Genomic DNA, 115,343 nt, shown 5'->3' on the forward strand with positions numbered 1-115,343 from the left:
ATTATTCGGCATACCTGCGACCAAATAGACAAAAAGAATGGTTTATATGATGAAGATGGGCACAGTGAATGGTATGGATATGGTCGAGTCAATGCCAAACACGCCGTACAGCTCGCCATAGAGTGGGATGAAAGTACGCATCAGCGACAGCAAAACCAGTAAAACCAGTAAAACCGTGAATTGGATGACTGATATTCGATAAACACCGATGGTCAGGATGAAATAACGCGGCTAATAAGCCAAAGAAGAGTTGCAGATGAGATCTAATCTACTACAAAGAGTAGCCTCATCTGCACCGTATAATTCACTATCCGCTACAGGGTTCAGAGCCTATTAGAAGCCCAGGCTATCAAGCAGGTCATCAACCTGATCCTGATTGGCAATAACGCCAGTTCCATTTTTATCCAATTGCGGCCCATTGAGCAGGCTGTCAGTGGGTTTCTGCGGTTTGGATGGCATATCCGGAATGTTCTCCATCAACACCATTAATAGTTGTTTCTCAATCTCTTGCACCACATCCATCATGCGCTTGATAACCTGACCAGTTAGGTCTTGGAAATCTTGCGCCATCATGATTTCCAACAATTGCGCATTGGTAAATGATGTATGTTGTGGCACCACATCCAGATAATCGCGGGTATCCGTGACCAGCGAACGGGCATCTGAAAGCTCGATTGGATTTGCAAACCATTCATCCCAGCGAACTTTAAGCGCTTTAGCCGAAGACTCCAACTCATTCTGGCGCGGCTGTGCCGCTTCAACGCAGTTTAATGCTCTTTCAGCGGCCTGCGCCGTCATGTGGACCACATAATCCAGACGGTCGCGAGCATCAGGAATCGCTTCTGCAGCCTGAGCAATGGCTTGGTCAAGACCCAATTCACGTAAGCTATCACGCAGCATCCGTGTGAGTTGACCAATACGGCTGATTATATCACTGGCTGACGCCGCATCTGTTGCGGGCATTTGATGGTTACTCATCTCGCCTCCTTACATACCCAACTTTTCAAAAATCTTATTGAGCTTCTCTTCCAAGGTAGCGGCAGTGAAAGGTTTCACTACATAACCACTGGCACCGGCTTGCGCTGCTGCGATGATATTCTCTTTTTTAGCTTCCGCAGTTACCATCAGAACTGGCAAAGTACCAAGAGCACCGTCAGCACGGATAGTTTTCAACAGATCCAGGCCATCCATATTTGGCATGTTCCAGTCGGAAACCACAAAATCAAAACCACCCGTACGTAATTTATTCAATGCGTCTACACCATCTTCGGCTTCTTCCACATTGTTAAAACCCAGCTCTTTTAGCAGGTTTCGGACAATACGACGCATGGTCGAAAAATCGTCTACCACCAAAAATCTGAGATTCTTATCCGCCATACTAACTCCTAAAGTTTGTTGCTCACCGCTGAGCGATTAAATACCAATATCTTGTTTATAATAGAAAAATTATATCCAGTAATATCAGCCAAGGTCATTGACGTTGCCAGTAGGCAGCTCACTCCTCCTGTAACGTCAAGGACGAAGAGTGACTAGATGCGCAAGGCTTGCCCGCTACTGATCTGCGCCAACATCCGCTGGCTTATCTGATTCAGCTCCAGGATTTCATTAACCCCACCCATTCCGATAGCTTCACGCGGCATACCGAACACCACGCAACTGGCTTCGTTTTGTGCGATGGTATAAGCGCCTGCACGATGCATTTCCAACAAACCGGCAGCACCATCATTGCCCATTCCCGTCAGAATCACACCGACGGCATTACGTCCGGCATACTGCGCGACAGAACGGAAAAGGACATCGACCGAGGGGCGATGACGATTAACCGCCGGCCCGTCATGAATACGCACCTGATAGTTTGCACCACTGCGCGCCAGTTCCATGTGCCGATCACCGGGTGCAATGTATGCGTGTCCGGGCAATACCCTTTCACCGTCTTCTGCTTCCTTCACCGTAATCTGACACAATTTATTGAGCCTCTCGGCAAATGAACGGGTAAAACCCGGTGGCATATGCTGCGTGATCAATAAGGCCGGACTGGTCGGCGGCAAAGGCTGCAAGACAGTTCGGATCGCTTCCGTCCCGCCGGTTGATGCACCGATGGCGATTAACTTTTCACTACTGAGCAAAGGTGTATGGCTGAGCATCACCGGGGCATGTTCTGGGCCACGTTGCGGCAAACGTGCTTTAGCCGCGGTACGGATTTTCTCCGCAATCAGCTCACTGTAAGCCAGCATCCCCTCTCTGATACCCAGTTGCGGTTTGGTGACAAAATCAATCGCCCCCAACTCCAGCGCCCGCATGGTTATCTCGGAGTTCTTGCCAGTTAATGATGAAACCATCACTACCGGCATGGGCCGCAGTCGCATTAATTTCTCAAGGAAATCCAAACCATCCATCCGCGGCATTTCGACATCGAGAGTCAAAACTTGCGGATTGAATTTTTTGATCAAATCACGGGCAACCAATGGATCAGGTGCTGCCGCAACCATTTCCATATCCGGGTGACTGTTAATAATCTCCGTCATTAACTGGCGCATCAATGCAGAATCATCAACGCACAATACTCTGATTTTACTCATCACCTCTCCTTGGTCAGTCCATAAACGGTCTGCCCGCGCAAATAGAATTCCCGACTAATTTGACTGAAATTCTCCGAATGACCTGCAAACATTAAGCCACCGGGTTTTAGCAAAGGAACAAAGCGACGCAGGATGCGCTCCTGCGTCTCTTTATCAAAATAAATCATCACATTACGGCAAAAAATAGCGTCAAACTGCCCGGGCAATGCCCACTCAGGCGCCAACAGATTGAGTTGCTGGAACTGAATCATGTTGGCCAACTCTGGCCGCACCCGCACCATGCCCTGATGTGGGCCGGTGCCACGCAAGAAATAGCGTTGCATTTGCTGTGCTGACAACGAGCGCAATTCATCTTGTCGGTATACGCCACTGGTGGCTTTTTCCAACACTTGGGTATCAATATCGCTGGCCATTACATGGCAGGAACCCGAACGATTTCCCAACGCATCACTTAGGGTCATAGCGATGGAATAAGGCTCTTCGCCAGTCGATGCTGCCGTACTCCATACCGAATAATTTCCCGCTCGCTGGCGAGCATGCTCAGCCAGAATCGGAAAATGGTGCGCCTCACGGAAAAATGCCGTCAGGTTAGTGGTCAATGCATTAACAAATGCCTGCCACTCAGCACTGTTTGGATCGGTCTCCAGCAATGCAAGATATTGACCAAAATCGTTAATCCCGAGCAACCTTAGCCGCCTGACCAAGCGGTTATAGACCATTTCCCGTTTGTGTTCGGCCAGCACAATCCCGGCCCGTTGATAAATAAGTTGGCAAATGCGCCGGAAATGCACATCCGACAGCGGGAGCCGTTGAATCATCTGGGTTAGAATCGACCCAGACTCTTGGGGTGACGGCTGAGTAGATTCTTTCATTAATGAAGACTTCATCGATGATGGTTTCATTCGGCCTCACCCCGCAACACAGTCTTTGTTACGTCGTTTGACAATCTGGGATTTCCTTTGCGACCGTGGCTTTTACAACCGATTGCTTACCACTGCCGTCTGCTGCCTGCCCCTCCCCGTTGTCGCTACCTTGCTCCAAACGAAAAACAGACACTGCATTAGAGAGCATACTTGCCTGCTCTTCCAATGCGTTAGCCGCAGCCGCAGCCTCTTCCACTAATGCGGCGTTTTGCTGAGTGACCTGATCCATTTGTGTTACTGCGAGTGAAACCTGCTCAATGCCTCGGCTTTGTTCATCCGAAGCGGAAGCGATTTCACCCATAATGTCGGTAACCCGAGTCACTGAGCGAACGATCTCTTCCATGGTAGTTCCCGCATTTTCGACCAGTGTGGAGCCCTGGCGAACACGGCTGACCGATTCATCGATCAACCCTTTGATTTCTTTTGCTGCCTGCGCACTGCGCTGGGCTAAATTACGCACTTCACCGGCAACCACCGCAAAACCACGGCCTTGCTCACCGGCACGGGCTGCCTCAACGGCCGCATTCAATGCCAGAATATTGGTTTGGAATGCAATGCCATCAATAACACTGGTAATAGCGCCAATTTTCTGCGAACTGGTGGCAATATCGTGCATTGTTGTGACAACACTTCCCGTCAATTCCCCTCCTTTGGCCGCCGTCTCCGAAGCATCTTGCGCCAGCAATGTGGCTTGACGGGCGTTATCCGCATTCTGTTTCACGGTCGCGGTTAACTGCTCCATGCTCGCCGCAGTTTGTTCCAATGATGCCGCTTGCTGCTCAGTTCGTGCTGATAAGTCATTGTTACCGGCCGAGATTTCCTGAATGCCCGTTAACATGGCTTCGGTGCCGTCGCGCACATGGCTAACCGTCGTAATCAACGAGCGCTGCATAGTGCGTAAGCTGGCAAACATCTGGCTGATTTCATTGCGGCCAGAGACATAGATTTGACCGGATAAATCCCCTTCAGCGATGCGATCAAAATGAGCTCGCATAATCTTCAGTGGTGTGACAAACATCGTGCGCAGCCAGACCAGTGAAGAAATAGCCATCACAATCACCATCAGAATCGCGCCACCAAATATCCACATGGAGAGATGGTAAGCTTGCTGATTCTGAGTGCCTGCTTCAGCAATTACCTCATTGGCATATTGCAAATACTGCACAAAATCGGCTTCAAACAAATCTTGAGTCTTCTGGGTGGGCTGGTCCATAAAGCCTTGTAAATTACCGGCTTCCAGCAGATCGATTAATTCTCGTAATGAGGTACGCAGGTTCTGATAACTGTTTTTGGTGGCATCCATCAATTCACCACCGGTATCACTCTCATCCAGACGTGGCACCGCCAGGAACTGATTAAAATAGAGATCAGCTTTCTGTAATGAGCTACGTGCATTCCCCATTAACGCGTTGACTTGCTCCTGAGGTACTTTGAGAGCCGAGCGAGTCCCCGCTCGGTTTAAGGTATTACGCGCCTGAAGCAAGGATACCCAACTGAGGCTTAATGCATCCCGTTGCTGACTACTGAGATCCACACGGTTTAAATTTTGATAGTCTGAACGAAAAGCAGTAAATGACAGACCACTTGAAATTAACTGTATTGAACAAATCAACATCAGTAACAGGAAAAAGCTGGTAGAAATCCGGATTCGGCCAAACATCGTAACCTCTTCTCAGCCGGCTCGTTGGCCGGCTTTATTTATCCCCGCCATACTTCAAGCTGCATGCGCGTTGGCTGTCTTCGTTCACCCCAGTCACTTATTGATGCAAGCTCTTGGGGATTCTCTTAATTGCCGCCTTTCTGCAACTCGAATTATTTAGGGTCTTTTGTGTAGGGGGCGCTAGAAAGTTTCCCAATTCTCTTGCAGGTCACTTCCCAGTGTTTTTTTAGCAGTTCCGCTCTTATCCTGTGTCGGCTGCTTTGGTTTTCTTACATCTCTTGTGGTACTACCGTTATCCATACGCAGAACAAATACGGACATGGATTGGGTTAACATACTGGCTTGCTCTTCCAGTGCGGCGGCGGCAGAAGCAGATTCTTCCACCAAAGAGGCGTTTTGCTGTGTGACGCGGTCCATTTCGGTAACAGCTTGACCGACTTGATCAATACCACGGCTTTGCTCATCAGAGGCGGAAGCGATTTCACCCATGATGTCAGTGACGCGGGTCACGGCATTAACGATATCGCCCATGGTTTCACCGGCGCTTTCAACCAGAACCGAGCCCATATCGACACGGCTGACCGAATCTTCGATCAAGCCTTTAATTTCTTTTGCTGCTTGGGCACTGCGCTGTGCCAGATTACGAACTTCACCCGCAACCACAGCAAAACCGCGGCCTTGCTCACCGGCGCGCGCGGCTTCAACCGCGGCATTTAAGGCCAAAATGTTGGTTTGGAAAGCGATGCCGTCAATGACGCTGGTAATATCCGCAATTTTTTGTGAGCTACCGGCAATCTCGTGCATGGTTTGCACCACGTTGGCCACGACTTTTCCGCCTTTCTGCGCAGTTTCTGATGCACTCAGTGCCAATTGGCTAGCCTGACGGGCATTTTCAGCATTCTGTTTCACGGTGGCAGTTAACTGTTCCATGCTGGCGGCAGTTTCTTCCAGTGATGCGGCTTGCTGTTCAGTACGGGCGGACAGATCATTATTACCGGCCGCAATTTCTGACGCGCCGCTATAGATAGCATCAGCCCCTAAGCGCACGTCACTGACCGTGGTTACCAATTCAGATTGCATATGTTTCAGGCTAGCAGCCAAGGTGCCCATTTCGTTGCGGCTATGCACCTCGATGGTCTGGGTTAAATCACCATTGGCGATATATTTGATATGTTCGATCAAGTGCTTCAGTGGGTTAATCAAGATATGTTGCATACCCAGCCACACCACGATAATCACCGCTAATACCACAATCAGCACGGTAACAATCACTCCCATGGCAAAACTGAAGGATTGATTGCTGTCTTCCACTGCGGAGGCATACAGGCGATCATTTTGTGTCAGGTAAGTGTTGTAGTCATGCTCAAAGGCATTCTGGAAGCTAGAGGTCGGTTGATCGAAGAATTCATTGATTTTGCCCGCTTCCATTAACTGGATAAGCTCGGTCAAAGCACCAAAGTATTGATCATAGGTCTGTTTTAATTTTTTAGCTGACTCTGGATCCTGTCGGCTATCCAGCGGAATTTGCTCATAACTTGTAAAACGCTCCGCAGCCACACCCAATGTCCCTTTGGCGGAGGCCAAAAGATCATTTACCGTCGGGCCACTTCCCGTGTGATTCACATCCATCATGTAGCGGATGCCAGCACGGTTCAGTGTATTACGTGTTTGCAGCAGATTGACCCAGCTTTCATTTAAAACTGACTGTTGTTGACGGATAACTTGTAAAACCGCAAAGTTTTCTTTGTCATTTTTCAGTGAGTTAAAGAAAAGCCCACCGGAAACCAGCTGTAAGGCACCAAATAGCACTAACACCAGCAGCAGGCTGGTGACCACTTTCATACGCTTGAACATGTTATCCCTTCATAAGTACGTCAAAACACAGGTACGCCAAAACATAAGACGTCTAATTAAGTGTGTTATCGGCACTAAAGGGGCGAACTTTACCGGTGTGAGGGATTATTTTAGCGGGTTGCGCAGGGGTTAACATTTTATAGCGAGTCGCTTTGCCCCTGTTATTTCACTCTATATCAAAATAGTCAGGGCACTTCTTATCAGCCCTGACTCGTCACGGCAACTGCTGAAGCTAGCGCGGAGAGTATTATCTTATTAAGGATGCCTCCTCCTTAGTGATTGACCACTTCAACGCGTAAACTCTGTGTAGCAAGCAGTGCTAATTCAATATGCTCTGGGGCCAATGAAAACGGCAATCGTGCCGCAATATTGGGTGCGATAGCCACCCCTTCAGCAATCTTTTTCACTCGCGTATCGTGTGGATTTAATCCCAAATCGTCTAAGGTTAATGGGCCACCAAAACGCGCCAATAGTGACAGTAGCTCATTACGGTCTGCTTCTTCCGGGTGCTCAATAAATGACTGTGCAACCAACCCGAAACCCACTTTTTCACCGTGTAGCCAGTGGTGAAGCTCCGGCAAGCGGGTCATGCTGTTATGGATTGCATGAGCAATTCCGATACGTGGAATATCATCAGCCATGCTATTGGCTAAACCCGCCAGTGCAATGACGGCATCTATGACTTTTCGCAATGCAACACTGACCTCCTGACGCTGATTAGACGCGATGGCCTGCTGCCCATAAGTGTCAAAGGTATCCAATGCCTGCTTAGCAACCTGCGATTTCAGTATCAGCGCCAGCCCATCATCACCATGACGTAGATAGGGAAGGAACTCATACCATTTAGCTAAAGCATCAATAATGCCCGCGTTTAGATAGCGCGGGGAAGTTTTGGCAATAACCTGACTGTCCACCAGTACCCAAACCGGTAACCTGGCTAAAGGCAAAGGGCCAATATGTGCCCCCGACTCATCATAAAGAACACTGATTGGCGACCATGCCGCACAGGTTGCCGCGATCGTCGGTAAAGTGATGACGGGCAATTGCCCCAGTATTTGCCCTACGGCCTTTGCACTGTCTAATACCCGGCCACCACCGACACCAATAATAAGTTCAGCCCCCTGTTGCCGGGCTTGTGCAGCAAGCTCATCAATGGCGGCACGGGTGCAGTCTCCCGGCAAATAACTGAGATGAAAAGTGATCTGATGTTGTTGCAAGCTAGTGGTTACCGTACTCTCCACTGCCGACCACGCCCGTGGACTGGTCACGATAAGCACTCTTTGAGCCAAAGGCGCAACAAATTGCCCGATTTTTCCGCTAATACCGTCTTGATTCAGATAATGTTGTGGGGTTTTAATCGCCAGCATTTTTCACTCCTGTTAATGGCCTCAGCGCTGCATACCCCAGCGCTTGACGGTCAGTTTCTCTATACTGGCGAAAATCAGCCCCTCAACCAGTAAACCAATGACAATCACGGTTGCCAGACCAGCAAATACCCTGTCGGTATACAATTCATTGCGATTTTGGAAGATATACCAACCAAGCCCCCCTTGGCCGCTTGAAGCACCGAAAACCAGTTCTGCGGCAATCAAGGTACGCCACGCAAAGGCCCAGCCGATCTTCAGGCCCGAGAGAATTGAGGGTAATGCCGCCGGGATAAGAATGTAGACCACGTAGCGCCAGTTGCGCAGCCCATAGTTACGACCCGCCATCCGTAATGTGTCAGAGACCCCCAGAAAACCGGCGTAAGTATTCAATGCCATCGGCCACATCACCGAGTGGATCAGCACAAAAACCAGACTTTTCTCCCCTAGCCCAAACCACAACAGCGCCAGTGGTAATAAGGCGATCGCTGGCAGCGGATTGAACATTGATGTCAGCACATGAAGCAAGTCACGACCAAAACGGGTTGAAGCTGCCAGCGCACTCAATCCCAAAGCGAGCAAGCTACCAATGGCATACCCTTTGAGCAACGTACTCAGTGAGTTAGCGACCTTGGCAGGTAATTCACCGCTAGACATATCTTCGGTCAATGCGCGCAATGTCTGCAAAAATCCCGGAAACATCAGGTCGTTATCCTGCCAGCGAGCGGCCAGTTCCCACAGCACCAACAATATTAGTAACACGCTCAACTGACGTAGCCATTGCTGGTTCCAACAGCGGACAATCAATGGCAATGGCTGTGCCAGCGCCACCTCTTGGAGCGGAGTCAGTTCCAACTGATATTCGGCGCGAATTGGCGGTTGAATGCTCATTTTGTTTACCTTGCGACAGGAGCGACGCCGCAGCTTGCGGTTGCTCATTAGGGAACAGCAAATGATGGATACGCTGTGCCGTGGACTGAAATTCATCATTGCCATAGTCCGCCAGAGAAAACTGGTGGCTGTTTACCTCAGCGCAAACCCGCCCTGGATGCGGTGACAACAGCAATATTCGGCTACCGACCACCAGCGCTTCCTCGATCGAGTGAGTGACAAAGAGCAGTGTGAAACGGATCTCTTGCCACAGTGCTAACAGCTCCTCCTGCATTTTACGGCGAGTCAGTGCATCAAGCGCGGCAAAAGGTTCATCCATCAGTAAAACTTTGGGCTGCATCGCCAAGGCTCGAGCAATAGCAACGCGCTGCTTCATTCCACCCGACAACATATGCGGGTAAGCATCAGCGAACCCGGCCAACCCCACTTTATCCAGATAATATAATGCCCGCTCACGTGCCTGCTGGCGGTTAGCCTGACGGCTGGCCACCAGTGGAAATAACGTATTTTCCAACACGGTTTTCCACGGCGGCAGTTGGTCAAACTCCTGAAATACCATCATACGGTCCGGACCTGGCTCGGTAATCACCTGCCCCTCAAGACGAATTTCCCCGTCAACTGGCGGCAGAAAACCCCCGATGGATTTAAGCAAGCTGGATTTACCGCACCCTGACGGCCCTAACAGCACAAAACGGTCGCCAGGATAGACGTCAAAACTGACATCATGTGTGGCTCGTACCCGTTTTTGGCGAGTACGGTACTCCAAACCCACGCCATCGGCCTGCAATAGCGGCGGTGGTGAGATTTCTTTGATGATGCGGTTCATGCCCCCTCCGGCGTAATCTGGCAATATTGTCGGTTTTAATTGTTCAAGGATGCCGATGGCTTAGCTACCTGACCCGCTATGGGCTTCGGCGAAGAAATAGTCCTGCCACGAGTCGGCTCTATTCTTGAGTATCCCGAGTTGATGCAGTTGATCAGCGTACACATAGGTTCGCTGTGGCGTGATAGTGAAATCAATCTCCGGGTCTTCGACGATTTTCTTCACCAATTCAGGTGACAAACGGGACTTTTCAACTCGGATATACGTCTCAGCCGCCGCCGCTTTATTGGCTTTCACTATCTGTGAAGCTTCAGCCAACGCATCGTAGAAAGCGCGATAGGTTTTAGGATTCTCATCATGAAATTTTTGCGTGGTGTAGAGCACATTAAATGTCGCAGGCCCGCCCAAGACATCATAGGAGCTGAGGATTTTATGGACATTGGCATGTTCTAGCGCCTGATATTGGAATGGAGGGCTGGAAAAATGGGCTGAAATTTCAGAGCCACCAGCAATCAAAGCCGCACTGGCATCGGGATGGGGCAAGCTAACGGTAATCGTATCAAAACGCTTATATTCGCTATTACCGTACAGCTTAGCGGTTTCAATTTGCAGGGTGCGAGACTGAAAACCAACACCAGCAGCCGGCACCGCAATGCGATCTTTCTCGCTAAGGTCGCTGATCTTGTTTACCGCGGGATTATTACTGAGCAGATAGTTCGGCATTGAGCCCAGTGAAGCTATCGCTTTTACATTCTGACGCCCACGAGTACGGTCCCAAACAGTCAGCATCGGCGGAACCCCGGCAGAAGCGACATCAAGAGCACCAGAAAGTAGCGCCTCATTCATCCCTGTTGCCCCGGAGATAGTGCGCCAGTCGACATTAATATCAACCCCTTGATCTTTACCATGCTTCTCTATCAATTGCTGATCTCGCACGACATCAAGGATGAGATAACCAATACCGAATTGCTGTGCAATACTGATAGAACCTTCGGCATGAACAGCAAAGGGGCTTAGTGCAAGGCAAGTTAATGTAAAAATTCCAGTGACTTTTTTTATGCTACTATTTTTTGCTGAGTTATTCATTTCCCTGCCTCATATATGTCCGAATAATCCCACTATCGCTATTACTGAGTGGGATGATTAAATTAATAAGTTTAATCATCCTATGGGCTAAAGGATGTCATTTATAAATTATCTTTTGGAATAAGCTAGAATCGATAATTAATAAAAGCAACAGAGCAATGACAATAATTAATATCACATTAACATTTAAATTCTGTAGCTTATTTTAAGCTATCCTTAGCAATATATATTATATGTGATAGTCATTAGAGGCGTTATAGTTCGCGATATTCTATTGTGATTTTCGGAGCAAAAAATGCCTGTTTTTAGTCATCATTTTCTGCGGCAATATCTGCACGACCGCTTGATCGATATTTCGGTAGATTCAGAGGTCGCCGCCGAGGTGGCAAACAATTTGGTTGAGTCCAGTCTCAAGGGGCATGACTCCCATGGTGTTAGCATGTTACCGCGCTATATTTCAGCCATTCATGAAGGGGGTTTAAACCCTGCGGCAAACATAAAAGTCATCACAGATTTTGGTGCTCTGATTTCATTTGATGGGCAGCACGGCTTTGGTCAGATAGTGGGTAAACAAGCCATTACTTTGGGTATTGAACGCGCTCGACAACACGGAGTTGCAGTGCTGAGTCTGGCAAATGCACACCATTTAGGCCGTATTGGTGCTTGGGCTGAACAAGCGGCAGCGGCAGGTCTGGTCTCATTGCATTTTGCTAATGTGAACAATCGAGCCAATGTCATTCCCTGGCAGGGTCAGTCAGCACGACTAGGAACGAATCCTTTCTGCGCCGGGGTTCCATTGTTGCATAACGAACCCGTCATTTTGGATTTTGCCACCAGCGTCATTGCCGGTAATAAAGCACGTATTGCCTGGAATGAGGGCCGTATGCTAGAGCCAGGCTGCGCGGTAGATCATCAAGGAATGCCCACCATTGATCCTCGCTATTTGATGGAAGAACCTTTTGGAGCATTGCGGGCATTTGGTGAGCATAAAGGTTCTGGCCTCGCGCTTATTTGCTCTATGTTGGGGGCTGCATTAACCGGAGGAAATACCGAACGAAATACTGAACCGGGAGAGCAGCGAATCATTAATAATATGCTGACCATATTAATTGATCCCGAGCGTTTGGGTGGTGCACAGAGTTATCAACAAGAAATTCCAGCGCTATTAGACTGGGTACGTAGCTCTCATCCGGATAATCAACTGACACTCCCCGGGGAGTGGGAGAAAAGAAATTATCAACAACGTTTGGTTAATGGCATATTTATTGATGATGTTAGCTGGCGGAAACTATCTGAATTACAACTCATCGCTGAAAATTAAATATCATATTGAAACCTACAGTGATACTCACCATTATTTATTTCAATGACACGCTATCTCAATAGAGTGTCATTGTATGAGGGCATCAGTGATATTTCCGCTACTGCGGCACAGGTAAATATTGGGGGTTGTGTCCTGCTGGTGAATGTTGCCATAACGTCACACAGTGTTGGGCTAAGGCATAGGCTGGATCAATACTCAATGCAAGTAGCTGGGATTCAATAGCATTAAAGGCTAACGGAATTTCCGTACAGGCCAATACTAATTTTTCCGCGCCGCGCTCTAGCAAGGCGGTAGCCAATTCTTGCAATAATCGCCCACCCAACTCAACCTCACCCCGTTTTACCGCATAACATCCAGGAACGAATAACGTCTTTAGTTCCTGTTCCGTCGGTAAAATTGTGCTGATGCCTAATGCAGCTAATCGCTCCTGATACCACTGCGCCTGCAACGTTGCCTCGGTGGCAATAATCCCGACCTGCTGTGGCCGTGGATGCAAGTTAGCAATGTGTGCGACGGCGATATCGACAATATGCAGAATAGGTGCCCGGCTGGCACTGGCCAATTGGGGATACCAGTGGTGCGCAGTATTACAAGGTATCGCGATATGGCTGACACCCAATTGATTCAGTTGCTGTATTGCATGTAGCAACTGTGGCAAAGGCGATTCGCCAATTCCCGCTAAGGCTTTTTGCCGATCAGGTATTTGTGGGACATTCCATGTCACGACAGGCAAATGCTCCTGATCACGGCTAACAGGCGTAATTTCAATGATTTTTTGCAATAAGTCCAGCGTCGCAAGTGGCCCCATCCCACCCAGCACGCCGAATAAAAGTGGCTTAGTCATACTGACCCACCTGCTCCAATACCTGACGATAGCCAAACAGCCCGGCAGATCCACCAGTATGGATAAACACAATATTGTCTTCTGGTGAGAAATGCCCGCGACGGACCAAATCAATCAAGCCCGCCATTCCTTTACCTGAGTAGACAGGATCCAACAGAATACCTTCTAGTTGTGCCAATAGTCTCAGAGCCTCGAGCATGCCATCGGTTGGCAAACCATACCCCGCACCGACATAATCGCTATTAGCTATCACCGCTTCGCGCGGAAATTCGCCTTTTACTCCCAGCAGCTCCCAAGTTCGCTGTGCCAAAGAATACACATTTTGCTCTTGTTTATCTTTAGGTGCTCGAACACTGATACCCAGCACCGGAATGTTGCTGTTACTGGCAACAAGACCTGTAACCAATCCCGCTTGAGTGCCGGTGCTACCCGTCGCATGTACAATATGATCTATTCGCAGCCGCTGCTGGCTGGACTGATAAAGCAGCTCTTCTGCGCAAGCAACATAACCTAATGCCCCAACGGGATTCGAACCGCCACCAGGAATGATATATGGCTTTTTCCCTTGTGCTCGTAATGTCTCAGCCAGATGCTCCATCGCCTGCTGCATATCCGTCCCCGCGGGCAGATGCCCCGCTATCGTTCCACCGAGCAAATGATCCAACAGGATATTGCCTGAAAACTGATAATCATCACCAAAATCACTAACACGCTTTTCCAGCAAAACTTGTGACTCCAGACCGAGCTTGGCTGCCGCCGCGATAGTCTGACGGACATGATTGGACTGGGTAGCTCCTTGAGTGATGATCACATTAGCCTCTTGTTGCAGCGCATCCGCCAACAGAAACTCTAATTTTCGCGTCTTGTTCCCGCCAGTCGCCAGTCCAGTACAATCATCTCGTTTAATATAAATATTGGGACCACCCAAATAGCGAGACAAATTAGGTAATGCTTCTAATGGCGTCGGAAAATGGCCCAGAGAAAGGCGAGGGAATCGAGCAAGGTGCATAATAACTCCTTAATAATATTATATTAATCATTGAAATGGCGACGAGCTTCGCTGCGAACACGATGCAGTACCCGTTGTTTGATTTCGCTGTAACCCTCAGCGTGCGCCAGTGTCTCTATGTCGCGCTGGCGGCCAAAAGGCAGTCTTATTTCATCAACTATGCAACCGGGGTGTGCTGACATAATGAGGATCCTATCTGCCAAAAACAGAGCTTCCTCAACATCATGGGTCACAAATAAAATCGTGGTACCCGTTTGCTGCCAAGCCGATAACAGCAACTCTTGCATCATTAACCGAGTCTGCGCATCTAATGCCCCGAAAGGTTCGTCCATCAGCAAGACATCGGGATTAGGTAACCAAGCTCTGGCCATTGCCACCCGTTGCTTCATTCCCCCCGATAATTGCCAGGGATAGTGGTCTTCAAACCCTTGCAGCCCCACTAACTTTAGAAATGCTTGCGTCTCGGGCAAAATATCCTCTTGGGTCGCGCCCTGCATACGTGGGCCAAAAGAGACATTATCGCGCACGGTTAACCACGGGAATAAATTGGCCTGCTGGAACACCATTCCCCGATCCGGCCCCGGAGTTGAAACCACACTCCCCTGACATTGAATATTGCCGCTATCGGGGCGCTCAAACCCGGCAATTAAATTGAGAATGGTTGATTTGCCACACCCCGACGGCCCAAGCAGTACCACAAACTCCCCTGCGGCTATCGTCAAAGAGATATCTTCCAAGACTTTTTGCCGCCCCTGCTTGGCGGAAAAACTCAGATTGACCCGGTTAACTGCAATAGACACCGTTTCTTCACTTTGCATTACTCTCTCCCTGCCCATGGCACCAATAAGCGCTGTAAACCAACAATCAGCAGATCCAGCAGATAACCAATGCCACCCAACAACAGTATTCCCAGCATCACAATGTCTGTTCGTAAATATGAACTGGCATTAATCACCATCCAGCCTAATCCGGATGTTGCCGCAACCATTTCAGCCGCAATCAGTGAGGTCCAGCCAATACCAATAGACAAACGCACACAGGTAAACAATTCAGGCAAAGTTTCAGGCAGTACGACCCGAAAAAAAATCTGACGGCGACTGGCCCCTAAGGTTTGTGCGACGCGAATACGGGCTCGTCCAATACGTTCAACTGCCGCAGATGCCCCTACCACCACACTGAGAAAGGTGGCGATAAAAATCAGAAAGAACTTGGATGACTCACCAATACCCAGCCAGACAACCGCTAAGGGAATCAACGCAATCTTGGGCAATGGCCGCAAAAACTGCACAAAGGGATTAAGTAATGCGGCAATAGGCTCAGATAACCCCATAATTAATCCCAATGGCACACCAACCAGGATAGCGACGGCGAATGCACTCAGTGCTCGGGCCACACTCACGGCAATGTGTTGCCACAAGGGCACCTGGCGATATCCCTCTTGCAGTAACTCTTTGGCGGTAAGTGCGATATCAGATAATGGCGGTAACAGCAGCGGATCAATCCACTGCTCGGCCCCCACCACCTGCCACAACAAGAAGAATGAAATAACCGCCCCGACACTTAACGCAACATGTTGCACTCGATTCATAAATAACCTATTGCTGGGCCTGCGCGGCGATCGCATTCTTTAAGTAACTGACATTAATGCCTTTCTCGAATGAATTAGGTATGTCGCGTTGGCGAACTTCGCCAATACTTTCCAGGAAACCCGCGGTTTTATGTACCGCCTGGCCGATACCACTGTTGTCGGTATCTGAACCATTGCCTAACCACTGTGCAGTTTCCTGCTGTTGGAGTGTTGGGTATTCCAAACCCGATAATGTATTGGTTGCTGTCGTCACCGGAGCACCCACATCTTTCGCTACAATAGCCGCCGCTTTAATAGGGTCGCGTTTGAACTCATCAACTTTTTGCTGATGTACTTGTAAGAATTGGCTTAATAACTCGGGATGCGCTTTGGCAAATGCCGTTCTAACCACATAGTTGTTATAAATAAGGTAACCATCTTGCTGAAGTTGTTTCGTCGCAAATACTGGGTGCCCACCAGAGATCTCTAATTCTTGCGCAAACGGAGCCCAAACGTACCCCGCATCAATATCGCCCCGTTTCCAAGCTGCCACCATTTCTGCTGGGCGCAATGGAATTAATGTCACCTTATTACGATCAATATGATTAACAGCAATCGCAGCATCTAGTGCATATTGCGCCGTCGAATTAGGTGGGTAAGCGACTCGTTTACCTTCAATATCGTTCAAAGAATTAATTGAGTCTTTAGCAATAAGGCGTTCGGAAGTGGCAATAACGCCGGATATACCAAATATCTCAATCGGAAGTTTTCGAACTAAACCAGCGACAGCAGGGCTTGAACCTATATTGGCAATATCAATAGCATTACTAGCAAAATAACCTAGGGCATCAGCCCCAGTGGCAAATTGCACCCATTTCACCTTAGTGTTAAGTGCCTTTTCTAATGAACCATCCACTTTAGCCAAGACCAAAACCTGCGAACTACCACCATAGGCAACGCGGACTTCATCGGGCAATGGTTCATCTGCCTGAGTATTAAATGTGAGGAGGGATAAACTGATTAACCCCAGAGAAATAGCGATAGGTTTTAACATGACACCTTCCTTGATTAATAATCATTGTAATTTAACAACCAATAAAATGTCCTTTGACTATAATCATTAGATATTTTTTTCCTAATCACCATTAAGAATAAAATATATTAAATTAGCACTGTATAAATGACAATTATTGCTAAGGTTATATCTTTATTGGTATTAAGGCGTTTATTTCCCACATATTAAAATGCAGGCATTCCTGTTGAGCACCCAGTGAAAAACCGCCCACCATGACATAGTCAAATTCCATTTTTCGAAGGCTAATAGCAGCGCTTATTAATAAAATTCACTTATGTATTTTCTTACGGCTCACTCAATACGATTATTTGCTTATTAAGGCTGCAATGGTTCAAGGTGTTGACCGCAGAATTACTGATCCAGCCGATGTAACCGTACTGGTAGCGGTATTACGCACTGCGGTCAAAGGAGGAATAGAGTTATTACTGAGGATGTGGTAGGTGCCGTGCTATTTCTAAGTTCGTTCGCCGCAATCTATGTGACGGGGCAAAATATGACTAGTGCTGGGGGCGTTTTATCTGGCGCATCATCGGGTAATCCTAAGCCCCATAATCTTGCAAATTATTGGGGTGAGCAATACTCACCCCAATCACCCAGATGCAGTGATTTAGCCTTTAACCACGGAATCGATCAGTGACATCTCTTCACTGCTTAGCAGCTTTTCAATATCAACCAAAATCAGCATTCTTTCCCCCAGTGAACCTAAACCAGTTAGGTACTCGGTTGCCAAAGTCACGGCAAACTCAGGGGCTGGGCGGATTTGTTCGGTGGTCAATGACAACACATCAGATACGCCGTCAACCACAATACCGACCACGCGCTGATCAAAGTTCAGCACGATAACCACGGTATTTTCGTTATAACTGACACCCTGTTGAGCAAATTTAACCCGTAGGTCAATAATAGGAACAATAACACCGCGTAAGTTAGTGACGCCTTTAATGAAAGCCGGGGTGTTAGCAATGCGAGTCACCTGGTCGTAGCCACGGATCTCTTGTACTTTCAAAATATCAATGCCGTACTCTTCAGCGCCCAGCGTAAAAATCAGGAACTCTTGTCCTACCGTTTCGCCAGCCAGCTTCGTGACGGTTGCTAGTCCTGCCATGTTTTTACCCTTCAATCAATAGGTTGAATTTATGTTTGTTTTTAGAGCCGGAAACAAACTTCACGGCCCTATACCTGTTTTATTACGGGTTCGATACAGGCTTCATACCGGTACTTCTGCTATGCGGCAGCTGTGTCATCAGCCATTACACGCTTTTCCCGGTTTAAAGCCTGCAATGCCGACACATCAACAATTAACGCCACGCTACCATCACCCAAAATAGTGGCCGCTGAAATACCTGGCACCTTCCGGTAGTTACTTTCCAGGTTTTTCACCACCACCTGATGTTGGCCAATCAATTGGTCTACCAAGAGTGCATAACGACGACCAGCACTTTGCAAAATCACCACAATGCCTTGAGTGGCTTCTGTTTTCGCATTCTCAACATCAAATACTCGGAACAATTCAACTAACGGCAGATATTCACCGCGCACTTGCAGCACGCGTTCACCACCGGCGAGTGGATGTAAATCTTCAGCCAATGGTTGCAGTGATTCCATTACGGCATTCAATGGCAGAATGAAGACTTCATTACTGACCTTAACGGACATGCCATCAAGGATAGCCAGTGTCAGAGGGAGCAAAATACGAATTGACGTCCCTTTGCCAGCCTGGAAGCTGACTTGCACATGGCCGCCCATTTCCTGAATGTTCCGCTTAACCACATCCATCCCAACACCACGGCCCGAAACATCAGTAACCTGCTCGGCGGTCGAAAATCCTGGGGCAAAAATCAGCATCCCGACGTCTTCATCACTCATATGCTCATTAACCGCCATACCCTGCGATTGAGCTTTCGCCAAAATTTTCTGCCGATTAAGACCGGCACCATCATCCAGGACTTCGATGCAAATATTGCCGCCTTGATGCTCTGCTGACAGAGTCAGATTCCCCACCGGTTGTTTCCCTGCGGCGAGACGTGTTTCAGGATCTTCAATGCCGTGGTCCAGACTGTTGCGGACCAGATGGGTTAATGGGTCAATAATGCGTTCAATCAGGCTCTTATCCAGTTCAGTTGAGCTGCCAAGTAAGGTCAATTCAACCTGCTTATTCAGCTTGCTGGCCAAATCGCGGACTAATCGCGGGAAGCGGCTAAAGACATACTCCATCGGCATCATACGGATAGACATTACCGACTCTTGCAAGTCGCGCGCATTGCGCTCCAACTGCCCCATACTATTAAGTAAATCACCATTAATCACTGGGTCCAAGGTACTGGAACGCTGCGCCAGCATCGATTGGGTAATCACTAATTCACCCACCAGATTAATCAGTTGGTCAACCTTTTCGACCGCCACCCGGATGCTGGTAGATTCGCTCGCTTTGGCTTTTGGTTTGACATGTTCTGCGCTGGTAGGGGCTGCAACCGCATCAGCTTTTGCTGCACTTTTAACTTCCGCAACCGGGGCCGGCGCAGCTTGAGGCACGGCTGCAACCATCGTTTCAGTTGGTGGCTGTTGCGCCAACTCATCTGATACAAAACTAATTTGCTCAGGTTCCAGCACAAAACAGAGTACCGCGCTGATATCATCTTCACTGACTGACGTAATCAGCGTCGCTTCGAGGCTATCGGCTGTTTGGTGCGGATCTTTGACTTCACCCAGATTGCCCAGTTCTTCCAGCATCAGCGGAATTTCTTGCTCTTTCAGCCCTGAGAGGCGAATACGCATGCCGCCCTGCACCAGAGCCGGAGATTTGCCGCCAACTTTGCTTTCAGCTACCGGCGTGGTTGCGCTACTCTGATCAGTTGCCGGTGTATTGCTGGAATTACCTTGCTGCTCTAGAGCCTCGAGTGCCAGTTGGCGCAATGCATGACAAATATACTCAAAGCTTTCCGCGTTAGGTTCTTGAGAGGTTTTGTAGGCGTCCAACTGTTCCTGCATAATATCTTTCGTTTCCAAAAACAGATTGATGATATCGGTGCTTAAGCGCATTTCGTCGCGACGGGCACCATCCAACAGGTTTTCCAACAGATGGGTTGTTTCTTGTAATACCGAAAAACCAAATGTCGCTGCACCGCCTTTAATCGAATGCGCGGCACGGAAAATGGCGTTGAGTTGTTCATTGTCTGGTGCCAGCGGATCCAGCAATAACAAATGCTGTTCCATATCTGCCAGCAATTCATCTGCTTCATCAAAGAAAGTCTGATAAAACGCGGTAATATCCATGCTCACGGTGTCACCTCTACTGTGCGTCGCGGCTTGTCGGAGAGACCGGTACATCACTGGCCGGTGCCGCTGGCAACGATGTCGTTGGCCGGTTGGCTGCCGGAGTGATGTTCCCCGTGCTCGATTGTTGTGTTTGTGCTGCTGGCGGCGCTGCCGCTTTCACTGGCTCAATGGCGGGCGTCGCCGGTATTGTTGCCGTTGCTGAACCGGTGGTAACCGGCGGCGGCGTTGGCTTAGCTGCATCCGTTGTCACCACAGGTGCTGCGGGGGTAACTGCCCCTGTTGTCACAGCAGCTGGCGCAGTAATTGCTGGCGTCGTTCCCGCAGAATCAATCTGTTTCAAACTCTCGGCTTTTTCGATATCCAGCGCTTTGTTATCTAAATTCTCATGCTCAATATCATGCTGAGTCTGTTTATTCAGCACCAAGATACTGATGCGGCGGTTAACCGGATCATCAGAGGCTTGCTCTTTTAGCCGCATCGTCGACGCCATGCCCACCACACGTAAAACCTTGCCTTCATCTAAACCACCAGCCAACAATTCACGCCGTGAAGCATTGGCACGATCCGCGGATAATTCCCAGTTACTGTAACCGCGTTCACCCGTGGCATAGGGCAGATCATCGGTGTGACCAGACAGACTGATTTTGTTCGGGATGTCATTCAGGATTGGCGCTATTGCACGTAAAATATCGCGCATATAGGGCTCAACCTGCGCACTCCCCATCTTGAACATCGGCCGGTTTTGACTATCAATAATCTGAATTCTTAGCCCTTCATCCATCATGTTAATCAGTAGATGTGGCCGCAATGCTCTCAGTCTTGGATCTGACTCAATTAATTGATCCAGTTTTTCTCGTAACTTATTGAGCCGATACTCTTCTTTCCGACTCTCTTCGGAGTCAATGTGCTTGCGCACCTCACCCACTTGCTGAGTCGGGTCATCACCGCCCCCGGGGATTGGGCTGGTGCTGGAGCTACTTTTATCACCGCTGGTCAAGGCAACTTTCAACGGGGTCCGAAAATATTCTGCAATCTGCGTAAGCTCTTGCGGACTGGAAACCGACAGCAACCACATCACCAGAAAGAAGGCCATCATTGCCGTCATAAAGTCAGCATAAGCAATTTTCCATGACCCGCCATGATGGGCTGCACCATGTTTGGCTTTGCGCTTTTTGACCAGAATAACGGGGTGGTTCTGATGCTTCATGCGTCCTCTTCTGTCGCTTGCGGTGCCGGAGCTTTCACTCTGCGCACATGCTCTTCCAGCTCAATAAACGATGGGCGTTCAGTGGTATAGAGCGTTTTACGACCAAATTCCACTGCGATTTGCGGCGCATATCCGTTTAGGCTGGAAAGCAGAGTCACCTTGATGCACTGCATCATTTTGGTTGTTTCTGCACTCTGCTGACGTAACAAGGTTGCTAAAGGTGAGATGAACCCATATGCCAGCAAAATACCCAAGAATGTCCCTACCATCGCATGGGCAATTAGTGCCCCAAGCTCTGCCGCAGGCCTGTCCGCGGAAGCCAAAGCATGCACCACCCCCATGACCGCAGCGACGATACCAAACGCGGGTAAAGAATCCCCCACCATGGCCAAACTGCCCGCCGGAACTTCGCATTCTTGCTCGTGAGTTTCGATCTCTTCATCCATCAAAGCTTCGATTTCAAAAGCGTTCATATTCCCACTGACAATTAACCGCAAATAGTCGGTAATAAATTCTACTAATACCTTATCGGCCAAAATCCTTGGATAATTAGAGAAAATTTCGCTTTCCAATGGACTTTCTATATCGCGTTCCAGTGACAGCATTCCCTGTTGGCGGGATTTTGCTAATAAGCGGTAAAGCAGCGCCATTAAGTCCATATATAGGACTTTGTTATATTTAGAGCGGCGCATCAATTTTGGCATTGCCTTCATCGTGGCTTTTATCGCTTTACCATTGTTACCCACAATAAACGCGCCAATACCGGCCCCGCCGATAATTAAGAATTCAGCCGGTTGATATAATGCGCCAAGGTGACCACCAACAATGATGTAGCCGCCAAAAACCGCACCTAAGACCACGATATAACCCAAAATAACTAACACGCGATATCCTTAGCAAAGTGTGTGGGTGGAAGGTGAGGCGTTAGCACCCTTTGAGTCTGCTGGTTGCCATTAACCGGTTACAGGAACGGTATCCATACCGCTGCTGTAACCGAAAATTCTGACAACTCAAAGAAACTCAAACTGCGCGTCTAACCTGCTCATCCAGCAGTTGTGAAGTTATATCGGCAGATTGCGGAGAAAGTTTACGTTTTTTTACTGCGCGGGAAGGTGGCTGGCAGAGACTGCAAACAAAGCTGTTTCGTGGCTGATGCGCATGGGTGATAAAAGTCCCACCACAGCAGTTACAACCAGAGAGTTGCAACATACCACTGTCAACGAATCGAACTAGAGTCCAGGCTCGGGTCAACGCCAGTAATGGCGGGATTCCGGACTGATCAGGGCACTGTTCGAGGTAAAGACGATAAGCCTTAATAACGGCCTCAACACCGGTGCATTGACCACTTTTTAGCAAGAAGCTATAAGCGTTATAAAACATCGATGAATGAATATTTTGTTCCCAAGTCATAAACCAATCGGTCGAAAACGGTAACATTCCCTTCGGCGGTGGACTGCCTCTCAGCTCTTTATAGAGCTTAATTAAACGCCCCCGGCTGAGTTGCGTTTCGCTTTCAAGCATCTGCAAGCGTGCGCCTAAAGTTATCAACTCCATTGCCAAATGAATGTCTTTGGCTTCCTGGACAATACTTTTTTCAACCATCAGTCATGCTCTTTTCTTAGGCGCACTACCGTCTTTTAACGATAGTTCGTGGAGTAAGTGGCTCGACAATAAAATTCCTGTATGGATCTGCTGCAAGTCATCCACACGAGATTCTTTCGTCAGATGATGAATAGTATTGTGGTCACTAAAACGGAAATGACACACCAATTGGTTAGTCTCAGCTAATTTAACCATCTGCGGTAATGTTAACTGTGATAATGCATCGGCCATGGTATCGGTAATACCTAGACGAAACATCGCTGAGGCTTTCTCATCGTTAATTAACCGCTGTGCTAAAAGCAAATATGACAAATTAATATCATAAATATGTTTGAGTAATTCAGACGTACTCATTTTACACATCCCGACTGATTATGTTTTAAAACATAAGTTGGATGATAGTATTCTTCACCCAAGACCTGGGATCCTTCCCGTATACAGTTAATTAGTACCTATAGAACTAAAAGTAATTGAAACCTACTGGTGCTACATTACAAAAATACCGTTTTGGTATGAAATAACATGTCACGGCTCTTGGCAGCTGAAGTTTTATGCTGCTCTGATATTGCACCTGCGCCATGAAACTTTTCTTACAAAATATTAGGATTATTCCTAAAGAGGCCCAACTCTACTCCCGAATCGTTAGCACATACAATGTGACTAGTGATTCATTTTAAATGTAATGTGACATTGATCACAAAAATAAAATATAAAGTCGCTCTAGAACACATTTTTTGATTGATTTTTAACCACCTTGGTGATCAAAAAACAACCAGAAGTCAGAAAAGAGCTAAAAAACTAGTGATATAGGCCCAATTCTTAGTGTTTTTAGATCAATTCGAACAAAAGCATTCCCAAAGTAAAATAGCAGAACATAAATCTGTCTTAACTCGAAATTATCAGTATTAAGGACTGGTATAGGGGTTTATTACTCGGCAATGCTATAAGTTACCCTCCGAAACTATTAGGTTTAAACGAATATTTATGCGGTTGCCAAAAAAGTCATTCTTCGATTATTTATTAACCTATTTGCCTTTTTGCGTTAAAAAGACCGACAACACGTATTAAAAAAGGCAACAGAGGTAACCACATGTTTCATTTTCACTCTCCCGTACACATTTTCATCAGCACATTTTCAACTTTGGTTCATATCCGCATTTTTGCAAGGGACTTGTGACAAAAATGTAAGATAAGTTAATTAATAATGTTTGAAACATAAGTTTCATTACTTATTTCTGTGCCATTCAGTTTAATTAACTTATTGATATAACTTTATTTATCTCCCATCAACAGCCAAGTGTGACTGACATCTCATTTCTTAACGGTGTGATCCCCTAATCTTTAAGCTATAGCGGTGCTTATAGGAGCTTAATTATGGGATACAGGAATGTGCTGGTCGCAGTTGCCCTTTCGCCTGATAGCCAACAATTGGTTAATAAAGCGGTTTCCATCGTTCGGCCCTATAATGGCAAGGTCTCGTTAATTACCCTGACCACAGAGCCCGAAATGTACAGCAGCTATGCGGCACCGATGCTGGGTGATTTGCGCTCGGTGATACAAGAAGAAGCGCAATTATTTATGGCGGAGTTGGCTGCCAATGCTGATTATCCCATTGAGAGCAGGAATATTGCACACGGCGAATTTGCCGACAGCATGGCGTATTTCTGCCAAAAACAGCATGTTGATCTGGTGATATGTGGCAATCATAGTGCAAGTTTGATGAATAAATTCTCTTGCTCCTCTGCCCGATTAATTAATACCAGCATGGTTGATGTGCTCGTTGTCCCCCTTTGATTAACCGCCCTCTTTCCTCTTATGGCGTCTGCTCAGGCTAAAGAGCAACGCCTTTCGCACTATTAGCTGAAACCATCCTGAAGAGCTCTACTATGATTTTCAGCAGTCTCTATCGTCACTCCCCCGATTGACTTCTTACAGGTAAGGGAATCTGATGCCACAAGATAAAATGAATAACCGCCGTATTCTGCTAGCTTCACGTCCGCACGGCACACCAACTGCCGAAAATTTCACACTCGATATTCAGCCTATTCCACAACCCGCAGCGGGTCAGGTGCTGCTGCGCACCCGCTACCTATCTCTCGACCCTTATATGCGTGGTCGGATGAGCGATGCCCCGTCATATGCTCCCCCGGTTGAAGTAGGTGAGGTCATGGTGGGTGGTGCGGTTTCACGGGTCGAAGTTTCAAAACATCCAGACTTTCAAGTCGGCGATTGGATTCTGGCCAGCAGCGGCTGGCAAGATTATTCACTCTCTGATGGCACAGGCATTCGCAATTTGGGGCCACAATTCCCCCACCCTTCACGCGCCCTAGGGGTGCTGGGTATGCCAGGTTTCACCGCTTACATAGGCTTATTGGATATTGGTCAGCCCAAAGCCGGTGAAACGATCGTGGTCGCCGCAGCCAGCGGTGCTGTGGGTTCTGTTGTCGGACAAATCGGTAAGTTGAAGGGGTGTAAAGTCATCGGCGTGGCTGGCGGCGCAGAAAAATGCCGCTATGTGGTCGAAGAATTGGGTTTCGATGCTTGTCTCGACCATCGGGCCACCGATTTTGCGCAACAGCTGGAAAAAGTGTGTACAAAAGGCATTGATATTTATTATGAGAATGTCGGTGGAGCCGTCTTTGACGCGGTATTACCGTTACTCAACCCACGTGCGCGTATCCCAGTGTGTGGCTTAATTGCGCGCTATAACGACACTGAGTTACCTGATGGCCCAGACCGTCTGCCCCTGTTACAAAGCATCATTTTAAGAAAGCGGATTCGGATGCAAGGATTCATTATCTTTGATGATTATGCCCCGCATTTTGGTGATTTCTTGCAGCAAATGACCCCTTGGGTTGAGCAAGGTAAAATCAAGTTTAGGGAAGATCTGGTCGATGGGCTGGAAAATGCGCCACAAGCTTTTATTGGCCTGCTAGAGGGCAAAAACTTCGGCAAGCTGGTGATACGCGTCAGTAACGAATAGTCAGCAATAAAAAGGGTTTCATCATTCCGGGGCCAAATGGCCCCGGATTTGTTATATAAAACAGTATGATTCGAATCGATACAATAGCGGTTAGAACCACTTACCGAAGCGGCGAATATAGAACTGCTTCATCAGTTGCGCAACGACGCAGTAGCTGATTAGCGTGCCGGCCAGCCATGGGAAGTATTGCCATGGTAAGGGTTGCAACCCAACTAGTGTCCCTAATGGTGAGAATGGAATATAAATGCCAATTGCCATGATTACCCCGGTAGTCAATAGCACAGGCAACGCCGCAGTGCTTTGAATAAACGGAATTTTTTGTGTTCGCAGCATATGAACAACTAACGTTTGCGACAGTAAACCTTCAATGAACCAGCCGGACTGGAACAACGCCTGATGTTCAACACTGTTAGCAGCAAATACAAACCACATCAGAGCGAAGGTTGTAATATCAAAAATGGAGGAAGTCGGCCCAATCCATAGCATAAAACGGCCAATGTTCTTCGCATCCCACTTGCGCGGTTTACGCAAAAACTCTTTGTCCATTTTATCCCACGGCAGCGAGAGCTGAGAAATATCATACATCAGGTTTTGCAACAGCAAATGAATGGCGAGCATTGGTAAAAACGGAATAAAAGCACTGGCAACCAAGACGGAGAAGACATTACCGAAATTTGAACTGGCCGTCATATTCAGATACTTGATGATGTTCCCGAAAGTTTCACGTCCTTTAATCACGCCCTCTTCCAACACCATCAAATTCTTTTCTAGCAAAATAATGTCGGCTGACTCTTTAGCAATATCAGTCCCGGTATCAACTGAGATCCCCACATCCGCATCACGTAATGCTGGCGCATCATTGATACCATCACCCAAGAAACCGACGGTATGCCCATTGCTTTGCAGCATTTTCAACACTCGCGACTTCTGCAATGGTGTCAGTTTGGTAAACACGGTGCGCAGTTCCACCTCACGCGCCAGTGTTTCATCATCCATATCCTCAATTGCTCGACCACTGAGAGGCTCACCGGGTTCCAGCCCAACATCGCGACAGATTTTGGCCGTAATAATAGGGTTATCACCGGTTAACACTTTGACGGCAACCCCATTTTCACGTAATGCGGTAATCGCGGCCTCGGCGCTCTCTTTGGGCGGATCAAGGAAGGTCAACAGGCCTTGAACCACTAAATCGCGCTCATCAGCAATGTTTAGAGGTAATTCACTGACTTGGTTACCCAGCTCACGGGTTGCCAGCAGCAAAACACGGAAACCATCTTCATTATATTGGGTGGCGAGCGCCAGTAATGACATGCGACGAGCATCATCCAACGCATAAATCTCATCACCTTCACGTACATGGGTGCAGATGCTGAGCATCTCTTCCACTGCGCCTTTACAGATCAATTGCTGATGCTGTTGCTCATCTTTTACTACAATGGATAAGCGGCGACGGATGAAATCAAACGGCAGCTCATCAACCTTATTGAAACTACGCAAAGCATCAATCTCTGGCTTGCCGCGACTGAATTTGATGACCGCCTGATCCATCAAATTACGCATACCACTTTGGTGAAAACTGTTAAGCCATGCTAACTGTAATACTTTGCTGTCATTACTGCCGCGCGCATCTAAATGGTGCTCAAGAATGATGCGGTCTTGTGTCAACGTCCCGGTTTTATCGGTACACAACACATCCATAGCACCAAAGTTCTGTATTGCATTCAGTCGCTTAACCACAACTTTTCGCCGCGACATCGCTATAGCGCCTTTAGCCAGGTTGGAGCTGACAATCATCGGCAACATTTCAGGCGTCAATCCGACAGCAACCGCCAATGCAAACAGCGCCGCTTCAGACCAATCCCCTTTAGTAAAACCATTAATCAATAATACAATTGGTACCATCACCAACATAAAGCGAATCAATAACCAACTGACACTATTAACCCCACGATCAAAGGCAGTTTGTGCACGATTGCCGACAATCGACTTAGCAAGCGACCCGAAATAAGTATGCCCACCAGTGGCTACAACCACTGCCATTGCTGTCCCGCTGGCAACGTTAGTCCCCATCAGACAGACATTAGACAACTCAAGTAATTCGCTTTCACTGCTGGCATTCGCCTCTACTGACTTTGAAGTAACGGCGCCCATGGCATCATATTTCTCAATGGGTATCGCTTCCCCTGTCAGAATGGCCTGGCTGATAAACAAATCTCTGGATTTAATCAGTCGTAGATCAGCTGGAATCATATCCCCGGCAGATAATAAAATGATATCGCCGGGTACCAGATGCTTAATGGCTATTTCTTTTTTCGCCGGTTGAGCACTGTGGCTGCTACGGCGCAACACCGTTGCCGTGGTGCGCACCATCGACTTCAATGCTTCCGCAGCTTTATTAGTGCGATATTCTTGCCAGAAGCGCAGCAACCCACTGATTAATACCATCGTCACAATAATACTGACGCCAACCAGATCGGTTTCTTCACCATTTTGCAGAGGCAACCAATAATCAGTAAAGAAGCTGATTGCCGCCAAGATCATTAAAACAAAAATAAAAGGGTTATTAAATGCCGATAAGAGTTGGGCCAGTGCTGGCGGAGCTTTCTCATGTGCAACCTGATTAATGCCATATAATTCCAGACGTTCTTGAGCATCTTCCTCAGTCAGCCCGTTCAAGTTTGCATTTAACTTGGATAAAGTTTGGTCCAGGCTATTTTTAGCCTCTAGCGCAATAGTAAAAGGTTTTTTATTATCGCTTCGGCCGGTAGCTGTCTTTTTAAATTTAGTCATAACGCTTCTCTTTTAATTCTAAACGCACAGGACTTATCCGCTCAATTACTGAGAGATAAATGTGCTGAACTATTATTGCGCTGCCAACTTTGTATTTATATTTAATTAGCAGCAGCTAATTGAGTTAACTCCGGGGTGATCGTCCATAACGACTCCTTACTACCACATGGGTTAGCGCTATTTATTACTTTTTAAAATACAGATTAATTCTCTGAATTAATCATGCTAACAAAATTTAGCGTTGCCACAATGTTGCTACGCTAAATAAAGGCTATACCGGTAATTCCGACGCGATGCGCCAGTGAATAGAGCTGACACTGCGCTCTAAACTTACGCGGCAAACAATACTTTCAATTTCTTTTTGTTCTGCTGGTGTCGCCATAATTTCAGCACAGACCTCTAGCTGCCCCGGTCTGGCAATATCGGCGCTGCAAAGTGACTGTAACCGTAACGCCACACCATTTAGCGCCTGCAAAATGAGCGTGCGAACCAAGATTTCATCTTCAGCACCACAAGTGACTTGAATCCGATACCGAACTTCTAAATCGACAGCTTGTTGCTGAGGTTGCATATTGATTCGTTGTGCCGCTTCGCGTAGCAATATATTGGCGCAAAGGATAACCGCCGTTGCAACAACAGCATTCCAATATAGGCCCAGACCACAAAGCACGCCAATCCCGGCGGAACACCACAGTGTGGCAGCCGTATTCAGGCCACGAATATTCATGCCTTCACGCATTATCACACCAGCACCGAGGAAGCCAATTCCGGAAACTACTTGAGCAGCAATACGGCCCGGGCTGTCAGGGGATGTTGCATAAGAGCTAAGAATAAATACCGCAGCACCGGTGGCGACCAATGCATTAGTCCGTAGACCGGCCATACGCTGACGCCATTGTCTTTCCGCGCCAATTAACGCACCCAGACACATCGCCAGTAATAAATTTACGACAAAAGGAGTTAATGCCATGATTCTCTCCATGAATTAATCATTGGTAGAATAATCATGTGCTATTTAGCACACAGGTAATTGTGCTGATATATACCCGAAGGAAATCAGCAATAACCGGTATTAGTGCCTGGAGGAAAGAGTGCGTGGTTGTTAAATACCATAATAAAAACCCGAATTAATACCCTCGATGAAATTCATCGAGTTAAATAATTTATTGGGTGTGCACAGCTCAGGAAATACAGAGAGGGTGCTGCCCGCCATTTTTCGGCAAGCAACAAATCAGTCGGGAGATGAGTTAGCTTGCCTTGCTTATTTGACTACTACTTTGCGTATCCATTAGTTTCTCCACCGAAATTTTCCAAGAGTATAGTTGCGGGTGATAATTATGTAAAGGTTATATTTCTAAACAAAACTTAAACCAACTTCTGCCCAATAAATAATAGGGATAATATAATAATATCTTTTTTTAATAATACTTTATTGCCGCATACGATATTTATCAGTCTCAGGCGAAAAGCTTTCCCACTTGCTACACTGCAAACGTCACGTTATCACTGGAGTTTTTCATGACCACACCACTCACAACAACACTGACACGGCAGTTATGGCAAAGTTTGGGTTATTCCAACCTCCCTGAGGATCAATTAGTGTTTGTTGCAGAGGAACAACTGCCATCAGTATTTCCGGTAACGCCGTTAGCTTGTGCCGCTATTGCCACGGCTGGATTAGCTGTTGCAGCATTACTTGAGGCCAAGCACGGCTTAAAACCCATAGTCACGGTTGATAGCCATTTGGCCTCATTATGGTTTGGATGGTCATTGAAACCGATAAACTGGCAATTACCCTCTGCATGGGATGCCATTGCGGGGGATTATCAGGCCAGTGATGGCTGGATCCGCTTGCACACTAATGTCCCGCGTCACCGCCTGGCCGTCGAACGTGTTCTAGGCACGCATCAGCATAAAAGTGCCGTAGCTGATGCAGTCAGCCAATGGAAAGCTCATGAGCTCGAACAAGCTGTTATTACTGCTGGCGGATGTGCAGCTCAGATGTATTCTCACCAACAATGGCAACAGCATACCCAAGGTGCCAGTGTCACCAGCGAACCCATTTTTGCGGCGGTTTATCATCCAGAAACTGCTGCGCCCGATTGGGATGTATCACTGGCACAGCCACTAGCGGGTATCCGCGTGTTAGATCTCACTCGCATTCTGGCGGGGCCGATAGCCACTCGCTTTCTTGCTGGTTGGGGCGCTGACGTGTTGCGCATCGATCCTTTCTCTTGGGATGAACCCGCCGTCGAACCGGAAGTCACCCTAGGTAAACGTTGCGCACGGTTAAATCTGAATAATCATCATGACCGCCACATCTTTGAACATTTATTGGGTCAGGCCGATGTCATCATCCATGGCTATCGAGCCGGAGCATTAGAGCAGTTGGGTTACGGCCCGGACGAACGGCGCCAGCTATGCCCCGGACTCGTCGATATTTGCCTAAATGCTTATGGCTGGAGCGGCCCGTGGCGTAACAGGCGCGGTTTTGACAGTTTGGTACAAATGAGCTGTGGCATTGCTGATGCTGGGATGAAATGGCAAAAAGCGCCACATCCTATCCCTCTACCTGTACAGGCACTGGATCATGCAACAGGCTATTTAATGGCCGCTGCAGCGGTCCAAGGACTGGTTCAGCGACTGACACAAAATAGAGGTTACAGCGCCCGACTATCTCTGGCTCGTACCGCCGAGATATTGCTTGATGCTCCTTATCATACCGACGACATTAGTTTAAAAGCTATTTGCGCAACGGCTGATGATTATCAACCGCAACCCGAAATGACCTACTGGGGTCCGGCGTTACGCTTGCACGCACCAATATCATTATCAAGCACACAGTGTCATTGGAGGCTGCCTGCCTCACCTCTCGGAAAAGCAACAGCCCAGTGGCTGTAACCCCCTTGCCCTAGCCTGTGCAACTGTGTACAGCGCTGGGGAAGCCCTCTATCAAGTCATTGACACAATTACAGAAATGTAATGTATCTTTAGTTCAAATTGCGATCACGGTCTCATTTATAGCTCTAACTATTTTAGGGCCTTTGCCGATAGGTTCTTAAAGGACTGTGAAAATTATTTCAATTATAGGGGTGGATTAACTTTAAGTAGCGATGCCTATATCCGGAGTCACTGGTGTTGCCATTCGTCAGTCAACAGCACGGTAGCATCAAGTCAGGATATATCAGGCAAGGACCTTTCCTCGAGCGACTATAGAAACGGAACTAACAATGAAACGTGGAAGTACGCATAACCCATCGGATATAAAAATAGCGCCAGAACATAATAAAGATACGAAAGTATTATTTGTTAATAATATGCGTCTGGTCACTCTGTTTATTGCCATTTTGGCGGGAATACTGCTGTTATTTGCAGCGGCAATTGGTACCTCTGGCTACTTTTTAAAACAAAGTAATCAATCGCTGGAAGAAGCGACTCAAGAACTGGATATCCGTCTGGGCCTGTCTAACAGCTCGAACCACCTGCGTACAGCACGCCTTATTTTGATTCAAGCGGCATCATCGGCACGTATCGGTGATACTCAAGGTTATCAACAAGGTCTGAAAAATGCAGAAAGTCTTATTTCACAATCTCAGCAAATGTTTAACCTCTACTATAACCGTCCTATTAAATCCGAAACCGACACAGCCTTAGATGCACCACTAAAAAAAGCTTATGAAGAGTATCGCGACGACGGAATGAAACTCATGCTGGCCGCGACCAAAGAGGGGCATTTTGAAGAAGTCATCTCGCTAGAAGCAGAAAAACTCAATCAGTTAGATGACGCCTACAATGAGCCACTGTTAAAAGCAGTTAAATATCGTACTGAGCGTGCTAATCAAATCAATCTGGCAGCTCAACAAGAAGCACGCCTGGGTTACATTCTGATGGGGGGAGCCTTTATTCTCGCCTTGCTGCTGACAGTCATTGCTTTCTTGGTGATCAGCAAAGTGATTATCAAGCCGATTAACTGGCTGGTAGAGCGGATCCAGCGTATTGCTCAAGGTGATTTAACCCAGAGTTCAGTTTCGTTTGGCCGCAATGAAATCGGTGTACTAGGCAACAACATTCAGCAAATGCAGGATTCACTATCCTCAACTGTTGAAGCCGTTCGCAGCAGCGCCGAATCTATCTATCAAGGCTCCAGTGAAATTGCATTGGGCAATACTGACCTTTCCGCCCGAACCGAGCAACAAGCGGCGTCACTTGAGCAAACAGCCGCCAGCATGGAGCAACTTACCGCCACAGTGAAGCAGAATGCGGAAAATGCACACCATGCCAGCCAACTGGCGGCTAACGCATCAGGAAAAGCGGCTCAAGGTGGTGATATCGTTAACGATGTTGTCAGCACCATGGATAAAATATCTCTCAGCTCAATGAAAATTGCTGAAATCACCAATGTCATTAACAGCATTGCATTCCAAACCAATATCCTAGCATTAAATGCAGCCGTTGAGGCTGCCCGCGCGGGTGAGCAAGGCCGTGGGTTTGCCGTGGTGGCCAGTGAGGTTCGTAATCTGGCGCAGCGTAGTGCTGATGCTGCCAAAGAAATTGAGTCATTAATTGAAGCTTCAGTTGATCTTATTGGCGATGGCTCAATTCTTGTGTCCGATGCAGGTAAGACTATGAAAGAGATAGTCACTGCTGTCACCCATGTAACTGATATTATGGGTGAAATTGCATCGGCATCTGATGAGCAAAGCCGCGGTATTAGTCAGGTGGCGCAAGCCGTGTCCGAAATGGACAACGTGACACAGCAGAACGCCTCTTTAGTACAGGAAGCCTCCGCAGCGGCAGCATCTCTGGAGCAACAAGCTGAAGTATTGACTCAAGCGGTCGCGGTATTCCATTTGAAGGGACGCAACTCATCCACGGCGCTTAAAAACCCAGCACCGATGTCGACAGCCCAGAATAAAACCAGCACCAATAAAAAGTCAGGTGATGACTCATTGAATTGGGAAACCTTCTAAGTTATCACTAGCAATAATTCAGCCGAGCTATGATTTATAAAAATAGATAACAAAACCGGAGGCAAGGTATCCACCTTCCTCCGGTTTTTTATTACTGCTCGATAACCACCCAGCAGCTAAAAGGGTCAAGAACACTACTTATGCAGTGGCTCAACAAAGGTGCCATCATGGCTGTCAATTTCATTAAAGAACCAGACGCCCGCAGGATAATCCTCTAGCGAAACTAAGTACATGACGCCCTCGCTAAACTGTTCCACCTCTAAAACAACCCCTTCACGTCGTGGGCCGCCATCGGTTTTTACTGTCACCCGATCATTCACTTTCATGATATTACCTTTGGTTAAATCAATGTTGCTAGTGTAGTACAGAATCAGGTGAGAATGATAAGGTTTACGCGCACTCAACGGTATGCTTTTGATGATAATATTGAAGGGAAATATTCACGCAGAGGATTAGTTAGGTAAATCAGCGAATCGATGTAGAGGGAGTGTTAATTGATTGGATTTTGCTTTGCACTAGAAAGTAAAAAACCCGCCTTAGCGGGTTTTTTTATAATCAGCCAAAGGCCAATTAGATTGCAGTTACGTTTGCTGCAGACGGACCTTTAGCACCGTTCTCGATAGAGAACTGTACGTTCTGGCCTTCAGCCAGGGTCTTGAAACCTTGATCTTGGATTGCAGAGAAGTGAACGAACACGTCTTTGCTGCCATCAGCTGGAGTGATGAAACCGAAGCCTTTAGACTCGTTGAACCACTTTACTTGACCTTTCATCATGTTAGACATGTGTATTTCCTTTATTAAAAAATTTTGCCACCATGGGCGTGTTATAGCCGGTTATCAGTCGTTACTTATGGAGGCACTATGAAGGAAATTCGTCAGTGAAGAGCTATCAACGATAACGCTTTAAATATGAACCACTTTACTCAAGATGTCGTGCATAAATAGGTCTGTACCACAGGCCGAGACGCATTAACTCATGACCGGCTTTTAATAGCAACTCTTTTTAGCAGGCAAACTACAGATTCTTGTTTGTATGACTAAAATAAAGCCAAAAAAGCTATTTATTATACTCTTGAAGCTTTGTTTTACACATAATAATCACCAGAATTATTATTAATAGGTGGCGGCACCGCAGCGCTTTTAGTCTCAACAGAGTAAAAATATCTTCAACAGCCTATTTTCATCATCTTTGCGGGGAGCGGCTGAAAGTTTATCTATTGAATTTGCTATAATAAGCAGCCATCTATACCTGAGAGGAATACATGAAAGCCAAGTCTGCCACTTTAGATGATGTTGCGCGCCAGGCTGGTGTTTCATATCAAACTGTATCTCGCGTTCTAAACCAGGCACCGCATGTTTCGCCAAAAACTCGCCATAAGGTGGAGTTAGCGATGACTGAGTTGAACTACGTCCCTAACCGGGTTGCTCAGCAGCTTGCGGGAAAGCATAGCCTAACACTAGGACTAGCCACCACCGACCTCTCCTTGCATGCTCCTTCACAGATAGCGGCGGCTATTAAACGAAAGGCCCGTGAATTGGGATATAACGTCGTTATTGCTATGATTGATGACCATAGTGAACATGCCTGTCAACAAGCCATCAATGAGCTATTGGCTCAACGGGTTGATGGCATTCTAGTTAATGTCCCTTTAAAACCGAAGCGCAGCCAGAAGATTGCCCAGCAATGCGCTGATACCCCAGTACTTTTTCTTGATGTAGACCCGCAATCTGCCGCGTTTAGTGTTTTATTCGATCCTAAATTAGGGGCAATTCAGGGGGCTGAGCACCTGATTGCATTAGGCCACCAACAAATTGTATTTATCTGCGGGCCGAAAGACGCGATTTCTGCCCAATTACGTTATCAGGGATGGTTACAAGCGCTCAGTACCGCCTCATTAGTTCCGCAAGCGGTCTATTATGGAGAATGGAACGCTCGAAGTGGTTATCAGGCAGCACAGAAACTCCTTACCAGCAATATCCCCTTTAGCGCCATTTTAGTTGCTAACGACCAAATGGCACTGGGAGTGCTACGCGCCCTGCATGAGCACAATATCGATGTGCCAAGTCGAGTTTCGGTGATTGGTTATGATGACACCGACGACAGCGCCTACTTTCATCCCCCACTGACGACGATCAGACAAAATTTTAAATTATTAGGTGAAGAAAGTGTTTCTCGCCTAATTGTCAGACTGCACCACACCATTGAGCCTCTTTCTGAGTCTTTGCTGTTGGCCACCGAACTGACGATACGCCAAACAACTGCCATATTTAATCCTAAAGCGCGTGAAAGTGAATAAATGCGATCACTCTCGACTATTTAACCCGCCGCTGTTTACTTTACTTTCTGCTGAATCCATCTTGACTGCATCGAAATTGTGAGCGCATAACATTTATTTTTATCGCTGACTAAAACAAGAAAATACTCACCAAATATGAGGCTGATACCATGACGTCACTGCAAAAGGCTCAACAGCAAGTGAAACCAACCCTATCGCAGATTCTGTCTCGCCGGGATTGGGAAAACCCGCAGGTGACGCAGTATCATCGTCTCGAAGCACACCCGCCTTTTCACAGTTGGCGTGATATTGACGCTGCTAAAAGCGACACCGACTCGCCACAACGGCGGCTACTCAATGGGCAATGGGCATTTAGCTACTTTACTCAGCCCGAATTAGTCCCCGATGATTGGGTTGAGCATGATTTACCTGAGGCAACATCACTGCCAGTACCCGCCAACTGGCAGCTCCATGGTTTCGACACACCTATTTATACCAATGTGCAATATCCCATCCCTGTCGATCCCCCTCGTGTACCGCAGGAAAACCCAACTGGCTGCTATTCAAGTTATTTTACTTTAGAACCTCACTGGCTATCCTCAGGACAAACCCGCATTATTTTTGATGGGGTAAATTCTGCATTTTATCTGTGGTGTAACGGTCAATGGGTGGGATATTCGCAAGACAGCCGCTTGCCTGCGGAATTTGATCTCACGCCTTATTTACAGACAGGCGATAACCGTATTGCGGTATTGGTGTTGCGTTGGAGTGATGGTAGTTATTTGGAAGATCAGGATATGTGGCGGATGAGCGGCATTTTCCGCGATGTCAGTTTACTGCACAAGCCTGATATTCATTTGCGAGATATTCATATTGCAACTCACCTATCTCCCGAATTCAGTTCAGCTAACTTAGAGGTGATAGCGGCGATTAATATCCCACTGCTTGATATTAATAATCTGCAAATCACCGAGGCCTACCAAGTCCGTGTTCAGCTTTTCCTCGCTGATACTTTGGTCGCAGATTTACAGCAACCCCTTGGTACACAGGCGATTGATGAACGGGGCAATTATACGGATCGTACCCACTTAAACCTTCGGGTAACTTCTCCATTATTATGGAGCGCGGAACAACCAACGCTGTATCGTGCTGTCGTTTCTCTACTCAATAGTGAACAGAAACTTATCGAGGCCGAGGCCTATGATGTTGGTTTTCGGCAAGTTGCAGTTCATCAAGGGCAGCTCAAGGTAAACGGCAAAGCAGTGCTGATTCGTGGCGTTAACCGCCATGAACATCATCCACAAACCGGTCAAGCCATTGATGAAGAAAGTATGTTGCAAGACATCATTCTGATGAAGCAACATAATTTTAATGCTGTACGTTGCTCGCACTATCCCAATCACCCGTTGTGGTATCGGCTGTGCGACCGCTATGGACTGTATGTTGTTGATGAAGCCAATATTGAGACCCATGGAATGCAGCCGATGGGGCGACTAGCCGATGACCCACAGTGGTTTTCTGCTTTCAGCGAACGAGTTACCCGCATGGTTCAGCGTGACCGTAATCATGCTTGTATTATCATCTGGTCGTTAGGTAATGAGTCGGGCCACGGAGCTACCCATGATGCCCTCTATCGCTGGATAAAATCCAATGACCCCACCCGGCCAGTCCAATATGAAGGCGGTGGTGCAAATACTGCTGCAACCGATATTGTTTGCCCAATGTATGCCCGAGTGGATGAAGACCAACCGTTTCCTGCCGTACCTAAATGGTCAATAAAGAAATGGATTGGTTTACCAGATGAATCTCGCCCATTGATTTTGTGTGAGTATGCCCACGCGATGGGAAATAGTTTTGGTGGTTTTGCCCGTTATTGGCAAGCATTCCGTGAGCATCCTCGACTACAAGGGGGCTTTGTTTGGGATTGGGTAGACCAGAGCCTGATTCGTAATGATGAAAATAACCAACCTTATTGGGCTTATGGCGGTGACTTTGGCGATACTCCAAATGATCGCCAATTCTGTATGAATGGGCTGGTTTTTCCAGACCGTACTCCTCATCCAAGCTTATATGAAGCACAATGTGCTCAGCAATTTTTCCAGTTCTCATTACTAAGCACCACTCCGCTAGTAATAAGCATAACCAGCGAATATCTGTTCCGAAACAGTGACAACGAACAGCTCTATTGGCGAATAGAGTCAGAGGGGAAATTAGTTCTGGAAGGAAATTTTGAGCTAAATTTATCCCCCGAGAGCACACAGCATTACACTCTGGCTGAACAACTACCGACCATCGATAAATCAGGGAATCTATGGCTGAACGTTGAAGTCAGACAAACGAAAGCAACATCTTGGTCGTCAAATAATCATCGCTGCGCCTGGCATCAGTGGCGTTTACCTCAGGCACTCTCTTTCACTCGTCACTCCCAAGCTAAAGTTGCCACACCGAGTCATCTCCAACTACAACAAGATGCACACCATATTATGGTGGTCCATCAGCAACAGCGCTGGCAGTTCAGTCGGCAAACTGGATTATTAGAACAGTGGTGGGTAGGCGAAAAAGCCATGTTGTTGGCCCCGTTACGAGATCAATTTGTCCGCGCCCCTTTAGATAACGATATCGGTATTAGTGAGGCAACTCGTATTGATCCCAACGCCTGGGTTGAGCGCTGGAAAAAAGCTGGGATGTATCAATTAGAGCAGCACTGTTTATCGCTACAGGCCGATAAATTATCTCACTCAATACAGATTAGCGCGGAGTATGGCTACAAATTTGCCGATGAACAGCTATTGCATTCACATTGGCTATACCACTTTGATCAGCATGGTCGAATGACTATTGATGTCCGGGTTCAAATCGCTACATTACTCCCCTCCCCGGCAAGAATTGGTATGTGCTGCCAATTATCCGATGTCGCCGAAAATGTTGACTGGCTAGGCTTAGGACCGCACGAGAACTACCCTGATCGCCAGCTCTCTGCACAATTTGGACATTGGCAACAATCTCTCAGTCAAATGCATACTCCCTATATATTCCCAAGTGAAAATGGTCTGCGCTGCAATACCCGCAACCTGAATTACGGAAACTGGCAATTAACTGGACAGTTCCATTTTGGTATCAGCCGTTATAGCACGCAGCAGTTAATGACGACTAACCATCAACACTTGCTTAAACCAGAGCCGGGCACTTGGCTGAATATTGATGGTTTTCATATGGGAGTGGGCGGCGATGACTCCTGGAGCCCTAGCGTCCATACCGATCATTTACTGACCAATGAAGTTTATCAGTATAAGGTCCGTTGGCAGTACAAAGTTCAGTAATCAGATGGTATAAAGTCCGGTTTTTATTGGGGTGAAGTAAATTCAGTAATTGTTTTCTGTGATTTCGGATTTATACCTATATCGCCCCAAGAGGAAGCCTTCTAGTATCAAGGTGTTCCAAACATCTCTTAGTCTTGATTGCAGCCATGCAATAGTCATACATGTACAACTCCTTTGCAAATTTATGCGCCCCCTATCGGGCGCTTTTTTTGCTTTCTACTCCTGCGATACCCTCAAGTTTTTAAACTATTGTCATCACTTAAGCACATTCTCGCCATGAACTATTTCTATTGCGGGACTAAGATAGTCATTCGGTTATTAGCATAGCTATTGACTTAGTATCTTCATGCGACAAGAGGAATATTATGACATCGTTAACTCATCTCCCGGCAAATATGGTCGCGATTGAAATCACCCAAACTGGTGGTCCAGAAGTTCTTGTTCCAGTAAAAAGACCGACACCTATGCCCGCTGCGGGCGAAATATTAGTTAAGGTTTCAGCCGCTGGAGTTAACCGCCCTGATGTCATGCAGCGTCGCGGGCAATATGCTCCACCACCCGGAGCATCAGATATTCCAGGGTTAGAAGTCGCAGGTGTGGTCGTTGCTCTCGCCGCCGGTGTTAGCCGCTTTAAGATTGGGGATAAAGTCTGTGGGCTCATCGCAGGGGGTGGTTATGCCCAATACTGTGTCATACATGAAACTAATGCCTTGCCTATCCCTAACAACCTGACAGAAATAGAAGCCGCCGCCCTGCCAGAGACATTCTTCACTGTGTGGACCAATTTATTCCAGCGCGGCCATTTTACTGCCGGTAAGACAGTATTAATTCACGGAGGCTCTTCGGGTATCGGAACCACGGCCATCTTATTAAGTAAGGCATTCGGTGCAAAAACAGTTATTGTTACCGTCGGTTCCGAAGAAAAACGTCAGGCATGTCTGGCGTTAGGTGCCGATATTGCCATTAACTATCATACAGAAGACTTTGTCGCTGAAACCAAGCGGGCCACCGCAGGAAAAGGCGCTGATGTTATTGTTGATTTAATTGCTGGCGATTATGTCGCGCGTAACTACGACGCTGCTGCTATGAATGGTCGTATTGTTCAGATTGGTACGCAGAATGGCAATGCCAAAGATCTAAACTTTATGTTGATGCTGTTAAAACGCCTCACACATACAGGCTCAACTTTGCGCTCACGCAGTGTGGCAGAAAAAGCGCTCATCGCCAAAGAGCTGGAGCAACAAGTTTGGCCGCTGCTGGGTCAGAACAAAATGAAACCGCAAATATTTCAGACGTTCCCATTGGAAGATGCAGCAAAGGCCCATGAATTGATGGAAAGCAGTACACATATTGGTAAAATTGTGCTGACCGCTTAGCGTGGTTTCGACCTATAACTGCCCGTATCGTGAAGATTCATCAGGTGAAAGTTGAAGTGATTGCTTTCACCTGATGAATAAATAAAATAGTGATATTGCTCCCGCTTAGCTATAACAGTTTTGCAAACTAATTCATCGAATTGATATACCTTAAATTTAACTTTTCATGCTAATCTATAACAAGCCATTATGGTTTAATTTTTATGCGCTATTAAATACAAGGTCATAATTATGGACATAATTAAAAAAATATTAATCGACGACATCGCAAGAATAAACCAGAAAGAAAATAGAGATGGCCGGTTAAAATTTAACAGCGATTTTGTCTACAAACATCCCTACCTCTGCCTGGCGATGTTGATCTCATACTTTTTTGTATTAGTTTTAATGTACTTAACACCTTACTTTGGTACTGGCTATATGATCGCCTTTACCGTTTTCTTTGTCTTGATGTCAGCCGTTCTGATGATGGAAATCAAACCCGTATTTAAGTTTGATGATATTGGCATTCTTGATTTACGTGTTTGTTATAACGGCGAATGGTTCTTCAGTCGCGCATTATCAAGCCAAGCAATTGATGAAATACTTAATAATAAAAATATCAGTGATGATTTTAAGCTGCGATTTAAAAATATAATTAGTAATAAAGGTGAAATAGACTTTTATGATGTCTATGATTTAGCCTATTTGCAAAAAAAGTCGATGCGAAGCAATGAACTGAATGATACCGCATCATTAGCCAGTACATCGGCGATCAGACAATAATCAGCAACATTCAGCATACTCATACCCAGCCAGAGACCAGGTGAGGTATGAGTTTATCTTTTAGCCAAAATTAGGCTTCCAATCATTAAATCTTGGTAACCCTCATTGAGGTCATCGCCAGCTTTATCATCATTAGCAACTGTCGAAAACTTACCTTTTATTGACCTGACATATTCTTTTTGCTAGGTAAATATCGTTAATAAATCAAAATGATGCCTATAATAACGCTATTGTATCTAATAATAAGAGGCGACAGGCATGGACAAAATTGACGAACAATTGATTGCAATTTTAGCAGACAACGCACGGATATCCCTGAAAGACCTGTCTCAGCAAGTCAACCTCTCCTCCCCCAGTACATCCGAGCGCCTAAGACGCCTCGAAGAACGTAATATCATCCGTAGTTATACATTGGATTTGGACCAGCGGGCCTTCGGCTACGGTTTACAAGCCATTGCGCGTGTGAAGCCTTTACCCGGAATGCGGCACATCACCGAAGAGATGATTAAGGAAACGTTGGAATGTGTCGAATGTGATAAAGTTGCTGGCGACGACTGCTTTGTTAGCCGCTTATACATTCATTCCATGGATCAATTGGATATCATCATCGATCGCTGGTCAGAACATGCCGAAATCCAGACTTCAATTGTAAAATCCTCCCCGATTATGCGACGGCTGCCACCATTAGTGCAGATAACGAAGACAAACAAAATCTAAAATCTGTGCCACAGACCTCACATTACCTATAATAAAAAGTTATGATCGACAAAATTAATATCTAGAAGCGGAAAGTTGATGAACAATTATAATCAAAGTCATGCGTTAGATTCATCGATTCTTACGCTCCCCTACAGCAGTTGGGATCAAAGCAATGCGGAAAACACCAGTGCCATCGAAGCGCTGGAGCAAGGTAAAGTGCTGTTTTTACCTCATCTAACCTTTGAGTTAAGTGAGCAGGAAAAGCAACTGCTTGACCCTGCATTGGTTGATGTTAAACGTAAAAATATCAGTTTTAAACCGCAGGAAGGCACACTTACCGGTGTCACTGATGAAAGTAAAGTGGCATTAACCCGCCAATTGCTTGAGCGTTATTATCAGAGTTGCCTCAGTCTGGTGAATCAATTATTGCCGGAATATACCACGGCCTTACGCAGCCCAACCAATAGTCTGCGCTTGCATCCGGTGACCGCCTGGCGCGATAAAACATCGTGGCGTAAGGACGATAGCCGCTTGCATATTGATGCTTTTCCTTCGCGACCAAATTATGGCGAGCGTATCATCCGAATCTTTACCAATATCAATCCTCATGGTGAACCACGGTCATGGCGAGTCGGAGAAGATTTTACACAGCTTGTCAGCCGCTATTTACCACAGCTTGATAGCTATTCCCCTATTAGCAGTTGGCTGCAACATAAGGTCGGAATCACCAAGCGCCGCCGTAGCCATTACGATCATTTGATGCTTCAGTTGCATGATAAAATGAAGTCAGATCTGGATTATCAAAAGAATGGTCAACAACAAGCCATTGATTTTCCTTCGGGTAGCAGTTGGATCTGCTTCTCAGATCAAACGCCACATGCGGCGATGGGCGGGCAATATATGCTGGAACAGACCTTCCTACTGCCGGTTGACGGTATGAAACACCCCCAGCAGTCTCCGCTAAAAATACTGGAGTCATTGACCCAGAAAACGCTGATATAACTGATGGCTGACTGCTGCCACTGACGACGATAAATCCGCGGATAAGGCGGATTTATCACAGTGATAGGCTACATTTTATATGCCATAAATTAAGCATAAAAAAATGCATATCAGACTTGATCCGTGGCAAAAAAATAAATATCATTTTCCTCGCAATGTAAGCCAACCCAATAATAGTTTGACCTGAGGCAAAGAAATTGACCTCATCGAGCGTAGCCTGTGTGTGGCAGTTATTTAGCTATTCATCTTTGTTTTGGCTATAGGTATATATCTTAGATAGTGGTTTGATATTAAGTGCGAATGTTGCACTCGATAGTTGTTGAACCTTATCGGATAACTATTGGAGGTTAATATGGTTAAAGTCTATGACAGAAACAGAAACCAAATTATCCCAGGCAAACGTGTAATGGTCGCGCAAACCGGGGAGATCGACGTAGCGAAAGCTATCCATGCGGAAGGTCTGGCACCAGTACAAGCTGAGCGTGAGCCGGTGGTAGAATTACAGCAAACTGGCGAGCGCTATGTGCCTTTCGATTTAGTCAGACTCGGCTAATAATCTTCCCTACATAGAATATTGGTAGGTTAGAAACTCAATTTATTAGTATCGATACTTATATACCGGAGCTAACCTCTATCTACTCGGTTGCTCCGGTCATTGTCATTTATATAATAACAGTAATTATCAAAAAACCATTTAATAACAAAATGTAATTATGACAAAGGCAAATTTCATTTATAACCAAGATTGATTAACTTATCCGGCAGCTATTCTCGGCCACCGGATAAGCTCAGTTTAAATATGGCAAGCAGGCTCAATCACTTGGGCTACTTTCTTTTGGAAAGTTTCAAGCTGACAAAGTTTGTTCTCACCACTATTTTCACAACCTTCTATGGCCACAGGAACAATCCCGGCCGGATTATTTTTTAGATCTAATTTATCGGCATTTCTTAGCTGGTCCATCGTTTGATAAAACATCTTCACCGCTACATAGCGTTGGTGATTCTCAGGATTTTGCCAAAGCTCAAATACCAATCCCCCTCCTGGCGGCGTATTATCCGGTTGCTGCGGCAACTGCCAATTAGCCCCCAGCATACCCGCAATATTGGCGATATTGGTATCGTGCCCGCCGAGGAAAAGTACTTTAGTTTGTGGTGATAATGGGAGTGTTTGCCCCTGTGCATCGCGTTGTAGCACTAACGCGGTGTCAATCTGCTGTAACAACGGAGTGCCTTTAGAGCGGGCGATATAGGGTGTTTTAGCCATCAAATCAAATTGCACATTATGTAGCGATAGTAGAGAAACCCAATTTTCGGCCCCACTGAGCCGATGCCAGGCAACATCCGGCATCGCTTGTGAGTTTTGTAACAGGAAAATTTCACCTAATGTGGATGACAGCGCCAGTGGCCCACTTAATGAGACTTTCGTCCCTGCTTTATTCACCTCAATCTTATTGGCGGCAAAAGTGGCAAAGTCACAAGTTTTTCCGTTTTGTTGTAACATTTTACAATAAGGTGACGCCGTAAAATTGAGCACCTCGCCCATCTGAGCAAAAGGTTTGGCATAGCGCTGGCTCAATGTGCTTAATGGCCCCCCCAACCGCTCCTCAACTGCCTTATGAGTTTGTACCGAATCTAACTTGCAAACCCCGGCATCAACCGGATGAAATAGTGGGTCTATTTTTTTCAAGTCAGCCTGATAATGGACCTTCAAGCCGCAACCCGGAGCGACGCCATCGAGGAATGCCTGCCCGGTTAACCGGGTGCGTTGGTCAACATCCGCTTGTGCGTAAATAGCGCCATCAGCCGGACATCCCGCAGGTAATAACCCCTGACTGCGGAAATAATCACCATAAAATCCGCCCATTAGCGTCACTAATTGCGCCCCGCGAGGGGTTAAATAGCCCGCTTTTACAGGCCACTGCGGCCACTTGTCAGGTGTTACATCATTCATTAGCTGTGTTTGTTTCGTCGGCGAGCGAACCCCATGGCGACTCAAAATCACCACGCGCTCCAAAGTGTAACCGCCAGGTTGTGCGACAACTGGCGCAGCACTGATAGTAAAACTACTTAGCATCAAAGTTAGTGCGGCGAACCGCAGAGGTTTTTTTGCTACTGTCATAATTTTATATCCTTATTAAAACTACGAATATTTTTGCCCTATCGAGTATGGTCGACGATAACTCACCTCACAATGTACTAAAGCAACAAACAGGCATACCCCTGGTAGACGAAGGGCTAACATGAAAAAATTTTGTGTTGGGACGCGCTAAACTTGATTCGCTTCTCATTGTTAGAATGATAATTAGCCGATTATGTAATTAACAATGCTTATACTTAAGGAGGAGCCAGACAGATCCACTATCCGGTCCATAGCTAGCGCCGTAGGGTTGATGGATATAACCCATAATCCAATAGACAAATCATAAGGAGTCTGACATGCGGAAAGCAGGCGATATCGACAGAGTTATGTCGGCCAGACAACTTCCCAATAAAGCTGTAGCCCTGATCCTTGCCGGGGGCCGCGGCTCACGCCTTAAAGACCTTACGTCTGTCCGGGCAAAACCGGCAGTTCACTTCGGTGGAAAATACCGCATTATCGACTTCGCACTATCTAATTGCCTTAATTCAGGAATTCGTCGTATCGGGGTGATAACGCAGTATCAGTCCCATACCTTGGTACAACATATCCAGCATGGTTGGTCATTTCTCAGTGAAGAGATGAATGAGTTTGTTGATTTATTACCGGCGCAACAACGTCAAGGCCGAGAGCATTGGTACACCGGTACTGCTGATGCGGTGTTCCAGAATCTGGATATCATCCGCCGCTATCGCGCTGAATACGTAGTGATTTTGGCGGGGGACCATATTTATAAAATGGATTACTCACGCATGCTGTTGGACCACGTAGAGAGTGGCGCAGCCTGCACCGTAGCTTGCATTGAAGTGCCAAAGGAAGAAGCAACTGCCTTCGGCGTAATGGAAGTATCCGAAGATCTGCAAGTGAAAATGTTCTGGGAGAAACCTGAAGACCCGCCGACACTGCCCGGTAAGCCAGACCGTAGTCTAGCCAGTATGGGGATTTATGTGTTTAACGCCGAGTTCCTGTTTGGCCTGCTTGAGAGCGATCATGCGGACGAAAGCAGTAGCCATGATTTTGGTAAAGATATTCTGCCAAAAATCACTGAACAGGGCCATGTTTGGGCACATCCGTTCTCTCTGTCTTGTGTTTCCACATCGCCTGATGCCCCTGATTATTGGCGGGATGTCGGAACACTGGATGCCTATTGGCAAGCTAACCTCGATCAGGCCGCCATCACACCTGAGCTCGATATGTATGACCCTAATTGGCCAATACGTACCTATGCCGAGCCACTACCACCCGCAAAATTTGTTCAGGACCGCTCTGGCAGCCATGGCATGACCATGAATACGTTGGTTTCCGGCGGCTGCTTTATCTCCGGATCCGTGGTGGTTAACTCCGTGTTGTTCTCCCGTGTTCGCGTCAATTCATTCTGTAATATTGATTCTTGCGTATTGCTACCCGACGTCAATGTTGGCCGCTCTTGTCGCTTGAAGCGCTGCGTAATTGATCGTGCCAGTACCATTCCTGAGGGGATGATCATTGGTGAAAATGCCGATGAAGATGCCCGTCGTTTCTATCGTTCAGACAACGGCATTGTCCTTGTCACCCGAGAAATGCTGGCAAAGCTATAAAAGCGGAGATGGCCTGACATAGACAAGCTGGGAATAATTTATATAATCAGGCCAAACAAATGAAAGGGTTTGATTATGTCATTTACTGAATGGGTTATTCTGGGTGTCGTTATTGGTTGTGCCGTCGGTGCCTTGCTGAAGATTTTTGGTAAGAAAAAAGACAGCTAGCCTTTTCAGTTCTCTGAATCAGTAACCTAAGACGGCACTTAGCGGTGCCGTCTTTTTTTGTGATGGTAATAGCATTAATTATCAGAATGTATAGCGTAACCCTAGACGAAAGCGGTACTGCTCACGGTTATATTCATTCCAACGGTCCAGCCATTGCAACTCAAAATAAGGCATCCAGTGAGTATCGATTTTATAGCTGAATTTATTGGTGATTTCCCAATGAGAGCTTTTACCATTTTTGCCGTGGAAATCATTGACCCGGACAAAATAGTGAGGCTCAAGAGTATATGACAGGGCATCTGTCAGTTTGAAATTCCAATAGGTCGCAAATTCATGAGTATCATTATGAGCATAATCACCATTAAGATCTTTTGACTCATAATTATTATGATTATAGCGATAGCGTGCAGTTAAATTAAAAACGGGTAAAAATTTATAATTAAAATCTATATACCCAGAACCCCCCGATCCCGCGCTGTTAGAATTAATAAGTCCGCCAGGGGAAATAGTAAACTTATCGGTAGGTTTAAAGAGTGGATACCAACCCTCCAGCTCATTATAACTGTGTTTTAACTGATCCAGCCTTCCCGCATTATAAGCATTTGTTAACATTAATCCGGAACCATTATCGAAGTTATACCCACCGCGTAGAATGACTTCATGCTGCTCAGATGCCGTATTGTATGCTTCCCGGGTTTCAAGATAGGCTCTACCGGCAAATGTGCTGGCAGAGCTTATTAATGAGGCAATCAAGACAATTGAGTTATATTTATTCATGACAAATCCCTATTGAGAACAATAAATGAAGGTTTTTTTATTTTTCTTACATCATGAAAATTGACAAATAATTATCATGGCTACGCCTCTGCCATAAATATATGGCAGAGAAATAACACAATCGAAATAACAGCATGTCAGTCTTTAATGGAGAAACAGTGTCACTCTGCTGTGACCATTTTACGCAAATTCAAGTCAGCAATAATTTTAACGAAGCGCTGCTCATTAAGTTTATAAAACAGCCCCATGGTAATGGCGGCAATTAATGCCAAAGTGCAAGGGTAGATAAAAATCAGTTGGCGTAACCCCTCCAGTACTGACGCAGATTGTGCCACGTTCGGAATATACCCAATCTGAGTCAGCATAATACCGGGTAGAAATCCGGCCAAAGCGGCTGAAATTTTACGAGAGAACGTATATCCGGTATATACCGACCCCTCTGCACGAATACCGGTTTTCCATTCGCCGTAATCTACGGTGTCGGAGACTAATGCCCAATTCAGGCTATTCACAAAGGCGGTGCCAAAGAAAGCCATACAGGAGAAAGCCACGAAGGTTACTGAGCTGGTGCCCCAGACGTAATTCAACACATCCCCCAAAACCCATAACATTAAGCCACCGAGATAGACCGTTTTCTTACCAAAATGCTTTACTACAGTCGGGACCAGCAGCACGCCAATCAAAATGCAGCCCATACTGAAGAAACCCATATAGGACAACAAATGGATATCCTGTAGTACGTATTGCGTGTAATAAACCTGAATAGCCAGTTTGATATTAAATGCCGCCAGCGTACACAGGTTAGCAATACAGAGTACCAGTAGCGGTGGATTTTTAAATATGGCGCAGAATGATTTAAAAATACCGGGCTTATGGTGCACCGACACCGGTTCCACATAACGTTCTTTGACGCCGGAATAGCACCACCACATACAAACTAAACCGAAAGTGACGAATATTATCGCTGCAACCAAATAGCCGATTTCAGGTGAGGAAGTAAAAAGCAGCTGGATCGGCATAAAAGCAACAGTACACAATAATAACCCGACTGTTGCTCCGCCTTGACGCCAAGCTGCCAGATGGGCGCGCTCATTCGGGTTTTTCGTCATGGCCGGAACCATCGCCCCGTAAGAGCAATTCATCAAGCTGTAGAATAAGCCGAATAGCATAAACAATATTGTCGCCAGTACAGTTTTGATATTCAGACTAAAACCGGTATTGAGAAAGTTTGCCACTGCCAGCAATGCTACCGGCAGCGAAGCATATAAAATAAACGGCCGAAATTTGCCTTTGGCACCAATATGACGGCGAGAATCTAACAGCACGCCGGTAAACATATCGGTAAAGGCGGTAAAGAACTTCGCGATCAAGAAGATGACGCCACCATAAATAGCCGGAAGCCCCAGAATATCAGTATAGAATTTCAGTAAATACAGAGTCCCAATGCACAACATCAGGTTAGAGCCAAAATCCCCCATTCCGTAAGCTATTTTCTCCCGTAACGGCAATCTGAGTGTCACGGAGTCCTGGTAAGTTGAATTCGACATCTGACAGGTCCTTATTATTTTTTTAACCCGCTTACCTCCGGTGAAATATCACTCGCACCGGAGCCTGCCATAAGCGGGTTGTAGGGTTTGGGCAGTGTTAATCCATCTGATTAATATCGGCAACACTAAACTGCTGGGCTGACATCGCGTTTGCGCGCCTCCAGCTCGGTGACAATTTTGATGTAGTTCTTTTCGGTCAGATGGTAGAACAGTCCCATGGTTAGTGCGGTCAAAATCGCCAGCGCGCAAGGGTATAGGAAGATAAGCTGAGTTAAGCCCTCCAGCGTCCTTTCTCCTTGTGCCACGTTAGGCACATAGCCGATATAAGCCAACATGACGCCGGGGAAGAAGCCAGCCAGCCCTTGGGAAATCTTGCGAAAGAAAGTAAAGCCGGTATAAACCGTCCCTTCAGAGCGCACGCCTGTTTTCCACTCACCGTACTCCACGGTGTCAGAAACCAAAGCCCAGTTCAGACTGTTAACAAATGCTGTACCAAAGAATGCCAGACAAGAGAACAAGACAAACAGCGTCGAGGTATTGCCCCAGATGTAGTTCATGGCATCGCCCAGAATCCACAGACTCAAGCCCCCCAAATAGACGTTTTTCTTACCAAAGCGCTTCACGACTGTAGGCACCAGCAGTACCCCCAGCAAAATGCAGCCCATGCTGAAGAACCCCATGTAGGACAGCAACGTCACATCGTTAAGCACGTATTGGGTGTAATAAATCTGGATCGCCAGTTTGATATTAAAACCTGCTAAAGTGCACAGATTGGCAATACAGAGAACAAACAAGGGTTTATTTCCGGTAATCGCTTTGAAAGATTGCAATAACCCCGGCTTGGCAGCTCCTGGCTTGGGTAACTCAACATAACGCTCTTTCACACCGGAGTAGCACCACCACATACATAGCATGCCAACGAAGGCGAAGATGGCCGCAGCCACCAGGTAGCCCGTTTGCGCCCGTCCCTCAAAGAGCGACAAAATCGGCACAAACCCCACAGTACACAGCAATAGCCCCACCGTAGCCCCACCTTGACGCCAGGCGGCAAGCTGAGCACGCTCTTGCGGGTTTTTGGTCATCGCTGGCACCATTGCACCGTAAGAACAGTTCATCATGCTGAAAAACAAGCCAAAACTCATAAAAATTAATGTGGCGGTAATCGTCTTGCCCGTAATACTAAATGGTGTGCCTATAAAGTTAGCCACCACCAGCAGGGCCACCGGCATAGAGGCATACAGAATAAATGGACGAAACTTACCTTTTGGCCCGATATTACGGCGATTATCGAGCATCACGCCGGTTCCAATATCAGTAAATGCCGTGAAGAAGCGGGAAATAAGGAAAATTAGCCCCCCCCAAGCGGCAGGGATTTCCAAGACATCGGTATAAAATTTCAGTAAATATAACGTACCCACGCACAACAACAGATTTGACCCTACATCACCAATTCCGTAGGAGAATTTCTCGCGTAGCGGAAGTATCAGTTTGACCGGGTCTTGATGTATTTCACTCATGGTGACTCTCCTGAAAGGCCCGCTTCTGGCAGGCCTCTACCTGTGTTATAACACCCGTAATGATGCAAATAATTCGGCCCATTCACTGCTCGCACGATAAAACACCGGCGGCTGCCCCATAGGTGCGGCGACAGTCACTTCTGCCCCACCGCAATGTGGCTCACCCGTCCACAAGTTGACCCAACTGTCTTGTGGTAGATACAACGTCCAGTCACTGCGGCCTTCCTCATAGACCGGTGCTACCAGCAGATCACGACCAAATAGATACTGATATTTCAGGTTATAGGTATGCGCATCATCTTCGTAATGCAGGAATAGAGGGCGCATCACAGGTAGGCCTGATTGTGAATTCAGTGCCACCGCTTGTTTGATATAGGGTTTCAATGCAGCAAAAATGTGGGTCATGCGCGCAAACTGGCGGATGGTTTCAACATCGTGATCAAACTGCCAATTATCATCCGGCCGATTACCTTCGTGAGTACGCATTAGTGGAGTAAAGGCGCAGAATTCACACCAGCGCATCAGCAACTCTTTACTGCGCTTCATATCAAACAATGTGGTGTAGCCGCCAATATCACTGTGATGCAGGCCATGCCCAGTCATTGCCAAAGATAAGGCCGCAGGGATAACCGATGCCAGACCATCATCCAGACTCCAGTCAACGTTCTGATCACCCGCCCACATCATGACTGAGTATTTCTGGCTGCCGGTGTAGCCTGCGCGCATAAAGAACAGAATTTCACCTAACTTGCCAGTGTCAACCAGCGCATCGTAGTTGCACTTAGCCCACAGGGCTGGCCAAGCGTTATGCATAATTTCGGCATCGACACCATTATCCAGCAGAGTATCGGTCGGCAGGTATTCACCAAAGTCTGCCATCCAGCCATCAAGACCAAATTCAATCAGGTTCTTTTTAATGACCTCCTTGTACCAGTCGTAGGCGGCAGGTTTAGTTAGATCAACCACCCCAGCATAGAATTCGCCAAATTCCACCTGATAGTCATTGCCGCTGTAATCTTTGGTGAGATAGCCTTTTTCGGCGGCTTCGGCATAGAGCTCTTTTTCAATTGCCACATAGGGGTTGATATAGCCGAGGAAGCGTACCCCCTCTTTTTTCCATTGTGGAATCCGGGTATCCAGTTCCGGGTACAGTTCGCTGTCCCAGCGCCAGTTCCACATCAGGCGCTTACCGAATGAGGTAATGCGGCGGCCTTCCCAGTCTTGCGCCCAAATACCACTGACCTTCACGCCATGTTCGCGCATCACATCCAGTTTTTGTTGGCACACGTCAGTGCCGCCCTGAATGCCCAGAATCACCCCGTCATAAACCCAGTCTGGCAACTCTGGCTGACGCCCCAGCAGCGCGGTCAGTTTTTCTAACAGGCCGATATAGCTGTCGGCGCATTCAAAACGCAGCACTGCACTATCTTGCCAAATCGCCAGTTCGTGGTAATCCGAAGCCGAGAAATCGAAATTCATGTAGCAGCTGTTGTCGATGTGGCAATAATATTTTTGGCTGCTGACAAAGGTAGGTTGCGGGAAGAATGTCCAATAATAGTCGCCACCGGCATTTTCTTTGCAGTCCGCCTGCCAGGTAACATAGCTTTGTTTATTACGCCCCACGCCTTGTTCACTGGTCCATAGCGGGAATGGCTTGCCGCGCAAATCGAAATAAGAAAACTGCTCGCCACAGCCGTAAATATGGTCTTCTTCCTGTGCGGCTAGTCGCAGCCACATGCGGTTATTGTCTTTATCTCCATTGCTCAGTGTCATCTCCAACCGTCCGGCGGCATCAAGCGTAATATGCAACTGGGCTTCGGCCACCTCCCCGCGGCTGAAATGAATATCCCACCCCTTCCCCTTGGCGGTAATAACCGCATCGGTCAGAGCCAGCTTTTCACTTAAGCAATCTTTGATACTGAAATTGCCGCGGAACATGTCGATATCGGCTTTACCGCGGCCAATCCATAAGCAAGGTACCTGCTGGCTGTGTTTAAGCAGCAGTCGCTGTTGGAATAAGAGAGTAAAACCGTCACTCTGTTCGATTAATTCCAGACCCGGCTGACCGCCTGATTGATAAGTCATAATAAAATCCCCAAAAGATATAAATGCTGTTGATTTTGTTAGGGTATCCGGCACGGGCCAGATACCTTGTCATCCGAACGGTTGGCGATCAAAATCGCCCAATTAAGTCAGTTCGATAACCTCAAGATTGAGTAACTGAGCCACCTTACGCAGTAGCGGACGATGCTCGCCGTACACCAGCGAGGTATGGTGCTCCATCCCCGCATCCAGCAGTCGTTGGCGGTAACTATCAGCATCGATATCCAGTCGGGCGGTTCCGGCAGTACCTGAGAAGGCCAATGGCGCTTTGATCATCTCGCCCCCGGCGAGCATTAGGCGCAACTTGCCCTCACCCTGGGTGATTCGACATAACGTGATTCGGCCTGGTTTGAGGGCAAATTCGGACAGCAGAGGTAACTGGCGATTGGAATGGATGGTTGCCCGCACCGGCCCATCGTGGTCAGCCATTTCAATGGGAGCCTGACCGCAGTGCCAGAACACCACGCCATTGCTCTGTGGGTCGATATCCACTAGATCGGTATTGAACGCCGCATTACCAGAAGCCCATTGCGCCATTAATGAGGAGAGCACACCGAACATATCGGCCTCACAGCCGCAAGGCACTTTGTCTTCATTCATCAATGCCAACGCGCCACAAGCAGCACAACCATAGTCGGTAAAAAAATCCGGCCAGCAGCGCACCGCAATACCGCAATAACCTTCCTGCTGGGCTTTCTCACGCAAGGCGGAATAAACCTTTAACGTTTTGCAGGTAGCGGTTTGATCCATCTCTGCCAGATTAGGGAAATCTTTAGCACGACGTTGATAAGGGGCGTCAGCCACACTGTCCGGTAACGCTTTCACTTCATCAATAAATGCCAGTACCGGTTGGCGATCGACACTCACGCCAAAGTGTTGTGTCAGTTGTTGCTGGTTATAATTGCAGGCATCAAAGCCCAATGGATGCTCGCCAATGACCATCACTTTGGCGCGTTTAAAGCGGTTAACGATAGCGGCAGCTTGGGCTAATTGTTGCAGCTCCCCCACGACACGGGCATCGTTCGGCAGACCATGCACCGTTTGCACTTTGATATTTTCCCGGCTCAGCGCATGGCAAGCCAAATTCACGCCACAAAAAGAGTTCAGCCGCAAGCGTCCCCCAGTACGAGCCTCCGGGAAAGACCACATCGCGGTGGGAACCGGAAAATCGCGCACCACTTCACAAGTCAGCGAAGCATCGGTAAATGTCACTTGCAAGATCAGCAACAGATCAAGATTGGCCCGTTTCAGTGCTGGTAAGGCCTGTAGCGCAGACTCGGCATCAAACTGTAATTCCGCCTCGCCAATTAATTCGATATCCATCGTGGACAAAGTGCTCCACGCCAAAGCCAACATTTCTTGTGCGTAGGGCACATCGAAAGTACTGCGGCCTAAGGCCAACACGCCCACTTTTGCTTTTTTATTCATCATATTGCTTCCAGTGAATTTAATAACTTATGGGTTGGCGCTGCTCAGGCGACAACACTAAAACGGTGTTCGGTACAGCTGTAATATTGTTGCCCTGGACGTAGAACAACATCAGGGAAATGCTCATGGTGGATGCTGTCGGGGAAGGCTTGCGTCTCCAGACATATTCCTGAAAATGCTTGATAACGATGCCCCGACTTACCATTCCATATCTTGTTGGAAAGCTTAAAAGCGTTGTAAAACTGGATACCCGGCAATGTGGTATGGACCTCCATTACCCGACCAGAATTCGGACAAATCATTAATGCCGCCGGTTGTAAGCTGGCGCATTCTTTCATCGGTAAATTGTCTTTGGGCTGGGAATAGTTTGTTTTCAGGGCATGGTTTTTTTTCAGAACATAGTTAACATCGAAATCTTGTGCTGGCCGCGCCAGCATGGCATCTCCCAAACGGCGAGCATGGCGAAAATCGAATGCCGTGCCAGCGACCCGCACTATCTCTCCGGTCGGCAACATGCTGGCTTCATCCACCGGTGTCATAAAGTCAGCTTCAATTTTCAACTGTTGGTCATGAATCAGATGGGTATGACCACGCAAATTGTAGTGGCTATGGTTGACCAAATTGACCACCGTCGGTTTATCGGTCTGAGCCTCAAAACTGAAGGTCATCACGTTATCTTCCGTCAGACCGATACGATGGCGTACCTGCAAATTCCCCGGATATCCCTCTTCACCATCAACTGAAGTGCGACTAAAAATAATGCCGTCACCATCCTCCTGCGCCTGCCAGACATACTTATCAAACCCACGAATGCCGCCGTGTAAATGCTGTCCGGTGGTCAATTCATTAGTGGCGAGCAGAAACTCCTGCCCATCAATATTGAAGCGCCCACCGGCAATGCGATTGGCACAACGACCGGCAATGGCACCAAAGAATGGATGACCAGCCTGATAGGATTTCAAATCATCAAACCCCATTACCACGTCTTCCAACTGCCCCTGTCGATCTGGCACCCAAAGCTGAGTGATAATGCAGCCATAGTCGGTGACGCAGAGCTTCATCCCGCTGCGGTTCGTCAGTGTAAACAGCGAAACGTCCTGCCCCTGATGCTCGCCAAATGACTGGCGTTGAATTGTTGTCATAACCTCAACCTCATATTTCGTGTCGCTGTTAGCTGGCGAATGCGCTGGCTTTGCCTTGGCTGCCAAATAGACGGATTTTTTCAATCACTTTCTGCTGCATAACATCTCGCCCGTGGCCCAAAGAAACAGCTAAAACATACTCGTCAGGAGATTGACTCAGTACCTCGATGACCCCTTGGGTAAAGGCCTGGCGCAATTCGGTATCGACATTCACTTTGGCGACACCCAAGGTAATCGCACGGCGAATTTGCTCATCTGGCACACCAGAGCCCCCGTGCAGCACGATAGGTTTTTTAACGATTTCGCGGATTTCCTGTAAGCGTTCAAATGCCAGTTTCGGCTCTTGCTTGTAGATTCCGTGTGCAGTGCCAATCGACACCGCCAGATAATCGACCGTGGTTAGTTCGGCAAACTTCAGTGCTTCATCACAGCTGGTAATTAATGCGTCTTTTTCATCAACTGAGATGTCGTCTTCAGTACCACCAATCTTGCCGATCTCACCTTCAGAACCGATATTCAATACACGGGCAACATCAGCAACAGCGCGGGTAATTCGCACATTTTCATCAAATGAAAGATGGGAGCCGTCAAACATTACCGATTGGAAACCAGCCTGAACCGCCGCCATGGTCTGTTCAAAGCTGCGGCTGTGATCGAGATGGATACAGACCGGCACCGTGATGTCATGCATAAAAGCATCGACCATCTCTTTCATCGGTTTTAGCCCCATGACGCTTATCACTTTTTGCCCGATTTGCAGCATGATGGGGGCTTGCTCTTCTTGCGCTGCCAACAAAATGGCGCGGATGGTTTCAGCATTGTGGGCGCTAAAAGCACCGATGGCATAGCCATGCTGCCAAGCATGTTGAATTAAGGTATTACCGGATACATAAGGCATTTTCTTTCCCTCTACGCGCTGCTTTCAGCCGCTTTTCAATAATAAATAAATTAAAAATCATTTAGTTAACTACAAGCCAGACTGACTGCGAACTTGTTGTAAAATCGCACTCCAATCCTGCCGTCCACGCCCATTGGCTCGCGCCTGGCTGTATACTTCGCGCGATGCTGCCCCCATTGGCATCGTGACGTGTAGCTGGTTTGCAACATCCAGAGCGATACCTAAGTCTTTGTGTGCCAAATCAATCATGAATGCCGGCGTTAAATCGCCTTTGAGTACTTTATTGGGCCAAGTTGTGGTGAAGTGCCCTTTACCCGCGGGTGTACCACTCATGACTTGCAGTGCGACATCGAAAGACAGCCCCAGCGCTTCACACAGCACTGCGGCCTCAGCCGACAGTGCATTGAGTGCAATACTCATGTAGTTGTTGATCAACTTGACACGGATCCCCATGCCCGGCCCTCCCGCATTGACTAACTCAGACCCCATCGCCATCAACAGTGGGGTGGCCCGCTCAACCTGTAGCAGCGTTCCCCCCGCCAGTATTAATAAAGTCCCCGCCTGTGCATGGTCGGAAGTGCGTCCTACCGGGGCATCCATAAAACTGAACCCTTTGGCCTGCATCTCTTGTGCCAAACGGTCAGTCTGCAATGGGTGGATGGTCGACATGTCAATCACCAGTGCGCCTGGCGATAAACGGCTGCATACCCCATCCGTACCGAACAGCACCTCACGCACCAGATCACCATTAGGCAGCATTGTGATAACGAACTCCGCGCCTTCAGCCGCCTCCCCGGCATGGCGGCACCCTGTCGCCCCCAAAGCGACTAATTCCGCGACGGCTGCGGGGCTAATATCGAAAACATGCAACTGATGTCCCTGTTTAATCAGGTTGCGCGCCATGGGAGTTCCCATTTGCCCTAACCCAATGAATGCTACCTGTGCCATTATTTCCTCCTGTCACTCAATGTCATTTTTCACTACTTAATTGGAATGTTTTGTCTGTTTTTGATCGTATTTGTAATTTATAGTCAAAAAATTGACATTCGTCACTCTTTTAACATTTGAACGAATTAAAATGGTCACATCGTGATCAACAGCCCTTTTTTGGCTAAATAAGGAACTCAGAACCATGACCCGGATTGCATGTGTAGGAATTACGGTGCAGGACCGCCTCTATTACTTGGCAGAGCTGCCTGATGGTGGTGGGAAATATATCGCCCATGACTATCGTGAAATTGGCGGTGGGCCAGCAGCAACAGCAGCGGTGGCCGCTGCCAGATTGGGTGCACAGGTCGATTTTATTGGCCGGGTTGGTGATGATGCCACCGGCAATGCTCTACTGGCAGAGCTAGAAAGTTATGGGGTGAACACCGCGTTGAGTCGCCGTTACGCCAATGCCCGCTCATCGCAATCAGCCATATTGGTCGATAACTATGGCGAGCGAATTATCATCAACCACCCCAGCCCCGATTTACCGGACGATGCCCAATGGTTAACGAAGATAGACTTCAGTCACTATGATGTGGTGCTCGCGGATGTCCGCTGGCATCAGGGAGTATTGACAGCATTTACCTTGGCGCGTCAGGCTGGCGTAACAACCTTGCTTGATGCCGATGTTACGCCACAAGATATCCGCCCATTGGTGGCTCTGGCCGATCACGCCGCCTTCTCCGAACCCGGGCTACTGCGGATGACAGGAGAAAATGACACTGATATGGCACTGCTACTCGCCGCAAATGACACAAACGGACATGTCTATGTCACCCGAGGTCAAAAAGGCTGTTATTGGTTAGAAGGCGGGCAGCAGCAACATCAGCCTGGCTTTGAGGTGGATGTGGTCGATACCACCGGTGCGGGGGATGTTTTTCATGGTGCTCTTGCAGTTGCTCTGGGGCAAAAAAGTACCATTGCGCTGGCAGTGCGTTATGCTAATGCCGTCGCGGCTTTGAAGTGTACCCGCCCAGGCGGGCGCGCCGGTATACCTGATTGTGATCAAACTGACTCTTTCCTGACGCATTTTGTATAAAATAAACAATAGTATGATGAATGAGAGAGAGCTAAGCATGAGTCTGACCGAACTGACCGGGAACCCACGTCACGATCAACTGATTCAGCTGATCGCCAATCGGGGTTATATGAACATTGATGAATTGGCGCAATTGCTGGATGTTTCGACTCAGACTGTGCGTCGAGATATCCGCAAGCTTAGCGAACAAGGGCTAATTACCCGCCATCACGGTGGTGCCGGGCGTGCTTCTAGTGTCGTGAATACCGCTTTTGAGCAACGCGAGCTTTCATATACCGCAGAGAAGATGGCGATTGCTGAGGCGATTGCTGATTATATTCCCGACCGTTCCACCGTGTTTATCACCATTGGTACCACCGTTGAACATATTGCCCGTGCATTGATGAATCATAGCCATTTGCGTATTATCACCAACAGTCTGCGGGTGGCGCATATTTTGTATAAAAATACTGACTTTGAAGTAATGGTGCCGGGAGGAACATTACGGCCTAATAATGGCGGCATTATTGGCCCCAGCGCGGTTTCTTTTGTTGAGGGATTTCGTGCTGACTATCTGATTACCAGCATGGGGGCCATTGATACTGATGGCAGTCTACTCGAATTTGATGTCAATGAGGCCACGGTGGTGAAAGCGATGATGGCGCATTCCCGCCATATATTACTGGCCGCTGACCATACCAAATTCCATGCTTCTGCCGCAGTTGAAATTGGCAATGTCGCCAAAGCCACCGCGCTGTTCACTGATGTGCCGCCCCCTTCTCATATGGTGACACTCTTGCAGCAACAACAGGTGGAGTTGGTCGTCACACAGCTAGGTAATCAAGAACCCACGATCTGAATTTACATCGCCGGCAGGCTGCAAAGCCTGCTAGATTTTGCCTATGCCAGTCCAAAACAAGTCAATCAACGGCGCACTGACCATCACCAGCCACAATAATAAAGTGCTAAACATAGCGCGATGCAATAGCTTAGTTGCCCCGCGCCAGCGCGAGTCGAGAGAGCGCCCATTCACTGGCTTTCTGCCCCATAATTGCTGTAACGCCATATCAAAATCCGCTGTTTGCGGCTCACTGGTATACAGCAAAGCAAAAAGTCGCTCATCAAGCCATAAACGCCAGCAGTAATAATGGGTAACACCGGCAAGCAGTAATAATAGTGCGGCAATCATGCTATCGGCGCCCCATAGGGCAAAGATGATAGGTGGCAGCGTTAAGGCAGCCAGATAACGCCAACTGGCAAGATGAATGGTCAACACCTGCCCGGCGACGGGGTGATTTAGCATGCTGTTTTCCTCTTTTGCCATAGCGCGAGTGCGTGTAAATGCTGCGGCTGCAACACCACTTGTGGGCGAGCTTGCTGCAATAGCTCAGCCGCCGCTTGCACAGTCGCGACTCGTTGCGTATCTAACAACCATGCCGCAATCACCAATGCACTGCGCGACATACCGAGCGCACAATGAACCAACACCGTCCCCTGTTGCTGCTGGAGTTGGTCAAGGCTCGCAACTGCCTGGGCCAATTGCTTCTGCGTCGGCACCACTAAATCCATCAATGGGCAGCATATATAGGCTTTATGGTGGCTGTTATGGCTGCGGCTAAATTCTGCGGTGACATCCAATACACTGGCCTGCGCTAACGGTACTCGCGGGTAACTGCCAATAAATACGCCGTCCGCAACTTCTACCGCTTGGGGCAATCGGCGGGTAAAGCCATACATCGAGAGCCACGCCCCCAGCCGGTAAGGCCATAATAGCAAGCGGGCTGAAGATGAAATCTGGCCATCTTGCTGCTTTTGGAACACACCCACGCCCCAACCGCTATAGCCAGCAGCCACCGCAAGCAGAGCCAGTGCTAACCATCCCAGTATAGACCAGCCACCGCCCAGCCACAGACCCAAACTGCCCACCAGTATCGCTGCACCACCATACCAGAGCACCAGCTTCAGAGCCGGACGACGCGGTCGCTGCCAACACCAACCGCTATTTATCGGGATCAAATAGCTGACAACAACACCCGCCGCCAATCCAGTGACAATATCAATCACATGATGCTGCCAAGTGGTCAGCACTGATATTGCAATCAATGCAAACCAGCCACTCATTAACCAACGCAATGTCCCTTGGCAGTGTGGCCAGAAGCGCAACCATAACAACCAGGCCAGCATGATGTGCAATGAAGGTGCTTGGTTGTAAGGTAAGTCAAACATTTCCAACTGTTGGAATAACCACCCAAATGGCCCGTCAGTCACTGGACGAACAAAACTGAACTTGAGTGGGAATAATAGGAAGCCTAGACAGGCCACCAGCGAGGCCATCACCAAGCGCCATGCATGTCGAGTTTGCTCTCGTAGCGAAGTGCAGATAAAGAGTGACAATCCATAGAGCAGGTCAATGCTCCAATAGGGCACAATCGTCCAAGGCAAAAAAGGAATATGGTGCTCCCAGCCATATACCACACTGCCCACGCCAACACGGCTGGCGGTGAAATGGTTGGTCTGACCATAGCTGATAAAAAATAGCGGGGCCAGCAACAATAGCCACAGCACAGCTCGTCGCCAGAGCTGCCTGCGGCTTACCAGACTATCAACCTCAGTCATGCGCACGACGTACCGCCAGCGACACGGTAAAAATCCCCCACTCGTCAATCAACTGATGGCATTTATCAAAACCGGCCTGCTCGACAAGCGTATCCATCTCACCCTGACTGCGTACCCGCATTACCCACGGCTGGCCCCCCTGATGGCTGGTCAATGCACGGGCAATCATCTTCAGTTGTGGATGCCAAGGTTGCCCGGTATAGACCAGCACGCCGCCGGGCGGAACCGCCGCTGCCAGCCCAGCCAATGACGCCGCAACCATCTCGTTTTGCGGGAATAGCTCATACAGGCCAGAAACAATCGCCAGTGTAGGGTTGGGCGTCAGACTCGCCAGAGAGTCCCGGTCGAAGGCATCGCCTTTTTCAAAATGGGCCACTTCAGCCAGATTGCGCTGCGCAATCATGGCCTGCCCTTTTTCTACATTCAGCTCGCTATAATCACGTAGCAGGATTTGTTCAACATCAGGTTGCTCGGTCAGGGCATCCAACACATAACGGCCATGACCTGCGGCAATATCAACAATGCGCAGTGGCATCCCTTTATCACGCAGTTGCGTCAATGCCATTTGGATTGTCTGTTGCAGATGGACTTTACGCATCCGAATGCCGCGCCAGCCAATGCTGTTGAGATATTGCTGATCAAGATACTTTCCTAGCTTGTTCTTGCCCTCCGGCTGGTTGCGATAGACATAATCCAGCGTGCTGCCAGAGTCAAAACCGGTTTCGAACCCTAAACGTACCCCGGTAGCACTGCTGCCCAATGTCTTCATGCCATAGCGCAATGCGCGATAGTATAATCCTTCAGCAGAATAGGGTTTTAGTGGCACTTGCAGTGCGCGATAGCTGTCCGCACTGGCACTCCAGCGATCTTCATAGCGGTAATTGTGGCGAGGCAGTTCTTCGGTATACAGGCGCTCAATAAAAATACGCATTTTATCAAACGCCAGTTGGCGATCTTTTTCACCCAAGGTGTCGTGATAGAAACCGGGCAAAATATGTTGCTCTTTCACCGGGCTACTCAGCCGCTGGTAGAATTGTTGCTGTGGCGCGCGATGGACCACAAAATCGTCACCCGAAATCAGTAATTGTGTCGGTAAGGTAATGGCCGCAGCATCCTGCACAATTCGGTCGGCAGCGCGGTAGAGATCTAACAGAATATTGACCGCAATTGGGCGGCTGACCAGAGGGTCATTATCAAAACTGGCAACACGCTGTGCGTCGTGGGTCAGGAATTTACCTTTGACATAAGATTTAACGTAAAACAGCCCGCGGAAACGGTGCATTAAGGTTAATCCCGGGCGAGCAAACGGCACATACAGTTTTACCTTAAATGCCGGTGACGCCAGAATCATTCCGCGAATTTTTGGCGCATAGTCATGTACCCACGTCGAAACCAGTACCGCCCCCACACTCTGCGCCACCACCATAATATCTTGCATCGCGATTTGGCTATCAGTGGCGGCAAAACGGACAAACTCATCAACATCTTGTACCGAACGAGTCAGACTTGGGCTATAGCCACGATCCCCCGGCGACTGACCATGCCCTCTGGCATCCCATGCATAAAATGTCACATCCGGCAGCATCAATTCATCAACAATATGCTGTAGACGTCCTGAATGTTCATGGCCACGGTGAAATAGCACGATGACCCGTTTAGCTGGGCCATTTTGCGCCGGCCAACAGCGATAAAATAGCGCGACATTGTCACTGGTGGTAAATGTCAGTTCCTGAGCAATACGATTTCCTTGAGTCACGGCATTTTCCTTGTTGCGAGCTGTTGCAGGGCGATAAAGCGTTGCTGTAATTCAGTTCGGAATATCTGTTTGTCATCATGAAAATAGAAAGGTTTATCAACATAGATATCAATAAAGAATGGCACTGGGATGCGCTGTCCTTTTCCCATGGCCCGCCCTAGTCCATGCATATACACCGGAGTGATGGGTACGCTGGGAAATTGGCGGCTCAAATACCACAGACCAGATTTAAATTCGGAGAACTTTTCCGGTTCGCCACGGGTTCCTTCAGGAAACAGAATCACAATTTTGTTATTGGAGAGCGCTTCAATGCAGCCCGCCAAAGGGTCACTGCCCTTAGCTGCACCACCACGGGTTACCGGAATAATGCCAATCACTTTAATGGCGAACCAGGCAATGGCGCGGTTACGTAGAAAGTAATCCGCTGCCGCGACCGGATGAACTTGTGACAACGTCGATAAGGGGAATAAGGTAAACAGCGTCAATATATCTAAGTGGCTATTATGGTTTGCCACCACAATTGCCGGCCCTTTGAGGGGCAGTTGTTTTCGCTGCCAGACAGAAACCCCCAGCCATACCAGCACTACCGGATACGCCACACACAGCGTAAAAATCCAGCGCAATAGTCGGTTCACGGCTAGCCCTCAATAATAAAAATAGCGAATGAAATGGAAAAATAGCGGCGCGGTATAGATCAAGGAATCCAGCCGGTCGAGAATGCCACCGTGACCAGGTAATAATTTGCCTGAATCTTTCACCCCAAGATCGCGTTTAACTGCTGACATCACCACATCACCGCAGAACCCGGTTAAACCAATCAGTAACCCGGCAAGCAGTGAAAACGCGAGGTTCATCGGTGTTAATAGTGACCCCAGAATACCCGCTAATACCATGGTGGTTGCCACTCCGCCCAGCAAACCGGCTAGCGTCTTATTTGGGCTAACTTTCGGCGTAACCTTGATGCGGCCTAATGATTTCCCCCATAAGTATTGAGCAATATCATTCAGTTCGGTTAATGCCACCAAGAACACCACTAACAGCGCGCCCTGCCCGCCAATACCGCCGGGTAATACCATTAGGAATGCCACATGACTGAGTGCAAATACCGTGGTCATCAACCCCCAATGCATATTGGATGCCGCATGCAAGAAGCCCTGGGTATCACCAATCATCACCATGCGTATCGGCAAGAATAAGAAAGCATAAATTGGGATGAAAATAACAAACATGCCGTACCAACCCATTCCAATCCATAAATAATGAATCGGGATAGCGAGATACATCCATAGCAAAGGAATATTGTCAGAGCGACGAGTTGAAATAAGCGTCAGGAACTCTTTTAATGCCAAAAAACTAATAAAACCGAAGATAACCAGCGACAGCCATTTTGGGCTAACCATAGCGACGGCAAAAACAATAATAATCAGCCACCAACTGGTAATACGCTGGCGTAATTCCAGCCAGTCTTTTTGTGGGTAGCGCAATATCAAGACCAAAATAGTGACGCTGGCTACGGCTAATAAAGCAAAAATGACGGACAGACTGACAACAAGAGTCGAGTTCATATTATGCCTCTGGCTTTAGTGCTGCCCAGCAGCGGTTAATACAGGTCCATAGCAGTAATATGGATACCAGCGCAAACAACCATCCGGAATACGCCAAAGCCTGTGGCCATAGGGCAATTGCCAGCCCATAAGCACCGAATAACAGTGCGCGGTCACTTTTCCCCATCGGCCCCTGATACCCGCGTGGGCGGCCCAATGTTTGGGCCATAACACCACAAAACTCACTCAGTAAGGCGAGAAATACCGCTAATATCACCAGCTCCGGACGAGCAAAAGGCAGTAAAGCGAAAGGCAGATAGAGCGCCGCATCTGAGACAATATCGCCAATCTCATTTAATAAAGCCCCTAGATGAGATTGCTGGTTAAATTCCCTCGCCAACATGCCGTCAATAGCATTCAGCGCCATACGGAAAAACAGGAACACGGGCAGTAGGATAAACATCATCCGCGCTGGAAATAATAGCAATAAGCAGCCAACCACTAATGAGGCAATCAGGGTAAATAATGTGACCTGATTTGCCGTAATCCCCCGCCGGTGCAACCAAGCCAAACACGGGCGCAGTAACGCCTGAAATCGCGGTTTAATATCATAAAGCGTCATAAATACACCTGTGTATTGACCCTGAAAAAGTCAGCAATTGTCTGGTGCGGCGGTATTTGAATATTCCACACCAAATGATTCTAGAAAGGTATCACTTGTGGCCGAAGAGACCAACAGGAAAAATGAGGCGAAAACCAGATCTATCAGATTGATTTATAGGAATTTTCTTGATTTCATTTCTTCGACTATTGCCAGCCCATTATTGCCGCGGAAAGTAGCGTCGAGTCAGCGGTTATGATTGAGTACTCAGCCCATCAGGGCTGCAATAGCTGCTCAGCCGTCACCACCGTGCCAAAGTCATCCAGCACCGAGTAAAATACCTTCATTCCAGCAGTCACCATGCCCTTGGTTTGCTCCAAAACAAAGCTATCCTGTCCTTTAGGATTAATCATGCCGCTTTCGGGGACGACACTCGCGACAATCTGGCTCTTATCGCGCCCCAGTGAGATTTCGAGCAACGTCTGGTGGAAAGGTGTGGGGTTACTAACGAGTACCGCAGATTTATTTCCTTGTTTTATCAGGCTAAAACGTAGTTGTTCCTGAATAGTGGCGGTGCTTATTCCCTGCAACTGCTGCGGTCGATAGAATAATTTGATCCGCGTTCTGAAGGCCATCTGCATTTGGCTGGCAGCATTGTTCGGTACCTTCTGTGGGACTTCCAGTACATTTAGCCAAAATACCGATTCACGATCACTGGGTAGTGGTGTGCCACTGCCGGTAAATAAGACTCTAAGACGTTGTGAGCGCGTGCCATCCAGACGCAAAATCGGTGGGGACACAATAAAAGGCGTGGTGATTTTCTCTGGTGGCGCTTCACTTTCGCCAAGATCGACCCAGATCTGAAGCAGCACCGCTGAGCGGCCTTCGTTAACCACTCTCAGTGTCGCTTCTTTATCTTTGGCGTTGACTATCAAACGCGTAGCACCCAGATAGATCTCGGCATGCGCTGCTGGAATCTGGCTACACAAGGCCATCGCACTGGCGAGTAGCAAACCACTTAACCATCGACCTTTCAAGTTTAAGCCCCAACGATGAGAAGCTGACATAGTAGTCCTACTTATAATTCAGCGTGAAAGTGATTTCGCTATTAGCACTACCGGCACCCACCGAGTTGCCGGTTTGAAACAGCCCGGCCTGCATTGGCACCTGATAGTTGGCCTTTGAGGTCGCATCGTAGTTATCCAGCAGATAAACCGTACCAAAGGTCACCGGTGTACCCGTACCACGTAATAGTTGGATGCCGACACCACTGGCTGTGGAGCTTGCATTCGGTGCCACTACACCATTCGTAGCATCAAGCACTTTCGTCGTGGCCGCAAAACTGTAACCAATGCTGGCCAACCCGGCTGGGCATTGGTTGAATGCCAGATTAAATGTTTTGCGGCCGGCATTAGAACCAACCCCATGAAAATCACTGACTGAAGCCTCGGGCAAATTCACCGTCACATTGGGCGTCGTGCAAGTGCCGCCAGCTGCGGCAATTGAACTCCCGGCTTTAAACTGGGTAATCATATAGGTGAGATCACCGACCGCAGGCGTGCCGTTATTGTAGATTTGCACATGGCGCATATAAGTCGGGTCGAACAACGGTATCGTGCCACTGGTCAGGGTTGTAGCGGTTTTGACGAAACGAATCTGGACATCAAGCCCCAGATAGAATTTGACCCCGGCATTGTAACTGATGGCGATCGACTCAGAATGTGTTTGCTGCCCCCCAGTGGCGATAGTTAACGGCTGCCAATTAGTGGTTTTACCATTCAGGCTAAAACGCCAGCGGGCAATGTACCCCAAGCCAGTCTTGCCAGTGCCGTTATAAACATTATAAGTTTGCCCATCGGTGCTGATACTGCTGTTTACCCCATAGGGTGGATAGCCCTGCACGCTAAAAGTAATTGGTTGCTGATAATTGCTATTAGGCGTGCAATTCCAGGCGGTAGAGTTATTTGAATTGATCCAAGGGCCAATCACACTACCGACGATACTGTCTTTACCTATTTCCAGCGACGTGGTATCGAAATACTGATAATAACCGCTGTTACGCGCGCAGTTAGCATACACCCCCTCGGCACTGGCCACTCCGGCATAACCCAGCAGCAGTAAACCACCTAAAAACAGCGGCTTCCAGCGGGCAATTACAGCCCATAGGGCTGAACTCAAGGGCAAAAAGTTACGTTGCATCATTATCGTATTCCTGTCTTCCGATAGTATTTATTTGCATATCACCTCTAACTGCCGGAATTCTCCCTGAGCCACAGCGCCGCCGGGTAATTTATAATCAAATCCACAATTTTCACCTGCACCCTCACCCCAGATGACGCGCAGATGGCCCTCTTGCTCATGCACCCGGACCAAGGCTTGCCCGCCCTGAGCGATATAGCCTACACCAATACCATTAGCATCTTTTACTTCAGCACCAAAAGGCAGTGGCGTGCTATCCGCCCGATGCCCGGTCAATAGAATCGAATAACCGCTGGAAGTCTCAAACTTCATCAACGCCACTGCGCCCGCGGTTGGAGCAACCCGCTGACTGGTGGTTTTAAATTCCACATCTGACGACAAACCTTTCGGATCAAGTTCAACATCATTTTGTCGATAAGGGCTTAGATAAGGCACAATCGCCCGACCTCGGCTATCAAGGCGGGTACCTGAATAATTGGTCACTCGCGCCCCTGCCGCATCCGGTGCCTCGATAATGCCAACGGTATCACCCAACGTTGAGGCAAATATCACACCACCGCGATAAGCAACAACACCACCAGACACACTGCCGCTGACCTGATCGTAATCATTACTTTTCGAATAACTGCCACCAATAGTAGCTTTCGGTGCCAGCCAATTACCATTCACGCCCAGAGTGTTATAGCTGCCATTCTCGTCAGTACGATTATTCGCAACCGAAACACCATAGTTAAATTGACTATCACTTCCCGCAGAACCTGACACGCCAGTTTGTATCGAACTGCTCTCGCGAGTACTGGTATAGCTGGTGTTCAAACGCGGTGAGCCATTTTTGCTGCCCAATGGAATAGAGAAAGAGACACTCAACTGATTATCCCAATCCCCGCTAGACATATTGCGTAACCGGTTAAGGGCCACGTTATAACTCAGTGACTTATAACTATTATTATAGCCAAGCTGGAAATTCATATCGCGTCGTTGCCCGCCCCAGTAATCCTGCGCATTGGCGTTGGCATAAAACGCACCGTAACCCTCGGGCAGACCTTGGGTAATGCTGACTTGCGCCTGATTGCGACGACGATATTTAAAGCTGTCATCGTAGCTGGTGCTATCCGTTGGCAAGCTAGAATTGAAAACCGTTCTATTCACTTCGCCGTGCTGCAGATAGTCACGCATTCGCATAGCTTCAGAAGCTGTGTAAAAACCATCACTAGAGTAGTGGTAACTGGCAATGGTTAGGCTGGTATTGGTTTCGGGTAATGAATTGGCGTAGGTCACACCAATACTCTGACCATTTTGATCACTTTCCCCCGGTAGCTTGGTTTGCGCCTGTGTCACACTAAATGCCAGTGCACCGACGGAGGTATTAAATGCCAGCCCGGCAGAAGCAGAAAGATACCCTTCAGCCGCCACTACGCCACCATTGCCCGTAATCAGATTGGATAAACCATGGCGCACGGTTCCCATAAACAGAGCCGGTTTTTCGACCATTGAATTATCACGATACTCACCGGCCATCAGGGAATAACGCGTGGTTCCCGGTCGCAATAATTCAGCTATAGAGGTAAAAGGCACGACAAATGACTGTTCGCTACCATCAGCTTCGGTGATGGTCACACTCAGATTGCCGCCCTGACCAGTAGGATAGAGATCGTCGATGGCAAACGGCCCCGGCGGTACCGTGGTCTCATAAATAGATTGGCCTTGCTGTCGTACCACTACGCGGGCATTGGTGCGGGCAATACCACGGACCACTGGTGCATAACCGCGCTGAGAATCTGCAAACATGCGGTCATCCGAGGTCAGTTCAATACCGCGGTAGCTGATACTGTCAAATACCTGACCATCAGTGCTTGAATCACCCACCGTCATTTTACTGTACAGGGATGGCACGGCGCGCTCAGCATAGGTGGCCAGATTTTGATAATCAAATCCTTGGCTATCACTACGATTTAGTGCACTACGGTAATACAAACGCCAACTTTGCCAGTTAAAACCGCCCAACAGCCCCAGATATTGATAGGTCTGACTGCTGATATCGTGCTGGTTACTGCGATAACCGGTGTAGTCATATTTCAAGGTTGCCGCCGTCACCCCATCATCCCAATATTTGGGATTAACATAGCCACGGGCCTGACGGATTAAAAAAGCTTGAGGAACCTGAATATCCAGGCGCTGAGTATTCTCATCAAAAATGGCATTGCCGCCTTCCACGAGATTGCTCAATGGCAGGCACACCCCCGTAGTTTCAAGCAGCTGTTGAACATCAGAAGTGATATGTGTGATATCAACTCCTAATTCCGCAAACAGTGTGGCGTCATAACAGGGGGAGGCAACTTTAGAATCCGGCGTAGGTAACTCAAAGCGCATATTCTGACGCCCAATCCACTGCTCATTCAGATAAATATCAACGCTGCGCTCACCCGGAGCAACAGGATTGCCCTCACTGTAACGCGCCGCATCTACAGAGAAACGGAGAAAAGAATCGCTGAACTCGACATGCTCAGGATCTTCAGCTGCTGAAGTTGAACTAAATAGCACACTACCCAAGCTACAAATAACAAGAGAGAATGCCGATAAATATTTCGGGCGCTCGCGTTTTTGATAATACATGTAATAACTAAGCATTATGTCGAGGCCATTAAATGAAGCTGCGCCATAAAAATGGCAGAAAGAGACAAATTAATTTTATTTATGTTTTATAATTTTATTGTTCCAGTTTTTGAGTGCCCTGAGTCTCTCCACCTTGGTCGTTGATAATAGAATAAAATACTTGCGTTGTATTATTAATTGACCCTTGAGTAGTGACCGGCAAACTAAGCTCAGCAAAAGGTGCCACCATTTTATTATTTATCTTACTCATGTTAGCCAAAATCGGGCTTTCTTTTGATGCGCGAAGTTCAATTTTTCTAAAGGTAATGTAATACGGCGACGCATTTTTTATTACCAATTGGTTACCTTTCTTAGAGAAGGTCAAATGTTTCATTGCTTGCTCTGACGGCATTACTAATTCTGCCGGCCGGTAGAACATTTTAATTCTGGTACGGAAAGCCAATTGCAGTTTGTTATCTTCACCGGTGGCACTTTTTGTTGGCTTAGGCGGGATTTCTAATAAATTGAACCAAAAAAGGGTTTCACGATCTGTGGCTAAGCCACTGCCGGTACGAAACAGCCGGATAGTTTGATCTCTCTTCGGATCTAAACGTATTACCGGTGGCGTAACACTAAAAGGCACCTTGATAGTATCCGGACGCGCATTCGCATTACCGTTATCAATCCAGGCTTGAAGAAGAACCGGCATATTCCCGGTATTGGAAACCTTAACGACACCCTCACGTTGTTTTTCATTGTAAATTACACGTGTCCCCGAAATCATCACTTCAGCGCGAGCAACTGTCGCAGCAACTAATAATGTGGCCAGGGTAAATGCTATAAAGAATGTTTTACGCATAAGGTTTCCAATTATAGAGCGAACGAAACAGGGAGCATTAAGCTCCCATGTTGTAGCTGATCACGTGGGTAATTAACAAGTCCCCATTATCAACCCCGCTATATCACAAGCATTAATTAGTCATAAACAATAGTATAGTCAACTTGCGTCGTTACTGTGCCAGGTTCAACAGTGACATTGTTTGCATAATACTGTGCATAGTAAGTTAATGTCGCGCCACCGCCACCAATATCTTCAACTACACTACTCTGGCCTGCACCACCCACAACAATGGGTGCGCTGTTTTTATTTAACAGGCGAACCTGAACACCCGTCGATGTGCCATTACTGTTCAAACGGCCAGTTGCAGTCTCTACCGTAGAGCCCGGCTCAAAGTAAGCATAAGCATTGGTCATTGAAGCCCCAGTACAACCAGACAAGACGATATTGAAAGGTGTTGTGCCGGCAACCGAGTTAATAGTGCTCAATGCACTTGCAGAGATAGTCGGTAAGTTTACTGTGCCATCTTTGGTGCCATTGTTTACTGAAACTCCGCAAGTGGTATCAGTAATTTGACCATTAATAGTAATAGTACCGTCTGTAGCAAAAGCAGATTGTGCGATAAATACACCCGCTATAGCCGCAATTAATGCGCTAGTAGTTTTAATTTTCATGTTTATTTCCCCGTGATTTTAAATATGTTTAGACCAATAAGTTTAATTAGGATTTATATCCTGAATCAGTGAAGTCCGATTTCGTTGTGTCTATTATTCCATCATTTAAAATATTGTCAATTAGGCCAAAAATGCAGGATCATCAATATTTTGTTAAATAATAAGAATGATTAAATATGAATAAAAGAAAGCTGAATCAAACTGTGTGATATATCTTTTCACTTGTAGGAAAAATCCCACAACCGAGATAATAAATAAAATATTTAATCTGTCACAAATTATAAGTATCGAAAAAACATGAAATAAAAAAACAATACAAAACAGGGCTCTAGGAATTTTCTTGTATCGGCAACAGGAAAAACTGCTAAAAAACAGTCACTATGTGATCTGCATCACAAAAAAGCACAACGTAAATTTGTCCAAAAATGACGTTTACACATTATTTACGTTATAAAAGTGAAAATATTTTATTTTTTGGCAAAAACGCATGACGATTAACAGCTGTCATTATAAAAAACAACAATAACCACCATGTTTATTAGCACTTAAAGAAGAATGATTATCAATTCATATTGCCAATTTAGAACTATATAACTCATATCGAACGGACGGCCATTACTGGCCGTGTTTAATATTCATGATTATTTGATATTAATGAGTGACAGGAATTGCAACTTCCGCTTGTGCAAAACCATAACGGCTCAGAGGTGTCATTTTTACTGATGTTGGTGATGACTTAATGGGGAATTGCTTACTAGCACCAGGCATAATATATGGGTTACCCAACGCAACAACTTCATTGCTTGGGGCCAGAATCACCTGTGGGCCTAGGCGAACTACATGCTTGCTTGGGTTCTTAATAATTAAGTTATTACCAGAGGTAGAGAAAACCAATTCTTGCCATGGTGTTTTAATTTGTGGCACCGCATTTGGCTGGATAAAAAACCCGATTTCCTGACGAATTGGCATTACTGTCGCATTACCCGGTACCTGCTCAACACCTTCAAATGAGGCTTTTAACAATACTTCAGTATCGAGTACCGTGCCTTTCTTCAATACAAAGTTAACTTGCTGACTTTGCCCTGCGTCAATGCGAGTCACCGGAGGTGAAATCAAAATCTGCTTACTGAGGCTTTTACCATCCAAATCAACCAGTTTAGTTACCAGTAATATTGGGTTTGCTGAGGTATTATCGATAGTAAAACTCGCGCGGCCCTCACTCTCTTTTAAAATGACCGTCGTGCTCTCTAATTTAAACGAAGCATAAGTTGTCAGGCTCCAACCACTCAATAACAGCAGTAAGCTAAAAATGAAAAGCGATTTAACGCGATTGAATTTAATGCGACCCCAAATAGGGTGAAATGCTGTCACTGTATTAATCATCGTATTGTTCATAATAGATCCTATGTCTAAAAAATATTGTTGAGTCTCTGTTTTCATCGCCACTTTTAGTATCAATGGCATGTGCCTTCGGCTACTTCATACAATGTATCTGGATCAAATTTATCCGGCTCAGCATAACTCACGATACATTCACTGCGGTTGGTTGCTTTAACACGTAACGTTGTACCAATTGCTTTGTTTTCCAACATAAAGTTGCCATCACCAATAATTGTGCCCAGAAAATTACCTTTTTCATCCAGCACGTTAGCCCCTACTGGCAACATTTCATTATTGCTATCGCGAATGGTTAGCAGCAATTGGCGCGTTTCTATCGCCTCAAAGTTACGGGTGGCTACAGTGCCACGGGTCATCATCAAATCTGCACTGGTACTATTAAGACGAATATTAAGTGGCAATGTTTTAGTGCTTATTTGTGCCTTTGATAAAGTATAAGGCATCACTGATGGCAGCAATGCTGTCCCGGCATAATCAGTAATTGCCATTCCACTACTCGGCGACGATACGCGTAAATTGGATTGGCTCGGTATATTCACTACCGCAAAAGTATCACCAATAGCCGAGGAGGATGTCGCAAAGGTGTTATTCGCATAAGCCACTGAACCACTAGACGAAATATAGGCCGAACGACTATTATTTGTCGCCTGAGATACCCCACCAGCCAATTGCGAATAGGCCGTTTTCATATTCAGTGATCCATTAACACGCCGCTGACTATTGCTGCCCGTTACCCCGACCGAGTACCCTTTATTATCATCCCAAGTACCTTGATAGGAGCTACCTAAGGTCATATTGCCGTTGTTACGTTGCATCCGCCCCGTAAGTGAGCCTTTACCCAACGGCATACTGATACCGACATAAACCGCATTCTGCCCCTGCGAAGTTGATTGAAAACTCAACGTCGTTGTCACCCGACCAAATTGCTCGCTAGCTGAGAAAGTATGGGAAACACTGTCAGCCGCTTGATAATACATATTATTAGACAAAACATAGGAAAATGCGCCCCAACGTGGGTGTGCCCAAGTCACTGCCGCCGAGGTGGAATTCTTCAGTTTTCCATACATCAGGTCATCCAGATTATTGCCACCGCTTAGGGCATTATCCGGTGACCAGTAATTAGCTGAGTCATATACTGTAGACAGTGACGCACTCAGATTACCGTTAATTGCGACCTGATTTTGCAAGGTTAATTGGTATCCCTGTCCTGCATCTTTGGTATTGGTATAACTGGCTGCCGCTGAAAACCAGGCATTCTCTAACCCGCTATAAAGATTTTGCACACTGATATTTTGATAATCAGGGGAAACTAACCCGGCAGATGTCATGCGCAATGAATTCGCCGGGCTGAAAGACATCTCGCCCGAAACCAAGAGTGGCGATTGGCTTTCACTGTCATGCAAATTGTCGCGATAACGGCCCACAGCCAGTTGGTATGTAGTGGCTTGCTGCTCAAAATTAGGGTCAAGAGCATTTGATACCGTAAAATGTTGCCGACTCCCGTCCTCTTCAATGACATCAACATCTGTGACTACACCGCTAGAAAAGTTACTGATATTGGATAACGAGAATGGCCCTGGCGCTACAACCGTTCGATAAATAACACGGCCACGCTGACGAATTTCAATTGTGGCATTGGTGTTGGCAATCCCTTCAATGGGAACCACTAACTGCGAATTATTCAGTTGGGCATTATCGGAATATAACTGAGCCCCTGCTACTGGTAGGCCAGAATAAGTATCGCCAACCAGACCAAACTCACCTAGTTGCACCACTGACTTTAACGATTCCACGGCGCGTAGCGCATAGGTTTCCTGATTGTCATAGTGGCTAAGACCTTGGTTATAGGTATAAGAGCCACGGTTACGTAGCACCCAGTTATTAAAATTAATGCCCGGCTCGAATTGCCCCTGAAATAAATTAAGGTTATCGCTGTTATTTTCGATCCGCTGCCCGAATAAATTATAATTAAGTAGCAATGCATGACCACCTCGCTGGTAGTCACTGCTGTCCATTTCAGGATCAAATGCCTCTTGCGGTAATGTCAACTCAACCCGAAATTGGCCGGGAAATAGCTTTACCGCAACCCCCGGCCACAAAGATTCAATATTCTCGCAGCTGTCTCCGCTGTTTTTATGACGTAACTTTAATGCCATCAATAGCTTTCGGTCTGCGCACAGTTGCCCTTCACTATCGAATGTCGCTTCAACACGGTAGGTTTTATTGGCATTAATAATGATGGTGACATCATGCTCACCCGGTAAGAATTTATCCTGTGTGCTAAAAAAATTAGCTAATTCTGCCGAGAAACCCAAGCCCTCCAATGTTTTTATGTCGAACTCCACTGCATCCCCTTTGGTCGCGGAAAAAGCCGCTAGAGGAAAAAAAGAAAAAAGAAGTGCGGTGAATGGACGCGGGAAACGGCAGATAAACATGTGGTCTCCCGAAAGTTTTTAATCTGAGTACAGATCGATTTTTGTTCAAAAAATAAAGAACGTAAGAAGGCTATTTAAAATAGCCTTTGACATATGAAATTATTTAATTAAATACCAAAAGAAAAGTTCATAGTCAGTGACCCATCAATATTAGAATCTTCAGTAATTGGGCCATTCATAGTAGAGGTTCCTGCTAATGTTGGTGTAACAGCAATATCAGCGCTAAACGTCTTACCAAAATTAGCAGTCGAAGTTGAGTTTGACCAACCATAGGTATAACCATTAACTAAATATAAACTTGTGCCTAATGTGGCAGCCCCAGTTCCCACTCGATAATACATAGAAGTGCTGGTGCCATCGACGCTAGCATTACTTAATATTACTGTGTAGAAACCAATTTTACCGGTACGATTAATGTTACCCAATCCATAATTTCGAGTTGATGTAGCATCACTGACAGAAGCTAAGCGGTTATCAACACTACTCAAACTTAAATATGTCGTTGAATCACAAGTGATAGTCCAGTTTTTTTTCATTTCTGGCAGCGCAGTTACGGTCGTCCCAGCTTTTACATTAGTAGCAGACAAACGTCCCATATCATAAACACCGTTATTGGGAGCAATGACGGTACAACTTGGAACCCCAATTTTTCCTTTAACTTTCAATTCTGTTGTTGGTGTCGCCGCTTGCGACGCTACAGATAGAATTAAAGAAGCCAGAACAGTTAATTTAGAAATATGCGTTTTCATAAAATGAAAGTAACTCCCGATATAAAAACATCGCTAGCAGTTATCCATAAATATTATTAACGTTAAAATAAAGGGCAGATATAAAACTCTGCCCTTACTTTATGAATTAACGAACACGGAAGTTAGATACCGAATGCGAAATTCATCGTCATTGAGCCGTCGATCTCTGCATCATCAGTGATCGGGCCACCCATCGTGGTGGTACCTGCCAGGATCGGGCTAACCGTAATATCAGCAGTGAACACTTTACCGGTGGTCTGGGTGTTAACCGCAGATGACCAACCAGTACGCATACCAGTGGTCAGATTGGCAGTGGTAGCAACAGGGAAGGTCGTGGTCGCAGAAGAGAACACGTTAGATGTTTTGCCATCAACAGTGCCGTTCTTCATTTGTGCAGTGTAGTAACCGAGCTTGCCGGTACCATTCACGTTACCCATACCGAAGTTAGTCGTTGCAGCAAGACTCGCTGAAGCAGTGCGGTTATCAATTGGTGTAAAGTTCAGGTAAGTCTCAGCGTCACAGTTTACCGTCCAGGTTTTAGTGATCGGCGTCAGAGGTGTTGTTGCAACACCGGATTTAACTAAAGATGAAGAGAGATGACCAAAGTCATAAACACCGTCATCCGGAGCAACAATAGTGCAGCTTGGCACCGTCAAAGTACCTACCACTTTTAATTCTGCAGTTGGCGCCTCTGCATTGGCAGCGTTAATACCAAAAATTAAAGAAGACAGTACAGTAATTTTAGCCAGTTGCTTTTTCATTTAAATAGTCCTGATATATAATGTTTATCGCGTCGCGATACCCAAACTTTAATAGGCCTAGTGCCTGGGAATTGAATTCGTTTTGTATTTGGTTGACCCAAATCAAAATGTGAACTCAAAATTTATGCTGCCATTAAACGTTTTAAGACATTCCTTGTACATCAGACTGCAGGCCGACTTATTGTAGGAATTGTCTTACAGGATTATTTCCAGTCATGCTGGATTTCATTTATTTTTCGAGATAAAACACCTGGTACTTGCATTTAAACCCACAAATAAATCGTAAAATAAATTTTACTAAAAAATAAAGCGCAATTAAATCAATGCATTAATTAGTTAATTTTGACGATGCTAAGATATTTATTTTATCATTTAAAATGGCTAGTTTTATTTAAATGGAATACATATAAACCCCCTACCACTTTGTGGTTATAAAAATATTCTTTCTGGTAAAATTATATTTCTACGTTTTTAAAATAACACCCTTTATTTTTGTGGTTATAAACGGTCTCAATGCAATGTTGTATTACTGCCGGTTATTTACTCTGTTATCCGAAATGTAGAGGGGCAACGTCAGCCAATATCAACTTTAGTGCCTAATTTTCGCGCCAACCCTTTAGCACCTTCGCGCATTACGCTATGGTGGTTCCAACGAAATAGTGGTGCCGCAATGGGTGCCAAATAGTTCATCCAGCGCGTATTCGTGCGAATTTGCCAGTCGTAACGAACGATAGTATCCGTCCCATCATAGAATAATGACCACAACCCAATCCCTTCAACTTCACCACTGGCTATACCCTCAAGTAAATGTAGGGGTTTGATAGTAATCACATGAATATCAAACGTTATTCGGTATGGGAGTGCGCCTTTCCAGGTATAGCGATGCAAAGCACCAATGCCTCGGACATCCCCTTTTTCTATCTCAACAACCTGCTCCAGACTTTTCCACCAATTTGGCCACATATCAGGATGAGCAAGGATATCCCATACAATCTGTAATGGTGCCTTGACGCGCCAGAGGGTAGTAAACCGATACTCAGCCATATCGTTCAACTCCGTATCAAGGAATAAAGAAATGGGCGGGAAAGTGCAAATTAACCACCATGGCATCCATAACAACTGTTTCCAGCAGTTGCTCGCTGGCATCATAACTCATTACTTTCACAGGGAAATTCTGGTCATTCTCCAGCCAAATATCATAGCGATGGACGTTATCAACACTGATACCCGCCGGGCCAGTTATCGACATATGTAATACTGGTTGCTGCCCTAACTTTTCCTCACCAACCACCACCGTCTTCCCGCCTTGTTGCAGACGTTGGATATTACCGAGCAAAACGCCGATATCGGATTGATCCACCCGATGACCACTTTTATCGCGAATCAAACTATTGGTCGGCAGCAGGCTCAGGACCGGTAGCATTCCCATTCCGAATGGCCATAATCGAACTTTGCCACTAACCGGGCTATAGACTAATGCCGCACCACTGTGTGGTTCGACAAAATCCATGCGGACATAGCCGGGCTTATGATAGCTGTAACGAATGATCGTAGAATCGCCTAGGGCAGATTGGGAGTGGATTCTGAGTTGGTAGGATTCAAGCTGCTCAAAATGGTGTTGAGCTACCATAATAGGATCAGGATGGCCCGTCGTGGCATGCGCAACAGTCGCTGGCATGAATACTGCCACCAAGATCGCAATTGAACCGGTTAATCCGCGGATAGTCTTCTCCCGTCTATTAGGCAAGTAATAAGAAATCCCTGCCCTTATCATTAAATATATACCTAATATCAGAAAGCCATGTGCTGGCGCAGCGTATTATTTATCACCCCAATTAACAGGCTTAGTGTGATAAGGATCGCTGAATTTTTTTTCTATAAGTGCTTGAATAATGAAAGAGCGAGAGGGATTTCTTCTCCCTGAAAGGTTTTCTTTTCAACAATTTTCGAGACGGTCCTTTCAACCGCTGGGGTATCACCCCATGAAACGGTTGCGTTCATGCCCCTTTTTACGGCATGTTTACAACAACACCTCCCTGCTTTAGACGTTCGAATTATCACTTTGTGAGCAACCTGATGATTAAGTGGCTGTGGAAAGCAAACCAACCGCAAGCGGAGATGCTTGCACAGTGGCGTGAAGCACTGAGTATTCCCTTGCTAGCACCTTTGGATGAGCAGGAGCAGCAGCGGCTGGTCTCTGTTGCAAGTCATTTGCTGCAACAGAAACGTTTAGTCCCGCTACAAGGCTTGGTATTGACTCCATTAATGCAGGCTCGCTTGATGCTGTTATTTGCACTGCCCGTAATGGAATTGGGTGCTAAATGGTTAGATGGCTTTCATGAAGTGCTTATTTATCCGTCCCCTTTCGTGGTTGATGATGACTGGCAAGACGATGCCGGTTTAATTCATTCGGGCCAAACCGTGCAGTCCGGTCAGAGCTGGGAACAAGGTCCGATCGTGTTGAATTGGCAAGATATTCAAGATTCATTCGATTTATCCGGCTTTAATCTTGTCATCCACGAAGCCGCTCACAAGCTTGATATGCGTAATGGCGGCCATTCTAATGGAGTGCCGCCGATTGCTATGCGTGATGTCGCCGCATGGGAATATGACCTGCATCAGGCGATGGACAATATTCAAGATGAGATAGATATGGTCGGCATTGAAGCCGCCAGCATGGATGCGTATGCCGCCAGTGACCCCGCCGAATGTTTTGCGGTGCTGTCCGAGTATTTTTTCAGTGCACCAGAACTGTTAGAAAACCGCTTCCCTGCTGTTTATCAGCACTTCAGTGCTTTCTATCGCCAAGATCCACTTGCCAGGCTAAAACGCTGGGAAAAATAAAAAGTAAGATACTCTCCCAATAGATTGCAAAGTACCGTCAGGCGGAAAAAACAAGCTCCGCCGAATGTGATCAATTAAGTGATTCAGCACGCTGAGAGTAAATTTATATATTTTCCGCACCGGTGTAATTTGAAAAATATAAGGTATTTGTTCAGATGCTGAGCAGTCAGTCTAAATCCACCAATTTAGCGTTGACAGTATCCGGCATGCTAGATATCATGCGCCCCGTTCACACGATTCCTCTGTAGTTCAGTCGGTAGAACGGCGGACTGTTAATCCGTATGTCACTGGTTCGAGTCCAGTCAGAGGAGCCAAATTAGAAAAGCCCGCTTAAGGAAACTTAAGCGGGCTTTTTGCTTTCAGTTATTTCTGATAGTCAACGAAAAGCGGACGGTTGCACGGAAAGCAACCACCCGATGTGTCTAGGTTGTCCGTAGCCACTATTGCGAAAAATTGCAATCTGGTGGCATGCCTAATAAAAATGTTCAGGATATCGAGACTATGTTTGAATTTACGGACGTTTTTTTTCATAAACTTAATAAAATCACGCTTCATAACAATAGAGACATTAATTTTTTTACGTCCGGCGGCGCGGGATATCTTGAAAACCCTACCTCAGATTTACTCACCCTGTTTATGGGAAGTAATGAAAGCGTCCCTCCATGGTTACTCAAAGCACTGATGGAATGCCTAAATGTCGATTGTAATATCGAAGAGCTGGATACCACTTCATTGGTTGTATCAAGGGAGGCTCGCTCGCAGGACGGAAAGTACCTGGATATTTTGATTAAGCATCAGGACTTCATCATCGGTATCGAACACAAAACGATTTCAGCCATCAATAACCCCTTTGAAAGCTACGAGGCACATCTCGATAGTTTCATCGATAATGATCAAGTCGTTTACCGATGTATTCTCGCTCCTGACCGCCTGTTTTCTTTACCTATCGCGAGATGGCCATTAGTTAAATATTCACATCTGATAACCACAGCCAGAAATCGTCTGGGTAAAGATCAGATAAGGGTGCCATTTAGTAAATGGAATGTTTTTTACACTGAATTCCTTAATCATCTTCACGAACTGAGCGGAGTCGATAGCACAATGGTAATGAATAGCGAAAGCCGAGCCTTTGTAAAAGAACATTTTAGCCTTCTTTTAAAGGCAAAAGATCTACTTAAAGAATTCGAAATAGCAATGATTGAGGAAGGTAAAATAACTCTTTCCGAGGTTTTACCTGATACAAATATCTCTCATCGCATAAATAATTGGGCTAATGATTACAAAGCGATTCATTTGACTCCTGAGTGCTGGGGTAATGGGACCACTGGCGTATCCCTTGTTTATTACCCTGATGCTGATGGTCAAAACGTTTTCTATTACGTTAATGGCTGGATAAATATTACTGATTATCCCGAACTCGCTATTCTGCATGGTGTAGTGCAAGAAAAAATTCAGTCTGATACATTCCTACCAACCGGTGACAAATCCGATGCTGAAATAACCATCAATAGGAAGGAGATGATAATCTCAATTGGTACTCCAAGTGGAACGCTTGAAGAAGCCAAATCTTTGCTTAAAGAGATGGCGCTTTTCATTTACGATGTGCTTGAAAACCGCTAAATCTCCGAAGCTTGACTCAGAATCAAGTGAACCATCACTGATAAATTGGCACTGAAAATGCGCGAGTTTGGGTAGTTGCCAAAATCTACGTTTGGTTCATCACCGTCCACAACGATGGCATTGGGAGGCTATGGGTGAGAAACAGACATAATTGGTCTACCCAATCTAGGTAATTAGACCCATAGCCAGATTCGCCAGTCGGCTTAAAATTCGTTATCATCCGCTCCCACTCTCCATCGGGTCGCTTATGTCCAAGATTATCGATACCTTTATTGCCCCGCCGTGCTATGACAAGATCGAGAATCTCTATCAGGACGATCATCTGGTGCTTATCAATAAACCCACCGGGCTGCTCAGCCTATCGGGGAAAAATCCGCAAAATCTTGATTCGGTGCATCATCGGCTGGTAGAAATATTCCCTGGCTGCACTCTGGTCCACCGCCTTGATTTCGGTACCTCGGGGCTGATGGTGATTGCCCGCAATAAGGCTATAAATGCCGCCCTCTGCCAACAATTCAGCCAGCGTACAGTGACCAAAGTGTACAGCGCACTGCTTTGTGGACATCTGGATGACAACGAAGGGGTGATAGACGCAGCGATTGCCAAAGATCCGGCGCTGTTCCCGCTAATGTCGATTTGCGCAATCCACGGCAAGCCCGCTCGCTCCTACTATCGGGTCGTTGAGCGCTTTTATCATGAGTTGGACGATGGGACGTTACTGCCATTGACGCGGGTACAACTGACCCCGGAAACCGGACGTACTCATCAACTCCGCATCCACTGTCAGCAGTTGGGCCACCCTATTTGGGGGTGCGACCTGTATGGCGGTCGCCAGCTACCCGGTACCGAACGGACTCCACGGCTGATGTTGCACGCCAGTGAGCTGCATTTTGCACATCCCATTAGCGGAGAGTGGATCAAAGCCCATAATGCCAGCCCGTTCTGAAAGCGAACCATTTATGCTTAAACCATTTATGTTTAAACTATGGTGATCAGCCCAAATGGGTGACTATGCTGATGTTTTCCATGAACAGGTTGAGCATAAAATATATATGAAAAGCCCTGAGGGACTGTTCATATATAGATATCTACCAAACGTTAATTACCACATCAAATCATCGGGCACTTTAAAATCAGCATATGGATCTTCTTCATCTTGATCTTCCTGACTAAGCGCACTATTTAATACAATACTGTTCGCATCTCGCTGCGCAATTTTATCGGCTACGCTCGCCGGGATAATAGCGTATTCACTCTCACCGCTGTTATCTGTAACCAAACGAGCAATGGCGAGGCGGCCACTAATCAGCTGGGCTTGCGTCAGCTTATCCACCATTATTTTTTTAATTAAATTATTATCTGTGAAGTTAAAACCAATATTGCCTTTTGAAATGTCGATTTTATTCATTTCAATGAGCTGCTTCACCTGAGCTTTATATTCTTTCGATAAAGCAGCTTGTTTTTGTTGCTCGCTTAGCTGTTTATCACGCTCAAGTTGCGCTTTTTTATTTTCTTCCACAGCCTCTCTTGCCTCACGAGCCTGAACTCGTGATTTTTTAGCTGTTCTTTGGACTTTGGCCATTTTTTTGCTGGTCACTAGTCCAGCTTTGAGCATCTGCTCTTGTAAGGTAAGTTTTGTCATCTTCGCTTCTAAACCAATTGAATAATTTGTGGGATTATACCTGTAATTTTCGAGGCTGTACTAGGTTGCAGGGCTTGATTACTGCGTAGTTTGAATTTGGAGGAGCCTATCAGAGGCTGGTATGGCTAGCCCTCAGGATTAAACAACCGCGCAATACTCCCCCTCTTGCCGCGCCACTACTGTATCGCTATAGCTTTATTTAGTGGTTATTTTCGCGGTCTTGACAGCATAAGCCTTCATTAGCGAAGCCCACTTAAGAAAACTTAAGCGGGCTTTTTATCGGGTTCAATGACTGTGCGTAAAAGCTACAATGCATAGAAAATCAATACGGCAATCCCGCCAAATAATAGCCATTTGATCAGATAATAAATTCTGCGATTCCAAGCTTTCAGCCGTTTACCGACTTTGCGCACCGCATAAATATATTTAAATGCCCTATTAACGCCACCGGTTCGGTCCCCTTCTTCATTAGGGGCCGTGGCCGCGGTCATCAGGTTACGCCCTAGCCAATGGTTAACCCATTGCGCCCAACGATAACGCATTGGTCGCTCAATATCGCAAAACAAAATAAGCCGGTTCTGCCCACTCTGGTTTTCAGCATAGTGAATGTAGGTTTCATCAAACAATATTCCCTCACCGTCACGCCAACTGTACGTGGTGCCATCTACATCAATAAAACAGCGATCATCATTTGGCGTTATCAAGCCCAAGTGATAACGCAAAGAGCCCGCATAAGGATCACGGTGACGAGGTAAACGGCTGCCGTCCGGTAACTCCGCAAACATGGCGGCTTTTACTGAAGGTAGCCCCCGTAATAGTGAGGTGGTATAGGGGCACAGTGTCATGGCTGATGGATGACTGTCTTCATACCATTTCAGATAAAAGCGTTTCCAACCGGTTTTAAAAAAAGAGTTAAAACCGGCATCATTATATTTATCCGATGCCTTTATTTGCTGGATGTCCATTAATGCTTTGCCCTCTTCCCTGATTTGTAACCAGTTATCGCGCAAAACGGCTAACTCGGGGAAAAGATCCTGTTTTAAATAGGGTGTTGTCGGCACCCGCGAAAATAAGTACATGAAAACATTGATGGGCGAAACAAATGTCGAATGATCTGAAAGTTGACGCCAGAACTTATAACGAACCTTCCCGCGAAAATGCACATAGGCTACGCACAAGATAAAAACCAATAGCACTATATATTTCATGATGTCCTATCAACAAATATGGCTGGTAGCTAAATATTTAGTCTATCTCAAGCAAATTTTCCAACTTAAAAAGATGAAAACTCATTAAGAGGGTCAGTAACATTAAGATTAGTAGGCAATAAATGTCTGAAGGTCACTGTCATTGAGTGTAAAACACCCCGTAAAACGACGCCCTTCAGGGAAATCATCACTTAGTTCGCGTAATAATTGTAATTCGAAACGCCCCGTATCTAGCGAATAACTTAACAATTGAGCTTCAAGAAAATCAAAATAGCGCCCTAACTGAGGGAAAACAGCTTTGAATAAGCTCTCTTTGGCTGAAAAAGCTAATGTGAGTAGTTGATTGAAGGGCAATGGGCCTGCTTGAAAATAATGATATTCTTTTTCACTAAGAATACCCGGCCACAAGTTTTCGGCTCTTTCCGCAGAAATTAAACTTTCAATATCCAAGCCAACACCATGAATACTGTGGTTCACCTCTTCAGACTCAACCACTGGCGTTATTATTTGCGCAGTACATAAAGCACGTTGATTATTATGGCTAATACTGCCAATCAATCCGGTTGGCCATTGTGGCGCGCGGTCTATCCCACTGCCCAGCGGATAGTCGCGGATTTCCAGCATATTGAGTACCTGTCGGGCAACAAAGCGCCCCGCCAAATATTCCGCGCGCCGTTTAGCGACCGCTTTTTGCAAATTGCCCGGAAACGTAATGCCATACACAGCAAATAGCTCATCCCGGTATTCATTGACATCAAAATCACATTTAGCCAAAAGCCCGCGAAACTGTGGCTGCCCATTCAAACCGCTGGCTGGCAGTGCAGCAAAAGTAAAGTTACGAATAAATACCGACGTCACGCGCTATCCTAATCACATTGATTCATAGGCTTTTATAGTAGTGGTTAACCCGCATTGCTACAATATCAGAACCCCTGCCTTTTGATGTAAAACGTTAGCAGCAACACGTTATTCCTCACTGAGTGCCCCCCTAAGCCCACAGCTAATCATCTTTTTATTGCGTTTTAACCACAAATGAAATGCAACTTCACAATTATTAAAACACGGTTCCTGTCATTTCTTTTTCTGTGATAATGGTCAATTTAATAGCAAATATAAACCGCTAGTTTGAATGCCATGGGGATAAGGGAATAACCCTTTTATATACATTGATATAACGATTCAATTATTAGAAATGATGCCTTTTTATCTATTTTTATACCCACGGTAGTTGAAGTTTCAGCTAACAGCACCGCAGCTTCAAGTAACAAGGGTATAGTGACTTCTGGAGATAACTGAATGAAATTCCCTAAGCCTTTGCCAACACTGTGTCTGGCTATTTCTGCCATATTATTTAGCCAAATAGCCTCCGCACAACAAATTAAAGCTGCTGATGTTCATCCCAAAGATTATCCCAATGTTGTCGCAGTTAAAAATATGGGCGACAAACTTAAGACTGCCACTGATGGGCGTTTGGAAATTAAAACCTTCCCTGGTGGGGTATTGGGTGATGAGAAACAGATGATCGAACAGGCACAAATGGGAGCCATTGATATTATTCGTGTATCCATGACACCGGTGGCCTCTATTTTACCGGAGATCAGCGTCTTTACCCTGCCTTATATGTTCCGCGATGAAGATCACTTACATAAAGTGCTTGATGGCAAAATCGGCCAAGAAATTGGCGATAAAATCACTAACAACAAAGATTCAAAATTAGTGTTTCTTGGCTGGATGGATGCGGGAACCCGTAATCTGATAACCAAGCAGCCAGTGATTAAGCCGGAAGATCTCAAGGGTATGAAAATCCGTGTTCAAGGCAGCCCAATTGCCTTGGCTACGCTAAAAGCAATGGGGGCAAATTCTCTGAGCATGGGGGTGAGCGAAGTGTTTAGCGGCATGCAAACCGGGGTTATTGATGGTACTGAAAATAACGAACCAACGTTTGTTGCTCATAATTATCTACCCGTGGTGAAAAACTATACCTTGAGCGGCCATTTTATTATTCCTGAGCTGTTCCTCTATTCTAAAACCAAGTGGGATAAATTATCCCCTGAAGATCAACAAACTATTCTAAAACTGGCCAAAGAAGCACAGGCTGAACAGCGCGTATTATGGCAAGCCTACGTACAGCAATCACATGACAAGATGAAAGCCGGTGGCGTGCAATATCACGAGATTGACCATGATTATTATTACAAGGCCACCCAGCCCGTACGCGATGAGTTTGGCAAAGATTATCAGGACCTCATAAAACAAATCAGCGCTGTCGAATAACACTATTCTGGCGGTATTAATAACCTTAATACCGCTGACATATATACCCAAATCCTTGGTGTCGCAGCAAGGCAGCAAACGCGCGAATCCCATTGAGCTTATATAAGTCAGTGATTTGGGTGAGCAAATGCAGCTAACACTGCTGCAGCGTCAAGGACAAAGGGTAAACTGAGGTCTCCGCTATGGCTCGCTTTTATCTATCAACGATGGATGCTTTATATCGCCTGTCAATCTGGGTAGCTGGTATTGCTTTAATTATCATGGTTGCAGTTATCCCTATGGGGATATTCGCCCGTTATATTCAAAACGATGGCTTATCCTGGCCTGAACCTGTCGCTATTTTATGTATGGTGACATTTACCTTTGTTGGCGCTGCCGCCAGTTATCGTTCGGGCTCGCATATTGCGGTCAGTATGGTTACCGATCGACTTTCGGCAACAGGTAGAAAAGTTTGCCTGCTCTTAGTCGATTTACTGATGATAGTTATCAGCCTGTTTATCCTGATTTATAGCTACATCTTATGTAGCGAACTTTGGTCACAACCGGTGGCTGAGTTCCCATTACTGACCGCCGGACAAACTTATATCCCGCTGCCTATCGGCTCTGCCATTACCCTGTGCTTTATTCTCGAGCGCCTGTTTTTTGGCCCGCAGACCCACCGCCCGGTCGTCATGATTGGCAATTCATAATTTGGGGAATTTTGCCTTATGGATGCATTTATTCTAGTTTTTACTCTGGCTATTTTATTGGCTATCGGTGTCCCGGTTGCCTATGCCGTGGGTCTGAGCGCCATCGCGGGTGCATTTTGGATTGATTTACCATTGGAAGCGGTAATGATCCAAATCACCAGCGGCGTAAACAAATTTTCATTACTGGCTATCCCGTTCTTTATTCTGGCGGGCGCCATTATGGCGGAAGGAGGGATTGCACGGCGGCTAGTGAATTTCGCCTATATCTTCGTCGGTTTTATTCGTGGTGGCCTATCGCTGGTCAATATTGTGGCCTCAACATTCTTCGGCGCAATTTCGGGCTCCTCAGTGGCAGATACCGCCTCTATCGGTTCAGTAATGATCCCGGAAATGGATAAAAAAGGGTATCCACGCGATTTTGCTGCTGCCGTGACGGCGAGTGGTTCGGTGCAGGCAATATTGACACCACCTAGCCATAACTCGGTCATTTATTCACTGGCAACTGGCGGCACTGTCTCTATTGCTGCGCTGTTTATCGCCGGGATCCTACCGGGCTTGCTGCTCAGTTTGACCTTGATGCTCATGTGTGTCGGCTTCGCCTATAAGCGCGGTTATCCCAAAGGTGAACGAGTGCCATTCCGTCAGGCGCTCAAAATCTTTCTCGATACCCTGTGGGGGCTGATGACGGTAGTCATCATCATGGGCGGTATCCTTTCAGGGGTGTTTACCGCCACTGAATCCGCTGCAATTGCTTGTTTGTGGTCATTTTTTGTCACCATGTTTATCTACCGTGATTATAAATGGTCAGAATTACCAAAACTGATGTACCGCACGGTAAAAACCGTCACTATCGTGATGATTTTGATTGGTTTTGCCGCCAGTTTTGGTGCCATCATGACTTACATGCAATTGCCGGAACGTATCACTGAGTTCTTCACCTCGGTTTCGGATAACAAATACGTCATTCTGATGTGCATCAATATCATGTTGCTGATGATTGGCACCTTGATGGACATGGCACCGCTGATTTTAATCCTGACGCCGGTATTGATGCCGGTAACTAATTCATTGGGTATTGATCCGGTGCACTTCGGCATGATTATGCTGATCAATCTGGGAATTGGCCTGATTACCCCACCGGTCGGTTCGGTGTTGTTTGTTGCCAGTGCGGTGAGTAAACAGAAAATCGAGCAAGTGGTGAAGGCGATGCTGCCGTTTTACGGCGCGCTGCTGCTGGTGTTGATGCTGGTCACTTATGTTCCGGAGATTTCGTTGTGGTTGCCAAGAGTCTTTGGTGTTTACAACGGCTGATAGCGCGGTTAACGAAAGCGGGCCGCTGACTGGCCCGCCTCATAATGATTAAAGCAAAACGTTTAAATCAATACCACAGGCTCATGATTGGCCAGCCCACCAGCAGTAACATGGCAATGTAGAACACCCCCATGATCCCACCCAGTCGCCAGTAATCTTTCGATTTCACATAACCGCAGCCATAAATAATGACCCCAGGGCCAGTGGCATAAGGCGTCAGAACCCCCATGATCCCAATGGACAATACCAACAGCATGGATAAATGCTCCATCGGCACCCCGGTCAATCCTTTACCAACCGCCAAAATAACCGGCAGCATGGTCGCCGTATGGGCAGACAAACTGGCGAACAGATAATGGGAGAAATAGAACACCAGCACCAATGCCACCACCGTCATATTCGGTGAGAAACCATCAAGATGGGTGCTCATCGTGGTGGCAAACCAATCAATAAAGCCGGAGCGAGTCAGCCCGTTCGCCATCACCACCAAAGTCGCCAGATTGACCAACGTGTTCCAGGCACTGGAGTATTTGGTGATATCTCGCCATGACACTACGTGCAGAGCCAGCATCAAAGATACCGCCAGCAAACCTACCGCAGTCGCGTCAATGAACTTGCCGCCAAACACCCACAAACACAGGCTCAGCAGCACTAATCCAATCAAGATAGCTTCTTTGCGAGTCAGCCCACCCATCTCGGTGAGCGCTGTTTGCGCCCATGCTGCTACTTCATCACTTTTGGTTACACCGGGTTTATACAGCACGTAAGAGAGCCAAGGTGCAACAATCAGCAAAATTAAGCCCACAGGCAGAAACGCCAGGAACCACTGCATCCAGCCGATATGAACACCGGCAATTTTACTCACAAACTCAATACCCAGCACGTTAGGAGCTGCGCCGGTAACAAACATTGAGGAGCTGATACTGGTACCAATTACCATCATCCACATCAGATAGCCGCCAATGCGCCTGGATGATGGGTCATTGGGGAATGAGTCAAACAGCGGCGGCAAGTTTTTAACCACCGGGAATACCGTCCCGCCGGTACGTGCAGTATTTGACGGGGTAAAAGGCGCTAACAGAATATCAATGATAACAATGGCATAACCCAGTGTCAGTGTGCGTTTGCCCATGAACTTCACCATGAACAAAGCAATGCGACGTCCCAGACCGGTCGCTTCATAGCCGAGGGCAAAGATAAATGCCCCGAACACCAGCCAGACGGTGGTACTGGAGAATCCAGCTAGCCCCCATTTCAGTGACTCTTTGCCGCCATTAAAGCTGGCATCGGCCACTTCGGCGGCACTGAATAGCACCCAGTCTGAGCTCAATACACAAATCGTCACGGCAATGAAGCTTATCGCCGTTGCCGGAATCGGCTCTAAAATCATCCCAACAATCATGGCGACAAAAATCGCAAAATAGCGCCAGGCTTGGGGTGGCATCCCTTCCGGGGTTGGGATCAACAGCAGAACGGCCAACACCACAAAAGGCGCGAGCGCTTTCCATAATTTCTCTTGCGACTTCAACATAGAGGTACTCCTATAGCACCATTATTATTTTGAGGAGGGAGATGATGATGAGGAAACTGCGCCAGAAACCAGGTCAGGATCAGCAGGTCAGCACTGCCGCCGGGGCTAAGGTTGCGGGCGATACATTGGGCGTCAAACACTCGCACCCGCCACTGGCTGAGAGGCTCGCGCATCCCTGCCGGTGAGAGTGAAGACAGAATCTCTGCCGCCTGTTGTTGTAGCCATTGCAGCCCAGCTATTCCGCCCCGGGAAACCACATTGGTATCGCGGTTGACGGACATCAAAACCAGCAAGGTATGCAATAAGGCATGGTCGGGTTGCGCCCCGTCAGCTAATAAGCGCCGGTACGCGGGTAAAGCATGGGTTAACACGGTAGCGAAACCGGATTCAGCTTCGCCACGGGCCCCCGTCAGGCCATAGTGATAAAACAGGCGCTGGCCCGCAGTCTGCTGTGGGTTTGATTGGCGCAGTTCGCGCTCAGTTAGCCCACGGCATAATGTGGCCGCTTCCTGACAAATGGCTTGCGCACTGATCGGCTCTGCGCGGGCAGTTAACCGCCCCAGTGCACAGCAAATTAATCCCAGAGAAAAAACACTGCCTTTATGGGTATTCACCCCACCAGTGGCATTAAACATGCTGTGTTCACAAGCCAATCCCAGCGGCCGCAAGCTGTTCAGTGCCGCCGGTCCGGATAAATCACACTGATGAATGCCGTGCTCGATAAAACGTGGCAGCCACGGCGCAATCGCCTCGGCGCTGTGATAAAAATCGAGCAGCGTCATATCCTGATGTGCGCCGCAGTTAACCCGATCGACCAGGCCCGGTTTCGGTGTCAGATTGACTTCAGCCAGCATTGCCCGGTAAGCCAATGCGCCGTAATGTTGTATAAAGTCAGATTGCCGAGCAAAATCCGGTGTGGTGGCTGGCTCAGACCAAGCCCGTGGCGGTTGGGCCACGCTGTCGTCAGTGCGTTGCAGTTGTGGCATTGAGCATCAACTCCATCTGAGCCAATAATTCATCAATGCTGTGGGTTTGCGCCCGAGCACAGACATTGGCTGGGCGGTGGCACAGCAAACAACGGCGTGGTGCCAAGCCCACATCACGGCGTGATAAAATTCGTCCTGAAACATCAAGCACATCGATATCCCATAACCGGCCTTGCGGGTGTTTTAACTCAAGTAACAGCGCGGCATCCTTCACTTGCTCGGCGGGTAAATCGACAGCAATCAGCCCCTCACAGCCAGTAGGTAGCGGGAAAACTTCTTGCTGTAGCACCGGCCAACACTGCTGTTGGCTCAGTGTCGTAATGGCTTGCCATGCCAGAGTAAATAGCTTGCGAGTCAAGGGGTTATCTTTCACCGCGCCCGGAGCCACCAGCGTGAGTGAAATTAACGTGACCTGATGGCGCGCCAGCCAGAGCTGTTGTCTGGTCTGCCGGGATTCGCGGCTGGTCAGCAGCTCCGGTAAACTGATGGGCCGGTTGGCGGCTAATGCGGGGGAAAGAGTATTCATCATCTACTCCTGTATCTGATGAACAACGTCAATCACCGAACCGTCGCGGTAGCGCACCACTGCCACTACCCGATCAGTGAATTGGATAGGCTTTGGCGCACCGGTCAGAATCAAAGCCCGCTGATAGAGCCAGTCAATAGTCACCACCGGCAAACCGGCTTGTTGCAAGCGCTCGGCTAACTCTGGCCGCGCTGGATTGACCGCAATCCCGTGATCGGTCACGAGAATGTCAACACTGGAACCCGGTGTCACACAGGTTGTGACTTCGTTGACCAAGGTCGGAATACGTCCACGCACCAATGGCGCGACAATAATTGACAGCCGCGCAGCAACCGCAGTATCACAATGGCCGCCAGAAGCGCCGCGCAATACTCCGTCCGAGCCGGTCAGCACATTGACGTTAAAGCCGGTATCAATTTCCAAGGCACTGAGCACCACCACATCCAGCCGGTCAACAGATGCACCTTTCGAACTGAAGTTGGCGTATTGATTTGCACTGATTTCAATATGACGTGGATTTCGCGCCAGAGAGGCAGCCGCCTGCCGGTCAAAACTTTGCACATCCAGTAGCTTGGTAATTAGCCCTTTTTCGTGCAATTCCACCATGGTTGAGGTGATACCGCCGAGGGCAAAAGCGGCGGTAATATTGCGCCGTAACATTTTGTCCTCAAGAAAACGGGTCACTGCCAGCGACGCCCCGCCGGTGCCGGTCTGTAACGAGAAACCATCGACAAAGTAGCCCGACCCGGCAATCACGTCGGCAGCACGACGGGCAATCAGTAACTCGCGGGGATTGGAGGTCATACGGGTGGTATCAGCACCAATCTTGTCGGCATCGCCCACCTGCTCGACTTGAACAATCAGGTCAACTTGATCCTGAGTGATACTGGCCGGATGATGAGGATAGGCCACCAGCGCTTCAGTCAGCAGCACCACACAATCGGCATATTCGGCATCGACCCGGGCATAACCCAGAGAGCCGCAGCAGGCATTACCACTAAAACCATTGGTATTACCGAACTCATCACAAGCCGGCACCCCAATAAAGGCGACATCAATGGTCAATTCGCCAGATTCGATTAAATTAACGCGGCCGCCGTGGGAATGGACCTGAACCGGTTTCGCCAATAACCCGCGTGACACTTCCTCGGCCAATGGCCCACGCATGCCGGAGGTGTAAATCTCACTCACCACACCATTACGGATATGCTCAACCAAGGGCGAGTGGCAATCGCTGAGGGAACTGGAGGCCAGTCGCAGATTTTTGAATCCCATTGCAGCAATGGCATTCATCACCAAATTCAAGGTTAAATCGCCGGCCCGGAAAGCATGGTGAAACGAGATGGTCATGCCATCTTGCAGCCCAGATCGGCGGATTGTGCTTTCCAAAGAATCACAAATCTTGATATTGCGGGGCTTCTGCGCCTGTAAATTTGCTTTAGAAGTATTCTGATACAGGTGATATGCCGGGCTGTTATCCTGACAATGACGTAAACTTTCTACTCGTTGTTGCCTATTCATCTGTTATTCCTCACGCAGGCCACTGACCGCACGTTGCAAAACCAACCGCGCCCGTTCAATCACTGGGCTGTCCACCATCTTGCCGTTGAGGGAAACCACACCTCGCCCTTCGGCCTCTGCCGCAGCGGCGGCATCAACCACCGCTTGTGCATGGCGAACTTCTTTTTCGGTCGGGGCATAGAGGTTGTGTAACAGCTCGATTTGGCGTGGGTTGATCAGTGATTTACCATCAAATCCCAATTGCTTGATGAGGGCGGCTTCCTGCAAGAAACCCGCTTCGTTATTGGCATCGGAATACACGGTATCGAAGGCTTGGATTCCGACGGCGCGCGCGGCCTGTAAAATTGAGCAGCGCGCAAACAGCAGTTCAATACCCTCCGGGGAACGTTCGGTACGCAAGTTGCGGACATAATCCTCTGCCCCCAATGCGATCCCCATTAAGCGCGGAGAGGCCTGAGCAATGGCCAAAGCCTGAGTAATGCCCTGCGCCGATTCAATAGCGGCTAACAGGCCGGTGCTACCCACCTCACGCCCACATTCCGCCTCGATACGGCTGATTTCTTGCGCCATATCCTCCACATCTTTCGCATTATCTGTTTTGGGTAAACGCACGATATCCGCCCCGCCACGCACCACGGCCTCCAAATCCGCCAGGCCATAAGCTGAATCCAATGCATTGACGCGCACAATGGTTTCTACATCTTGATAAAGCGGATGTTGTAGGGCGTGATAAACCAAACGTCGAGCGGCATCTTTTTCGCGCAAGATCACGGAGTCTTCCAGATCAAACATCAATGCATCAGCCTGATAAATAAAAGCATTACTGACCATTGCGGCATTGGCACCGGGAACAAACAACATGCTGCGGCGCATTCTGTTTTTCATTTCAGGTTTCACAGCGAAGCTCTCCATGGCAGAATTTTTTCATCACAGGCCCTGAGTAGAGCGGTCTCCAGCCGAGCCTGCAAAACGCAATCCAGTGCGCCTTTATCGTCAATAATCAGTTGCACTCCGGTAACCCGATACTGTTCCAGTAACGCCAATACGCTGTAACGAATGGCTTCACCAAACTGCTTATCCACACTGCTGTGAATTTGCAGGTCTATTTCGGGTGGATTCAATGGCGCAATTCGCACCATGACGTCGCTCGACTCCAACGTTCCAGCGACGGCCTCTCTGATAATTTTCATTTTTCACCTGATTAACTTGTCTTCAATTTCGTGGTTGCTGACTTACGTACCAGTCCCTATCTTTGCGCCCTGCTTTAGTCGGCTGACGTTAATCGACTAACAGCAGGGTTGGATTCTTTGCTGAGGTGGCGTTCTTCTCTGCACTAGCCGCTTTTTGTGCACGTTGTGCCAACAGTCGCTGTAAATAGTGGCAAGTGGCGGGCGGGACTAATTTGCGAATGGTTTCACCGTCGCCCTGTGCCAATAATTTGCGCACCCAAGAGGCGGAAATAGCGGTGTCGTGGTATTTAAGGCGCTCAATCTCTACCAGTGAAACTGGCGGATATGGCAATGACGGCGTTGCTAACCAGAAGCTCATGTCGCGGTTATATTTGGCGGTCACAGTACAAAACGGCTCGGTACCGGCAAAACGGTGAGTCACCCCTAGCGCCGGAGCCAAATATTGGCGGAATATTTTTAAGTCGATTTCGGTATAGCAGTCGTCTGCCACGCCTTGATCCTTAATGAAATAACACGGGAATGTGGCGCGGGAAATCATATATTCCGAGCCGGGGTGCACGGTGAGATTAGGGATATCTTGTGTGCCATCGAGAACTAATTGCAGCCGGTCTTCATAAGGAAAACGGGAGTTATCTTCCTTCACCAAAAACAGATGTAACCAATCACACTGCGCCGCAGCTTGGCGTACTAAATATTGGTGTCCACGGGTAAATGGGTTGGCATTCATTACGATGCTGCCAATTTTTTGCCCTGGCTGACGTAATTGGCTCAATTGCTTCGCATAGCGCTGCAAGCGGCAGTCACTATTTTCCATCAACACCACAATACCGGGAACACTTGCGATAGGATAAAAGCCACAAGCTTTAAATAAACTCTCATTTCTAGTTTTGGTATAAATAAACAGGTGGCTGTGATGACGTTCATAAGCCAAATTGACCAACTCTGTTGCCAGTGTTAGTGCCAGCCCTTCTCCTCTGACTTGCTCACTGATCGCCACACATTTGATAATATTTCCGGCAATACCACCACAGGCCACGAGCATCTCATTACGGCTTACGGTAATAAACACCTCAACGGTGGTATCTATATTCAGATCATTAGCCCGCAAGAATCGCGTTATTTCTGCGATTTGCTGATGGTCTGAACGATTAACTCTATTAAATACCGTATCCATAATTCACTCTCTACCATAACGTTTACATAACAAATAAAGAACAAGTTAAAATATCGAGAATAAAATTAATAAAAAATATGCTCTTTAAATAAATAATTCACATAAAAACAACAATATAAAATAAATCAAAAGCGGAGAATTTTTAATTTGAATTAAATTACGAGCACATGCTAAACATAAAAATTGCGCGGTTAATTGACCTATTTCACATATAAGAGAGTAAATATAAGTTATTTAATGGTTTTAATTTTCTTAATTATTAATATATATTTTTATTTCTCTTAGCTATTTAATTATTTCTTAAATTAACTTATGTTAATGCCATAGATTCTAATTTCTCGAAAATTTAAGGTTACAGATAGACAGTCAGCAACTCTGCAACCTCAAATACCAAGGATATTTGTTAATTAAGGTGAGTAGCTTGTCGATTCCTTGCACAGTGGGAAAATTAACATGGCGTGGTCGAATATGGAGCCGATTGAAAAATATGGCCTTCCCGCTGCGTATATTTTTCCTGCTATTAACTGTTTCAATCCTGTTGACCGGAGCATTAGACCGTTTTCTCAGTCACAATTTTGAACAATATCTGCTGGATCAAGTGAGTAAAACGGCCATGAATCAGGCCAAAATAATTGCGTCGATGGATTCTGTAGTCAATGCCGTCAAACATCGTGATAAAGCCCAGTTGGCAAACATTGTCAGCAGACTCGGCAATACCTCGGATCTTGATTACCTCGTCATTGGCGACACCCAGTCGATTCGCCTCTATCACCCTAATCCGGAGATGATTGGCTACCCGATGCAGTGGACTAAGCCCGGCGCATTGGAGCGGGGCGAAAGCTATATTATTTTCGGCAAAGGCTCGATGGGCGAAGCTATGCGCGCCAAAACCCCGATTCGCGATGAACAGGGGAAAATTATCGGCGTGGTTTCTCTCGGTTATCTGATCAGCAAAATTGACCACTGGCGACTGGTTTACCTCCTGCCACTCACCCACTCTTTTCTCATTGTGCTGGCGGTATTGCTGCTGTTGTCATGGCAATTTGCCAACCATATTCGCCGGCAAATGATGGGGATGGAACCCAAAGAGATAGCGCGAGTTTTACGCCAGCAAGAGGCGCTATTCGGGGCGGTATTTGAAGGTCTATTAGCCGTTGATCCTGAGGGAAGGATCACTGCAATCAATCAAAATGCGCGTAAAATGCTGCACATATCTGCCACGCCACAGCAGTTGATTGGTCGAAAAGTCAGTGAGGTGGTTTCTCCTGATCACTTCTTCCGCGATCAAGCCGGTGATAATCGCCAAGATGAGCTTTGTACTTTCAATGGCTTGAATGCTATCGCCAACCGTGCCGGTATTTGGTCAGAAGACGGGGCGTTTCAAGGCTGGGTGGTGAGCTTCCGAAGTCAGGATGATATTCATACTCTCAGTGCTCAACTGAGTCAGATTAAACAATATGTTGAAAATCTGCGCACCGTACGTCACGAACATTTGAATTGGATGTCCACCATGAGTGGCTTATTGCAGATGAAAGAGTTTGACCGCGCGCTAGAAATGGTCAAAACCGAGTCATCCTCCCATCAGGCGCTGATTGATATGTTACGTACCGCCTTCAATAACCGGCAAATTGCGGCGTTATTATTTGGCAAATATCACCGGGCACGGGAGTTAGGGTTGAATTTGAACTTTGTTCCGGGTTGCCAGTTAGCTAATCTGCCGCCTAATATTGGCGAAAATGAATTGGCCGCCATTATGGGAAACCTACTGGATAATGCCTTTGAGGCCAGCTTGAAAAACCCAGAGGGTGATAAGCAAGTTGAAATTTACCTGTCTGATGAAGGCGATGACCTGATTTTAGAGGTCGCTGATCACGGCTGTGGTATTGACCCACAACTGCAGGACAGTTTGTTCGAACGCGGTATCAGTTCCAAAAATTCCGATGATCATGGTATTGGCCTGTATTTGGTCGCGACCTATGTTCAGCAAAGTGGCGGCACCATTACGATAGAAGAGAATCCGCCGTGCGGCAGCTTATTTACAGTCTTTATTCCGAAGACGCATTGATCTCAAAGACGGGGAGATCCCATGGAATGGCTTAATATTTTAGTGGTAGAAGACGAAACACCACTGGCAGAAATGCATGCAGAATTTATCAAGCAGAGCAGCTATTGCCGTGAAGTTTGGCTGGCAGGTAATTTGCAACAAGCCCGCAGTATGGTGGCTCGTTTTCATCCTGATTTGATTCTGCTGGATAACTATCTGCCAGATGGCAGTGGTTTGGAATTATTACGTGAAATGACGTTACAAGGCTTCTCCGGTGGCATTATTTTCGTCACTGCGGCCAGCGACAGTGAAACTGTCTCAGAAGCTATCCGCTATGGGGTTTTTGATTACCTGATAAAACCGGTGGCCTATGAGCGGCTAGAGCAGTCATTAGCCCGCTACAGTCACCGCCATCAAGTCTTGCAGGATGGAACTAAGGTTAATCAGCGCCAAATTGATGAAATGTATAATACTTATGCCCGTGGCGAGCAAAAAGTGACATTGCCGCTGGGAATTGATCAAATGACGCTGGATAAAGTCCAGACCCTATTCAGTGATAATGCCAATGAGTACACGGCTGAAAATGTCGCACAAATGCTCGGGTTAAGCCGCACCACTGCCCGCCGTTATCTGGAGTTCTGTGCCGCTAATCAAGCCCTGCAAGCCGAGATTATTTATGGCAAGGTAGGCCGACCACAGCGCATTTATCGCAGCAAGAAAGCGCTGTAATAGCGCCATCACTCGTCTCCCGCGCGCCACCACTCTCTGTGGGGCGCTGCATTTTTCAGCAATAAATGCCTATTCCTTGGTCGGATTTATCCTGCATATGTTAAGCCTCTTACATTTCTGATAACAATTATTGCCACGCTAATGATTGATGAGCATCATGCAGACTGTGTTCCGCAATAATGAAAAATCATGATTAACGTCGCATTGATAGATGACCATATTGTCGTCCGCTCGGGGTTTGCACAGTTGCTATCGCTGGAAAAAGATATTCGTATTATTGGCGAATATGGTTCAGCGGCTGAGGCTTGGGTCGATTTGCCCAATATTGATGTGCATGTCGCCGTCATGGATATTTCAATGCCAGACGAAAGTGGATTAAGTTTGCTCAAGCGTCTGCGCCAGAAAATCCCCCATTTCCGCGCCATCATTCTGAGTATCTATGACACCACCGCATTTGTACAAAGCGCGATGGATGCAGGTGCCAGTGGTTATCTGACCAAACGTTGTGGCCCGGATGAGTTGGTACAAGCACTCCGCACTGTCAGTGGCGGCGGCCTTTATCTGTGTGCCGATGCCTTACGAGCACTGCGCCATATGCCGCAGCAACCGCAACAGTTGGCGGTGCTCACCCCAAGGGAAAAAGAAATTTTCCAGCTATTAATCAATGGGATTAGTGTAAAATCCATTGCCGAGCAACTCTCCCTCAGCCATAAAACCGTTCATGTTCATCGCGCCAATATTCTGGGCAAATTGAATTGCGAAACCACGGTCGAGCTGGTGCATTTCGCCCTGCAACACCAGTTGCTGGCAGGTAACTGATGTGGCAACTGCGCTCAGTGGGGCTATCACTGTTTCTGGTGATCTTCTTCTCCCTGAGCTGGCTGGCACTGTGGACCATCAGCTTTTACCTCAGTGATGATGGTTTGCACGCCGTGCTGTTATTGCCGCAAGGTCTGCGGCTGGCACTGATGATTCTGCTGCCTCGACGCTATTGGTCGGTACTCTTGCTGACCGAGTGCGCCGCATTATGGTGGCTGCACAGTGAAGAGTTGCAACCCACTGCCTGGGTTATGTTTTCTCCGTTCCTAAGCTTGCTACCCGCCGGGCTGACACAACGTTTTTGGCATCACTACACCCTCTATTGGCAACGGCTGTTACTGCTCCTCACCGCTGTCACCGGCAACAGTCTGCTACACGGGTTGGTATTGGGTTTTTGGCTACCTTTGCCACTAACCCAAACCCTGCTCGCCACCTTCACCGGTGGCATTCTGCTGGTGCCGTTTACTTATCTAATTTACGAATATTTAAAGCAGCAACATATTAGGAACTTGTTTTCTCAGCAGATGCCTGACCCACCGCTGCGCACCTCGCTGCTGGTGTGGTGCTCGCTGATTTTCGCCATTGGGGTTTGTGTGCAAATGGCGATCGCCCCCAATATGGAGCGGCTGCTACTGATTTTTGTCTTCCTACCCAATGTGTTTATGGCCTACAAATTTGGCTGGCAAGGTGGGGTTTTGGCGGCGGTTTTAGGTAGCCTGATGATCACCGTAACCCGTCAGGCCAGTGGTGCATTTCATGATCTGGCCGAACTGGAGCTGTTCCTCTCAACCCAGGCATTACTGGGGATGACGCTGGGGATAGCCATTAGCCGCCAGCAGCAACTTGCGCAGCACCTGCACCGCTATCGCAATCAGTTGGAACAAGAGCTGCAAACCCGCCGCAAACTGATGAAAAGATTGGTGCATACCGAGGAAGATGTGCGCAAAGAGATTGCCCGCGAGCTACACGATGAAATCGGTCAGAATATCACTGCCATCCAAATTCAAGCGATGCTGGTTAACCGCAGCGCGCCCTCTCCGGCAGCACAGTCAGCCGCCAATCAAATCAGCAGCTTGTCACAACGCATTCACCAAACTACTCGTCAATTATTACGCCAACTGCGCCCACCGGTGCTGGATGAGATGCCGCTGGATCAGGCGCTCCACCATCTGGCGGAAGAGTTTGCTTTTGCCGAACAAGGAATTAACTTCCAACTGGACTATGCGCTGCCACCAACTCCCGGTGAAGATGTGGTGATCTTAACCCTCTACCGACTGGTGCAGGAGCTACTCAATAACATCAATAAGCATGCCAATGCCCGCAATATTCAGGTCAGCCTGCGTTTAGCCGACGATATTATTACTCTGGATGTGCGCGACGACGGCATGGGTATCCCGGCACAACCGCAAGGTGGTGGATTTGGCCTGCGTGGAATTGAAGAGCGAGTGCGGGCGCTTGGCGGCGACTGGTTATTACAGCGCCGTCTGGGAACCCGTGTGGTGGTGAACCTGCCGACTCATGTGCATACCAACGACTCTGTGAGCCTGTCCACAGAACTGCATCAAAAGCCCTCATAAATAAGCATTATTCCTAATCGTCTACAACCTTGTCTCATCCCTTTTACTTTTGCTTTCCTTACACTCAATTCAATTACCGGAGGAATCTATGCCTGCATCGTCCCTGTCGTCGAAGACTTTACCCACTGAGCCTTTGACGCCAGAACAGGTGAATGCACGTTATCGCTACTGGCGGCCGCGCCTGATGGCCGCCATGGTGATGGGATATGCCGCCTTTTATCTGACGCGCAAAAGTGTCAACTACGCCATGCCGGTGATGCAACTGGAACTGGGATTAGATAAAGGGGATATCGGCTTACTGGGCACGCTGTTTTATCTGGCCTACGGCGGCTCCAAATTTGTTTCCGGCATTGTCAGTGACCGCACCCAAGCTCGCTGGATTATGGGCATCGGCCTAATGATGACCGGAGTGCTGAATATGGTTTTTACCTTATGTCACTCCCTGCCCGCCTTGCTGGTGGTCTGGACACTGAATGGGTTCTTTCAAGGTTGGGGATGGCCACCTTGCGCCAAGTTGCTCAGCACATGGTATTCACGCAATGAACGTGGCAGTTGGTGGGGCTGTTGGAACACCTCCATCAGCATTGGCGGGGCGGCGGTTCCCCTGTTATCCGCTTTTCTGGCCTCACATTATGGTTGGCAGGCGGCACTGTTGGTCCCAGGCGCGATTGGCATTGTTCTAGGGATTTGGCTGTGTTGGCAACTGTGTGACAAACCGCAGCAGCAAGGTTTACCGACGATTGGTCAATGGCGGCGTGACCCGCAGGACCAGTGGCAAGAGCAGCAAAGCCCACCGATGCCGATGGGGCGCATTTTTCGCGATGCCATTTTACGCAACCGCACCATCTGGCTACTGGGAGTCTCTTATGTGCTGGTCTATCTGATCCGCATCGCCCTCAACGACTGGGGCAATATCTGGCTGGCGGAGAGTCACGGCGTCAATTTACTCAGCGCCAATGCCACCTTATCGCTGTTCGAGTTGGGGGGATTATTTGGCGCACTGTTTGCCGGATGGGGGTCAGATTTACTGTTTCGCGGTCAGCGGGCACCGATGATTTTGTTATTCGCACTCGGGCTATTTCTGACCATGACCGCACTGTGGCTGGCTCCGGTGCATAACTATCCGCTGCTCTCAGTGACATTTTTCAGTATCGGCTTTTTTGTCTTCGGACCACAAATGCTGATTGGCTTGGCGGCCACCGAATATACCCATAAAGATGCCGCCGGCACCGTCACAGGGTTTCTAGGTTTATTTGCCTATCTCGGTGCTGCTTTAGCCGGGTGGCCATTAGCGCAAGTGCTGCAACATTATGGCTGGCAAGGCTTTTTTGCTTTGTTAACCCTGGCAGCCGCCTGTGTAGGATTGTTATTAATGCCGCTACTAATGACCGGTATTAATCGATTAGGGTTCGAACCGGCAGGAAAGCGATTTATCCCGATAAACAAAAACTAAAAGTACCTTAAGCAAAGTAAGTCATACCTCTCTACTACCACTACAGCTCTGCTTGTAACCCGATTTTGGGGAGCATCAGGGTATAAAAAGGATAATGTTATGAAACTTGCACCTCTCTCTGTACTGATTGCTGCGGGCCTCGCACTGAGCGCCTTTACTACCGTCGCCAAAGCGGAAGGCCGATTAGTCATTTATTGCAGCGCAACCAATGCGATGTGTGAAGAAGAAGCCAAAGCATTCAGCGAAAAATATGATGTCAAAACCAGCTTTATCCGTAATGGCTCCGGCAGCACACTGGCCAAAGTAGATGCAGAGAAAAAGAACCCACAGGCGGATGTCTGGTATGGCGGCACTCTGGACCCGCAATCGCAAGCCGGTGAAATGGATTTACTCTATCCTTACCAGTCACCGAATTTGGCGCAAATCATGCCGCAATTTCGTGATCCGGCCAAACGTAAAGGCAACTACTCCTCTGCGGTTTATATCGGCATTCTCGGCCTGGGGGTCAATACTGACCGCCTGAAAGAAAAAGGTCTGCCAGAGCCCAAGTGCTGGAAAGACTTAACCAACCCGGTCTACAAAGGTGAAATCCAGATTGCCGATCCGCAAAGTTCCGGCACCGCCTACACTGCGCTGGCAACCTTCTCACAATTGTGGGGAGAAGATGCCGCCTTTGACTACTTGAAAAAACTCAATGCCAACGTGTCGCAATACACGAAATCCGGCATCGCCCCTGCCCGTAACGCCGCCCGTGGTGAAACCACCATTGGCATTGGCTTCCTGCACGACTATTCGTTAGAGAAAGAGAAAGGCGCACCACTAAAACTGATTTCACCTTGTGAAGGTTCTGGCTACGAAATTGGCGGCGTCAGCATTCTGAAAGGCGCGCGTAATTTGGATAATGCCAAGTTATTCGTTGACTGGGTGCTGTCAAAAGATGCCCAAGAACTGGCATGGCAGAAAGGCCAGTCCTACCAGATTCTGACCAATACCACTGCTGCAACCTCCCCTAACTCACTCAAGCTCGACGATCTGAAGCTGATTAACTACGACATGGACACTTATGGTGCCACTGAAATGCGTAAGAAGCTGATCACCAAGTGGGTCAATGACGTCAAGATGGGTCAATAACCGCCAAGTATAAATATTAATAACTTATCGACTATTTCTATACCCAAGGTCATTGGCGTTGCAGCAACGCTAGCAACATCGCTGTAGCGCCAAAGACACCGGGTGGTTATCTAGGGAACACCATGACACATACTCTGCGGCTCCCGCAGACACGGGATGCTATTTTCTATTGGCTGGCGTTTGCCGTGGCTGCTTTTGCCTTATTACCCGCTTTCAGTCTGGATTACGGCCTGCTTGAAGCGAGCCGTTCTGAGCTGCTGGCCGCTTATGGTTGGTCTGGGCTAAACATCAGCACTTTATGGTTTGCCCTGCCATTAGTGTTGCTTTTCAGACCACTCTCCCCGCAAGGGCGCGAACACCGTGCTCGCCATTTATTTGATGCGGGTTATGCCCTCTGCTGCGCCCTGTTCGTGGTGATAACCTCAGCCTGGTTGGAGCGCGGGCTGGGGTTTGCCACTATCGGGCTCTTCATTGCTTTAGGTGCAGTGATCACGTTGGCACTGGCGCGCCTTGAATGGCTGGGCGGTGACCGTTTTGTTCTCGGGTCGCTGGTCGCCATTATTGCGCTGATCACCGTTTTTATCCTGTTCCCCAGCGTTGCTATTTTTATTCCGGTATTTACCGATGAAAGTGGGGCTTTTGCGCCATGGCAATTTATGGCGATTCTCGGACAGGCCCATATCCTGCAAGTTATCTGGAACTCGTTCCTGTTATCTGTTGCCGTGGGGATTGGCTGTACTTTCTTCGGCATGGTGCTGGCGATTTATACCACCCGAATTGCCAAGCGCTCGGCATTACTGGGGCGAATCTTCTCTATTTTACCTATTGTCACCCCACCCTTTGTTGTCGGGCTGGGCGTCACGCTGATGATGGGTCGCTCCGGTTATGTCACTGAATTAATGGTCACTTGGTTCGGCCTAACGAACACTAACTGGCTGTATGGTTTTACGGGGATCTGGCTGGCACAGGTTCTGGCCTTTACGCCAATGTCATTTATGATCCTCGACGGTGCAATAAAAACCATCCACCCGTCGCTGGAAGAAGCCTCTTATACCCTGCGCGCCAGCCGCTGGCAGACCTTTATGCAAGTGTTCCTGCCGCTACTAAAACCGGCACTGGCTAACTCATTCTTGATAGTTATCGTGCAGTCGTTGGCTGATTTTAGTAACCCGCTGGTATTAGGGGGGAACTTTGACGTACTCGCCACGCAAATCTACTTCTATATTACCGGCGCGCAGCTCGATTATCCGGCGGCGTCTACCTTGGGTGTCATTCTGCTGATGTTCTCGCTCTTTATCTTCTGCATTCAGTATATGTGGATAGGCAAACGCTCTTACGTCACCATCTCTGGTAAATCTTCGCGCGGCGATGTCCAACCATTACCGGTCTCATTAGTGTGGGGCACCACCGCCATGCTGTATGTGTGGATTGCCTTTAACGTATTGCTGTACGGCAGCATTTTCTACGGCAGCTTCACCGTCAACTGGGGGGTGGATTACACCCTAACACTGAATAACTTTAACCAGCTATTCGGGCAAGGGTTCAGTGATGGCGCATGGCCTTCTCTGCTTGATACTCTGCTATATGCCGGAATTGCCGCCCCGATCACCGCCGCCTTTGGTCTGCTGATTGCCTACATTGTGGTACGTCAGCAATTTCGCGGTAAAAAAACCATCGAATTCAGCACTATGCTGTGTTTCGCCGTCCCCGGAACCGTCGCCGGTGTCTCTTATATTCTGGCCTTTAACAGTGCTCCGGTGTACCTGACCGGTACTGCCGCCATCGTGATTATCTCAATGGTGATGCGCAATGTGCCGGTAGGAATACGTGCCGGGATTGCCGGGCTGGGGCAATTGGATAAATCACTCGATGAGGCCTCGCTGAGTTTACGTGCCGGTTCGCTGCGTACCGTGATTTACATTTTGCTGCCATTACTGCGCCCGGCGATTTTGTCGGCGCTGATTTACAGCTTTGTGCGGGCAATGACGACTGTCAGCGCCATTGTTTTCTTGGTGACGCCAGACACCCGCGTCGCCACCTCTTACATTCTTAATCGGGTCGAAGACGGTGAATACGGTATTGCGATTGCTTATGGCTCAATTCTGATTGTGGTGATGCTGGCCATCATCTTCCTGTTTGACTACCTGGTCGGCGAAGCGCGTATTGCCCGCTCGAAAGCCAGTAATGCCCAATAACGGCGCACTGATAAGGCTGAATACTATGTCTGTAGAAAATTATAGTTCCGCAGAAAATCATGACACTGAAAAACGTCATGGAGTTAATAAAGATCACGAGGCTGATAAAAATTATGGGTCTGATAAAAAACATTTTGTCGAACTCAAACAAATAACCAAGCGCTTTGGCACCAATACCGTCATTGACGAGTTAAATCTGGCCATCCCCAAAGGGGAAATGGTCACTCTACTTGGGCCATCGGGTTGTGGAAAAACCACGGTATTGCGGCTGGTTGCCGGGTTAGAGAAACCCAGCAGTGGGCAAATTTTTATTGATGGCGAGGATGTTACCGACAGATCAATACAGCAGCGTGATATCTGTATGGTGTTTCAGTCCTATGCCTTGTTCCCGCATATGTCACTCGGCGAGAACATTGGCTATGGCCTAAAGATGTTGGGGCGTCCCAAAGATGAAATTCGTGACCGGGTGCAAGAAGCTCTGGCACTGGTCGATTTAGAGGGGTTTGCCGACCGTTTTGTCGATCAAATCTCTGGCGGTCAGCAGCAGCGCGTCGCATTGGCAAGAGCATTAATTCTTAAGCCAAAAGTGCTACTTTTTGATGAACCATTAAGTAACCTAGATGCCAACTTGCGCCGCAGTATGCGCGATAAAATTCGTGAATTGCAGCAGCAATTTAATATTACTTCGCTGTATGTGACCCACGACCAAAGCGAAGCCTTTGCTGTTTCTGATACCGTGCTGGTGATGAATAAAGGCAAAATCATGCAAATTGGCGCGCCACAGACGTTATATCGCCAGCCTGCGTCTCACTTTATGGCCAGTTTTATGGGGGATGCCAACGTTTTTCCGGCGCGAATCAACAGCGACAGTGTGGAAATCTTTGGTTATCACATCCCCAGGCCACAAGGATTTGCGGCGGGTTATCAACAATCGACCGTTGGCGTCCGACCAGAGGCCATTACTCTGAGTCAGCAAGGTGAGCCAAGCCAAAGGTGCATTATCAGTAAAGTGGCCTATATGGGCCCACAATATGAAGTCTTGGTGGATTGGCAGGGGCAATCATTATTACTGCAAGTGAATGCCACACAGCTACAACCCGCGCCGGGCGATAGTTATTATCTGCAAATTCATCCGTACGGCATGTTTGTATTGGCAGATACGCCACAGTAACCCCTGCAGGCGAGCAGCACATTCACCTCGCTGCTCGCCTTTTTAGCTCGCACCCTGCTTTTTTCGGGTAAATGTTGAGCTAAAAGCCAAAAATCTCAATAAGTTGCACAAAGTGTAAGCAAACAATCCAAATTTACTGTTTCCCCTTTGACATGTTCCTCATACCCCGTTATTATTCGCCCCGTTCACACGATTCCTCTGTAGTTCAGTCGGTAGAACGGCGGACTGTTAATCCGTATGTCACTGGTTCGAGTCCAGTCAGAGGAGCCAAATTAGAGAAACCCGCTTAGGAAACTAAGCGGGTTTCTTGCTTTGGTCACCACATCACCTTTTGCAGTTGTGTTGTGATTCTTAATACAATATTATTAATTTCATTCGTTTATCATTGAGCAAACCATTATCAAATAAGTTGCTATCTCTCTGATATTTATACCGGAATAATCCATACACTAGAGAGTAGAAGTTTCCTACGCGTAGATCTGAAAAATCGTATATATTTACATTTAGAATTACAACTTAACTATTTCTTCTCTTTTTTTCTGAATAATCTATTCTAATTTTAATAAAAAAATTCCTAATTCGTTTATAATCAAATCACTAAGCAATATAAACCTTTTAGGATAAATCTGATCGAGCGGCCTTTACATAAGCAAGAATCTTTTCTTGATAATCTATAATTAGAGATTAAAATCACCGAAATAGTACTTTGGGCATCGGCAGTAACGGTTCTTGTTTATCTCATCTTGGGTAATCATTTGAAGTCGATCGGTGCGAGCGAGGAGCAGTGAATAAACTCTGCGAATCCCAAGATATAACGGTTTACGGAGATAACATGACAAAATCAGTGATGATAGTTGATGACCACCCGGCAATTCGTGTTGCCATTCGTGCATTGCTGTCGCAAAGCAACGAATTTTCAACTATTTATGAGTCAGTTGATGGCAGTGAAGCCTTAGAAACATTAAAGAATAATCCTGTTGATTTAGTTATTATCGATATTGAGTTGCCTAATTTTGATGGTTTCTCATTGCTGAAAAAACTGCAACAACGTGGATTCACTGGTAAATCATTATTCTTGTCAGCGAAGAATGAGCAAGTCTTTGCTGTGCGAGCATTACAGGCTGGCGCTAACGGCTTCATTAGTAAAAATAAAGATATTAGTGAAATTCTTTTTGCCGCACAAAACGTATTACGTGGGTATTCTTTCTTCCCATCTGAAACGTTGACCCAATTAGCGGGCCAACCTTCAAGCCATGATCCTGTCAATCGGGCTCGTCTGTTGTCAGAACGGGAAATAAATGTTTTGCGTTATTTGGTTAATGGCTTGTCTAATAAACAGATCGCCGACGAAATGTTTATCAGTAACAAAACAGTCAGTACCTATAAAACGCGAATCCTAACCAAATTAGGACTAAGCTCCGTAATTGAACTGGCAGACTATGCACATACCCATAATTTGGTGTAGTTCAACCAAATCTGATTTATGGCGTACGGAGTTATCTTTACGTAGTTGGTTTTCTTTACGCATTTTACTGTGCTGTTTGCTATTGCTTAGCGGGCAGCTTAATGCCGCCCTGATAACAGGTCGCCAGGGATGTGATACTGGGCAGCCGTTGACATTACACAGTATCGCCAATAGTTACAGTGAAGACTTATTACTTACCCCCTCCACTGACACTCGCCAATCAAGCCGGCGAACCGTGAAAGTCGGTGTGGTCATTGATGCTAATACACCTTTTGTCGTTAACCGCGATGATAATTCCATTGAAGGGATTGTGGCGGATTACTTAAAGATTATTAGCGATGCCAGCCAAATCTCATTTCAAATGTTTGGTTATTGTGATTATGGCTTGGTATTAAATGCATTAGAAAACGGCCAGATTGATTTAATGGCTGGTACGCCAATGCCCGCACAACCGGGGCTAATTGCTTCCCATGCTTTCTTTACTAACCGCCATGTTGAAGTGCGCAGTAAAAATTGGGACCCAACCAAACGTACACACCCAGAAACCGTGGCTATCGTTAATAATGAGCCACTCTCCCCTGAGTTTTTATTTAATTATCACGCCGATAAGATTGTTGCTTACCCTAACCAATTACAAGGGTTACTGGCTGTCGCTTATGGTAATGCCGATGTATTTGTGGCCAATGCCACCTCAGCCAACTATTTGATTGACCAGTTGCAACTGCTGACACTACAAATTCGCAATTTTGCCCCTTATCATCCAGCGCCCTATACCTTCTTGGCGTTGGCAAAAAATCAAAAACTCATTGATTACATTAATCAGATTCTAGAATTATTACCAACCCGCGCTACCGGTGATATTCAACAGCGCTGGTTTGGCAGCAAGCACCATTATAATATTGATGCCAAATTACTTCTTACAGACCAAGAAGTGAATTGGATTCAGAGTCATCCGGTCGTCAGCTATGTTGCCCCACTTGATTTGGCACCATTAATTTTCCGTGATCGCCAAACCGGTGAGATGGCGGGTTTTTCCGTCGACCTTATCGATATTATTTCACGCCGAACTGGCATTAAATTTAAACCGATTTATACCAAAGACACCGGTGAAGCCCTGCGTGATTTTATTGCCGGGAAAATTGATATGCTGCCAATTGTGGCGGTACGTAATGGTCAATATGGTAATAACCTTTACTCTTCCCCTGTCGCCCAATCCTTGTGGGGCATCCTGACTCGCGGAGATCGCGTTGATATTAATAACGTGGCCGATCTGGCAGGAAAACGGGTCGGTATACAAGCAGGCAGCTCGTCCAGTGGGCTAATTGGCAATCCACTTTTGGCCCAAAAAATTACTTTTACTGAAGCCCCGGATACCATGACCTTGGTGCGCTGGCTGCAACAAGGGAAAGTTGACGCCATCATCAAAAATATGATGACCGCTAACTATCTGTCAGCTCAGAACTTCACACCGAATATTAAAACTGTGGCAGTGGCCGGTGAAGAGCCGCTGATGATGGCATTTGGCATTAGCCCGCGCCTGCCAGAATTAAAAGCCATTATTGATAAAGTGATTGAATCTATCCCGCCAGAAGAGTTAGACAATCTAATTAGCGAGTGGAGCACATTTAAACCCAACCCTGTCAGCTTTGATGACAGATCATCAGAAAATGAATGGCTGATGTTGGCGTTAAAAATAAGCTCAGGATTATTACTCGTCTTCGGTTTATACCTTTGTTATCTGGTATTTAACAAACGCCGTCAGGCCAAGTTATTGCACACCCGTTTACAGCAACAAGAGTTGATCATTAATGCCTTGCCATTCGCGGTATTTATTCGTACTAAGAATGGTGAACTGGCAGTTTATAACAGCCACTTTGCCGATGCGCATCAAGATAAACTGAACGACATACTTAATCAGAATATTGAGCAAGCTAACTGGCCAATGACCAGTCCGCTGGATCGCGAGATAGATAAATACTGTCGCTATGTATTGCTCGATAGAAAGCCACAAATGGTCGACTTATCCCTCGAGATCAATGGTGAGTTGCGTGATATCTTCCTGTGGATTATTCCTTTAAATAATGCTGATCGCAGCCTGCTCGGCGGCTGGCTGGATATCAGTCAACGCAAAACCGTTGAGCGGGAATTGGAAGCGGCGCGGGTTGAAGCAGAAAGTGCCAACCGCACCAAGAGCACATTCCTGGCGACTATCAGCCATGAACTGCGGACACCAATGTATGCCATTATGGGTTTACTTGAGCTTGAAATTCGCAACGAGCAACCGGTTGATAAAAATACGCTAGTCACCGTTTCCAAGACTGCTCAGTCTTTAATGCTGTTGCTTGATGACATTATCGATTCCGCCAAAATTGAAGCGGGTCAATTAAGTGTTCACCCCGCTGTTGTCGATTTCCGTCAGGAAATGGAGCGGATGTTCACCATTTATCAGCCTATCGCCGACGAGCGCAGACTAAGATTCACTGGCTGGATGGATGACCACATTCCTGAGTTGCTGATGGCCGATATGCTACGGATACGCCAGGTGATGGGTAATCTGCTGGGCAATGCCCTGAAATTTACCGAGCAAGGCGGTGTTTCGGTGGATGTCACATGGGAACCGATAGATGAAAAGCGGGGCATCATGAATATTGATATTACCGATACCGGCATTGGTATTTCCCCGGCAGCACAAGCCACCCTGTTCCAGCCATTCAGTCAGGCTAATGAGGGCAAGTCTCCGCGCTTCGGTGGCTCAGGATTGGGCTTGTGGATTTGCCATCAATTGATTCATAAAATGGGTGGGCAGATTACATTAGAAAGTCAGCTTGGCAAAGGGACCAGCTTGTTTATCACTTTGCCGCTTGAGATTGCCACTGCTGATGATTTGCCACAAGATTCAAACATTATACATGCCGATGAAACACAACTTAATCAGCTGAAAAACTTACGTATTCTAGTCGTCGATGACCTACCGGCCAACCGTCAGTTGCTTCAACAGCAGCTGGCTTTTATTGGTATCGAGCAGGTTATGAGTGCGGAAAACGGCGCGGAAGCCTGGCAAATATTGCAGCACTACAGTTTTGACGCGGTCATCACAGATTACAATATGCCGTTGATGAATGGCTACGAATTGGCCGCCCATATCCGCAATAGTCCGGTGATGAAAGACATGATAATCATTGGCTGTACCGCAGATGCCCGGGAAGAAAGTGCCAACCGTTTCAGTGAGGCGGGAATGAATGATTGCATGGTTAAACCCGTGACTATCGATACATTGCGTAGCACGCTGCTGCGACAAGAAATTATCGGCAGTCATGTTGCTGTGGTTTATCATCAGGAAGATCACGACGTTAATCCGCCAGACACGGCTGTTCCGCAAGAGCTGGCGTCAAACAATACAGAAAGTGGGCAATCTCCTTCCTTTATTGCCGCACAGCTTAAGCTGAAGTCACTATCTGGAGGCAGTGCTGAAGTCGAGTTACAGTTATTGCAATCCTTACTAGAAAGTAATGTGCAAGATACTGCCACGCTGACACAGCTATATGCGCGCCTCACCACCGATGAAGGCAATGCCATTGCCGCAGAGACTTATCAAGAGATGGCCAGTCTGGTACACCGGATTAAAGGTGGCGTGCAACTTATTGATGCCCAAGTACTGGTGGAAAGCGGCGTTAAATTTGAATCTCTGCTGCATAAACAGAATAGACATGCCGCTATTGCACACGGCGTCGATTATCTGGCATTGTTAACTGAGACTAACCAATTATTAGTAAAATTAATTGCCGCTCGTTCGGAAATAGACTCGTCCTCTGTAGATTAGAAATTAAAAAAATAGGGTCACAGAAAGCTCGTCAGATATTCTGGCGGGTTCCCCCCTTAATTTCTCAATATTTATTTTTGACAACAAAAACATAATTAGCCAACCAAATACACCACAACCAATTGAAATAAAAAGATTTTATAATTCCACCTTATTTTTACAGGATAAGTTCCTACATCTTTTGTGGGAAATTTCAGTCATAAAATAAAGACGCCTCTCATTCTGTCCTTTTCTATTTCCCCTTACACTACCCCCGTCCTGAAACCAGATAGTCAATATAAATAACGGATGATCATATTTGGCTTAATGATCGCTCATTTTGTTGAATGCTTATGATCTTCGTTTGCAAAAATATAAATCATAAATTTAAGTGGGAATTACATGGGAAAAACTCTAATGGCGCTGGTACTACTTACCCTACCGGGTGTGGTGTTGGCAGCGACCTCAAATAATACTATCAAGTTTCAGGGAGAAGTGGCTGAACAGACTTGCATGGTTGATATTAATGGCACAGCCAACACACCTGTGGTTTTATTACCAACCGTCTCTACCAGTAACCTGAATCAAGTCAATTCGGTCGCCGGTAAAACCAATTTCACCATCAATCTCACCGGTTGCAACATTGCCATCCAAGACACCAAAATCAGCTCGGTTTTTCAAGGGATGAATGTGACGTCTGCGGGTAATCTGGGCAATGTAGGCACAGCACAAAACGTTGCAATTCAGTTGCTTGATACTAACGGCGCGCCAATTCGCATGTCTGGGGGCAGTGTTGCCGTGCCGGGCATTACGCTGGCCGCGGGCGCGACATCAGCCTCTCAGGATCTGGCAGCGCAATATATTACGGAAGAAGGTCGCGCGACAGCGGGGAGCGTTATTGCTTCAGCTCAGTATGCGATCACTTATCCCTGACTATTCGTGAAATTCGAACAGTTTCATGAATACGTTGGCCACCCGGTAACGGAGCCGATACAAACCAGAAAAACCAAGGATATGTAAGCGCTATGACACTGACTGCCCACAAAATTATCGCCTGCTCGTTGCTGCTCCTTAGCGGCGTACCCATATGGGCGAAAGCCAGTGTTGTCATGACAGGGACTCGTATCATTTATTCTGAAGGCACCAGGGAAAAAGTACTGCAACTGAGTAATAAAGACGACCACCCTAACCTGGTTCAATTATGGATGGATGATGGTAATAATCAGTCTTCGCCATCAAAAAGCGATGTCCCTTTCACATTGACGCCGCAGATATTTCGCATGGAAGCAAACAGTGGGCAGGTAGTGCGTTTATCCTATATTGAGAAAAATTTACCCAAAGATAGGGAGTCCGTTTTCTATCTGAATTTCCTACAGATCCCCGCATTAAAAAAAGCTGACACGCAATCTGAAAACAAACTGGTTCTGATCGTCAATAATCGGCTGAAAGTCTTTTATCGCCCCGCCGCATTAAAAGAAAATGTCGATACATTGGGTGAAAAAATCCACGTCACACTTGATAGTGTTAATGGCGATAAAATCAAAATTCATAACCCTACCAGTTACTATATCAGTCTACGTGATGCCAAGTTATTGAGTGATGGGAAGACCATTTCATTTGCGACCAGCGAAATGTTTGCCCCCAATTCAACGACTGATTTAGCCTTACCCGCGGGTGTTAAAGCCAAGAAAGGTGAGCTGTTGACACTGAATGTGGTTAATGACTATGGCACCAATATCTCCTTCAATTATTCGTTGTAATGTTACCGCGATGATAAGCCAAAGTGTGCCCAGACACAGGGATAACCAGTGAGGTTTTCTCCTGGTTTTCTCTGTCTCCTGACCCACGGCCTATTAGTCAGCCATATCGTGTCGGCGGCGGATGAGAGCAATCAAGACGAATATGTGTTTGAGGATGCGTTATTACGTGGTTCATCACTCGGCTTAGGTTCTATCTCCCGCTTTAATAAAAAAGACAGTTATGAAGCCGGTAAATACCAAGTTGATCTCTTTATGAACAACAAGTTTGTCGATCGCGTCGAACTGCTGTTTATCGTAAAAAATGATGCGGTTGTTCCCTGCTTATCGGTTTCGCAACTGTTGCAGGCCGGTGTTAGAGAAGATGCGCTGGAAAAAGTCGATCACGACGATAACTGTCTGGATTTTAAAGCGCTACTACCCGCCAGTGATTACCGCTTCGATTATGCCAAGCTACGTTTTGATTTGTCGATCCCGCAACTGTTTGTTAAAAAGCTGCCGCGCGGCTATGTCGACCCACGCAATCTCACCGCGGGAGAGACTATTGGTTTTAGTAATTACAATCTGAACCAATATCATGTCGGCTATAACAAAGATGGCATTAAACGCACAACCAACTCAAGTTATCTGAGCTTGAACAATGGCATCAATGCCGGCATGTGGCGCTTTCGTCAGCAGGGTTCTCTGCGCTACGACGATACCCGAGGCGCAAACTGGACCTCGAATCGGCTGTACAGTCAACGTGCTCTGCCGACGATTGGCAGTGAAGTTACGGTCGGTGAGACATTCAGCTCCGGCCAGTTTTTTTCGAGCTTAGGCTTTAGCGGTGTGGCATTGTCCACCGATGACCGCATGCTGCCGGAATCGCAACGCGGTTATGCTCCCGTGGTCCGGGGTATTGCCAGAACCAATGCCAAAGTTACGGTATATCAAAATAACCGGTCAATTTACCAAAGCACCGTCTCACCCGGCCCTTTTGAGTTTAATGACTTGTCTGCCACCAATTTTGGTGGTGATTTAACCGTAGAAATTCAGGAAGCAGACGGCAGTTTAAGTACTTTTCAGGTGCCATTTTCCTCTGTCCCTGAATCATTACGCCCCGGCTATTCTCGCTATAGCTTTGCAGCGGGACAGGTGCGCGATCTGGGGAGCCACGAGGTATTCAGCGAGCTGACCTATCAACGAGGGATCAGCAACGCCATTACCGCAAATAGCGGTTTGCGTCTGGCATCCGGCTATCAGGCTGTCATGCTGGGTGGGGTATTCACCCACTATATTGGCGCTTTAGGTCTGGATGCCACTTACTCCAATGCCCGTTTACCCGACGATGAGCAACAAAGTGGCTGGATGGCGCGCGCCTCATTTAGCCGCACATTTGAAACCACCAATACCACGTTATCTGTAGCCGGTTATCGTTATTCAACCGAAGGTTACCGTGATTTAAGTGATGTTTTAGGTATACGGGCAGCCAGCAATGGCAAAGCGTGGAACTCCGGCACCTATAAACAACGCAGTCGCGCTGAAATATCCCTTAATCAGAACTTCAACAACTATGGGTCGCTGTATTTAACTGCCTCTTCGCAAGACTACCGTAATGACCGCAAACGTGACACTCAGTTGCAACTGGGTTATGCCAATACGCTATGGCATAACACCAGTTTCAATTTGGCGGTATCACAGCAAAAAACCGGGGGCATAAATGAAACTTACTTTGTCGACCCCGGCAGTGGTATGCCCGCAGCAAACGGGGCAAATATGTTCGCCACCAATGAAACCGTGGTGCAGATGTCCATTTCATTCCCGCTGGGAGGGAGCCCGCAGGCACCTTATGTCTCCGCTGGTGCTGTCAATAGCAAAGTCAGTGGGGCTAGCTATCAGACCTCGTTATCCGGCGTGATGGGCGATGACCAGTCTGCCAGCTACAGCATGGATTTTGCGCGCAGTGAGCAAACCAAAG

The 115,343-nt window shown here is 47.2% G+C and carries 94 protein-coding genes, 2 tRNA genes and 2 pseudogenes (2 of these 98 cut by a window edge); 37 read left to right on the forward strand and 61 right to left on the reverse strand.

The annotated features are described in order from the left end of the window. Positions 1-162, forward strand: partial view of a S8 family peptidase gene (locus tag FTA96_RS07310; RefSeq protein ID WP_314732597.1) — the 3' portion only. It extends 1,398 nt beyond the left edge of the window; the window shows 162 of its 1,560 coding nt (coding positions 1,399-1,560); the start codon falls outside the window, past its left edge; its stop codon occupies positions 160-162. A 171-nt stretch (positions 163-333) separates the two neighbouring features. On the opposite strand, the gene cheZ is transcribed toward FTA96_RS07310, so the two are convergent. From cheZ to FTA96_RS07360, 10 genes and pseudogenes are all read right to left on the reverse strand, one after another. After that, entirely contained in the window at positions 334-978 is a 645-nt protein-coding gene (gene cheZ, locus FTA96_RS07315; RefSeq protein WP_050106690.1) for a protein phosphatase CheZ, read from the reverse strand. A 9-nt stretch (positions 979-987) separates the two neighbouring features. Further along, complete coding sequence (cheY, locus tag FTA96_RS07320; RefSeq protein ID WP_005164479.1) at positions 988-1,377, reverse strand: chemotaxis response regulator CheY; 390 nt, start codon at positions 1,375-1,377, stop codon at positions 988-990. 152 nt (positions 1,378-1,529) lie between these two features. Beyond that, a complete protein-coding gene (locus FTA96_RS07325) occupies positions 1,530-2,579 on the reverse strand; it encodes a protein-glutamate methylesterase/protein-glutamine glutaminase (RefSeq protein WP_004708134.1) in 1,050 nt (349 codons plus the stop codon). Continuing rightward, positions 2,579-3,397 carry a protein-glutamate O-methyltransferase CheR gene (gene cheR / locus FTA96_RS07330; protein ID WP_235895239.1) on the reverse strand — a complete coding sequence of 273 codons (819 nt, stop codon included), beginning with the start codon at positions 3,395-3,397 and terminating at the stop codon, positions 2,579-2,581. The genes FTA96_RS07325 and cheR overlap by 1 nt, the downstream gene beginning before the upstream one ends. A 112-nt stretch (positions 3,398-3,509) precedes the next feature. After that, positions 3,510-5,162: a methyl-accepting chemotaxis protein gene (locus FTA96_RS07335; RefSeq protein WP_050106692.1), complete on the reverse strand. Its 1,653-nt coding sequence runs from the start codon at positions 5,160-5,162 to the stop codon at positions 3,510-3,512. A gap of 302 nt (positions 5,163-5,464) precedes the next feature. Further along, a pseudogene (locus FTA96_RS07340) lies at positions 5,465-7,016 on the reverse strand (methyl-accepting chemotaxis protein); the annotation flags it as partial. A 272-nt stretch (positions 7,017-7,288) separates the two neighbouring features. Continuing rightward, positions 7,289-8,383: an iron-containing alcohol dehydrogenase family protein gene (locus FTA96_RS07345; RefSeq protein WP_050134764.1), complete on the reverse strand. Its 1,095-nt coding sequence runs from the start codon at positions 8,381-8,383 to the stop codon at positions 7,289-7,291. A gap of 21 nt (positions 8,384-8,404) precedes the next feature. Next, positions 8,405-9,271, reverse strand: a complete 867-nt coding sequence (locus tag FTA96_RS07350; RefSeq protein ID WP_145573500.1) for an ABC transporter permease — start codon at positions 9,269-9,271, stop codon at positions 8,405-8,407. Then, positions 9,261-10,097, reverse strand: a pseudogene (locus FTA96_RS07355) (ABC transporter ATP-binding protein); the annotation flags it as partial. The gene FTA96_RS07350 and the pseudogene FTA96_RS07355, both read right to left, overlap by 11 nt. A gap of 60 nt (positions 10,098-10,157) precedes the next feature. Next, positions 10,158-11,153 carry an ABC transporter substrate-binding protein gene (locus FTA96_RS07360; protein ID WP_391592626.1) on the reverse strand — a complete coding sequence of 332 codons (996 nt, stop codon included), beginning with the start codon at positions 11,151-11,153 and terminating at the stop codon, positions 10,158-10,160. A 322-nt stretch (positions 11,154-11,475) separates the two neighbouring features. Here FTA96_RS07360 and FTA96_RS07365 point away from each other — a divergent pair, with 322 nt between their 5' ends. Further along, the gene (locus FTA96_RS07365; protein WP_145573504.1) at positions 11,476-12,501 is read left to right on the forward strand and encodes a malate/lactate/ureidoglycolate dehydrogenase; all 1,026 of its coding nucleotides are present in this window, start codon (positions 11,476-11,478) and stop codon (positions 12,499-12,501) included. 100 nt (positions 12,502-12,601) lie between these two features. Here FTA96_RS07365 and FTA96_RS07370 read toward each other — a convergent pair whose 3' ends face one another. From FTA96_RS07370 to flhD, 11 genes are all read right to left on the reverse strand, one after another. Next, positions 12,602-13,348 (reverse strand): cysteate racemase, encoded by a 747-nt coding sequence (locus FTA96_RS07370; protein WP_134956911.1) that lies wholly within the window; start codon positions 13,346-13,348, stop codon positions 12,602-12,604. Next, a complete protein-coding gene (locus FTA96_RS07375; protein ID WP_134956910.1) occupies positions 13,341-14,357 on the reverse strand; it encodes a D-cysteate sulfo-lyase in 1,017 nt (338 codons plus the stop codon). The genes FTA96_RS07370 and FTA96_RS07375 overlap by 8 nt, the downstream gene beginning before the upstream one ends. A gap of 23 nt (positions 14,358-14,380) precedes the next feature. Next, a complete protein-coding gene (locus tag FTA96_RS07380) occupies positions 14,381-15,175 on the reverse strand; it encodes an ABC transporter ATP-binding protein (protein WP_080987037.1) in 795 nt (264 codons plus the stop codon). Further along, the gene (locus FTA96_RS07385; RefSeq protein WP_145507074.1) at positions 15,175-15,945 is read right to left on the reverse strand and encodes an ABC transporter permease; all 771 of its coding nucleotides are present in this window, start codon (positions 15,943-15,945) and stop codon (positions 15,175-15,177) included. The genes FTA96_RS07380 and FTA96_RS07385 overlap by 1 nt, the downstream gene beginning before the upstream one ends. A 7-nt stretch (positions 15,946-15,952) precedes the next feature. After that, positions 15,953-16,978, reverse strand: coding sequence for a taurine ABC transporter substrate-binding protein (locus FTA96_RS07390; protein ID WP_050106702.1), 1,026 nt, complete (start codon positions 16,976-16,978; stop codon positions 15,953-15,955). A gap of 628 nt (positions 16,979-17,606) precedes the next feature. Further along, entirely contained in the window at positions 17,607-18,104 is a 498-nt protein-coding gene (gene cheW / locus FTA96_RS07395; protein WP_050098372.1) for a chemotaxis protein CheW, read from the reverse strand. A gap of 119 nt (positions 18,105-18,223) precedes the next feature. Further along, complete coding sequence (gene cheA, locus FTA96_RS07400) at positions 18,224-20,272, reverse strand: chemotaxis protein CheA (protein ID WP_050145288.1); 2,049 nt, start codon at positions 20,270-20,272, stop codon at positions 18,224-18,226. A gap of 16 nt (positions 20,273-20,288) precedes the next feature. Then, on the reverse strand, positions 20,289-21,482 hold the full coding sequence (gene motB, locus FTA96_RS07405) for a flagellar motor protein MotB (protein WP_050151320.1): 1,194 nt from the start codon (positions 21,480-21,482) through the stop codon (positions 20,289-20,291). Beyond that, positions 21,479-22,366, reverse strand: coding sequence for a flagellar motor stator protein MotA (gene motA / locus FTA96_RS07410; RefSeq protein ID WP_004708125.1), 888 nt, complete (start codon positions 22,364-22,366; stop codon positions 21,479-21,481). Before motA ends, motB begins: the two co-directional genes overlap by 4 nt. A gap of 136 nt (positions 22,367-22,502) precedes the next feature. Then, the gene (gene flhC / locus FTA96_RS07415) at positions 22,503-23,084 is read right to left on the reverse strand and encodes a flagellar transcriptional regulator FlhC (protein WP_005164496.1); all 582 of its coding nucleotides are present in this window, start codon (positions 23,082-23,084) and stop codon (positions 22,503-22,505) included. Positions 23,085-23,087: 3 nt separating this feature from the next. Next, positions 23,088-23,438: a flagellar transcriptional regulator FlhD gene (gene flhD / locus FTA96_RS07420; protein ID WP_032910768.1), complete on the reverse strand. Its 351-nt coding sequence runs from the start codon at positions 23,436-23,438 to the stop codon at positions 23,088-23,090. A gap of 1,020 nt (positions 23,439-24,458) precedes the next feature. Between flhD and uspC the strand changes: the two genes are divergently transcribed. Both uspC and FTA96_RS07430 read left to right on the forward strand, forming a co-directional pair. After that, on the forward strand, positions 24,459-24,878 hold the full coding sequence (uspC, locus tag FTA96_RS07425; protein WP_050106705.1) for a universal stress protein UspC: 420 nt from the start codon (positions 24,459-24,461) through the stop codon (positions 24,876-24,878). 154 nt (positions 24,879-25,032) lie between these two features. Beyond that, complete coding sequence (locus tag FTA96_RS07430; RefSeq protein WP_145529763.1) at positions 25,033-26,067, forward strand: NADP-dependent oxidoreductase; 1,035 nt, start codon at positions 25,033-25,035, stop codon at positions 26,065-26,067. A 90-nt stretch (positions 26,068-26,157) separates the two neighbouring features. Here the strand turns inward: FTA96_RS07430 and mgtA are convergent, their stop codons facing one another. Then, positions 26,158-28,857: a magnesium-translocating P-type ATPase gene (gene mgtA, locus FTA96_RS07435; protein ID WP_050151322.1), complete on the reverse strand. Its 2,700-nt coding sequence runs from the start codon at positions 28,855-28,857 to the stop codon at positions 26,158-26,160. A 271-nt stretch (positions 28,858-29,128) separates the two neighbouring features. Continuing rightward, the gene (locus FTA96_RS07440) at positions 29,129-29,827 is read right to left on the reverse strand and encodes an MgtC family protein (protein WP_050106708.1); all 699 of its coding nucleotides are present in this window, start codon (positions 29,825-29,827) and stop codon (positions 29,129-29,131) included. 548 nt (positions 29,828-30,375) lie between these two features. On the opposite strand from FTA96_RS07440, the gene FTA96_RS07445 reads away from it, so the two are divergent. After that, entirely contained in the window at positions 30,376-31,758 is a 1,383-nt protein-coding gene (locus FTA96_RS07445; protein ID WP_050106709.1) for a CoA transferase, read from the forward strand. A 329-nt stretch (positions 31,759-32,087) separates the two neighbouring features. After that, positions 32,088-33,827 carry a methyl-accepting chemotaxis protein gene (locus FTA96_RS07450; protein ID WP_050106710.1) on the forward strand — a complete coding sequence of 580 codons (1,740 nt, stop codon included), beginning with the start codon at positions 32,088-32,090 and terminating at the stop codon, positions 33,825-33,827. 134 nt (positions 33,828-33,961) lie between these two features. Here FTA96_RS07450 and dsrB read toward each other — a convergent pair whose 3' ends face one another. Together dsrB and cspE are read right to left on the reverse strand one after the other, a co-directional pair. Beyond that, the gene (gene dsrB, locus FTA96_RS07455) at positions 33,962-34,153 is read right to left on the reverse strand and encodes a protein DsrB (protein WP_004701013.1); all 192 of its coding nucleotides are present in this window, start codon (positions 34,151-34,153) and stop codon (positions 33,962-33,964) included. Positions 34,154-34,397: 244 nt separating this feature from the next. Continuing rightward, positions 34,398-34,610, reverse strand: coding sequence for a transcription antiterminator/RNA stability regulator CspE (cspE, locus tag FTA96_RS07460; protein ID WP_002210893.1), 213 nt, complete (start codon positions 34,608-34,610; stop codon positions 34,398-34,400). Positions 34,611-35,089: 479 nt separating this feature from the next. Here cspE and FTA96_RS07465 point away from each other — a divergent pair, with 479 nt between their 5' ends. The 7 genes from FTA96_RS07465 to ydfZ all read left to right on the forward strand — a co-directional run bounded on the left by FTA96_RS07465 (position 35,090) and on the right by ydfZ (position 43,818). Then, positions 35,090-36,124 carry a LacI family DNA-binding transcriptional regulator gene (locus FTA96_RS07465; RefSeq protein ID WP_145573506.1) on the forward strand — a complete coding sequence of 345 codons (1,035 nt, stop codon included), beginning with the start codon at positions 35,090-35,092 and terminating at the stop codon, positions 36,122-36,124. A 149-nt stretch (positions 36,125-36,273) separates the two neighbouring features. After that, complete coding sequence (locus FTA96_RS07470) at positions 36,274-39,423, forward strand: beta-galactosidase (protein WP_145573509.1); 3,150 nt, start codon at positions 36,274-36,276, stop codon at positions 39,421-39,423. 365 nt (positions 39,424-39,788) lie between these two features. Next, the gene (locus FTA96_RS07475; RefSeq protein ID WP_145573511.1) at positions 39,789-40,799 is read left to right on the forward strand and encodes an NAD(P)H-quinone oxidoreductase; all 1,011 of its coding nucleotides are present in this window, start codon (positions 39,789-39,791) and stop codon (positions 40,797-40,799) included. 231 nt (positions 40,800-41,030) lie between these two features. Then, entirely contained in the window at positions 41,031-41,564 is a 534-nt protein-coding gene (locus FTA96_RS07480; RefSeq protein WP_050106714.1) for a YlaC family protein, read from the forward strand. Positions 41,565-41,822: 258 nt separating this feature from the next. Then, on the forward strand, positions 41,823-42,281 hold the full coding sequence (locus tag FTA96_RS07485; protein WP_050106715.1) for an Lrp/AsnC family transcriptional regulator: 459 nt from the start codon (positions 41,823-41,825) through the stop codon (positions 42,279-42,281). Positions 42,282-42,359: 78 nt separating this feature from the next. Then, positions 42,360-43,265, forward strand: a complete 906-nt coding sequence (locus tag FTA96_RS07490; protein WP_186371090.1) for a Kdo hydroxylase family protein — start codon at positions 42,360-42,362, stop codon at positions 43,263-43,265. A gap of 352 nt (positions 43,266-43,617) precedes the next feature. Beyond that, on the forward strand, positions 43,618-43,818 hold the full coding sequence (ydfZ, locus tag FTA96_RS07495) for a putative selenium delivery protein YdfZ (protein ID WP_032910764.1): 201 nt from the start codon (positions 43,618-43,620) through the stop codon (positions 43,816-43,818). Between the two features lie 240 nt (positions 43,819-44,058). On the opposite strand, the gene FTA96_RS07500 is transcribed toward ydfZ, so the two are convergent. After that, positions 44,059-45,384: an AppA family phytase/histidine-type acid phosphatase gene (locus tag FTA96_RS07500; protein ID WP_145573513.1), complete on the reverse strand. Its 1,326-nt coding sequence runs from the start codon at positions 45,382-45,384 to the stop codon at positions 44,059-44,061. A 317-nt stretch (positions 45,385-45,701) separates the two neighbouring features. Here FTA96_RS07500 and glgC point away from each other — a divergent pair, with 317 nt between their 5' ends. Beyond that, positions 45,702-46,979, forward strand: coding sequence for a glucose-1-phosphate adenylyltransferase (gene glgC, locus FTA96_RS07505; protein ID WP_050121922.1), 1,278 nt, complete (start codon positions 45,702-45,704; stop codon positions 46,977-46,979). A gap of 249 nt (positions 46,980-47,228) precedes the next feature. On the opposite strand, the gene ompL is transcribed toward glgC, so the two are convergent. The 8 genes from ompL to yihU form a co-directional block, all read right to left on the reverse strand. Beyond that, complete coding sequence (gene ompL, locus FTA96_RS07510) at positions 47,229-47,924, reverse strand: porin OmpL (RefSeq protein ID WP_050134735.1); 696 nt, start codon at positions 47,922-47,924, stop codon at positions 47,229-47,231. 161 nt (positions 47,925-48,085) lie between these two features. Continuing rightward, positions 48,086-49,471 (reverse strand): MFS transporter, encoded by a 1,386-nt coding sequence (locus FTA96_RS07515; protein ID WP_050106720.1) that lies wholly within the window; start codon positions 49,469-49,471, stop codon positions 48,086-48,088. A gap of 125 nt (positions 49,472-49,596) precedes the next feature. Continuing rightward, the gene (locus FTA96_RS07520) at positions 49,597-50,988 is read right to left on the reverse strand and encodes an MFS transporter (RefSeq protein WP_145507344.1); all 1,392 of its coding nucleotides are present in this window, start codon (positions 50,986-50,988) and stop codon (positions 49,597-49,599) included. Between the two features lie 45 nt (positions 50,989-51,033). Next, entirely contained in the window at positions 51,034-53,073 is a 2,040-nt protein-coding gene (locus FTA96_RS07525; RefSeq protein ID WP_145573514.1) for an alpha-glucosidase, read from the reverse strand. A 102-nt stretch (positions 53,074-53,175) separates the two neighbouring features. Further along, complete coding sequence (locus FTA96_RS07530; protein ID WP_235897442.1) at positions 53,176-54,522, reverse strand: L-fucose/L-arabinose isomerase family protein; 1,347 nt, start codon at positions 54,520-54,522, stop codon at positions 53,176-53,178. Positions 54,523-54,563: 41 nt separating this feature from the next. After that, on the reverse strand, positions 54,564-55,661 hold the full coding sequence (locus FTA96_RS07535) for an aldose epimerase family protein (protein WP_145573516.1): 1,098 nt from the start codon (positions 55,659-55,661) through the stop codon (positions 54,564-54,566). 28 nt (positions 55,662-55,689) lie between these two features. After that, positions 55,690-56,559, reverse strand: a complete 870-nt coding sequence (locus FTA96_RS07540; protein WP_050106724.1) for a class II fructose-bisphosphate aldolase — start codon at positions 56,557-56,559, stop codon at positions 55,690-55,692. 69 nt (positions 56,560-56,628) lie between these two features. After that, entirely contained in the window at positions 56,629-57,507 is an 879-nt protein-coding gene (yihU, locus tag FTA96_RS07545; RefSeq protein WP_050134727.1) for a sulfolactaldehyde 3-reductase, read from the reverse strand. A gap of 184 nt (positions 57,508-57,691) precedes the next feature. Here yihU and FTA96_RS07550 point away from each other — a divergent pair, with 184 nt between their 5' ends. Together FTA96_RS07550 and FTA96_RS07555 are read left to right on the forward strand one after the other, a co-directional pair. Beyond that, positions 57,692-58,588: a sugar kinase gene (locus FTA96_RS07550; RefSeq protein ID WP_145573519.1), complete on the forward strand. Its 897-nt coding sequence runs from the start codon at positions 57,692-57,694 to the stop codon at positions 58,586-58,588. 37 nt (positions 58,589-58,625) lie between these two features. Beyond that, positions 58,626-59,426, forward strand: a complete 801-nt coding sequence (locus FTA96_RS07555) for a DeoR/GlpR family DNA-binding transcription regulator (RefSeq protein ID WP_050106727.1) — start codon at positions 58,626-58,628, stop codon at positions 59,424-59,426. Positions 59,427-59,456: 30 nt separating this feature from the next. Here the strand turns inward: FTA96_RS07555 and FTA96_RS07560 are convergent, their stop codons facing one another. From FTA96_RS07560 to FTA96_RS07640, 17 genes are all read right to left on the reverse strand, one after another. Beyond that, entirely contained in the window at positions 59,457-59,870 is a 414-nt protein-coding gene (locus FTA96_RS07560) for a hypothetical protein (protein WP_235896042.1), read from the reverse strand. Then, the gene (locus FTA96_RS07565; RefSeq protein ID WP_145573521.1) at positions 59,864-61,183 is read right to left on the reverse strand and encodes a phosphatase PAP2/dual specificity phosphatase family protein; all 1,320 of its coding nucleotides are present in this window, start codon (positions 61,181-61,183) and stop codon (positions 59,864-59,866) included. The genes FTA96_RS07560 and FTA96_RS07565 overlap by 7 nt, the downstream gene beginning before the upstream one ends. Then, positions 61,176-62,939, reverse strand: coding sequence for a bifunctional alpha/beta hydrolase/class I SAM-dependent methyltransferase (locus FTA96_RS07570; RefSeq protein WP_145573523.1), 1,764 nt, complete (start codon positions 62,937-62,939; stop codon positions 61,176-61,178). Before FTA96_RS07570 ends, FTA96_RS07565 begins: the two co-directional genes overlap by 8 nt. After that, complete coding sequence (locus tag FTA96_RS07575) at positions 62,936-63,574, reverse strand: lysophospholipid acyltransferase family protein (RefSeq protein ID WP_050121917.1); 639 nt, start codon at positions 63,572-63,574, stop codon at positions 62,936-62,938. Before FTA96_RS07575 ends, FTA96_RS07570 begins: the two co-directional genes overlap by 4 nt. 9 nt (positions 63,575-63,583) lie before the next feature. After that, on the reverse strand, positions 63,584-64,504 hold the full coding sequence (locus tag FTA96_RS07580; RefSeq protein WP_145537919.1) for a phosphatidate cytidylyltransferase: 921 nt from the start codon (positions 64,502-64,504) through the stop codon (positions 63,584-63,586). Position 64,505: 1 nt separating this feature from the next. Further along, the gene (locus tag FTA96_RS07585; protein ID WP_050106732.1) at positions 64,506-65,105 is read right to left on the reverse strand and encodes a CDP-alcohol phosphatidyltransferase family protein; all 600 of its coding nucleotides are present in this window, start codon (positions 65,103-65,105) and stop codon (positions 64,506-64,508) included. A 254-nt stretch (positions 65,106-65,359) separates the two neighbouring features. Then, positions 65,360-66,151 (reverse strand): fimbrial biogenesis chaperone, encoded by a 792-nt coding sequence (locus tag FTA96_RS07590; RefSeq protein ID WP_050151330.1) that lies wholly within the window; start codon positions 66,149-66,151, stop codon positions 65,360-65,362. Between the two features lie 7 nt (positions 66,152-66,158). Beyond that, the gene (locus FTA96_RS07595; protein ID WP_050134715.1) at positions 66,159-67,286 is read right to left on the reverse strand and encodes a fimbrial protein; all 1,128 of its coding nucleotides are present in this window, start codon (positions 67,284-67,286) and stop codon (positions 66,159-66,161) included. Positions 67,287-67,313: 27 nt separating this feature from the next. Beyond that, positions 67,314-69,896: a fimbria/pilus outer membrane usher protein gene (locus FTA96_RS07600; RefSeq protein ID WP_391592624.1), complete on the reverse strand. Its 2,583-nt coding sequence runs from the start codon at positions 69,894-69,896 to the stop codon at positions 67,314-67,316. A gap of 94 nt (positions 69,897-69,990) precedes the next feature. After that, positions 69,991-70,734, reverse strand: a complete 744-nt coding sequence (locus tag FTA96_RS07605) for a fimbrial biogenesis chaperone (RefSeq protein WP_050106735.1) — start codon at positions 70,732-70,734, stop codon at positions 69,991-69,993. Between the two features lie 116 nt (positions 70,735-70,850). Continuing rightward, positions 70,851-71,387: a fimbrial protein gene (locus FTA96_RS07610; RefSeq protein ID WP_050106736.1), complete on the reverse strand. Its 537-nt coding sequence runs from the start codon at positions 71,385-71,387 to the stop codon at positions 70,851-70,853. 651 nt (positions 71,388-72,038) lie between these two features. Beyond that, positions 72,039-72,782 (reverse strand): fimbria/pilus chaperone family protein, encoded by a 744-nt coding sequence (locus FTA96_RS07615; RefSeq protein ID WP_375541920.1) that lies wholly within the window; start codon positions 72,780-72,782, stop codon positions 72,039-72,041. 59 nt (positions 72,783-72,841) lie between these two features. Beyond that, positions 72,842-75,220: a fimbria/pilus outer membrane usher protein gene (locus FTA96_RS07620; protein ID WP_050106737.1), complete on the reverse strand. Its 2,379-nt coding sequence runs from the start codon at positions 75,218-75,220 to the stop codon at positions 72,842-72,844. Between the two features lie 107 nt (positions 75,221-75,327). After that, positions 75,328-75,969, reverse strand: coding sequence for a DUF1120 domain-containing protein (locus FTA96_RS07625; RefSeq protein ID WP_050145271.1), 642 nt, complete (start codon positions 75,967-75,969; stop codon positions 75,328-75,330). Positions 75,970-76,091: 122 nt separating this feature from the next. Further along, positions 76,092-76,730: a DUF1120 domain-containing protein gene (locus FTA96_RS07630; protein ID WP_050151333.1), complete on the reverse strand. Its 639-nt coding sequence runs from the start codon at positions 76,728-76,730 to the stop codon at positions 76,092-76,094. Between the two features lie 573 nt (positions 76,731-77,303). Next, positions 77,304-77,774 carry an SRPBCC family protein gene (locus tag FTA96_RS07635; protein WP_145573525.1) on the reverse strand — a complete coding sequence of 157 codons (471 nt, stop codon included), beginning with the start codon at positions 77,772-77,774 and terminating at the stop codon, positions 77,304-77,306. Between the two features lie 16 nt (positions 77,775-77,790). Continuing rightward, positions 77,791-78,408 carry a DUF1571 domain-containing protein gene (locus tag FTA96_RS07640; RefSeq protein ID WP_145573648.1) on the reverse strand — a complete coding sequence of 206 codons (618 nt, stop codon included), beginning with the start codon at positions 78,406-78,408 and terminating at the stop codon, positions 77,791-77,793. 398 nt (positions 78,409-78,806) lie between these two features. On the opposite strand from FTA96_RS07640, the gene mtfA reads away from it, so the two are divergent. The 4 genes from mtfA to FTA96_RS07660 all read left to right on the forward strand — a co-directional run bounded on the left by mtfA (position 78,807) and on the right by FTA96_RS07660 (position 82,140). After that, positions 78,807-79,574 carry a DgsA anti-repressor MtfA gene (mtfA, locus tag FTA96_RS07645; RefSeq protein WP_050121910.1) on the forward strand — a complete coding sequence of 256 codons (768 nt, stop codon included), beginning with the start codon at positions 78,807-78,809 and terminating at the stop codon, positions 79,572-79,574. 238 nt (positions 79,575-79,812) lie between these two features. After that, a tRNA-Asn gene (locus FTA96_RS07650) sits at positions 79,813-79,888 on the forward strand. A 187-nt stretch (positions 79,889-80,075) separates the two neighbouring features. Next, positions 80,076-81,194 (forward strand): PD-(D/E)XK nuclease family protein, encoded by a 1,119-nt coding sequence (locus FTA96_RS07655; RefSeq protein ID WP_186372861.1) that lies wholly within the window; start codon positions 80,076-80,078, stop codon positions 81,192-81,194. Positions 81,195-81,441: 247 nt separating this feature from the next. Next, entirely contained in the window at positions 81,442-82,140 is a 699-nt protein-coding gene (locus FTA96_RS07660) for an RluA family pseudouridine synthase (RefSeq protein ID WP_050111062.1), read from the forward strand. A gap of 156 nt (positions 82,141-82,296) precedes the next feature. Here the strand turns inward: FTA96_RS07660 and FTA96_RS07665 are convergent, their stop codons facing one another. From FTA96_RS07665 to FTA96_RS07675, 3 genes are all read right to left on the reverse strand, one after another. Continuing rightward, entirely contained in the window at positions 82,297-82,836 is a 540-nt protein-coding gene (locus FTA96_RS07665) for a DUF2058 domain-containing protein (protein ID WP_050152526.1), read from the reverse strand. Between the two features lie 305 nt (positions 82,837-83,141). Further along, positions 83,142-84,044 carry a lipid A hydroxylase LpxO gene (gene lpxO / locus FTA96_RS07670; protein WP_050111060.1) on the reverse strand — a complete coding sequence of 301 codons (903 nt, stop codon included), beginning with the start codon at positions 84,042-84,044 and terminating at the stop codon, positions 83,142-83,144. Between the two features lie 108 nt (positions 84,045-84,152). Beyond that, the gene (locus FTA96_RS07675) at positions 84,153-84,902 is read right to left on the reverse strand and encodes a 4'-phosphopantetheinyl transferase family protein (protein ID WP_145573529.1); all 750 of its coding nucleotides are present in this window, start codon (positions 84,900-84,902) and stop codon (positions 84,153-84,155) included. A 438-nt stretch (positions 84,903-85,340) separates the two neighbouring features. Here FTA96_RS07675 and FTA96_RS07680 point away from each other — a divergent pair, with 438 nt between their 5' ends. The 3 genes from FTA96_RS07680 to FTA96_RS07690 all read left to right on the forward strand — a co-directional run bounded on the left by FTA96_RS07680 (position 85,341) and on the right by FTA96_RS07690 (position 88,318). Continuing rightward, on the forward strand, positions 85,341-86,318 hold the full coding sequence (locus FTA96_RS07680; RefSeq protein WP_050111058.1) for a TRAP transporter substrate-binding protein: 978 nt from the start codon (positions 85,341-85,343) through the stop codon (positions 86,316-86,318). 182 nt (positions 86,319-86,500) lie between these two features. Next, a complete protein-coding gene (locus FTA96_RS07685; protein ID WP_145573531.1) occupies positions 86,501-87,007 on the forward strand; it encodes a TRAP transporter small permease in 507 nt (168 codons plus the stop codon). Positions 87,008-87,025: 18 nt separating this feature from the next. Then, on the forward strand, positions 87,026-88,318 hold the full coding sequence (locus tag FTA96_RS07690) for a TRAP transporter large permease (RefSeq protein WP_050134699.1): 1,293 nt from the start codon (positions 87,026-87,028) through the stop codon (positions 88,316-88,318). 67 nt (positions 88,319-88,385) lie between these two features. Here the strand turns inward: FTA96_RS07690 and FTA96_RS07695 are convergent, their stop codons facing one another. The 7 genes from FTA96_RS07695 to citC all read right to left on the reverse strand — a co-directional run bounded on the left by FTA96_RS07695 (position 88,386) and on the right by citC (position 95,246). Beyond that, entirely contained in the window at positions 88,386-89,849 is a 1,464-nt protein-coding gene (locus FTA96_RS07695; RefSeq protein ID WP_050111055.1) for an anion permease, read from the reverse strand. Continuing rightward, positions 89,843-90,835, reverse strand: coding sequence for a triphosphoribosyl-dephospho-CoA synthase CitG (gene citG, locus FTA96_RS07700; protein WP_261172625.1), 993 nt, complete (start codon positions 90,833-90,835; stop codon positions 89,843-89,845). The genes FTA96_RS07695 and citG overlap by 7 nt, the downstream gene beginning before the upstream one ends. Beyond that, a complete protein-coding gene (gene citX / locus FTA96_RS07705) occupies positions 90,813-91,361 on the reverse strand; it encodes a citrate lyase holo-[acyl-carrier protein] synthase (RefSeq protein ID WP_050111054.1) in 549 nt (182 codons plus the stop codon). The genes citG and citX overlap by 23 nt, the downstream gene beginning before the upstream one ends. A gap of 3 nt (positions 91,362-91,364) precedes the next feature. Beyond that, the gene (citF, locus tag FTA96_RS07710) at positions 91,365-92,882 is read right to left on the reverse strand and encodes a citrate lyase subunit alpha (RefSeq protein ID WP_050111053.1); all 1,518 of its coding nucleotides are present in this window, start codon (positions 92,880-92,882) and stop codon (positions 91,365-91,367) included. 3 nt (positions 92,883-92,885) lie between these two features. Continuing rightward, on the reverse strand, positions 92,886-93,767 hold the full coding sequence (locus tag FTA96_RS07715; RefSeq protein ID WP_230676849.1) for an aldolase/citrate lyase family protein: 882 nt from the start codon (positions 93,765-93,767) through the stop codon (positions 92,886-92,888). An 8-nt stretch (positions 93,768-93,775) separates the two neighbouring features. Further along, a complete protein-coding gene (citD, locus tag FTA96_RS07720; protein ID WP_050111051.1) occupies positions 93,776-94,072 on the reverse strand; it encodes a citrate lyase acyl carrier protein in 297 nt (98 codons plus the stop codon). Positions 94,073-94,160: 88 nt separating this feature from the next. Further along, on the reverse strand, positions 94,161-95,246 hold the full coding sequence (gene citC / locus FTA96_RS07725) for a [citrate (pro-3S)-lyase] ligase (RefSeq protein WP_145529263.1): 1,086 nt from the start codon (positions 95,244-95,246) through the stop codon (positions 94,161-94,163). Between the two features lie 439 nt (positions 95,247-95,685). Between citC and dpiB the strand changes: the two genes are divergently transcribed. From dpiB to FTA96_RS07795, 14 genes are all read left to right on the forward strand, one after another. Beyond that, a complete protein-coding gene (gene dpiB / locus FTA96_RS07730) occupies positions 95,686-97,311 on the forward strand; it encodes a sensor histidine kinase DpiB (protein ID WP_261172626.1) in 1,626 nt (541 codons plus the stop codon). Between the two features lie 21 nt (positions 97,312-97,332). Next, positions 97,333-98,019 (forward strand): two-component response regulator DpiA, encoded by a 687-nt coding sequence (gene dpiA, locus FTA96_RS07735; protein WP_050121873.1) that lies wholly within the window; start codon positions 97,333-97,335, stop codon positions 98,017-98,019. 189 nt (positions 98,020-98,208) lie between these two features. Further along, positions 98,209-98,838, forward strand: coding sequence for a response regulator transcription factor (locus FTA96_RS07740; RefSeq protein WP_145529387.1), 630 nt, complete (start codon positions 98,209-98,211; stop codon positions 98,836-98,838). After that, positions 98,838-100,415 (forward strand): MASE1 domain-containing sensor histidine kinase, encoded by a 1,578-nt coding sequence (locus FTA96_RS07745; protein ID WP_050121868.1) that lies wholly within the window; start codon positions 98,838-98,840, stop codon positions 100,413-100,415. Before FTA96_RS07740 ends, FTA96_RS07745 begins: the two co-directional genes overlap by 1 nt. A gap of 88 nt (positions 100,416-100,503) precedes the next feature. Continuing rightward, positions 100,504-101,868 carry an MFS transporter family glucose-6-phosphate receptor UhpC gene (gene uhpC / locus FTA96_RS07750; protein WP_087818454.1) on the forward strand — a complete coding sequence of 455 codons (1,365 nt, stop codon included), beginning with the start codon at positions 100,504-100,506 and terminating at the stop codon, positions 101,866-101,868. Between the two features lie 99 nt (positions 101,869-101,967). Further along, on the forward strand, positions 101,968-102,999 hold the full coding sequence (locus tag FTA96_RS07755) for an ABC transporter substrate-binding protein (protein WP_050121865.1): 1,032 nt from the start codon (positions 101,968-101,970) through the stop codon (positions 102,997-102,999). 122 nt (positions 103,000-103,121) lie between these two features. Continuing rightward, positions 103,122-105,194, forward strand: a complete 2,073-nt coding sequence (locus FTA96_RS07760) for an ABC transporter permease (protein ID WP_050145235.1) — start codon at positions 103,122-103,124, stop codon at positions 105,192-105,194. Between the two features lie 25 nt (positions 105,195-105,219). Next, positions 105,220-106,365 carry a ferric ABC transporter ATP-binding protein gene (gene fbpC / locus FTA96_RS07765; protein WP_145573533.1) on the forward strand — a complete coding sequence of 382 codons (1,146 nt, stop codon included), beginning with the start codon at positions 105,220-105,222 and terminating at the stop codon, positions 106,363-106,365. Positions 106,366-106,559: 194 nt separating this feature from the next. Then, positions 106,560-106,635, forward strand: a tRNA-Asn gene (locus tag FTA96_RS07770). A 562-nt stretch (positions 106,636-107,197) separates the two neighbouring features. Continuing rightward, positions 107,198-107,830, forward strand: coding sequence for a response regulator transcription factor (locus FTA96_RS07775; protein WP_004391176.1), 633 nt, complete (start codon positions 107,198-107,200; stop codon positions 107,828-107,830). Then, complete coding sequence (locus tag FTA96_RS07780) at positions 107,805-111,650, forward strand: response regulator (RefSeq protein WP_145573535.1); 3,846 nt, start codon at positions 107,805-107,807, stop codon at positions 111,648-111,650. The genes FTA96_RS07775 and FTA96_RS07780 overlap by 26 nt, the downstream gene beginning before the upstream one ends. A gap of 381 nt (positions 111,651-112,031) precedes the next feature. Then, positions 112,032-112,562: a fimbrial protein gene (locus tag FTA96_RS07785; RefSeq protein WP_050106743.1), complete on the forward strand. Its 531-nt coding sequence runs from the start codon at positions 112,032-112,034 to the stop codon at positions 112,560-112,562. 92 nt (positions 112,563-112,654) lie between these two features. Then, the gene (locus FTA96_RS07790; protein ID WP_050121863.1) at positions 112,655-113,389 is read left to right on the forward strand and encodes a fimbrial biogenesis chaperone; all 735 of its coding nucleotides are present in this window, start codon (positions 112,655-112,657) and stop codon (positions 113,387-113,389) included. Between the two features lie 48 nt (positions 113,390-113,437). Continuing rightward, positions 113,438-115,343, forward strand: partial view of a fimbria/pilus outer membrane usher protein gene (locus FTA96_RS07795; protein WP_145573537.1) — the 5' portion only. The gene runs 698 nt beyond the window's last position; only the first 1,906 of its 2,604 coding nucleotides appear in the window; it begins with the start codon at positions 113,438-113,440; its stop codon lies beyond the right edge, outside the window.

The organism is Yersinia alsatica, from assembly GCF_902170305.1.
Lineage (GTDB): Bacteria > Pseudomonadota > Gammaproteobacteria > Enterobacterales > Enterobacteriaceae > Yersinia > Yersinia alsatica.

Excerpts from the sequence above, each read along its gene's own strand:
- cheZ (WP_050106690.1), bottom strand. The coding sequence starts at position 978 with ATGAGTAACCATCAAATGCCCGCAACAGATGCGGCGTCAGCCAGTGAT.
- cheY (WP_005164479.1), bottom strand. The coding sequence starts at position 1,377 with ATGGCGGATAAGAATCTCAGATTTTTGGTGGTAGACGATTTTTCGACC.
- FTA96_RS07325 (WP_004708134.1), bottom strand. The coding sequence starts at position 2,579 with ATGAGTAAAATCAGAGTATTGTGCGTTGATGATTCTGCATTGATGCGC.
- cheR (WP_235895239.1), bottom strand. The coding sequence starts at position 3,397 with ATGATTCAACGGCTCCCGCTGTCGGATGTGCATTTCCGGCGCATTTGC.
- FTA96_RS07335 (WP_050106692.1), bottom strand. The coding sequence starts at position 5,162 with ATGTTTGGCCGAATCCGGATTTCTACCAGCTTTTTCCTGTTACTGATG.
- FTA96_RS07345 (WP_050134764.1), bottom strand. The coding sequence starts at position 8,383 with ATGCTGGCGATTAAAACCCCACAACATTATCTGAATCAAGACGGTATT.
- FTA96_RS07350 (WP_145573500.1), bottom strand. The coding sequence starts at position 9,271 with ATGAGCATTCAACCGCCAATTCGCGCCGAATATCAGTTGGAACTGACT.
- FTA96_RS07365 (WP_145573504.1), top strand. The coding sequence starts at position 11,476 with ATGCCTGTTTTTAGTCATCATTTTCTGCGGCAATATCTGCACGACCGC.
- FTA96_RS07370 (WP_134956911.1), bottom strand. The coding sequence starts at position 13,348 with ATGACTAAGCCACTTTTATTCGGCGTGCTGGGTGGGATGGGGCCACTT.
- FTA96_RS07375 (WP_134956910.1), bottom strand. The coding sequence starts at position 14,357 with ATGCACCTTGCTCGATTCCCTCGCCTTTCTCTGGGCCATTTTCCGACG.
- FTA96_RS07380 (WP_080987037.1), bottom strand. The coding sequence starts at position 15,175 with ATGCAAAGTGAAGAAACGGTGTCTATTGCAGTTAACCGGGTCAATCTG.
- FTA96_RS07385 (WP_145507074.1), bottom strand. The coding sequence starts at position 15,945 with ATGAATCGAGTGCAACATGTTGCGTTAAGTGTCGGGGCGGTTATTTCA.
- FTA96_RS07390 (WP_050106702.1), bottom strand. The coding sequence starts at position 16,978 with ATGTTAAAACCTATCGCTATTTCTCTGGGGTTAATCAGTTTATCCCTC.
- cheW (WP_050098372.1), bottom strand. The coding sequence starts at position 18,104 with ATGGCAGGACTAGCAACCGTCACGAAGCTGGCTGGCGAAACGGTAGGA.
- cheA (WP_050145288.1), bottom strand. The coding sequence starts at position 20,272 with ATGGATATTACCGCGTTTTATCAGACTTTCTTTGATGAAGCAGATGAA.
- motB (WP_050151320.1), bottom strand. The coding sequence starts at position 21,482 with ATGAAGCATCAGAACCACCCCGTTATTCTGGTCAAAAAGCGCAAAGCC.
- flhC (WP_005164496.1), bottom strand. The coding sequence starts at position 23,084 with ATGGTTGAAAAAAGTATTGTCCAGGAAGCCAAAGACATTCATTTGGCA.
- flhD (WP_032910768.1), bottom strand. The coding sequence starts at position 23,438 with ATGAGTACGTCTGAATTACTCAAACATATTTATGATATTAATTTGTCA.
- uspC (WP_050106705.1), top strand. The coding sequence starts at position 24,459 with ATGGGATACAGGAATGTGCTGGTCGCAGTTGCCCTTTCGCCTGATAGC.
- FTA96_RS07430 (WP_145529763.1), top strand. The coding sequence starts at position 25,033 with ATGCCACAAGATAAAATGAATAACCGCCGTATTCTGCTAGCTTCACGT.
- mgtA (WP_050151322.1), bottom strand. The coding sequence starts at position 28,857 with ATGACTAAATTTAAAAAGACAGCTACCGGCCGAAGCGATAATAAAAAA.
- FTA96_RS07440 (WP_050106708.1), bottom strand. The coding sequence starts at position 29,827 with ATGGCATTAACTCCTTTTGTCGTAAATTTATTACTGGCGATGTGTCTG.
- FTA96_RS07445 (WP_050106709.1), top strand. The coding sequence starts at position 30,376 with ATGACCACACCACTCACAACAACACTGACACGGCAGTTATGGCAAAGT.
- FTA96_RS07450 (WP_050106710.1), top strand. The coding sequence starts at position 32,088 with ATGAAACGTGGAAGTACGCATAACCCATCGGATATAAAAATAGCGCCA.
- dsrB (WP_004701013.1), bottom strand. The coding sequence starts at position 34,153 with ATGAAAGTGAATGATCGGGTGACAGTAAAAACCGATGGCGGCCCACGA.
- cspE (WP_002210893.1), bottom strand. The coding sequence starts at position 34,610 with ATGTCTAACATGATGAAAGGTCAAGTAAAGTGGTTCAACGAGTCTAAA.
- FTA96_RS07465 (WP_145573506.1), top strand. The coding sequence starts at position 35,090 with ATGAAAGCCAAGTCTGCCACTTTAGATGATGTTGCGCGCCAGGCTGGT.
- FTA96_RS07470 (WP_145573509.1), top strand. The coding sequence starts at position 36,274 with ATGACGTCACTGCAAAAGGCTCAACAGCAAGTGAAACCAACCCTATCG.
- FTA96_RS07475 (WP_145573511.1), top strand. The coding sequence starts at position 39,789 with ATGACATCGTTAACTCATCTCCCGGCAAATATGGTCGCGATTGAAATC.
- FTA96_RS07480 (WP_050106714.1), top strand. The coding sequence starts at position 41,031 with ATGGACATAATTAAAAAAATATTAATCGACGACATCGCAAGAATAAAC.
- FTA96_RS07485 (WP_050106715.1), top strand. The coding sequence starts at position 41,823 with ATGGACAAAATTGACGAACAATTGATTGCAATTTTAGCAGACAACGCA.
- FTA96_RS07490 (WP_186371090.1), top strand. The coding sequence starts at position 42,360 with ATGAACAATTATAATCAAAGTCATGCGTTAGATTCATCGATTCTTACG.
- ydfZ (WP_032910764.1), top strand. The coding sequence starts at position 43,618 with ATGGTTAAAGTCTATGACAGAAACAGAAACCAAATTATCCCAGGCAAA.
- FTA96_RS07500 (WP_145573513.1), bottom strand. The coding sequence starts at position 45,384 with ATGACAGTAGCAAAAAAACCTCTGCGGTTCGCCGCACTAACTTTGATG.
- glgC (WP_050121922.1), top strand. The coding sequence starts at position 45,702 with ATGCGGAAAGCAGGCGATATCGACAGAGTTATGTCGGCCAGACAACTT.
- ompL (WP_050134735.1), bottom strand. The coding sequence starts at position 47,924 with ATGAATAAATATAACTCAATTGTCTTGATTGCCTCATTAATAAGCTCT.
- FTA96_RS07515 (WP_050106720.1), bottom strand. The coding sequence starts at position 49,471 with ATGTCGAATTCAACTTACCAGGACTCCGTGACACTCAGATTGCCGTTA.
- FTA96_RS07520 (WP_145507344.1), bottom strand. The coding sequence starts at position 50,988 with ATGAGTGAAATACATCAAGACCCGGTCAAACTGATACTTCCGCTACGC.
- FTA96_RS07525 (WP_145573514.1), bottom strand. The coding sequence starts at position 53,073 with ATGACTTATCAATCAGGCGGTCAGCCGGGTCTGGAATTAATCGAACAG.
- FTA96_RS07530 (WP_235897442.1), bottom strand. The coding sequence starts at position 54,522 with ATGATGAATAAAAAAGCAAAAGTGGGCGTGTTGGCCTTAGGCCGCAGT.
- FTA96_RS07535 (WP_145573516.1), bottom strand. The coding sequence starts at position 55,661 with ATGACAACAATTCAACGCCAGTCATTTGGCGAGCATCAGGGGCAGGAC.
- FTA96_RS07540 (WP_050106724.1), bottom strand. The coding sequence starts at position 56,559 with ATGCCTTATGTATCCGGTAATACCTTAATTCAACATGCTTGGCAGCAT.
- yihU (WP_050134727.1), bottom strand. The coding sequence starts at position 57,507 with ATGGCACAGGTAGCATTCATTGGGTTAGGGCAAATGGGAACTCCCATG.
- FTA96_RS07550 (WP_145573519.1), top strand. The coding sequence starts at position 57,692 with ATGACCCGGATTGCATGTGTAGGAATTACGGTGCAGGACCGCCTCTAT.
- FTA96_RS07555 (WP_050106727.1), top strand. The coding sequence starts at position 58,626 with ATGAGTCTGACCGAACTGACCGGGAACCCACGTCACGATCAACTGATT.
- FTA96_RS07560 (WP_235896042.1), bottom strand. The coding sequence starts at position 59,870 with ATGCTAAATCACCCCGTCGCCGGGCAGGTGTTGACCATTCATCTTGCC.
- FTA96_RS07565 (WP_145573521.1), bottom strand. The coding sequence starts at position 61,183 with ATGACTGAGGTTGATAGTCTGGTAAGCCGCAGGCAGCTCTGGCGACGA.
- FTA96_RS07580 (WP_145537919.1), bottom strand. The coding sequence starts at position 64,504 with ATGAACTCGACTCTTGTTGTCAGTCTGTCCGTCATTTTTGCTTTATTA.
- FTA96_RS07585 (WP_050106732.1), bottom strand. The coding sequence starts at position 65,105 with ATGACGCTTTATGATATTAAACCGCGATTTCAGGCGTTACTGCGCCCG.
- FTA96_RS07590 (WP_050151330.1), bottom strand. The coding sequence starts at position 66,151 with ATGTCAGCTTCTCATCGTTGGGGCTTAAACTTGAAAGGTCGATGGTTA.
- FTA96_RS07595 (WP_050134715.1), bottom strand. The coding sequence starts at position 67,286 with ATGATGCAACGTAACTTTTTGCCCTTGAGTTCAGCCCTATGGGCTGTA.
- FTA96_RS07600 (WP_391592624.1), bottom strand. The coding sequence starts at position 69,896 with ATGTATTATCAAAAACGCGAGCGCCCGAAATATTTATCGGCATTCTCT.
- FTA96_RS07605 (WP_050106735.1), bottom strand. The coding sequence starts at position 70,734 with ATGCGTAAAACATTCTTTATAGCATTTACCCTGGCCACATTATTAGTT.
- FTA96_RS07610 (WP_050106736.1), bottom strand. The coding sequence starts at position 71,387 with ATGAAAATTAAAACTACTAGCGCATTAATTGCGGCTATAGCGGGTGTA.
- FTA96_RS07615 (WP_375541920.1), bottom strand. The coding sequence starts at position 72,782 with ATGAACAATACGATGATTAATACAGTGACAGCATTTCACCCTATTTGG.
- FTA96_RS07620 (WP_050106737.1), bottom strand. The coding sequence starts at position 75,220 with ATGTTTATCTGCCGTTTCCCGCGTCCATTCACCGCACTTCTTTTTTCT.
- FTA96_RS07625 (WP_050145271.1), bottom strand. The coding sequence starts at position 75,969 with ATGAAAACGCATATTTCTAAATTAACTGTTCTGGCTTCTTTAATTCTA.
- FTA96_RS07630 (WP_050151333.1), bottom strand. The coding sequence starts at position 76,730 with ATGAAAAAGCAACTGGCTAAAATTACTGTACTGTCTTCTTTAATTTTT.
- FTA96_RS07635 (WP_145573525.1), bottom strand. The coding sequence starts at position 77,774 with ATGGCTGAGTATCGGTTTACTACCCTCTGGCGCGTCAAGGCACCATTA.
- FTA96_RS07640 (WP_145573648.1), bottom strand. The coding sequence starts at position 78,408 with ATGCCAGCGACTGTTGCGCATGCCACGACGGGCCATCCTGATCCTATT.
- mtfA (WP_050121910.1), top strand. The coding sequence starts at position 78,807 with ATGATTAAGTGGCTGTGGAAAGCAAACCAACCGCAAGCGGAGATGCTT.
- FTA96_RS07655 (WP_186372861.1), top strand. The coding sequence starts at position 80,076 with ATGTTTGAATTTACGGACGTTTTTTTTCATAAACTTAATAAAATCACG.
- FTA96_RS07660 (WP_050111062.1), top strand. The coding sequence starts at position 81,442 with ATGTCCAAGATTATCGATACCTTTATTGCCCCGCCGTGCTATGACAAG.
- FTA96_RS07665 (WP_050152526.1), bottom strand. The coding sequence starts at position 82,836 with ATGACAAAACTTACCTTACAAGAGCAGATGCTCAAAGCTGGACTAGTG.
- lpxO (WP_050111060.1), bottom strand. The coding sequence starts at position 84,044 with ATGAAATATATAGTGCTATTGGTTTTTATCTTGTGCGTAGCCTATGTG.
- FTA96_RS07680 (WP_050111058.1), top strand. The coding sequence starts at position 85,341 with ATGAAATTCCCTAAGCCTTTGCCAACACTGTGTCTGGCTATTTCTGCC.
- FTA96_RS07685 (WP_145573531.1), top strand. The coding sequence starts at position 86,501 with ATGGCTCGCTTTTATCTATCAACGATGGATGCTTTATATCGCCTGTCA.
- FTA96_RS07690 (WP_050134699.1), top strand. The coding sequence starts at position 87,026 with ATGGATGCATTTATTCTAGTTTTTACTCTGGCTATTTTATTGGCTATC.
- FTA96_RS07695 (WP_050111055.1), bottom strand. The coding sequence starts at position 89,849 with ATGTTGAAGTCGCAAGAGAAATTATGGAAAGCGCTCGCGCCTTTTGTG.
- citG (WP_261172625.1), bottom strand. The coding sequence starts at position 90,835 with ATGCCACAACTGCAACGCACTGACGACAGCGTGGCCCAACCGCCACGG.
- citX (WP_050111054.1), bottom strand. The coding sequence starts at position 91,361 with ATGAATACTCTTTCCCCCGCATTAGCCGCCAACCGGCCCATCAGTTTA.
- citF (WP_050111053.1), bottom strand. The coding sequence starts at position 92,882 with ATGAATAGGCAACAACGAGTAGAAAGTTTACGTCATTGTCAGGATAAC.
- FTA96_RS07715 (WP_230676849.1), bottom strand. The coding sequence starts at position 93,767 with ATGAAAAACAGAATGCGCCGCAGCATGTTGTTTGTTCCCGGTGCCAAT.
- citD (WP_050111051.1), bottom strand. The coding sequence starts at position 94,072 with ATGAAAATTATCAGAGAGGCCGTCGCTGGAACGTTGGAGTCGAGCGAC.
- citC (WP_145529263.1), bottom strand. The coding sequence starts at position 95,246 with ATGGATACGGTATTTAATAGAGTTAATCGTTCAGACCATCAGCAAATC.
- dpiA (WP_050121873.1), top strand. The coding sequence starts at position 97,333 with ATGGAATGGCTTAATATTTTAGTGGTAGAAGACGAAACACCACTGGCA.
- FTA96_RS07740 (WP_145529387.1), top strand. The coding sequence starts at position 98,209 with ATGATTAACGTCGCATTGATAGATGACCATATTGTCGTCCGCTCGGGG.
- FTA96_RS07745 (WP_050121868.1), top strand. The coding sequence starts at position 98,838 with ATGTGGCAACTGCGCTCAGTGGGGCTATCACTGTTTCTGGTGATCTTC.
- uhpC (WP_087818454.1), top strand. The coding sequence starts at position 100,504 with ATGCCTGCATCGTCCCTGTCGTCGAAGACTTTACCCACTGAGCCTTTG.
- FTA96_RS07755 (WP_050121865.1), top strand. The coding sequence starts at position 101,968 with ATGAAACTTGCACCTCTCTCTGTACTGATTGCTGCGGGCCTCGCACTG.
- FTA96_RS07760 (WP_050145235.1), top strand. The coding sequence starts at position 103,122 with ATGACACATACTCTGCGGCTCCCGCAGACACGGGATGCTATTTTCTAT.
- fbpC (WP_145573533.1), top strand. The coding sequence starts at position 105,220 with ATGTCTGTAGAAAATTATAGTTCCGCAGAAAATCATGACACTGAAAAA.
- FTA96_RS07775 (WP_004391176.1), top strand. The coding sequence starts at position 107,198 with ATGACAAAATCAGTGATGATAGTTGATGACCACCCGGCAATTCGTGTT.
- FTA96_RS07780 (WP_145573535.1), top strand. The coding sequence starts at position 107,805 with ATGCACATACCCATAATTTGGTGTAGTTCAACCAAATCTGATTTATGG.
- FTA96_RS07785 (WP_050106743.1), top strand. The coding sequence starts at position 112,032 with ATGGGAAAAACTCTAATGGCGCTGGTACTACTTACCCTACCGGGTGTG.
- FTA96_RS07790 (WP_050121863.1), top strand. The coding sequence starts at position 112,655 with ATGACACTGACTGCCCACAAAATTATCGCCTGCTCGTTGCTGCTCCTT.